This is a genomic window from Variovorax sp. SPNA7 (assembly GCF_033807855.1).
Lineage (GTDB): Bacteria > Pseudomonadota > Gammaproteobacteria > Burkholderiales > Burkholderiaceae_C > Variovorax > Variovorax beijingensis.
The window spans coordinates 558,773-673,481 of the sequence record NZ_CP138513.1 but is presented as its reverse complement, the minus strand read 5'-3'; the positions used below and the strand labels follow the sequence as shown (position 1 = coordinate 673,481).

95 protein-coding genes and 4 tRNA genes (2 of these 99 cut by a window edge) are annotated in these 114,709 nt (G+C 68.6%); 23 read left to right on the top strand and 76 right to left on the bottom strand.

The features are described 5' to 3' along the window. The 24 genes from RZE77_RS03020 to trpE all read right to left on the bottom strand — a co-directional run. Positions 1–202, bottom strand: partial view of a DUF4390 domain-containing protein gene (locus tag RZE77_RS03020; RefSeq protein WP_319440626.1) — the start only. Its footprint begins 446 nt before the window's first position; 202 of the gene's 648 nt are visible here — the first part of the coding sequence; its start codon is at positions 200–202; the stop codon falls past the left edge of the window. Beyond that, a complete protein-coding gene (rsmB, locus tag RZE77_RS03015; RefSeq protein ID WP_319440625.1) occupies positions 183–1,511 on the bottom strand; it encodes a 16S rRNA (cytosine(967)-C(5))-methyltransferase RsmB in 1,329 nt (442 codons plus the stop codon). Before rsmB ends, RZE77_RS03020 begins: the two co-directional genes overlap by 20 nt. Positions 1,512–1,652: 141 nt before the next feature. Beyond that, a complete protein-coding gene (locus tag RZE77_RS03010; protein ID WP_319440624.1) occupies positions 1,653–2,255 on the bottom strand; it encodes a LemA family protein in 603 nt (200 codons plus the stop codon). 102 nt (positions 2,256–2,357) lie between these two features. After that, the gene (gene rpoC / locus RZE77_RS03005) at positions 2,358–6,587 is read right to left on the bottom strand and encodes a DNA-directed RNA polymerase subunit beta' (RefSeq protein WP_012745752.1); all 4,230 of its coding nucleotides are present in this window, start codon (positions 6,585–6,587) and stop codon (positions 2,358–2,360) included. A gap of 21 nt (positions 6,588–6,608) precedes the next feature. Next, entirely contained in the window at positions 6,609–10,733 is a 4,125-nt protein-coding gene (rpoB, locus tag RZE77_RS03000; protein ID WP_319440623.1) for a DNA-directed RNA polymerase subunit beta, read from the bottom strand. Between the two features lie 248 nt (positions 10,734–10,981). Next, entirely contained in the window at positions 10,982–11,356 is a 375-nt protein-coding gene (rplL, locus tag RZE77_RS02995; protein ID WP_319429248.1) for a 50S ribosomal protein L7/L12, read from the bottom strand. 43 nt (positions 11,357–11,399) lie between these two features. Continuing rightward, positions 11,400–11,933, bottom strand: a complete 534-nt coding sequence (rplJ, locus tag RZE77_RS02990) for a 50S ribosomal protein L10 (protein WP_012745749.1) — start codon at positions 11,931–11,933, stop codon at positions 11,400–11,402. Between the two features lie 248 nt (positions 11,934–12,181). Continuing rightward, the gene (gene rplA / locus RZE77_RS02985) at positions 12,182–12,880 is read right to left on the bottom strand and encodes a 50S ribosomal protein L1 (RefSeq protein WP_319440622.1); all 699 of its coding nucleotides are present in this window, start codon (positions 12,878–12,880) and stop codon (positions 12,182–12,184) included. Continuing rightward, complete coding sequence (gene rplK / locus RZE77_RS02980; RefSeq protein WP_013539105.1) at positions 12,881–13,312, bottom strand: 50S ribosomal protein L11; 432 nt, start codon at positions 13,310–13,312, stop codon at positions 12,881–12,883. A 136-nt stretch (positions 13,313–13,448) separates the two neighbouring features. Next, on the bottom strand, positions 13,449–14,060 hold the full coding sequence (gene nusG, locus RZE77_RS02975; protein WP_012745746.1) for a transcription termination/antitermination protein NusG: 612 nt from the start codon (positions 14,058–14,060) through the stop codon (positions 13,449–13,451). Continuing rightward, positions 14,061–14,444 (bottom strand): preprotein translocase subunit SecE, encoded by a 384-nt coding sequence (secE, locus tag RZE77_RS02970; protein WP_012745745.1) that lies wholly within the window; start codon positions 14,442–14,444, stop codon positions 14,061–14,063. Positions 14,445–14,581: 137 nt separating this feature from the next. Continuing rightward, positions 14,582–14,657: transfer RNA gene (locus RZE77_RS02965), tRNA-Trp, on the bottom strand. Positions 14,658–14,676: 19 nt separating this feature from the next. After that, positions 14,677–15,870 carry an elongation factor Tu gene (gene tuf, locus RZE77_RS02960; protein WP_012745744.1) on the bottom strand — a complete coding sequence of 398 codons (1,194 nt, stop codon included), beginning with the start codon at positions 15,868–15,870 and terminating at the stop codon, positions 14,677–14,679. 74 nt (positions 15,871–15,944) lie between these two features. After that, a tRNA-Thr gene (locus RZE77_RS02955) sits at positions 15,945–16,019 on the bottom strand. 40 nt (positions 16,020–16,059) lie between these two features. Beyond that, a tRNA-Gly gene (locus tag RZE77_RS02950) sits at positions 16,060–16,133 on the bottom strand. A 65-nt stretch (positions 16,134–16,198) separates the two neighbouring features. Further along, positions 16,199–16,284, bottom strand: a tRNA-Tyr gene (locus tag RZE77_RS02945). 91 nt (positions 16,285–16,375) lie between these two features. Next, a complete protein-coding gene (locus tag RZE77_RS02940; RefSeq protein WP_319440621.1) occupies positions 16,376–17,095 on the bottom strand; it encodes a uracil-DNA glycosylase in 720 nt (239 codons plus the stop codon). Further along, positions 17,092–17,892, bottom strand: a complete 801-nt coding sequence (gene trpC / locus RZE77_RS02935) for an indole-3-glycerol phosphate synthase TrpC (protein WP_319440620.1) — start codon at positions 17,890–17,892, stop codon at positions 17,092–17,094. Before trpC ends, RZE77_RS02940 begins: the two co-directional genes overlap by 4 nt. A 29-nt stretch (positions 17,893–17,921) precedes the next feature. Further along, positions 17,922–18,947, bottom strand: coding sequence for an anthranilate phosphoribosyltransferase (gene trpD, locus RZE77_RS02930; protein WP_319429237.1), 1,026 nt, complete (start codon positions 18,945–18,947; stop codon positions 17,922–17,924). A 20-nt stretch (positions 18,948–18,967) separates the two neighbouring features. Beyond that, complete coding sequence (locus RZE77_RS02925) at positions 18,968–19,627, bottom strand: LysE family translocator (protein ID WP_319440619.1); 660 nt, start codon at positions 19,625–19,627, stop codon at positions 18,968–18,970. Positions 19,628–19,645: 18 nt separating this feature from the next. After that, complete coding sequence (ltaE, locus tag RZE77_RS02920) at positions 19,646–20,704, bottom strand: low-specificity L-threonine aldolase (RefSeq protein ID WP_319440618.1); 1,059 nt, start codon at positions 20,702–20,704, stop codon at positions 19,646–19,648. A gap of 6 nt (positions 20,705–20,710) precedes the next feature. Then, the gene (locus tag RZE77_RS02915) at positions 20,711–21,295 is read right to left on the bottom strand and encodes an aminodeoxychorismate/anthranilate synthase component II (protein ID WP_319440617.1); all 585 of its coding nucleotides are present in this window, start codon (positions 21,293–21,295) and stop codon (positions 20,711–20,713) included. Beyond that, on the bottom strand, positions 21,292–21,684 hold the full coding sequence (locus RZE77_RS02910) for a GxxExxY protein (protein WP_319440616.1): 393 nt from the start codon (positions 21,682–21,684) through the stop codon (positions 21,292–21,294). Before RZE77_RS02910 ends, RZE77_RS02915 begins: the two co-directional genes overlap by 4 nt. Continuing rightward, entirely contained in the window at positions 21,681–23,183 is a 1,503-nt protein-coding gene (gene trpE, locus RZE77_RS02905) for an anthranilate synthase component I (RefSeq protein ID WP_319440615.1), read from the bottom strand. The genes RZE77_RS02910 and trpE overlap by 4 nt, the downstream gene beginning before the upstream one ends. Before the next feature lie 329 nt (positions 23,184–23,512). Here trpE and RZE77_RS02900 point away from each other — a divergent pair, with 329 nt between their 5' ends. Then, complete coding sequence (locus RZE77_RS02900; protein WP_319440614.1) at positions 23,513–24,112, top strand: chalcone isomerase family protein; 600 nt, start codon at positions 23,513–23,515, stop codon at positions 24,110–24,112. Between the two features lie 11 nt (positions 24,113–24,123). On the opposite strand, the gene gph is transcribed toward RZE77_RS02900, so the two are convergent. The 3 genes from gph to RZE77_RS02885 form a co-directional block, all read right to left on the bottom strand. Continuing rightward, positions 24,124–24,852: a phosphoglycolate phosphatase gene (gene gph, locus RZE77_RS02895; RefSeq protein ID WP_319440613.1), complete on the bottom strand. Its 729-nt coding sequence runs from the start codon at positions 24,850–24,852 to the stop codon at positions 24,124–24,126. A 71-nt stretch (positions 24,853–24,923) separates the two neighbouring features. Continuing rightward, positions 24,924–25,409 carry a ferritin-like domain-containing protein gene (locus RZE77_RS02890; RefSeq protein ID WP_319440612.1) on the bottom strand — a complete coding sequence of 162 codons (486 nt, stop codon included), beginning with the start codon at positions 25,407–25,409 and terminating at the stop codon, positions 24,924–24,926. A 191-nt stretch (positions 25,410–25,600) separates the two neighbouring features. Continuing rightward, entirely contained in the window at positions 25,601–25,858 is a 258-nt protein-coding gene (locus tag RZE77_RS02885; RefSeq protein ID WP_319429219.1) for a hypothetical protein, read from the bottom strand. Between the two features lie 201 nt (positions 25,859–26,059). On the opposite strand from RZE77_RS02885, the gene RZE77_RS02880 reads away from it, so the two are divergent. Next, a complete protein-coding gene (locus RZE77_RS02880) occupies positions 26,060–26,404 on the top strand; it encodes a translation initiation factor IF-2 (RefSeq protein ID WP_319440611.1) in 345 nt (114 codons plus the stop codon). A 21-nt stretch (positions 26,405–26,425) separates the two neighbouring features. Continuing rightward, entirely contained in the window at positions 26,426–26,653 is a 228-nt protein-coding gene (locus RZE77_RS02875; protein WP_012745730.1) for a hypothetical protein, read from the top strand. 19 nt (positions 26,654–26,672) lie between these two features. On the opposite strand, the gene RZE77_RS02870 is transcribed toward RZE77_RS02875, so the two are convergent. Further along, on the bottom strand, positions 26,673–27,125 hold the full coding sequence (locus RZE77_RS02870; RefSeq protein ID WP_319440610.1) for a hypothetical protein: 453 nt from the start codon (positions 27,123–27,125) through the stop codon (positions 26,673–26,675). 20 nt (positions 27,126–27,145) lie between these two features. After that, positions 27,146–27,508 (bottom strand): hypothetical protein, encoded by a 363-nt coding sequence (locus RZE77_RS02865; RefSeq protein ID WP_319440609.1) that lies wholly within the window; start codon positions 27,506–27,508, stop codon positions 27,146–27,148. A gap of 266 nt (positions 27,509–27,774) precedes the next feature. Between RZE77_RS02865 and RZE77_RS02860 the strand changes: the two genes are divergently transcribed. Then, positions 27,775–28,224 carry a beta/gamma crystallin domain-containing protein gene (locus tag RZE77_RS02860; RefSeq protein WP_319440608.1) on the top strand — a complete coding sequence of 150 codons (450 nt, stop codon included), beginning with the start codon at positions 27,775–27,777 and terminating at the stop codon, positions 28,222–28,224. A gap of 21 nt (positions 28,225–28,245) precedes the next feature. Here the strand turns inward: RZE77_RS02860 and RZE77_RS02855 are convergent, their stop codons facing one another. Further along, a complete protein-coding gene (locus RZE77_RS02855; protein ID WP_319440607.1) occupies positions 28,246–29,643 on the bottom strand; it encodes an aminotransferase-like domain-containing protein in 1,398 nt (465 codons plus the stop codon). Positions 29,644–29,993: 350 nt separating this feature from the next. On the opposite strand from RZE77_RS02855, the gene RZE77_RS02850 reads away from it, so the two are divergent. Genes RZE77_RS02850 through RZE77_RS02820 form a run of 7 tightly spaced genes read left to right on the top strand, consistent with a single transcriptional unit; the run spans position 29,994 to position 35,793 of the window. Then, on the top strand, positions 29,994–30,476 hold the full coding sequence (locus RZE77_RS02850; protein WP_018904096.1) for an MSMEG_0572/Sll0783 family nitrogen starvation response protein: 483 nt from the start codon (positions 29,994–29,996) through the stop codon (positions 30,474–30,476). Between the two features lie 15 nt (positions 30,477–30,491). Continuing rightward, positions 30,492–31,544 carry a Nit6803 family nitrilase gene (locus RZE77_RS02845; protein WP_319440606.1) on the top strand — a complete coding sequence of 351 codons (1,053 nt, stop codon included), beginning with the start codon at positions 30,492–30,494 and terminating at the stop codon, positions 31,542–31,544. Then, entirely contained in the window at positions 31,507–32,589 is a 1,083-nt protein-coding gene (locus tag RZE77_RS02840) for an MSMEG_0568 family radical SAM protein (protein ID WP_319442293.1), read from the top strand. The genes RZE77_RS02845 and RZE77_RS02840 overlap by 38 nt, the downstream gene beginning before the upstream one ends. Positions 32,590–32,591: 2 nt before the next feature. Then, entirely contained in the window at positions 32,592–33,152 is a 561-nt protein-coding gene (locus RZE77_RS02835; RefSeq protein WP_319440605.1) for an MSMEG_0567/Sll0786 family nitrogen starvation N-acetyltransferase, read from the top strand. Beyond that, positions 33,149–34,147: a sll0787 family AIR synthase-like protein gene (locus RZE77_RS02830; RefSeq protein WP_319440604.1), complete on the top strand. Its 999-nt coding sequence runs from the start codon at positions 33,149–33,151 to the stop codon at positions 34,145–34,147. The genes RZE77_RS02835 and RZE77_RS02830 overlap by 4 nt, the downstream gene beginning before the upstream one ends. After that, complete coding sequence (locus RZE77_RS02825; RefSeq protein ID WP_319440603.1) at positions 34,138–34,422, top strand: MSMEG_0570 family nitrogen starvation response protein; 285 nt, start codon at positions 34,138–34,140, stop codon at positions 34,420–34,422. Before RZE77_RS02830 ends, RZE77_RS02825 begins: the two co-directional genes overlap by 10 nt. A 39-nt stretch (positions 34,423–34,461) precedes the next feature. After that, positions 34,462–35,793, top strand: a complete 1,332-nt coding sequence (locus tag RZE77_RS02820; RefSeq protein ID WP_319440602.1) for an MSMEG_0569 family flavin-dependent oxidoreductase — start codon at positions 34,462–34,464, stop codon at positions 35,791–35,793. An 8-nt stretch (positions 35,794–35,801) separates the two neighbouring features. Here RZE77_RS02820 and RZE77_RS02815 read toward each other — a convergent pair whose 3' ends face one another. Beyond that, positions 35,802–36,485 (bottom strand): response regulator transcription factor, encoded by a 684-nt coding sequence (locus tag RZE77_RS02815; RefSeq protein ID WP_319440601.1) that lies wholly within the window; start codon positions 36,483–36,485, stop codon positions 35,802–35,804. Positions 36,486–36,748: 263 nt separating this feature from the next. Here RZE77_RS02815 and RZE77_RS02810 point away from each other — a divergent pair, with 263 nt between their 5' ends. Beyond that, positions 36,749–38,074: a DotU family type IV/VI secretion system protein gene (locus RZE77_RS02810; RefSeq protein ID WP_319440600.1), complete on the top strand. Its 1,326-nt coding sequence runs from the start codon at positions 36,749–36,751 to the stop codon at positions 38,072–38,074. A 22-nt stretch (positions 38,075–38,096) separates the two neighbouring features. Continuing rightward, entirely contained in the window at positions 38,097–39,215 is a 1,119-nt protein-coding gene (locus RZE77_RS02805; protein ID WP_319440599.1) for a type VI secretion system protein, read from the top strand. A gap of 18 nt (positions 39,216–39,233) precedes the next feature. Here the strand turns inward: RZE77_RS02805 and tssJ are convergent, their stop codons facing one another. After that, entirely contained in the window at positions 39,234–39,746 is a 513-nt protein-coding gene (tssJ, locus tag RZE77_RS02800) for a type VI secretion system lipoprotein TssJ (protein WP_319429189.1), read from the bottom strand. A gap of 71 nt (positions 39,747–39,817) precedes the next feature. Between tssJ and tssA the strand changes: the two genes are divergently transcribed. The 5 genes from tssA (at position 39,818) to RZE77_RS02775 (ending at position 44,227) form a co-directional block, all read left to right on the top strand. Then, positions 39,818–40,849, top strand: coding sequence for a type VI secretion system protein TssA (gene tssA / locus RZE77_RS02795; RefSeq protein WP_319440598.1), 1,032 nt, complete (start codon positions 39,818–39,820; stop codon positions 40,847–40,849). 71 nt (positions 40,850–40,920) lie between these two features. Beyond that, entirely contained in the window at positions 40,921–41,439 is a 519-nt protein-coding gene (gene tssB / locus RZE77_RS02790) for a type VI secretion system contractile sheath small subunit (protein WP_012745713.1), read from the top strand. A 40-nt stretch (positions 41,440–41,479) separates the two neighbouring features. Continuing rightward, complete coding sequence (tssC, locus tag RZE77_RS02785; protein WP_018904086.1) at positions 41,480–42,973, top strand: type VI secretion system contractile sheath large subunit; 1,494 nt, start codon at positions 41,480–41,482, stop codon at positions 42,971–42,973. Positions 42,974–43,116: 143 nt separating this feature from the next. Beyond that, complete coding sequence (locus RZE77_RS02780) at positions 43,117–43,599, top strand: Hcp family type VI secretion system effector (RefSeq protein ID WP_319440597.1); 483 nt, start codon at positions 43,117–43,119, stop codon at positions 43,597–43,599. A 67-nt stretch (positions 43,600–43,666) separates the two neighbouring features. Then, positions 43,667–44,227 (top strand): hypothetical protein, encoded by a 561-nt coding sequence (locus RZE77_RS02775; protein ID WP_319429181.1) that lies wholly within the window; start codon positions 43,667–43,669, stop codon positions 44,225–44,227. A 53-nt stretch (positions 44,228–44,280) separates the two neighbouring features. Here RZE77_RS02775 and RZE77_RS02770 read toward each other — a convergent pair whose 3' ends face one another. The 34 genes from RZE77_RS02770 to phnD form a co-directional block, all read right to left on the bottom strand. Then, the gene (locus tag RZE77_RS02770; RefSeq protein ID WP_319440596.1) at positions 44,281–45,108 is read right to left on the bottom strand and encodes a PP2C family protein-serine/threonine phosphatase; all 828 of its coding nucleotides are present in this window, start codon (positions 45,106–45,108) and stop codon (positions 44,281–44,283) included. Between the two features lie 58 nt (positions 45,109–45,166). Next, the gene (tagH, locus tag RZE77_RS02765; protein WP_319440595.1) at positions 45,167–46,837 is read right to left on the bottom strand and encodes a type VI secretion system-associated FHA domain protein TagH; all 1,671 of its coding nucleotides are present in this window, start codon (positions 46,835–46,837) and stop codon (positions 45,167–45,169) included. Between the two features lie 113 nt (positions 46,838–46,950). Then, positions 46,951–47,118, bottom strand: coding sequence for a hypothetical protein (locus tag RZE77_RS02760; RefSeq protein WP_319440594.1), 168 nt, complete (start codon positions 47,116–47,118; stop codon positions 46,951–46,953). A 5-nt stretch (positions 47,119–47,123) separates the two neighbouring features. After that, complete coding sequence (locus RZE77_RS02755; RefSeq protein ID WP_319440593.1) at positions 47,124–48,401, bottom strand: TIGR02270 family protein; 1,278 nt, start codon at positions 48,399–48,401, stop codon at positions 47,124–47,126. A 19-nt stretch (positions 48,402–48,420) separates the two neighbouring features. Then, entirely contained in the window at positions 48,421–49,449 is a 1,029-nt protein-coding gene (locus tag RZE77_RS02750; protein ID WP_319440592.1) for a hypothetical protein, read from the bottom strand. Continuing rightward, the gene (locus RZE77_RS02745; protein ID WP_319440591.1) at positions 49,446–49,892 is read right to left on the bottom strand and encodes a hypothetical protein; all 447 of its coding nucleotides are present in this window, start codon (positions 49,890–49,892) and stop codon (positions 49,446–49,448) included. The genes RZE77_RS02750 and RZE77_RS02745 overlap by 4 nt, the downstream gene beginning before the upstream one ends. Before the next feature lie 24 nt (positions 49,893–49,916). Next, positions 49,917–50,783 carry a DUF4150 domain-containing protein gene (locus RZE77_RS02740; protein WP_319440590.1) on the bottom strand — a complete coding sequence of 289 codons (867 nt, stop codon included), beginning with the start codon at positions 50,781–50,783 and terminating at the stop codon, positions 49,917–49,919. A gap of 5 nt (positions 50,784–50,788) precedes the next feature. Beyond that, on the bottom strand, positions 50,789–51,901 hold the full coding sequence (locus RZE77_RS02735; RefSeq protein ID WP_319440589.1) for a beta-ketoacyl synthase N-terminal-like domain-containing protein: 1,113 nt from the start codon (positions 51,899–51,901) through the stop codon (positions 50,789–50,791). Further along, positions 51,867–52,922: a DUF2169 family type VI secretion system accessory protein gene (locus RZE77_RS02730; RefSeq protein ID WP_319440588.1), complete on the bottom strand. Its 1,056-nt coding sequence runs from the start codon at positions 52,920–52,922 to the stop codon at positions 51,867–51,869. The genes RZE77_RS02735 and RZE77_RS02730 overlap by 35 nt, the downstream gene beginning before the upstream one ends. 9 nt (positions 52,923–52,931) lie before the next feature. Further along, positions 52,932–53,477 (bottom strand): DUF6484 domain-containing protein, encoded by a 546-nt coding sequence (locus RZE77_RS02725; protein ID WP_319440587.1) that lies wholly within the window; start codon positions 53,475–53,477, stop codon positions 52,932–52,934. After that, positions 53,477–55,855, bottom strand: coding sequence for a type VI secretion system Vgr family protein (locus RZE77_RS02720; protein WP_319440586.1), 2,379 nt, complete (start codon positions 55,853–55,855; stop codon positions 53,477–53,479). Before RZE77_RS02720 ends, RZE77_RS02725 begins: the two co-directional genes overlap by 1 nt. An 87-nt stretch (positions 55,856–55,942) precedes the next feature. Beyond that, positions 55,943–56,338, bottom strand: coding sequence for a DUF4150 domain-containing protein (locus tag RZE77_RS02715; RefSeq protein WP_047787593.1), 396 nt, complete (start codon positions 56,336–56,338; stop codon positions 55,943–55,945). 10 nt (positions 56,339–56,348) lie between these two features. Beyond that, the gene (locus tag RZE77_RS02710) at positions 56,349–56,984 is read right to left on the bottom strand and encodes a DUF3540 domain-containing protein (protein WP_319440585.1); all 636 of its coding nucleotides are present in this window, start codon (positions 56,982–56,984) and stop codon (positions 56,349–56,351) included. A gap of 32 nt (positions 56,985–57,016) precedes the next feature. Further along, entirely contained in the window at positions 57,017–58,069 is a 1,053-nt protein-coding gene (locus RZE77_RS02705; RefSeq protein ID WP_319440584.1) for a pentapeptide repeat-containing protein, read from the bottom strand. A gap of 52 nt (positions 58,070–58,121) precedes the next feature. Beyond that, on the bottom strand, positions 58,122–60,716 hold the full coding sequence (locus RZE77_RS02700; RefSeq protein ID WP_319440583.1) for a DUF2169 family type VI secretion system accessory protein: 2,595 nt from the start codon (positions 60,714–60,716) through the stop codon (positions 58,122–58,124). A gap of 11 nt (positions 60,717–60,727) precedes the next feature. Beyond that, a complete protein-coding gene (locus tag RZE77_RS02695) occupies positions 60,728–63,820 on the bottom strand; it encodes a type VI secretion system Vgr family protein (protein WP_319440582.1) in 3,093 nt (1,030 codons plus the stop codon). Between the two features lie 373 nt (positions 63,821–64,193). Further along, positions 64,194–66,923: a type VI secretion system ATPase TssH gene (gene tssH / locus RZE77_RS02690; RefSeq protein WP_319440581.1), complete on the bottom strand. Its 2,730-nt coding sequence runs from the start codon at positions 66,921–66,923 to the stop codon at positions 64,194–64,196. Positions 66,924–66,992: 69 nt separating this feature from the next. Continuing rightward, positions 66,993–68,327 carry a methyltransferase domain-containing protein gene (locus RZE77_RS02685; protein WP_319440580.1) on the bottom strand — a complete coding sequence of 445 codons (1,335 nt, stop codon included), beginning with the start codon at positions 68,325–68,327 and terminating at the stop codon, positions 66,993–66,995. Beyond that, positions 68,324–69,460 (bottom strand): type VI secretion system baseplate subunit TssG, encoded by a 1,137-nt coding sequence (gene tssG / locus RZE77_RS02680; RefSeq protein ID WP_405546888.1) that lies wholly within the window; start codon positions 69,458–69,460, stop codon positions 68,324–68,326. The genes RZE77_RS02685 and tssG overlap by 4 nt, the downstream gene beginning before the upstream one ends. Further along, entirely contained in the window at positions 69,424–71,316 is a 1,893-nt protein-coding gene (gene tssF / locus RZE77_RS02675; protein WP_319440579.1) for a type VI secretion system baseplate subunit TssF, read from the bottom strand. The genes tssG and tssF overlap by 37 nt, the downstream gene beginning before the upstream one ends. 7 nt (positions 71,317–71,323) lie before the next feature. Continuing rightward, on the bottom strand, positions 71,324–71,839 hold the full coding sequence (gene tssE / locus RZE77_RS02670; protein WP_319440578.1) for a type VI secretion system baseplate subunit TssE: 516 nt from the start codon (positions 71,837–71,839) through the stop codon (positions 71,324–71,326). After that, positions 71,832–72,638, bottom strand: a complete 807-nt coding sequence (locus RZE77_RS02665) for a type VI secretion system accessory protein TagJ (protein WP_319440577.1) — start codon at positions 72,636–72,638, stop codon at positions 71,832–71,834. The genes tssE and RZE77_RS02665 overlap by 8 nt, the downstream gene beginning before the upstream one ends. A gap of 1 nt (position 72,639) precedes the next feature. Continuing rightward, the gene (locus RZE77_RS02660; protein ID WP_319440576.1) at positions 72,640–73,197 is read right to left on the bottom strand and encodes a hypothetical protein; all 558 of its coding nucleotides are present in this window, start codon (positions 73,195–73,197) and stop codon (positions 72,640–72,642) included. Positions 73,198–73,231: 34 nt separating this feature from the next. Further along, on the bottom strand, positions 73,232–75,178 hold the full coding sequence (locus RZE77_RS02655; protein WP_319440575.1) for a caspase family protein: 1,947 nt from the start codon (positions 75,176–75,178) through the stop codon (positions 73,232–73,234). A gap of 170 nt (positions 75,179–75,348) precedes the next feature. Further along, positions 75,349–76,500, bottom strand: a complete 1,152-nt coding sequence (locus tag RZE77_RS02650; protein ID WP_319440574.1) for a hypothetical protein — start codon at positions 76,498–76,500, stop codon at positions 75,349–75,351. Positions 76,501–76,528: 28 nt separating this feature from the next. Further along, positions 76,529–77,278, bottom strand: a complete 750-nt coding sequence (locus tag RZE77_RS02645) for a hypothetical protein (RefSeq protein ID WP_319440573.1) — start codon at positions 77,276–77,278, stop codon at positions 76,529–76,531. 105 nt (positions 77,279–77,383) lie between these two features. After that, on the bottom strand, positions 77,384–79,003 hold the full coding sequence (mltA, locus tag RZE77_RS02640) for a murein transglycosylase A (protein WP_319440572.1): 1,620 nt from the start codon (positions 79,001–79,003) through the stop codon (positions 77,384–77,386). A gap of 54 nt (positions 79,004–79,057) precedes the next feature. After that, positions 79,058–80,974, bottom strand: coding sequence for a serine/threonine-protein kinase (locus RZE77_RS02635; protein ID WP_319440571.1), 1,917 nt, complete (start codon positions 80,972–80,974; stop codon positions 79,058–79,060). A gap of 613 nt (positions 80,975–81,587) precedes the next feature. Next, on the bottom strand, positions 81,588–82,199 hold the full coding sequence (gene tagF, locus RZE77_RS02630; RefSeq protein ID WP_319440570.1) for a type VI secretion system-associated protein TagF: 612 nt from the start codon (positions 82,197–82,199) through the stop codon (positions 81,588–81,590). Next, positions 82,196–85,795 (bottom strand): type VI secretion system membrane subunit TssM, encoded by a 3,600-nt coding sequence (gene tssM / locus RZE77_RS02625; protein WP_319440569.1) that lies wholly within the window; start codon positions 85,793–85,795, stop codon positions 82,196–82,198. The genes tagF and tssM overlap by 4 nt, the downstream gene beginning before the upstream one ends. Further along, positions 85,792–87,120, bottom strand: coding sequence for a DotU family type VI secretion system protein (locus tag RZE77_RS02620; RefSeq protein ID WP_319440568.1), 1,329 nt, complete (start codon positions 87,118–87,120; stop codon positions 85,792–85,794). The genes tssM and RZE77_RS02620 overlap by 4 nt, the downstream gene beginning before the upstream one ends. Positions 87,121–87,152: 32 nt before the next feature. Next, positions 87,153–88,484 (bottom strand): type VI secretion system baseplate subunit TssK, encoded by a 1,332-nt coding sequence (gene tssK, locus RZE77_RS02615; RefSeq protein ID WP_145742466.1) that lies wholly within the window; start codon positions 88,482–88,484, stop codon positions 87,153–87,155. A 143-nt stretch (positions 88,485–88,627) separates the two neighbouring features. Further along, positions 88,628–89,674 carry a phosphate/phosphite/phosphonate ABC transporter substrate-binding protein gene (locus RZE77_RS02610; protein ID WP_405547576.1) on the bottom strand — a complete coding sequence of 349 codons (1,047 nt, stop codon included), beginning with the start codon at positions 89,672–89,674 and terminating at the stop codon, positions 88,628–88,630. Between the two features lie 20 nt (positions 89,675–89,694). Next, positions 89,695–90,705 carry a phosphate/phosphite/phosphonate ABC transporter substrate-binding protein gene (gene phnD, locus RZE77_RS02605; RefSeq protein WP_319442290.1) on the bottom strand — a complete coding sequence of 337 codons (1,011 nt, stop codon included), beginning with the start codon at positions 90,703–90,705 and terminating at the stop codon, positions 89,695–89,697. Positions 90,706–90,972: 267 nt separating this feature from the next. On the opposite strand from phnD, the gene RZE77_RS02600 reads away from it, so the two are divergent. From RZE77_RS02600 to RZE77_RS02585, 4 genes are all read left to right on the top strand, one after another. Further along, positions 90,973–92,862, top strand: coding sequence for an ATP-binding response regulator (locus tag RZE77_RS02600; protein WP_319440567.1), 1,890 nt, complete (start codon positions 90,973–90,975; stop codon positions 92,860–92,862). 224 nt (positions 92,863–93,086) lie between these two features. Beyond that, complete coding sequence (locus RZE77_RS02595) at positions 93,087–94,082, top strand: ABC transporter substrate-binding protein (protein ID WP_319440566.1); 996 nt, start codon at positions 93,087–93,089, stop codon at positions 94,080–94,082. Next, positions 94,079–96,070: an ATP-binding response regulator gene (locus RZE77_RS02590; protein WP_319440565.1), complete on the top strand. Its 1,992-nt coding sequence runs from the start codon at positions 94,079–94,081 to the stop codon at positions 96,068–96,070. Before RZE77_RS02595 ends, RZE77_RS02590 begins: the two co-directional genes overlap by 4 nt. A 48-nt stretch (positions 96,071–96,118) precedes the next feature. After that, the gene (locus RZE77_RS02585) at positions 96,119–96,922 is read left to right on the top strand and encodes a hypothetical protein (RefSeq protein ID WP_319440564.1); all 804 of its coding nucleotides are present in this window, start codon (positions 96,119–96,121) and stop codon (positions 96,920–96,922) included. An 18-nt stretch (positions 96,923–96,940) separates the two neighbouring features. Here RZE77_RS02585 and RZE77_RS02580 read toward each other — a convergent pair whose 3' ends face one another. The 7 genes from RZE77_RS02580 to RZE77_RS02550 all read right to left on the bottom strand — a co-directional run bounded on the left by RZE77_RS02580 (position 96,941) and on the right by RZE77_RS02550 (position 111,097). After that, positions 96,941–97,720 (bottom strand): glycosyltransferase family A protein, encoded by a 780-nt coding sequence (locus RZE77_RS02580; RefSeq protein WP_319440563.1) that lies wholly within the window; start codon positions 97,718–97,720, stop codon positions 96,941–96,943. Between the two features lies 1 nt (position 97,721). Beyond that, positions 97,722–98,822: a radical SAM protein gene (locus RZE77_RS02575; protein ID WP_319440562.1), complete on the bottom strand. Its 1,101-nt coding sequence runs from the start codon at positions 98,820–98,822 to the stop codon at positions 97,722–97,724. A gap of 14 nt (positions 98,823–98,836) precedes the next feature. Then, positions 98,837–104,377 carry a two-partner secretion domain-containing protein gene (locus tag RZE77_RS02570; RefSeq protein ID WP_319440561.1) on the bottom strand — a complete coding sequence of 1,847 codons (5,541 nt, stop codon included), beginning with the start codon at positions 104,375–104,377 and terminating at the stop codon, positions 98,837–98,839. Between the two features lie 7 nt (positions 104,378–104,384). Then, positions 104,385–106,097 carry a ShlB/FhaC/HecB family hemolysin secretion/activation protein gene (locus tag RZE77_RS02565; RefSeq protein ID WP_319440560.1) on the bottom strand — a complete coding sequence of 571 codons (1,713 nt, stop codon included), beginning with the start codon at positions 106,095–106,097 and terminating at the stop codon, positions 104,385–104,387. Positions 106,098–106,457: 360 nt separating this feature from the next. Continuing rightward, positions 106,458–108,602, bottom strand: coding sequence for a CHAT domain-containing protein (locus RZE77_RS02560; RefSeq protein WP_319440559.1), 2,145 nt, complete (start codon positions 108,600–108,602; stop codon positions 106,458–106,460). Between the two features lie 144 nt (positions 108,603–108,746). Continuing rightward, complete coding sequence (locus tag RZE77_RS02555; protein WP_319440558.1) at positions 108,747–110,933, bottom strand: catalase; 2,187 nt, start codon at positions 110,931–110,933, stop codon at positions 108,747–108,749. Continuing rightward, a complete protein-coding gene (locus tag RZE77_RS02550) occupies positions 110,930–111,097 on the bottom strand; it encodes a hypothetical protein (protein ID WP_021005272.1) in 168 nt (55 codons plus the stop codon). The genes RZE77_RS02555 and RZE77_RS02550 overlap by 4 nt, the downstream gene beginning before the upstream one ends. 336 nt (positions 111,098–111,433) lie before the next feature. Here RZE77_RS02550 and RZE77_RS02545 point away from each other — a divergent pair, with 336 nt between their 5' ends. Beyond that, positions 111,434–112,252, top strand: a complete 819-nt coding sequence (locus tag RZE77_RS02545) for a transglutaminase-like domain-containing protein (protein ID WP_319440557.1) — start codon at positions 111,434–111,436, stop codon at positions 112,250–112,252. 10 nt (positions 112,253–112,262) lie between these two features. On the opposite strand, the gene ligD is transcribed toward RZE77_RS02545, so the two are convergent. The 3 genes from ligD to RZE77_RS02530 all read right to left on the bottom strand — a co-directional run. Beyond that, entirely contained in the window at positions 112,263–113,171 is a 909-nt protein-coding gene (ligD, locus tag RZE77_RS02540) for a non-homologous end-joining DNA ligase (protein ID WP_405546881.1), read from the bottom strand. Further along, positions 113,168–114,193, bottom strand: coding sequence for a non-homologous end joining protein Ku (gene ku / locus RZE77_RS02535; RefSeq protein ID WP_319440556.1), 1,026 nt, complete (start codon positions 114,191–114,193; stop codon positions 113,168–113,170). The genes ligD and ku overlap by 4 nt, the downstream gene beginning before the upstream one ends. 79 nt (positions 114,194–114,272) lie before the next feature. Further along, positions 114,273–114,709, bottom strand: the 3' end of a protein-coding gene (locus RZE77_RS02530; RefSeq protein ID WP_319440555.1) for a M14 family metallopeptidase. The gene runs 571 nt beyond the window's last position; the window shows 437 of its 1,008 coding nt (coding positions 572–1,008); its start codon lies off the right edge, out of view; the stop codon is at positions 114,273–114,275.

The following is a 114,709-nucleotide window of genomic DNA, read 5'->3' as shown; positions in this document are numbered from 1 at the left end:
GCAGCTCGAACTGCACCGCCGCCGTGAGATAGACGCCGTCGTCGGCCTGCTCCAGCCGCATCTGGGTGACCGATGGCACGACGCGCCCCTGCGCCACCGCAATCGGGAGCAGGCAGGTCAGCAGCAATGCCCAGGCCAGCACGAGCCCGGCCAGCGGCGCCAGGGCGCGCCGCCTGCGGGCCTCAGCGCGGACGTTTTTCAAGCAGGGCGTAGAAGAAGCCGTCGTGGTCACCTGAGGGATTGTCCGGGACGGCGCGGGCATTCGCCCCGCTTTGGGGAAGCAAATGGCCCGGCGATGCCCCCAATCGGGCATCGGTGTTGTGCGCAAGGAACGCATCGATTTGCTGCGAGCCCTCTTCCCGGAATACGGAACAGGTGCAGTAGAGCAGCCGGCCGCCGGGCCGGACCAGGGGCCAGAGAGCCGCGAGCAGCGCCGCCTGCTGGACCGCCAGCTGGGCGGTGTCGCTCTCGCGGCGCAGCCAGCGCACGTCGGGATGGCGCCGGACGATGCCCGAAGCGGTGCACGGCGCATCGAGCAGGATGGCGTCGAAGGGCGTGCCGTCCCACCAGGCGGATGGCCGCGCGGCATCGGCCACCACCACCTGGGCGGACAGGCCGAGCCGGCCCAGGGTTTCGTCGATGCGGCGGCTGCGGGCGGCATCGACCTCGAGCGCCGTCACCTCAACGGCCGCCGGGCCGGCAAACTCCAGCAGGTGCGCGGTCTTGCCGCCGGGAGCGGCGCAGGCATCGAGCACGCGCAGGGGCACTGCCCCGGCCGCCGGCAGCAGGCCTTCGAGCAGCAGCGGCGCGGCCAGCTGCGCGGCGGCGTCCTGCACCGAGCATTCGCCGTCGGCAAAACCCGGCAGCTGCTGCACCGGGCGCGCGCGCGCCAGCTGCAGGCCCGCCTGCCCCACCCGGACGGCCTCGAGGCCCACCGCCTGCAGCGCCAGCTGATAGGAGGCCACGGTGGTCTTCTGGAGGTTGACGCGCAGCGTCATCGGCGGCTGCGCGTTGTCGGCGGCAAGCACGCGCTGCCAGTCCCGCGGATGGTCGCGCTTGAGCCGCTCGATCCACCAGCGCGGATGGTTCCACTGCGCCACCGGCTCATGGTCGGTCGCGGCCACGAGTTCGTCGCGCTCGCGCAGGAAGCGCCGCAGGCAGGCATTGATGAAGCTCGCCTGCGCGCGCGTGGCGGGATTGCGCTTTGCCGCCTCGACGGCCTGGTCGACCAGCGTGAAGGGTTCGTAGGGCGCGTGCTGCGCATCCCAGGCCAGTGCCAATGCGGTGCACAGGAGCGCGTCGGGCAGCGGCGGCGGCGTGCGCTTGGCCAGGTGGCGGCGCAGGGCCTCGGCGCGGCCGAGCCAGCGCAGCACCTGGAAGCCGAGCGCCTGCACGCCGGGGCGCATCGCGGGCTCGACGGCTTCGAACGCGACGGTGCCCGAGCTGCCGGCGCGAATCGACGCGAGCGCCGCCGCGGTCAGCTGCAGCTGGCGCCACAGCGGAGGTTGCATCGGCGGCGCAGTGCCGGCGGAATGATCGGAAGATAGTTCTGACAAGTTGGGGCGATGGTAAGGGGCGTCAACGGGCGCGCCGCAGGTGCGGCGCCCCGCGAGCGTACGAAGAAAAAATGCAACGCCGGCGTCTGGACAACTTCAAAGCAGCGGCGCGGCCGGGCGCAAACGCACCATCCATGCCACCAGCAGCGCCGGAAACTGGACGATGGCGGCGTTGTACTGCCCCACCGCCAGGTTGAACTGGCTGCGTGCGATTTCCGCCGCGGCCGAAGGCTCGGGCCAGGCCATGGGTTCGAGCGTGCCGGAGGCCGCACCGGCGCCGGCCGGCAGCAGCAGCGCCGGCCGCGAGAGCGTTCCGTCCGCCTCGAAGACCGTCACCGCGTCCGGATGCTGGCGCTGCCAGGCCGTGATCAGCACCTGCAGCGCCGTGGCCAGCGCGGCCATGGCGCCGGGGTCGAGCGGATGCAGCCGGGTGGCGCCCAGCAGGGTCGCAAGCTGGGTGGTGGCGGCCTGCAGCGGTGCCACGGCCGACGAATGGCCGGACGCGTCCTTTTCCGGCAGCGCGGCCGTGATGCTGGCCTGGACGAAATCCAGCTGCTTCCGAAGGGCCGCATCGAGCGTGGCATAGGCCTGGAGCACGGCAGCGCGCAGCCGCACGAGCCGGTTGTACGCGCCCACGAACCAGAACAGGAGCACGGCAATGACGATCCAGCCGACCATCGAATCGGGCAACACGCTCATCGGCAAAAACGCTTCGCAATAGACAACTCAAAGAAAAACGCCCCCCAACCGGGGGCGGTCGGGGGGCGTCGGATACCGGTCATGGCCGGTGATGCTAACCAGTTATTCGGACGCGGCGCCTTCGCTGGCGTCGGCCGTGGTGGAAACATCGCTGGTCGAACCGGCCAGTTCGGCGGCTTCGGATTCGGCGATGGCGCGGCGCTCGGCCTCGTCCATCTGATCCTTGGCCTTGCGCGCCTGGTGGTAGGCCATGCCGGTGCCCGCTGGGATCAGGCGGCCGACGATGACGTTTTCCTTCAGGCCGCGCAGCTCGTCGCGCTTGCCCATGATCGCGGCTTCGGTCAGCACGCGCGTCGTTTCCTGGAACGAAGCGGCAGAGATGAACGAGTCGGTCGACAGCGATGCCTTCGTGATACCCAGCAGCAGGTTGGTGAACGTCGCGGGGATCTTGCCTTCGGCGCGCAGTGCGTCGTTGGTGTTGAGCATTTCGCTGCGTTCGACCTGTTCGCCGGAGATGTAGCCGGTCTCGCCGATGTTGTCGACCACGACGCGGCGCAGCATCTGGCGAACGATCACCTCGATGTGCTTGTCGTTGATCTTCACGCCCTGCAGGCGGTACACGTCCTGCACTTCGTCCACGATGTAGCGCGCGAGTTCTTCCGAACCCAGCAGGCGCAGGATGTCCTGCGGGTCCGCCGGACCGTCGACCACGCTTTCGCCCTTGTTCACCACCTGGCCTTCGTGCACCAGGATGTTCTTTTCCTTCGGCACGAGGTCTTCCCAGACGGTGCCTTCGGGATCGGTGATCTGCAGGCGGATCTTGCCCTTCGTTTCCTTGCCGAACGACACGGTACCGGTCATTTCGGCCAGCATGCCCTTGTCCTTCGGCGAACGGGCTTCGAACAGCTCGGCAACGCGCGGCAGACCGCCGGTGATGTCGCGGGTCTTCTGGCCTTCGACCGGAATACGCGCCAGCACTTCGCCGGGGCCCACGTCCTGGCCGTCGCGGATCTGCACCAGGGCGCCGATCGGGAAGCCGATCGTCACCGAGTGGTCGGTGCCCGGGATCTTCACTTCGGCACCGGAGGCGTCGATGAGCTTCACCTGCGGGCGCACGACCTTGGCAGCGCCGCGGCGCTTCGGATCGATCACGACCAGGGTCGACAGGCCGGTCACTTCGTCCACCTGCTTGGCGACGGTGAGGCCTTCTTCCACGTTCTCGAACTGCGTCTTGCCGGCGAATTCCGTGATGATCGGGCGCGTCAGCGGATCCCAGTTGGCGAGCACGTGGCCGGCCTTGATCTGCTGGTCGGCCTTGACCGCCAGGATCGCGCCGTACGGCACCTTGTGGCGTTCGCGCTCGCGGCCGTGTTCGTCATGGATGACGATCTCGCCCGAACGTGCAATCACCACCAGCTCGTTCTTGCTGTTGGTCACGTAGCGCATCGTGGCGTTGAAGCCGATCACGCCGTTGGACTTGGCTTCGACGCTCGAGGCCACGGCCGCACGCGATGCCGCACCACCGATGTGGAAGGTACGCATCGTGAGCTGCGTGCCGGGTTCGCCGATGGACTGCGCAGCGATCACACCGACAGCTTCGCCGATGTTGATCAGGCCACCGCGGCCCAGATCGCGGCCGTAGCAGGTCGCGCAGATGCCGAAGCGGGTTTCGCAGGTCAGCGCGGTACGCACCTTGACCTCGTCGACGCCTTGCGCCTCGAGCTCTTCGATGTTGTCCTCGTCGAACATCTCGCCGGCCTTCAGCAGCACCGAGCGGTTTTCCGGGTGCAGCACGTCGTCGGCAGCCGAGCGGCCGAGGATACGGTCGCGCAGCGATTCGATCACTTCACCGCCTTCGACGATGGCGCGCATCAGGTAGCCGCCGTGCGTGCCGCAGTCCTGCTCGGTCACGACCAGGTCTTGCGTCACGTCGACCAGACGGCGGGTCAGGTAGCCCGAGTTCGCCGTCTTCAGCGCCGTGTCGGCCAGACCCTTTCGGGCACCGTGGGTGGAGATGAAGTACTCCAGCACGTTCAGGCCTTCGCGGAAGTTCGCGGTGATGGGCGTCTCGATGATCGAGCCGTCCGGCTTGGCCATCAGGCCACGCATGCCGGCCACCTGGCGGATCTGCGCTGCGGAACCGCGGGCGCCGGAGTCGGCCATCATGTAGATGGAGTTGAACGACTCCTGCTCCACTTCCTTGCCGTGGCGGTCGATGACCTTCTGCTTCGACAGCTTGGCCATCATGACCTTCGACACTTCGTCGCCGGCCTTGCCCCAGATGTCCACCACCTTGTTGTAGCGTTCGCCGGAAGTCACCAGACCGGAGACGTACTGCTGCTCGATCTCCTTCACTTCCTTGGCCGAGCGCTCGATGATGCCGTGCTTTTCAGCGGGCACCAGCATGTCGTCGATGGCGATCGAGATGCCGGCCTTGGTGGCCAGACGGAAGCCGTTCTGCAGCAGCTTGTCGGCGAACACCACGGTCTCTTTCAGGCCGCACTTGCGGAACGAGACGTTGATGAGCTTGGAAATTTCCTTCTTCTTCAGCGCCTTGTTGATGTTCGAGAACGGCAGGCCCTTGGGCAGGATCTCGGACAGCAGTGCACGGCCCACGGTGGTGTCCACCAGCGACGTGGAAGGCGTGAATTCGCCGGTTTCCTTGTCCTTGGTGTATTCCGTGATGCGCACTGCCACCTTGGCGGTCAGTTCGACTTCGTTGGCGTCGAGCGCGCGCTGCACTTCACCGATGTCGGAGAAGATCAGGCCCTCGCCCTTGCCGTTGATGCGGTCGCGGGTCGTGTAGTACAGACCCAGCACCACGTCCTGCGAAGGAACGATCGACGGTTCGCCCGAAGCCGGGAACAGCACGTTGTTGGAGGCCAGCATCAGCGTGCGGGCTTCCATCTGCGCTTCCACCGACAGCGGCACGTGGACGGCCATCTGGTCGCCGTCGAAGTCGGCGTTGAAGGCCGCGCAAACCAGCGGATGCAGCTGGATCGCCTTGCCTTCGATCAGGATCGGCTCGAACGCCTGGATGCCCAAACGGTGCAGCGTAGGCGCACGGTTCAGCATGACCGGGTGTTCCTTGATCACTTCTTCCAGGATGTCCCAGACCACCGGCGTGCCCGATTCGACTTCCTTCTTGGCAGCCTTGATCGTGGTCGCGATGCCCATGGCTTCGAGGCGCGAGAAGATGAAGGGCTTGAACAGCTCGAGCGCCATCAGCTTCGGCAGGCCGCACTGGTGCAGCTTGAGCGTTGGGCCCACCACGATGACCGACCGGCCCGAGTAGTCGACGCGCTTGCCCAGCAGATTCTGGCGGAAGCGGCCGCTCTTGCCCTTGATCATGTCGGCGAGCGACTTGAGCGCGCGCTTGTTGGCGCCCGTCATGGCCTTGCCGCGGCGGCCGTTGTCCAGCAGCGAGTCGACAGCTTCTTGCAGCATCCGCTTTTCATTGCGAGCAATGATTTCCGGAGCCTTGAGCTCCAGCAGGCGGCGCAGGCGCGAATTGCGGTTGATGACGCGGCGGTACAGGTCGTTCAGGTCGGAGGTCGCGAAGCGGCCGCCGTCCAGCGGCACCAGCGGACGCAGGTCCGGCGGCAGCACGGGCAGCACGTCGAGCACCATCCATTCGGGCTTGATGCCCGACTTGCGGAAGGCCTCGAGCACCTTCAGGCGCTTGGAGTTCTTCTTGACCTTGACTTCGGAGCCGGTCAGGTCGCCGCGCAGGCGTTCGATCTCGCTGTCGAGTTCGATGCCTTCGAGCAGGTCCTTGATGCCTTCGGCGCCCATCTTGGCGACGAACTCGTCGCCGTATTCCTTGCGCTTCGCGTCATAGTCGTCCTCGGACATGATGCCGAACTTCTTCAGCGGGGTCATGCCGGGGTCGGTGATCACGTAGGCTTCGAAGTACAGCACGCGTTCGATGTCGCGCAGCGTCATGTCGAGCACGAGGCCCAGGCGCGACGGCAGCGACTTCAGGAACCAGATGTGCGCGCAGGGCGCGGCCAGGTCGATGTGGCCCATGCGCTCGCGGCGCACCTTGGTCTGCGTGACTTCGACGCCGCACTTCTCGCAGATCACGCCGCGGTGCTTCAGGCGCTTGTACTTGCCGCACAGGCACTCGTAGTCCTTGATGGGGCCGAAGATCTTGGCGCAGAAGAGGCCGTCGCGCTCGGGCTTGAACGTGCGGTAGTTGATCGTCTCGGGCTTCTTCACCTCGCCGAAAGACCACGAACGGATCTTCTCGGGCGAAGCCATGCCGATCTTGATGGCATCGAAATGCTCATCGGGCGTGAATTGCTTGAACAGGTCGAGTAGCGATTTCATAAGACTCTTTCCCTTTTCAAATTAAGAACGCTCGAGCTCGATGTCGAGCCCCAGCGAACGAATTTCCTTGACCAGCACGTTGAACGATTCCGGCATGCCGGCTTCGATCGAGTGCTCGCCCTTGACGATGCTTTCGTACACCTTGGTACGGCCTTGCACGTCGTCGGACTTCACGGTCAGCATTTCCTGCAGCACGTAGGCGGCGCCGTAGGCTTCCAGCGCCCACACTTCCATTTCGCCGAAACGCTGGCCGCCGAACTGCGCCTTGCCGCCCAGCGGCTGCTGGGTGACGAGCGAGTACGGGCCGGTCGAACGGGCGTGCATCTTGTCGTCCACCAGGTGATGCAGCTTCAGGAAGTGCATGTAGCCGACGGTGACGGGACGCTCGAACTGGTCGCCGGTGCGGCCGTCGTACAGGTAGGCCTGCGTGCGCGTCTCGGTCAGGCCCTTGAGCTTGGCGATGTCGTCCGGATAGGCGAGCTTCAGCATGCCGCGGATTTCATCTTCCGAGGCGCCGTCGAACACCGGCGTGGCGAAGGTCGCACCGCTCTGCAGGTTGGCTGCCATTTCGAGCACGTCGGTATCGCTCAGCTGGCTGAGGTCTTCCTTGCGGCCCGAGCCGTTGTACAGCTGCTCCATGAACTTGCGCAGTTCGGCCACCTTGGCCTCCTGCTGCAGCAGGTCGCCGATGCGGTGGCCGATGCCCTTGCCGGCCCAGCCCAGGTGCACTTCGAGCACCTGGCCCACGTTCATCCGCGAAGGCACGCCCAGCGGATTCAGGCAGATGTCGCACGGCGTGCCGTCGGCCATGTGGGGCATGTCTTCGACCGGAACGATCTTCGACACCACACCCTTGTTGCCGTGGCGGCCCGCCATCTTGTCGCCGGGCTGCAGGCGGCGCTTGACGGCCAGGTAGACCTTGACCATCTTGAGCACGCCCGCGGGCAGCTCGTCGCCCTGCGTGAGCTTCTTGCGCTTTTCCTCGAACGCGAGGTCGAAGCTGTGGCGCGTCTGCTCCAGCGAGTTCTTGATCGACTCGAGCTGCGTGGCCACTTCGTCGTCCGCCGGGCGGATGTCGAACCAGTGGAACTTCTCGACCGACGACAGGTAGGCCTTGTCGAGCTTGGTGCCCTTGGCCAGCTTGTTCGGGCCGCCGTTGGCGACCTTGCCGGTCAGGAGCTTCTCGATACGGTCGAACGCGTCGGCTTCGACGATGCGAAGCTGGTCGTTCAGGTCGAGGCGGAAGCGCTTGAGCTCGTCGTCGATGATCTGCTGGGCGCGCTTGTCGCGCGTGATGCCTTCGCGGGTGAACACCTGCACGTCGATCACGGTGCCTTGCGAGCCCTGGTCCACGCGCAGCGAGGTGTCCTTCACGTCGGAAGCCTTCTCGCCGAAGATGGCGCGAAGCAGCTTCTCTTCTGGCGTCAGCGTGGTCTCGCCCTTCGGCGTGACCTTGCCCACCAGCGTGTCGCCCGGCTGCACTTCGGCACCCACGTAGATGATGCCGGACTCGTCCAGGCGGTTGAGCTGCTGCTCGGCCAGGTTCGGGATGTCGCGCGTGATTTCTTCGGCACCGAGCTTGGTGTCGCGGGCCATCACCACCAGTTCCTCGATGTGGATCGAGGTGTAGCGGTCTTCGGCGACGACGCGTTCCGAGATCAGGATCGAGTCTTCGAAGTTGTAGCCGTTCCAGGGCATGAACGCGATCAGCATGTTCTGGCCGAGGGCCAGTTCGCCGAGGTCGGTCGATGCGCCGTCGGCCACCACGTCGCCCTTGGCGATCTTGTCGCCGCGCTTGACGATCGGGCGCTGGTGGATGTTGGTGTTCTGGTTCGAACGCTGATACTTGATCAGGTTGTAGATGTCCACACCGACTTCACCGGCTGCCGCTTCGGCGTCGTTCACGCGCACCACGATGCGGGTCGCGTCGACGTAGTCGACGATACCGCCGCGGGTGGCCGTGACCACGGTGCCGGAGTCGACCGCGGAGACGCGCTCGATGCCGGTGCCGACCATCGGCTTCTCGGGGCGCAGCACCGGCACGGCCTGGCGCTGCATGTTGGCGCCCATCAGCGCGCGGTTCGCGTCGTCGTGCTCGAGGAACGGCACGAGCGAAGCAGCCACCGACACGATCTGTGCGGGCGACACGTCCATGTACTGGATGCGCTCGGCACCCACCAGGATCGATTCGCCGGCTTCACGCGCGGAGACCAGGTCGCCGGTCAGCTTGCCTTCCTTGTCCAGCACCGCATTGGCCTGGGCGATGACGTACTTGCCTTCCTCGATGGCCGACAGGTAGTCGATCTCGTTGGTGACCTTGCTGTCGACCACGCGGCGGTACGGCGTCTCGATGAAGCCGTATTCGTTCAGGCGGGCGTACAGGGCCAGCGAGTTGATCAGGCCGATGTTCGGGCCTTCAGGCGTTTCGATCGGGCACACGCGGCCGTAGTGGGTCACGTGCACGTCGCGCACTTCGAAGCCGGCACGCTCGCGCGTCAGACCGCCCGGGCCAAGGGCCGACACGCGGCGCTTGTGGGTGATTTCGGACAGCGGGTTCGTCTGGTCCATGAACTGCGACAGCTGCGAGGCGCCGAAGAACTCCTTCAGCGCGGCCGAGATCGGCTTGCTGTTGATCAGGTCGTGCGGCATCAGCGGCTCTTGCTCCGCTTGACCCAGACGTTCCTTCACGGCCTTCTCGATGCGGGCGAGGCCGGTGCGGTACTGGTTCTCGGCCAGTTCGCCGACGCAACGCACGCGGCGGTTGCCCAGGTGGTCGATGTCGTCGACTTCGCCGTTGCCGTTGCGCAGGTCCACGAGGATCTTGACCACGGCCAGGATGTCTTCGTTGGTCAGCACCATCGGGCCGGTCGATTCGTCGCGGCCGACCTTGGCGTTGAACTTCATGCGGCCGACGCGCGACAGGTCGTACGTGTCCGGGTTGTAGAACAGGCGCTGGAACAGGGCCTGCACCGCGTCTTCCGTCGGCGGCTCGCCGGGGCGCATCATGCGGTAGATGGCCACGCGCGCTGCGAACTCGTCCACCGTCTCGTCGATGCGCAGGGTCTGCGAGATGTACGCGCCCTGGTCGAGTTCGTTGGTGTAGATCACCTGGATGTCCTGCACGCCGGCCGTGCGCAGCTTCTTCAGCAGTGCTTCGGTCAGTTCGTCGTTGGCCTTGGCCAGGATCTCGCCGGAGTCGGCGTCGACGATGTTGCGGGCAATGACGCGGCCGACCAGGAAGTCTTCCGGCACGCTGATGTGCGTGGTGCCCGACTGCTCGAGCTCGCGCGTGTGGCGCGCGGTCACGCGCTTGTCCTTGGCGACCACGACCTTGCCCGACTTGTCGGTGATGTCGAAGCGCGCGACTTCGCCGCGCAGGCGCTCGGGAACGAATTCCATCTGCGCGCCGCTGTCCATCAGGCGGAAGTTGTCGTTCACGAAGAAGTTCGCGAGGATCGATTCCGGGTTCAGGCCGATGGCCTTCAGCAGGATCGTGACCGGCATCTTGCGGCGGCGGTCGACGCGGAAGTACAGCATGTCCTTCGGGTCGAACTCGAAGTCGAGCCACGAACCGCGGTAGGGAATCACGCGGGCCGAGAACAGCAGCTTGCCCGAGCTGTGCGTCTTGCCCTTGTCGTGCTCGAAGAACACGCCCGGCGAACGGTGCAGCTGCGAGACGATCACGCGCTCGGTGCCGTTGATGATGAACGAACCCTTTTCGGTCATGAGCGGCACTTCGCCCATGTAGACCTCTTGTTCCTTCACTTCCTTGACCACCTTCGACTGCGAGGTCGACGATTCGCGGTCATAGATGATGAGCTGGACCTTGGCGCGCACGGCCGAGGCGAAGGTCAGGCCGCGGGTCTGGCATTCGCGCACGTCGAAGGCCGGCTTCGCGAGGTTGTACTCGAGGAACTTCATCTCGACAAAACCATTGTGCGAGACGATCGGGAAGGCAGCGTCGAACGCGGCCTGCAGGCCTTCGACGGTGCGTTGCTTGGGAGGAATGCCGGCTTGCAGGAACGCGGTGTACGCGTCTTTCTGCATCTGCAGCAGGTAGGGGATTTCTACGACGCTGTCGCGATTGCCGAAACTTTTTCGGATGCGCTTGCGTTCGGTGTAACTGTACGCGGACGATTGGGCCATGAGAGCTCCGGAGCTTGAGATCTTCAGCGACTTGTCAGCAGTGCCGAGGCACCACTGCTTGGCGGCTGGCCACTACCAGCCGTTGGCGGACAGCGATGCGTTGCACATCGCCCGAACCAAGGGGTCTTCTGCAGTCGGGGTCAGAAGACACTCGAAAACCGTCTTTTTTCCGGTTTTCGGGTGCGCTCTGAAAGCGGCAAAGGCTGGAGGGCCTTTTCAGGCACCTCCAGCCCTCTAGCGGGTCTGAATTACTTCAGTTCCACCTTGGCGCCGGCGTCTTCCAGCTTCTTCTTGGCGGCTTCAGCGTCAGCCTTCGACAGGCCTTCCTTGACAGCCTTGGGAGCGGCTTCCACCAGGTCCTTGGCTTCCTTGAGGCCCAGGCCGGTGATTTCGCGCACGGCCTTGATCGCCGAAACCTTGTTCGCGCCTGCATCCATCAGCATGACGTTGAACTCGGTCTGCTCTTCAGCCACGACGGCAGCAGCGCCACCGCCAGCAGCCGGAGCCGACATTGCCGCGGCGCTCACGCCGAACTTCTCTTCGATGGCTTTCACCAGGTCGTTGAGTTCCAGGACCGTCATGCTGTCGAGCGCGGTCAGAAATGCGTCTTTATCGAATGCCATTTTTGTTTCCTAACAATTGGGTTGAATATTTCAAACGCAAGGCTCAAGCAGCCTGCGCTTCTGCCGGTGCATCGGCGGGTGCAGCTTCGCCACCACCGCGCTTCTCGGCCAGCGCCGCGAGCACGCGGGCGGTACGAGAGATCGGGGATTGCATCAAGCCCAGCAATTGCGCCAGCAGCACTTCCTTGGAAGGGATGTTGGCCAGTTGCTTCACGCCGTTCACGTCCAGGGCCTTGCCGCCGAATGCGCCGCCGCGAATCACCAACTTGTCGTTGGTCTTCGCGAAATCGGCCACCACCTTGGCGGCGGCCACTGCGTCTTCGGAAAAGCCATAGATCAGCGGGCCGGTCATCTGGTCGCCAACAATCTCAAATGCGCTACCAGCGACAGCACGGCGTGCCAGCGTGTTCTTCAACACGCTGAGGGTCACACCCTTGCTGCGAGCTTCGCTGCGCAGTTTGGTCATATCGGCCACCGTGATGCCACGGTATTCCGCCATCACGAGCGTTTGAGCTTTAGCGGCGAGGCTGGTCACATCACTGATGACCGCTTCTTTCTCACTGCGATTCAGACTCAAGGTCTACTCCTTTTAATGCGACCTTCGGCCGGGGCCTCGGATCGCGCTTCATGCAGCGACCAACTGTCAGGAACAAAAAAACAAATTCCTTGCAGTGGGGTCGCCATCTGCGCTGGATACCGGAAGGATCGATCCGGCGATTAAGTGCAGCGCCCTGCACACCAGCGGTCTTGGATGGCCCGCGGCAACTGGAGCTGCCGCGACCCACCACATCTGCCCTCTCCTTGCGGATCGGGCAAATCTCTTCTTTAGCTCGCCGCGATGGTCTGCGTGTCCACGCGGACACCCAGGCCCATGGTCGACGACACAGCCACCTTGCGCAGGTACACGCCCTTGCTGGTCGCCGGCTTGGCCTTGACCAGAGCGTCGATCAGCGCGGCGAGGTTGCCTTGCAGCTTGTCGTTGTCGAACGAGCGGCGGCCGATCGTGCCGTGCACGATGCCGGCCTTGTCGACGCGGAACTGGACCTGGCCTGCCTTGGCGTTCTTGACAGCCGTGGCGACGTCCGGGGTCACCGTGCCAACCTTGGGGTTGGGCATCAGGCCGCGCGGGCCGAGGATCTGGCCGAGCGTACCGACCACGCGCATGGCGTCGGGGGCCGCAATCACGACGTCGAAAGGCATGTCGCCAGCCTTGACCATGGCAGCCAGGTCGTCCATGCCGACGATGTCGGCGCCGGCGGCCTTGGCTTCTTCAGCCTTGGCGCCCTGGGCGAACACGGCCACGCGCTTGGTCTTGCCGGTGCCGTTGGGCAGCACGACGGCGCCGCGCACGACCTGGTCCGACTTCTTCGCGTCGATGCCGAGCTGCACGGCCACGTCGATCGATTCGTCGAACTTGGCGGTGGCGGCGTCCTTGACGATGACGATCGCGTCAACCAGCGGGTACAGCTTGTTGCTGTCGACCTTGCCTGCGAGCGCTTTTTGCTTCTTGGTGATCTTGGCCATTTACACGCCCTCCACATTCACGCCCATCGAGCGGGCAGTACCGGCGATGGTGCGAACCGCGGCGTCCATGTCGGCAGCCGTCAGGTCCTTCATCTTGGTCTTGGCGATTTCCTCGAGCTGAGCGCGCGTGATCTTGCCGACCTTGTCGAGGTGCGGACGAGCCGAACCCTTGTCCAGCTTGATCGCCTTCTTGATCAGCACGCCAGCGGGCGGCGACTTGATGATGAAGGTGAAGCTCTTGTCGGCGAACGCGGTGATGACCACCGGCAGCGCCAGACCCGGCTCGTAGCTCTGCGTCTGCGCATTGAACGCCTTGCAGAACTCCATGATGTTCAGACCACGTTGGCCCAGTGCGGGACCGATCGGTGGTGACGGGTTGGCCTTGCCAGCTGGCACTTGCAGCTTGACGAAGCCGACGATTTTTTTCGCCATTTTTTGCTCCTTGCGGGTGATAGCGCCTTGGCTTTCGCCGCAGCTCCCCGGGGGTTAGACGACTCTTCTGCTCAAGGCCGCGCACCGAGTCGGATAGCGCGCAACCGGAAATGGTTCAGGCCTTTCGGCCCGAAGCTCAGGTCTTCTCGACCTGGCTGAACTCGAGCTCCACGGGTGTCGCGCGGCCGAAGATCATGACCGACACGCTGACCTTGCTCTTCTCGTAGTTGACTTCCTCGACGGTGCCGTTGAAGTCGGTGAACGGGCCTTCCTTGACGCGCACGAATTCGCCGACGGTGAACTCGACCTTGTGGCGCGGCTTCTCGGTGCCCTGCTGCATCTGGCTGACGATGCCTTCGACCTCTTTCTGCGAGATCGGGGCCGGACGGTTCTTGGCGCCGCCAACGAAGCCCGTCACCTTGTTGGTGTGCTTCACCAGGTGCCAGCTCTCGTCGTCCATGATCATTTCGACCAGCACGTAGCCCGGGAAGAAGCGGCGCTCGGTGGTGCGCTTCTGGCCGTTCTTGATCTCGACCACTTCTTCGGTCGGCACCAGGATGCGGCCGAACTTGTCCTGCATGCCGGCGCGGTTGATGCGCTCGATGATGTTGCGCTCGACGGCCTTTTCCATGCCCGAATAGGCATGCACCACGTACCAACGCAGATCGGGGTTGGCGGCGGGAGCCAGCACGGAGGTGTTTTCTTCCTCGGGGCTGCTCGGCGTGGTTTCAACTACGTCGTCGGTCATTTATTTTCTCCAGCCCAGAATGAGGTCGAAAAACACCCATTCGAGCGTCTTGTCGGTGAGCCAGAGGAAAACGGACATGACGGCCACGAAGGCAAACACGTAAGCCGTCATCTGCATGGCTTCCTTGCGGGTCGGCCAGACGACTTTCTTGACCTCGCGCCACGAGTCGCGGCCGAAAGCCCACAGCTGGCGGCCATTCTCGGAGCTGCCGAAGGCGCCCACGGCCGCGGCCAGGCCAACCAGCAGCGCAGCCCATTGCACCAGCGAGCCCTGGCGCGCCAGCAGGTAGAACGCCACGATGGCGCCCACTGCCAGCACCACCGACGCGGCCAATTTGGCCTTGTCGGCACCCGTGCTCACGGTTTCGATTTGAGAAGTGGCCATGTTCGGCTGATTTCCTGTGGCCTTTCGGCCTTCAATTCAATGCGCCTTCTTGAGACGCCGAAGCCCATCGGGTCACGATGGGCTTTTTTAGCCTCCCATCGGGTGATGGATGGGCTTTTTCGGAGGCGCCACCTAAGTGGCAGGGGCAGTAGGAATCGAACCTACAACCTTCGGTTTTGGAGACCGACGCTCTGCCAATTGAGCTATACCCCTCCGGTACTCTTTGCTCGGCTTAGATGTCGAGGATCTTTGCCACGACGCCCGAACCCACGGTGCGGCCGCCTTCGCGGATGGCGAAGCGGAGACCCTCTTCCATCGCGATCGGGTTGATCAGCTTCACGGTGATGCTGACGTTGTCGCCAGGCATGACCATTTCCTTGTCCTTGGGCAGCTCGATCGCGCCGGTCACGTCCGTCGTGCGGAAGTAGAACTGCGGACGGTAGTTGTTGAAGAACGGCGTGTGACGGCCACCTTCGTCCTTGGACAGCACGTACACCTCGGCGGTGAAGTGCGTGTGCGGCTTGATCGAGCCGGGCTTGCACAGCACCTGGCCGCGCTCGACTTCTTCGCGCTTGGTGCCGCGCAGCAGCACGCCGACGTTGTCGCCAGCCTGACCCTGGTCGAGCAGCTTGCGGAACATTTCCACGCCGGTGCAGGTGGTCTTGACGGTCGGGCGGATGCCGACGATCTCGATTTCCTCGCCGACCTTGATCACGCCGCGCTCGACGGCGCCGGTCACCACGGTGCCGCGCCCGGAGATCGAGAACACGTCTTCCACGGGCATCAGGAAGGTGCCGTCCACGGCGCGCTCGGGCGTCGGGATGTAGGTGTCCAGCGCTTCGGCCAGCTTCATGATGGCTTCTTCACCGAGCTTGCCCTTGTCGCCTTCCAGGGCGAGCTTGGCCGAGCCGTGGATGATGGGGGTGTCGTCGCCGGGGAACTCGTACTTGTCGAGCAGCTCGCGCACTTCCATTTCGACGAGCTCGAGCAGTTCGGCGTCGTCCACCATGTCGCACTTGTTCAGGAACACGATGATGTAGCCCACACCCACCTGGCGCGCCAGCAGGATGTGCTCGCGGGTCTGGGGCATGGGGCCGTCGGCGGCCGAGCACACGAGAATGGCGCCGTCCATCTGGGCCGCGCCGGTGATCATGTTCTTGACGTAGTCGGCGTGGCCGGGGCAGTCGACGTGGGCGTAGTGGCGGTTGGCCGTCTCGTACTCGACGTGGGCGGTGTTGATGGTGATGCCGCGGGCCTTTTCTTCGGGCGCCGCGTCGATCTGGTCGTAGGCCTTGGCTTCGCCGCCGAACTTGGCCGACAGCACCGTGGCGATGGCCGCCGTCAGCGTGGTCTTGCCGTGGTCAACGTGACCGATCGTGCCCACGTTCACGTGCGGCTTGGTGCGGGTGAATTTACCTTTTGCCATTTTTCGACTCCGAAAAAAACGATTTCAACGTATGCAGATGGGTTGCAAACCTGCCGTTGCAACCCCCTAAAAACTGGTGCCCTTTGCGGGAATCGGACCCGCGACCTCTCCCTTACCAAGGGAGTGCTCTACCACTGAGCCAAAAGGGCTTTGTCTAACCAATCGCTTTCCGGCGCCGAACCGGGTCTCTGGAGCGGGAGACGGGAATCGAACCCGCGTCATCAGCTTGGAAGGCTGGGGTTCTACCATTGAACTACTCCCGCATCGGGGGCACTTCAAGGCACCCAAAGCGCTAGATCCAATCGCTCTTAGAAACCAAATTCATCGCTGGTGGAGAGGGCTGGATTCGAACCAGCGTACTCGTTAGAGGGCAGATTTACAGTCTGCTGCCATTAACCACTCGGCCACCTCTCCGGCGAACCTCGAAATATAGCACGGTTTTGTGACTACGCAGAACTCAGCACCAAGAAGATGCGGGGAACTGCCCGAGGCGAAACAGCCGGCATTATCCGTGAATTTCGCCGCCCGGCTGGCGCGCGAGCCGCCAGGCGCGCGCTTCGCCGAAGTGGCCGCAGCCGATGAACGGGACCGGCGGGCGCAAGGCCGAAAGCGGCGACGGATGATTCGACATCAGCACCTTATGGCGGCCAATGTCGATCAACGCGCGCTTACTTTGCGCATGCGAGCCCCAGAGCATAAAAACAACAGGTTTCTCGCCGGCTGAAACATGGCGGATGACTGCGTCGGTCAGCACCTCCCAGCCGCGGCCCGAATGGCTGGCCGGCTGCCCTTCCTCGACCGTGAGGCAGGTGTTGAGCAGCAGCACGCCGTGGGTCGCCCATTTCACCAGGCTGCCACCGGGGTTCGGAAACGGCGGTGGTGGCGTTCCCAGGTCGCGCTGGAGCTCCTTGAAGATGTTGCGCAGCGATGGCGGCAGCGCCACGCCGGGCGCCACGGAGAACGCGAGCCCCTCCGCCTGGCCGCGCCCGTGGTACGGGTCCTGCCCGAGGATGACGACGCGCACGTCTTCGGGCGGCGTCAGCTCCAGTGCGCGCAGCGGCTGCGGCGGGAAGATGACCGCGCCCGCATCGAGGCGCTCGCGCAGGAAACCGAGCAGCTTCTGCCCCACGATGCCGGCAAAGAAGCCGTCCACCAGCGGCTGCCAGCCCGGTGCGACGGGCCAGTCGGCCGGATCGCTGCTCGCCAGCTGATCGGGCCGGCTCATTTGAACAATGCGGCGAGCGCCTCGCCGGGTTCCTTGGCGCGCATGAAGGCCTCGCCGACCAGGAAGGCATGGACGCCGGCCGTGCGCAGGGTTGCGACGTCCTCGCGCGTGGCAATGCCCGATTCGGTGACGGCCAGCCGGTCGGCCGGCAGCCTGGGCAGCAGGTCGATGGTGGCCTGGATCGACACCTCGAAATTGCGCAGGTTGCGGTTGTTCACGCCGATGAGCGGCGTCTTGAGCTTGAGCGCGCGCTCGAGTTCGGCCGCGTCGTGCACTTCGACCAGCACCGCCATGCCGAGGCCGCGTGCAATGGCTTCATAGTCCTTCATCTGCGCGTCGTCGAGGCAGGCGGCGATCAACAGCACGGCATCGGCGCCCATCGCGCGCGATTCGTACACCTGGTAGGCGTCGACGATGAAGTCCTTGCGCAGCACCGGCAGGTCGCAAGAGGCGCGGGCCTGCTTGAGGTAGTCGACACCGCCCTGGAAGAACTGCTTGTCGGTCAGCACCGAGAGGCAGGCGGCGCTGATCTGGCCGTCGCCTTCGGCATAGCTCTGCGCGATGTCGGCCGGAATGAAGTCTTCGCGCAGCACGCCCTTGCTCGGGCTGGCCTTCTTGACCTCGGCGATCACGGCAGCCTGGCCGGCGGCGATCTTGGCGCGCAGCGCGCCCTCGAAATCGCGCGTCAGCACGCGGCTTTCGGCGTCGAAGCGCACGGCTTCGAGCGGGCTTTTCTTTTGCGCCGCAGCAATTTCCTGCCGCTTGACGGCGATGATCTTGTCGAGGATGTCGGACATTTTTTTGCGTTCCTGGCTGTTTTCCTGCTTCACGCGGCGGCCGTGGAGGCCTTGACCAACTCGGCCAGCTTGGCGCGCGCCGCGCCCGATGCCACGGCCTCGCGGGCGCGCTCGATGCCCGCGGCCATCGAATCGGCCACGTTGGCGGCGTACAAGGCCGCGCCGGCGTTGAGCAGCACGATATCGAGCGCCGGGCCGGCCTGATTGTCGAGCACGCCGAGCAGCATGGCCTTCGACTGCTCGGGCGTTTCCACGCGCAGCGCGCGGTTGCTCGACATCGCAAAGCCGAAATCCTCGGGATGCAGTTCGTATTCGCGGATCTCGCCGTCCTTGAGCTCACCCACCATGGTGGCGGCGCCGAGCGAGATCTCGTCCATGCCGTCGCGGCCATACACCACCATCGCGTGCTCGGTGCCCAGGCGCTGCAATGCGCGCACCTGGATGCCCACGAGGTCGGGGTGGAACACGCCCATCAGGATGTTCGGCGCGCCGGCCGGATTGGTCAGCGGCCCGAGGATGTTGAAGATGGTCTTGATGCCGAGCTCCTTGCGCACCGGCGCCACGTTCTTCATGGCCGGATGGTGGTTGGGCGCGAACATGAAGCCGATGCCCACCTCTTCGATGGAGCGCGCGATCTGCTCGGGCGGCAGGTTGATGTTGACGCCCAGCGACTCCAGCACGTCGGCGCTGCCCGACTTGCTCGACACGCTGCGCCCGCCGTGCTTGCTGACCTTGGCGCCCGCCGCGGCCGCGACGAACATCGAGCAGGTCGAGATGTTGAAGGTGTGCGAGCCGTCGCCGCCGGTGCCGACGATGTCGACCAGGTGCGTGGTGTCCTTCACGGGCACCTTGGTCGACACCTCGCGCATCACCTGCGCGGCCGCGGTGATCTCGCCGATGGTTTCCTTCTTGACGCGCAGGCCGGTGATCAGCGCCGCCATCATCACGGGCGAGCATTCGCCGCTCATGATGAGCCGCACGATGTGCAGCATCTCGTCGTGGAACACCTCGCGGTGCTCGATGGTGCGCTGGAGCGCTTCCTGGGGGGTGATCATGGGGAGTCTCCTCGGTGTTTTCAGGGGCCGACGCGGCCGGCCGGCGCGTCCGTGAATGCAAGCTTGAGGCCGAAGCCGATGAACAGCACGCCGGCCGCGCGGTCGAGCCAGTGCATGCCCTTCTGCACGGCGCTGCGGCGCGCCATCCAGCCGGCAAACGAGGCCCATCCCACGATGACGGGAATGGAATTGAGATTGAACAGCACGCCCAGCAGCACGAAGTACAGGCCCTTGTTGTCAGCGCCCGGCGCGATGAACTGCGGCACGAAGGCCAGGAAGAACAACGCGACCTTGGGGTTCAGCACGTTGGTCCAGAAGCCGCCCATGAAGATGGCCTTGAGCCCACGCTCGCCCGACGCGGCAGCCGCCTGCTGCAGATCGGCCGGCGCCTTGGCGCGCGAGAACACCATGCGCACGCCCAGGTACAGCAGGTAGGCCGCGCCAACGTACTTGAGCACCGCGAAGGCGGCGGCCGAGGTGGCCAGCAGCGTGCCGACGCCGACCGCCGCCGCGAAGATGTGGACGAAGCAGCCGGCAAGAATGCCGAAACCGCCGACGATGCCCGCGCGCACGCCGGAGCGCAGCGAGTTGGCGACGATGTAGAGCACGTCGGGCCCCGGCGTGAGGTTCAGCAGCCAGCCGGCGGCGATGAAAGCGAGCAGATGCGGGAGATCGGGCATCGCACAGCTCCTTGAAGTTCAGGCGTTGAAGAAACCGCGGATGGCTGCCACGGCGCGGTCGACGCCGGCCGCATCGACATCGAGGTGCGTCACGAAGCGCAGCCGATAGAGCCCGGTGGCAAGAATGCCCTGCCCGTTGAGGCTCGCGAGCAGTTCGGCCGAACGCGCCTGCGCCGCGCCCGTGAGGTCGACGAACACGATGTTCGTGTGCGGCGCCTCGACCTTCAGGCCCTCGATGCCTTCGAGCCCCTCGGCCAGGCGCCGGGCGAGTGCATGGTCGTCGGCGAGCCGGTCGATGTGATGGTCGAGCGCATGCGAAGCCGCTGCGGCAAGCACGCCGGCCTGCCGCATGCCGCCGCCCGCCATCTTGCGGATGCGGTGCGCCCGCGCGATGAACTCGCGCGAACCGACCAGTGCCGAGCCGATGGGCGCGCCCAGGCCCTTGCTGAAGCAGACCGACACGCTGTCGAAGCACTGGGCGATGCGGCGCGCTTCGGTGCGGACGTCGCCGTTCTTGTTCAGCGCGGCCTGCGCGGTGGCGGCGTTGAAGAGCCGCGCGCCATCGAGGTGCCGCTGCAGCCCCCTGCTTTTCGCCAAGTCCGTTGCCGCCTGCACGTATTCGAACGGCAGCAGCTTGCCGCCCAGCGTGTTCTCCAGCGCCAGCAGCCGCGTGCGCGCGAAGTGCGCGTCGTCGGGCTTGATGGCGGCTTCGATCTGCGCGAGCGGCAGCGTGCCGTCGGGTGCGTGGTCGAGCGGCTGCGGCTGCACGCTGCCGAACACCGCGGCACCGCCGCCTTCCCAGCGGTAGCTGTGCGCCTGCTGGCCGACGATGTACTCGTCGCCGCGCCCGCAGTGCGAAAGAATCGCGCACAGGTTGCTCTGCGTGCCGGTCGGCACCAGCAGCGCCGCCTCGAAGCCGAGCAGCGCGGCAACATTTTCCTGCAGCGCGTTGACGCTCGGATCGGTGCCGAAGACGTCGTCTCCGAGCGGCGCCGCCATCATGGCCTCACGCATCGCCGGGGTGGGCTGCGTGACGGTGTCGCTGCGCAGGTCGACGAGGGAGGAGCGGTCTGTCATGGCGGGTCAGTCCAGGAAGTTCTTGAGCATCGCGTGGCCGTGCTCGGTGAGGATCGATTCGGGGTGGAACTGCACACCCTCGATGCGCACGTCATGCGCAAAGCCGGTGTGCCGCACGCCCATGATCTCGCCGTCGTCGGTCCAGGCGGTGATGGCCAGGACCTTCGGGCAGCTCTCGCGCTCGATCGAGAGCGAGTGGTAGCGGTTGACGATGAATTTCTCGGGCAGCCCCGCGAACACGCCTTCCTGCGTGGTCGTGATCTCGCTGGTCTTGCCGTGCATGAGCTGCTGCGCGCGAATGATCTTGCCGCCGAAGGCCGCGCCGATGGCCTGGTGGCCCAGGCACACGCCGAGGATCGGCAGCTTGCCCGCGAACTCCTTGATGGCCGCCACCGAAACGCCCGCTTCCGCCGGCGAGCAGGGCCCAGGCGACACCACGAGCCGCGTGACGCCCGAGGCGATCAGCTCGCCGATCTGCGCCACGCTGATCTCGTCGTTGCGGTGCACCTGGACATCCGCACCCAGCTCGCCCAGGTACTGGACGATGTTGTAGGTGAAGGAATCGTAGTTGTCGATCATCAGCAGTTTCATGGCTTGCTCACAATCCGGTGCACGCCCTTGACGACGGGGAACACGTTGAAGTTGATCAGAAGGCCCAGCTTGAGGCCCGAGAGACGCAGCGCGGCGAGCACCTGCGCGCGGTGCAGGTCGGTCAGCACGTCGACCGCCTTGAGCTCGACGATGACCGACTGCTCGACCACGAAGCCCGCGCGGTACACCTCGCCGAGCGAGCGGCCCTTGTAGCTGGCCGACAGCGCCACGTCGCGCGTGAAGCCGATCTCGCGCTCGGCGAGTTCGATGGCCAGCGCGGCGGCGTAGGCGTCCTCGCCCAGGCCCGTGCCGAGCACGCGCTGCACCTCGACGGCGGCGCCGATGATCTCGTGCGAGAAATCGTTCTGGATGTCCGGTGGGTTGCTCATTCCAGGCCTTCCTCGACCAGTTCAGCGGCACGCAGGAGTGCGCGCGCCTTGGCCTCTGTTTCTTTCCACTCCAGCTCGGGCACCGAGTCGGCGACCACGCCGGCCGCGGCCTGCACGTGCAGCATCTGGTCCTTCACGATGCCGGTGCGGATGGCAATCGCCACGTCCATGTCGCCGGCATAGCTGATGTAGCCGCAGGCACCGCCGTAGAGGCCGCGCTTGGTGGGCTCGAGCTGGTCGATGAGTTCCATCGCATGCACCTTGGGCGCGCCGGTGAGCGTGCCGGCCGGGAACGTGGCCTTGAGCACGTCGATGGCGGTCATGCCGTCCTTCAGCGTGCCTTCGACGTTGCTCACGATGTGCATCACGTGGCTGTAGCGCTCCACCGCGAAGGCCTCGGTCACCTTGACGGTGCCGGTCTTGGCGATGCGCCCGATGTCGTTGCGCGCCAAGTCGATCAGCATCACGTGCTCGGCGCGCTCCTTCGGGTCGTTGATGAGTTCTTCCTCGGCCGCCTTGTCGAGTTCGAGCGAGGCGCCGCGCGGGCGGGTGCCGGCCAGCGGTCGGATGGTGATCTTCTGCTCGCCGTCGCCCGTGTTTTCCTGCCGCACCAGGATCTCGGGCGAAGCCCCCACCACGTGGAAATCGCCCAGGTGGTAGTAGTACATGTAGGGCGAGGGGTTGAGCGAACGCAGCGCGCGGTACAGCGACAGCGGCGACTCGGTGTAGCGCTTGCTGATGCGCTGGCCCACCTGCACCTGCATGAAGTCGCCGGCGGCGATCATGTCCTTGGCGCGTTCCACGGCCGCCAGGTAGTCGGTCTTGGCAAAGCTGCGCTCGGGCGGATGCGGCTGGGTGGGCTTCACGACGGGTGCGCTCACCGAGTACTTGAGCTTTTCCTTCAGCTCGCGCAGGCGGCGCTTGCCCGCCGCGTAGGCCTCGGGCTGCTTCGGGTCGGCGTAGACGATCAGGTAGAGCTTGCCCGAGAGGTTGTCGATGACCGCCAGCTCCTCGCACTGCAGCAGCAGGATGTCGGGGCAGCCGAGCACATCGGGCGGGCAGCTTTTTTCGAGCTTGCGTTCGATGTGGCGCACGGTGTCGTAGCCGAAGTAGCCCGCAAGGCCGCCGCAGAAACGCGGCAGGCCAGGCCGCAGCGCCACCTTGAAGCGCTTCTGGTACTCGGCGATGAAATCGAGCGGATTGCCCGCGGCGGTTTCGACCACCTGGCCGTCGGTCACCACTTCGGTCTTCGCATCGGCGCCGAAGCCGCTCGCGCGCAGCAACGTGCGCGCCGGCAGGCCGATGAAGCTGTAGCGCCCGAAGCGCTCGCCGCCCACCACCGATTCGAGCAAAAAGCTGTGCTTGCCGCCGCCTTGCGAATGGGCGAGCTTCAGATAGAGGGAAAGAGGCGTTTCGAGGTCCGCAAAGGCCTCGGCCATCAGCGGAATGCGGTTGTAGCCCTGGGCGCTGAGGCTCTTGAATTCAAGTTCGGTGATCACGGATTCGTTCTCCAGTTGCCTGCCGGCGCTTCTTGGCCGGTGGCAAGGTCATTCACTGGTGGCCCGGAGTCGAGAAAGAACCGATCCGGTACCGCGGGCGCACGGCGTGCGCCGTGCAATCAAACAGTCAGCGATGTATGGCGACGCCAGGGCCAGGCTCCCCGGCTGCCTTCACCTGTTTGAATGATGTGATGAACGAACATGGAGCGTGGAGTTTAGCCCACGAAAACGCCGCCGGGTGCAACCGCCGCCTTCAGGGTTCGCCCGAGGGGCCGGCAGTAAAACGAAAAGATACATTCGAACGATCGTTCGCAAATCAAGGAAGCCACGTGCCCGTTGCCCTTTCGCTCCCGACCCTGTTCTCCCGCCCGGCCGTGCTGGCCTGCGCCTGGTTTGCGCTCGGCGCCTCGGCCGCGCAGGTCGACGTGGCCGGCGTCAAGCTGAACGACACCCTCGACCTGCGCGGCAGCACCCTGCAGCTCAACGGCGCGGGGGTGCGCTACAAGGCCGTCTTCAAGGTGTACGCGGCGGGGCTGTACATGGGCAAGAAGGTCTCCACGCCCGAGGAGGCGCTGGCCGCGCCCGGGCCCAAGCGCGTGGCCATCACCATGCTGCGCGACATCGATGCCGACGAGCTGGGCAGGTTCTTCACCAAGGGCGTGGAAGAGAACTCGCCCAAGAGCGAAATGGTCAACCTCATTCCGGGGCTGCTGCGCATGGGCCGGATGTTCTCCGACCAGAAGCAGCTCAAGGCCGGCGACACCTTCACCATCGACTGGCTGCCCGGCACGGGCACGCTGGTGACGGTGCGCGGCGTGCCGCAGCCCGATCCGGTGAAGGAGCCGGCGTTCTTCAACGCGCTGCTGCGCATCTGGCTCGGGCCGGCGCCGGCCGACTGGAAGCTCAAGGACGCGCTGCTCGGCAAGTAGCCGCAGCGACGTCAGGAAGCGCTTCGGTCGATCTCGGCGAGCGAGTCCAGAAAGCCATCGGCATCGACGCCGCGTATCGGCTCGCCGTGGTTGTAGCCGTAGGTGACCAGCACCACCGGACAGCCGGCAGCGCGCGCGGCCTTGGCGTCGTTGCTGGAGTCGCCGATCATCAGCGTGCGCGCGGGGGCAGTGCCCAGCGCCTCGCAGGTCTTCACGAGCGGCAGCGGATCGGGCTTTTTGCGCGCGAAGGCATCGCCGCCGAACGCGAAGTCGAAGAAGCCGTCGAGCCCCTTCGCAGCCAGCAGCGGCTTGGCAAACGAGGTCGGCTTGTTGGTGAGGCAGGCGAGGCGCAGGCCACGCGAGCGCAGCGCCTTCAACCCCTCGGTCACGCCCGGGTACACCGCCGAGTGCTGTCCGTTGATGACCAGGTAATGGTGCTGATAGCGCTCCCAGGCCCGGTCGAAAAGCGCCTGCGCGCGCGCGTGCAGCGCCTCTGCGTCCGCCCCCTCGGGCGCCGCACCGCCCGACGACATCACGTGCGCGAGCGCCGAAAGAATCAGGTGCTCCGATCCCTTGCCCACCATCTTCTCGATGGCAGCCGGCGCCACCGGCGGCAGCGAAAGGTCGCCCAGCATGTGGTTGAGCGACACCGCGAAATCGCCGAGGGTGTCGACCATGGTGCCGTCGAGATCGACGATGGCGGCATCGAAGCGGGTGAGGTCGTAGTGAATGGGGTTCAAGGACAAGGCCGCCGGAGTTGCAGGACGATGTCCATTTTGCCCCGTGCGGCCCTGCCGGGCGGCGCAGCCTCTTACTTGCTCTTGCTGCGCATCTCGTCGCGCAGCCGCTTGATCTGGTCGTGGTTGCGCTTGGCGCCTTCGGACTGCTGCTGGATCACGGCGCGCACGTCGGCCGGCAGGTCCTCCTTCAGCGCCTTGCGGTAGCGCGCCACCGCGGCGTCTTCACCGCGCTCGCATTCCTCGAGCATGGAAAGCGCGCTGTTCGCGCCGACGGTGCCCTTCACGTGCACCCAGCCGCGGTGCATGGCACCGGTCGCCGTGCCGCCCTTGTCGGGCGAGCCGCCGAAACGCTGGATGAGCTGGACCAGTTCTCCCGCGGCCTTGGCGCATTCGGCCGAGCGGCTCTGGAAGACCTGCTTGAGCTGCGGCGAATCGACTTCCTCTGCACAGGCGCGGAAGCCGTATTCGCCGTCGCGCGAGTTCTCCAGAAGATCGTTCAGCACCTCGACCACGTCCTCGGTGGTGGCGGTGTCGGCGGTGTTCGTGTAGTTGGCCATGTCATGACTCCTTCGTAGGCCTCGTCGGAATGAGGCGGGTTGAGAAATGCCAGCGCCAGGCTGCTGCACTGCGTGCGCTGGTTCCATGAAGAAATGGTGTTCGGGCAGATGAGGACCGGTGTCGGTTTCGCCTGACGTCCGCTGTAAGCGTTTTTCGGGGTGCGGCGCCCGCCCCCGATGCATTCACCGGCTCATTCCTCGCGGAATGCCTTTTCGGCGCGGCCGGGCTGGCTGCCTGGCGAACTGCCGTGGTTGCCGCTTTCGCCGACCGCGGCATCGCCGGGGGTCGGCGGCTTTCTTTGCTCCGTGATGGCCGGGCCGTTGTTGGGCCCCACGGGCTCGCCGTTTTCCGCCGGCGTCCTGGCCTCGCGCTTCATGCTGCGTTCGGCGGGCACGGGCTGGCCGTAGGCCGGCGCATTCGCTGGTTCGGTGGATCGTCTTCGGGTCACGCTGGATTCCTTTGCTAGAAAGAAAATTCCACCGTGCGCCGCAGTGCTGGACGCGTGCGTAGGAAAGCGGCGCGTCTTCGGCGCAAGCAAGTCGCGCGCAGGCCCGCCACCGGCGCGGGAATGCTGTCCCTGCCTACAAGCACGCGGCGAGGCTGCGCGAGAAAGGAGGCTTGCAGCTTCCTTTTTTTCGAGGATTCCTCCATGCACAGCAAACCATTGCGCTTCTTCCAGTGCGGCCTCGCGGCAGCCGCCCTGGCCGCCATGGCCGCGGCAGCCCAGCCCACCGGCACGCCCAAGGGCACGCGCGCTCCGCCGATGAGCGATTCGGAAAAACCGCCTGCCTCGCGCCCCGCGGACCAGCCCGGCGGCGCGATCGACCAGCGCCAGCTCGGCGCCGACAAGGGACCGGCCAGCGCGCGCACGCAGACCTCGCGCCCGCCCTCGGCCGGCTCGCCCGGCGGCCTCGCCCCCACGCGCGATGCCGATCCTTCCAAGGAGCAGCGCAGCGACGGCAGCCACCGCCATGCGCGCCCCGCGCCGCAATAGCAAGCAAGGCAGATCAAGACCATGACTTCCACCACGCAGATCGACGCCCGCATCGCAGGCGATGTGGCCTTTCGCGCCGGCGACGGCCCGCAGCTGAAGATTCCGAAGGGGAACTGCCAGATCATGATGGCCGACGACAGCGTCGTGCTCACCTGGACCGACCAGGGCCAGTCGCTGACCGCGGCCATTCCCAAGCTCGAATTCGACCGCTACATCCAGGACGGCGCGATCGTGCTGGGCCGGGGCTGAGGGCCCGCCCGCCGCGCGCTCACTCCTCGCGCAGGCTGCTGGCGCGCGCGTCGAGCGCCTGCGCGTACGAAGCGGCTTCCTCGGGCGTCATGGAGCCCTCGAGCTCGGCCAGTTCGAGCCGTTCGAAGTCGTAGGCGATCCACTCGAACAGGTGGGACTTGGGCATGTCGTCGAAGCTTTCGCTGTCGCTCCACGACTGCAGGCGCACGGGCGCGCTTTCCAGCAGCAGGCGCAGGTACAGCGCGCGCGCAATCTTGATTTCCGTGATCTGCTGTGGATCGTCGATCAGCAGGCGCAGCTGCGCGAGCACCTGCTCGCACTGCTGCACCCGGCGGTGCGACTCGCCGATGGCTGCTTCGCACGACGCGGGGCTGTCCGTCCTCGCCTGCCAGGCCTGGTGGAATTCGCGCGTGATCCGTGCGTAGGCAAGCTGCTGGAGCCCGTGGAGCGCGCAGTCAAGTTGGCCGTGCATGGCGTTGCACCGAACTCGCCTCAAGCGGGCTTGTTGCCGGCGTCCTCCGTTTCGTCGTCGTTCTCGTCGATTTCTTCTTCCGTACCGGCAAGCTCGTCGGCCGAGCCCGTGTCCTCGGTGCGGTCCGGCAGGATGTCCGCATCGGGCGTAGACGGCGGGGCGTCCGCCGATGCGCGTTCGCCGGTGCCCTCGGCATCGGTGCTGCTTTCATGCGCAATGGGAATGGCGCCTTCCGCGGCGTCTTCGGGAATGGCGCTGCGTTCGCGCGAGGTGCGCACGTCGCTTCCGCTGTCACTCGTGTCGCTGGGGCCCAGGCTGTCGACGTCCGTTCCCTTCGGTTCCTCCGGCGGGCGTTCGCCTCCCAGGATGCTGCTCGTGGCCATGGCGTCCTTCGATGTTGAACAAGAAAAGAATTGGATGGGTGCGAATCGCCAGACTGGACATCCGCAGCATCGGCCGGCGTAGGAAAGGGGCGCATCCGGGCCGCAGCCATTCGCGGAGATTTCGCGCCCGGCGTTGCGCGCGGCAAACGCCGCCGTCGCGGTGCGGGGACGGGAGCTTGGGCTTTGCTCCTACGCGGTGGGAAACCGTGGCCGCTAGCCTGATCGGCTCGTTTCCCAACCACAACACAAGCAACCATTCCCATCCAATGAAGAATTTCCGCTATCTCATGATTGCCGGCGCCATGGCGCTCGGCGCCTGCTCCCACATGCCCGGCCCCACGCGCTCGGCCAGCCCGACCGCCTCGGCGGACAACCGGCCCGATCCCACGATCCTGCTCGTGCCCGTGCGCATCGAGGACCCCGCGCTGGCCTCGGGCTGCTGGGCCCAGTTCTATACCGGCCGCAACTTCCAGGGCGACATGCTGACGCTGGTGGGGCCGGCCGAGGTCCAGAGCATGGACCGCGGCACCGCACGCCAGCTCAAGCGCGACATCGACAGCGTCAGCGTGGGCCCGCGCGCCACGCTGAAGGTGTACGAGCATGCGATGTTCAGGGACCGCACGGTCGACTTCCCGGCGAACAGCCGCGAGGGCGGGCTGATGCGCAAGCTCGGCTTCGGTGGCCGCATCGAGGCGATGAAGCTCGACTGCGCCTGAACACCGCCACGGCCGCTGCGCTCAGCCGCCGCGCAGCGTGGCGTGCGGATGCAGCGGATGCGCGAGCGTGTCGGCAATGAGCCGCAGCGCTTGATCGCATTGCTCGCGCGACATCGGGCCGCCCAGGCAGATGCGCACCGCCTCGGGCGGATCGCCATCGGTGGAAAAGGCCGCGCTCGCCACCACGCCGACGTTCTGCGTGCGCAGGTAGGAGGCAAACTCCACCGGGCTCCAGCCCGGCGAGAGCGGCAGCCAGGCATGGAAGCCCTCGGGATGCGCCTGCAGCCCGCTGCCGCCGAGATGCCGCGCGGCCAGCGCCTGCCGCGCCATCGATTCGCCGCGCACGGCCTGCAGCATGGCCTCGGCGGTGCCGTCCTCGACCCACAGCGTGGTCAACGCGTTGGTGATGGGCGAGGCCATCACGGTGGTCGCGCGCATCGCGCCGGCCAGGCGCTGCGACTGGACCACGGTGGGCGAACAGACATAGGCGCTGCGCAGGCCCGCGCCAAAGCATTTGGAAAACCCGCTCACGTAGTAGGTGAGCCCCGGCGCCAGCGTGGCGAGCGCGGCCGGCGTCTGGCGCGGCAGCATGCCGTAGGCGTCGTCCTCGATGATCGGCACCGCATAGCGCAGCGCCACGTCGGCCAGCGCCTCGCGCCGTGCGCGCGACACGGTGCCCGCGGTCGGATTCAGCAGCGTGGGGTTGCAATAGAGCGCCTTGGGCTTGAGCGTCCTGCAGGCGTGCTCGAAGGCATCGGCAATGGGGCCGTCGTCGTCGAGCTGCAGCGCATGCAGCTGCACGCCCAGCTGCGCCGCGATGGCCTTCACGCCCGGGTAGGTGAGCGACTCCACGCAGATCAGCTCGCCCGGCCGCGCGAGCTGCGAGAACAGCGCCGTGAGCACGCCGTGGATACCCGGGCACACGAGGATGCGGTCGATGCCTGCATCGGGCACGAAGGGCCGCAGCCAGTGCATCGCGGCCTCGCGGTCATGCGTGGTGCCGCCGAAGTCCTGGTAGCGCAGCAGGTCGTGCAGGTTGGCCTCTGCGAACGTGCGGCTCGCGCTGTCGTGCAGCCGCGCCATCAGGTGCGGGTCGTCGGGTTCGGGCGGCATGTTCATGGTCATCTCGGCGCCGCTGCCGCCGCGCAGCCGCAGGCTCGGGCTGCCCGAGCGGATGAAGGTGCCGGTGCCGGCACGCGAATCGATCAGGCCGCGCTTGCGCGCCTCGGCATAGCCGCGCGCCACGGTCGTGTAGTTGAGCTCCAGCTCGGCCGCGAGCTCGCGCAAGGTGGGCAGCCGGTCGCGCACGGCGAGGCGGCCGGTCTTGATGTCGTCGGCAATCAATTCGGCCAGCAGCAGGTAGGCCGGCTTGGTGGTGTTGCGCAGCTGCTTGCGCCAGTGGGCGGTGATCGTGGTCATCGGCGGAGTTGATTGCATCCATTGATTGCATCGGGCCACCGATCAGGCACGCAGGAATCGCGCCCGCGCCAGAGGGGCTGGGCGCCTCGATCAGGTGCGATCAACTCCATTGATCGGGTGCATTGATCGCATGGCAGATGCGTCGTTCCGGTGCAGGCACGGCCGCGCCGGCCGCCTCTGCAGGGGTCTTTTCGTGCGGCCGAAAAAAGTTTTCGAGCGTGCAGCCCGCACCCGGGCGAATTGATCGCGCATTGATCGCATGCGCCGCGCCAGGCGCTGGCACATCGCCTGCGAAGAGAAAGGCGCGCAAGACCTGCGTTCATCCCCTTTTTCTTCAACCGGAGTACCCCATGCCCAAAGTCACCCGCCCCCGCAACGAGAAAGGCGAGTTCCTCGTCGACTACGAAGAGAAGGTGTTCGAAGACGTCAAGGCCGAGCCCGGCGAGAAGGCGCTCGTCACCTTCCACACCGTGGCCTTCGAGGGCTCGATCGGCTTCGTGAACCTGCTGCAGGCCACGCGGCTCAGGCGCAAGGGCTACGAGACATCGGTCCTGCTGTACGGGCCCGGCGTGACGCTGGGCGTGCAGCGCGGCTTTCCGACGCTGGGCGACGAGGCCTTTCCGGGCCACCAGAACTTCAACAAGCAGATCAGCAAGTTCATGGAGGAAGGCGGCAAGGTGTATGCGTGCCGCTTCGCGCTGCAGGCGCTGTACGGCCACGGCGAAGGTGCGCTGATCGAGGGCATCACGCCGATCAACCCGCTCGACGTGCTGGACCTCGTGCTGCTGCACAAGAAGGCCGGCGCCGTGATCCTCGACACCTGGACCCTGTAAGGCAGGACCCGAGCGATGGCTTCCCCACCCCGCATCGTGCGTGCCGCGGCGATCCAGATCGCGCCCGACTTCGACCGGCCCGACGGCACGCTCGAGCGGGTGTGCGGCGCCATCGACGAGGCCGCGGCCAAGGGCGTGCAGTTGGCAGTATTCCCCGAGACCTTCGTGCCCTACTACCCCTACTTCAGCTTCGTGCTGCCGCCAGTGCTGCAGGGCGCGCCGCACCTGCGGCTGGCGGAGCGCGCGGTGGTGGTGCCGGGTCCGGTCACGCAGGCCGTGGCCGAGCGTGCGCGGCAGCACGGCATGGTCGTGGTGCTCGGCGTGAACGAGCGCGACCACGGCAGCCTCTACAACACGCAGCTGGTGTTCGATGCCGACGGCACGCTGGTGCTCAAGCGCCGCAAGATCACGCCGACGTACCACGAGCGCATGGTGTGGGGCCAGGGCGACGGCGCCGGCCTCAAGGTGGTCGACACGGCCGCCGGCCGCGTCGGCGCACTGGCCTGCTGGGAGCACTACAACCCGCTCGCGCGCTACGCCCTGATGGCGCAGCACGAGGAGATCCACTGCGCGCAGTTCCCCGGCTCGCTGGTGGGCCCGATCTTCGCGGAGCAGATGGAAGTGACCATCCGCCACCACGCGCTCGAGTCGGGCTGCTTCGTGGTCAACGCCACCGGCTGGCTCAGCGACGAGCAGATCCGCAGCGTGACGCCCGACGCCAACCTGCAGAAGGCGCTGCGCGGCGGCTGCCACACCGCCATCGTCTCGCCCGAGGGCAAGCACCTTGCGCCGCCGCTCACCGAGGGCGAAGGCATGGTGGTGGCCGACCTCGACATGGCGCTGATCGCCAAGCGCAAGCGAATGATGGATTCGGTCGGCCACTACGCGCGGCCCGAGCTGCTGTCGCTCGCCATCAACGACCGGCCGGCGCAGACCACCGTGCCCATGCATCCCACGCAACCCCTCGCTCAACGGAGCCCCGACCATGACCAGCACCACCACGACGACCCCGCCGGACAGCCGGCAGCTGATGACCGAGCTCCAGTCCTTCGGGTTGCGGCTGGTTGATCCTTCGGCCGGCGTGGCAAGCCGCCGCGGCGGCGCGGGCCCGTCGGACCACAAGGCCGTGACGGTGGACGGCCACACGATCATGGTGCCGGTCCACACCTCGAGCGCCTGGCATTCGCCGTTCACGGCCGAGGCGCCCGATGCGCGGGGCATGAGCCGCGTGATGCGCGGCAGCATTCCCATTGCGAGCATCAGCTTTCCGAAGCAGCCGCGCTTCTATGCGATGCAGACCTTCGACGGCGTGCCGTACTCGCACATTGCCACGCTGCACGGCAGCGACGTGCTCGCCACCACGGTGCTGCAGAGCTGCATCCGCTACGAGAGCCGCAGGAAGAGCTGCAAGTTCTGCGCGATCGGCCAGTCGCTCGCGGCCGGCCGCACCATCGCGCGCAAGACGCCCGAACAGCTCGCCGAAGTGGCGCGCGCGGCCGTGCTGCTCGACGGCGTGAAGCACATGGTGATGACCACCGGCACGCCCAACGCCACCGACCGCGGCGCGGCCATCCTGTGCGAGAGCGCGTTCGCGATCAAGGCCGCGGTCGACATCCCGATCCAGGGCCAGTGCGAGCCACCCGACGACGACCAGTGGTTCCACCGCATGAAGGCCGCGGGCATCGACACGCTGGGCATGCACCTGGAGGTGGTCACGCCCGAGGTGCGCGAGCGCATCATGCCGGGCAAGGCCAGCGTGCCCGTCTCGCGCTACATGAGCGCCTTCGAGGCGGCGGTGGGCGTGTTCGGGCGCGGCCAGGTCAGCACCTACATCCTGGCCGGGCTGGGCGACACGCGCGACGCCATCCTCGACACCTGCGACCAGCTGCTCGCGCGCGGCGTGTACCCCTTCGTCGTGCCCTTCGTGCCGATCAGCGGCACGCCGCTCGAAGACCATCCCGCACCGTCGCCGGAATTCATGAAGTCGCTGCTCGCGCCCCTCGGCGAGCGCGTGGTGGCCGCGGGCCTGCGCTCGGCCGACATCAAGGCGGGCTGCGGCAAGTGCGGCGCCTGCTCCTCGCTGTCGGTCTACGAAAAAGAAAGCGGAAGCTGAGCATGCTGTGCATCGACGACCTCAGCGAACTCGACCCGCACTATGCGCCGGTCGAATACCTGGTGCGCGAAGCCGCGCAGCAGTGGGAGCGCGACGAAGCCATGGCGCTGCGCCGTGCGGTGTTCTGCATCGAGCAGGGCATCTTCGCGCGCGACGACCGCGACGCCATCGACGACCATGCGCGGCTCCTGGTCGCCATGTCGTGCAACGGCGGCATGCCCGAGCAGGTGGTGGGCACGGTGCGCATCCACCGCGGCGAGGCACCGGGCGAATGGTGGGGCTCGCGCCTCGCGGTGCATCCCGCTTTCCGCAGCCAGGGCCACCTGGGCGCGACGCTGATACGTCTCGCGGTGTCGCGCGCCAACGCGCTGGGCTGCGATGCGTTCTTCGCGCAGGTGCAGATGCAGAACGTGCCGCTGTTCCAGAAGCTGGGCTGGCAACTGCTCGAGGAGAGCGCCATCCACGGCCGCCCGCACGCGCGCATGCAGGCGGGGCTCGCTTTCTACCCGCCCTGCCACGACCCGGTGAGCGGCTTCGTCACGCGCGCGAAGGGGCTGTCATGACGGATGTCCACGCCATCGCCGAAGCGCTGCGCGCCACGCGCGGCTTCGCCCACAAGCGCGACATCAGCGACGTGGTATCGGCGCTCGGGCGGTCGCTGCCCGGCGGCCATGCCGCGCTCGCGCAGGCCGTGCCCATCGGCGACGACTGCGCGGCCATCCCCGACGGCCATGGCGGCTACCTGCTGTTCGCGATCGAAGGCATGGTGGAAGACTTCATCGTGCGCATGCCGTGGTTCGCGGGCTACTGCGGCGTGATGGTCAACGTGAGCGACATCTATGCGATGGGCGGCCGCCCGACGGCGGTGGTCGATGCGCTGTGGAGCACCGGCATGGACCCCGCCGACGAGGTGCTGCGCGGCATGGCCGAGGCATCGGTGCGCTACGGCGTGCCGGTGGTGGGCGGCCACAGCAACAACCGCAGCGAACGGCCGCAGCTCGCGGTCGCGATCCTCGGCCATGCACGCAAGCTGCTCACGAGCTTCGACGCCAAGCCCGGCGACCTGCTGGTGATGGCGGCCGACCTGCGCGGCGCCTACGAGGAGCCCTTTCCCTACTGGAACGCATCGACCACGGCGCCGGCCGCGCGGCTGCGCGCCGACCTCGAACTGCTGCCCTCCATCGCGGAAGACGGCCTGTGCCGCGCCGCGAAGGACATCAGCATGGCCGGCGCGGTGGGCACCGCGATGATGCTGCTCGAATGCTCGGGCGTCGGTGCGCGCATCGACCTCGATGCACTGCCCAGGCCCGGCGGCGTGCCGCTGCTGCGCTGGCTTTCTTCATTTCCGAGCTACGGCTTCGTGCTCAGCGTGCCGCCTTCGCAGGTCGCGCCGGTGCTCGGCCGCTTCGCCGCGCGCGACATCGCCTGCGCGGTGGTCGGCGAGGTCGATGCAACGCGGCAGGTGCGGCTGCAAGCAGGCGGCAACGAGGCCCTGTTGTGGGACTTCGGTAGCGATGCCTTCATCCAGCCACCACGGGAGGCGCTCGCATGCCCGTGATGCACTTCCAGGTGCGCTGGCCCGACGCCAGCGAAACGCGCTGCTACTCGCCCTCTTCCGTGGTGCAGGATTTCTTCGCGCCCGGCGAACGCTATGCGCTCGAAGACTTCCTGCGGCGCTCGCGCGAGGCCTTGGGCATCGCCTCCGAACGCGTGCGCGCCAAGTATGGCTTCGCATGCTCGCAGGCCATGGACCAGCTCGCCGAGATCGAGCGCATCGCCACCCGCTTCACCGGCACCGCCGATGCCGAAGTCACCGTCGTCGCCTTCGATTGACGCCCCTGCATCCAGAGAGAAAGAAAGAAAGAAGACCCCATGTCCTATCCATTTGGCGGACGCAGCCACTACAGCGTCATCGTCGTCGGCGGCGGCCAGGCCGGCTTGTCGCTGAGCCACTGCCTGCAGCAGCGCGGCATCGACCACCTGGTGATCGAGAAGCGCAGCCTGGTGCACAGCTGGCGCACGCAGCGCTGGGATTCGTTCTGCCTGGTCACGCCCAACTGGCAGTGCCAGCTGCCGGGCTGGGCCTACGCCGGCGACGATCCGCACGGCTTCATGGTGAAGGACCAGATCAACGAATGGCTCGCGGGCTTCGTCGCGCATGTGAAGGCGCCGGCCATCGAGGGCGTGACCGTCGAGCGCGTGGCGCGCGTGCCCGGCACGGGCGAGCGCGACCGCTTCATGGTGCAGACCGACGGCGGCCTCTACACCGCCGACCAGGTGGTGGTGGCCTCCGGCGGCTACCACCGCCCGATCGTGCCGCGCCTGGCCGAGAAGCTGCCGCCCCACGTGGTGCAGTACCACTCGGCGCAGTACCGCAACCCGGCGCAGTTGCCCGAGGGCGCGGTGCTGGTGGTGGGCTGCGGCCAGTCGGGTTCGCAGATCGCCGAGGACCTGCACCTGGCCGGTGGCAAGGTGTACCTTGCCACCGGCGATGCGCCGCGCTGCGCGCGCTTCTACCGCGGCCGCGAAGTGGTCGACTGGCTGGCCGACATGAAGTACTACGACATGCCCGTGACCGAGCATCCGCTGCGCGAGGGCGTGCGCGACAACACCAACCACTACGTGACCGGCCGCGACGGCGGGCGCGACATCGACCTGCGGCGCTTCGCGCTCGAAGGCATGGAGCTGTATGGCCTGCTGACCGGCCTGGGCGGCGACGGCACGCTGGAGTTCCAGCCCAACCTGCGCGAGCACCTGGACAGCGCCGACGCCACCTACAACCGCATCAACGCCTCGATCGACAAGTTCATTGCCTCCCGGGGCATCGAGGCGCCGCCGCCCTCGGTCTACACGCCGGTGTGGGAGCCGCCCGAGGAGCGCACGCGCCTGAACCTCGCCGAGGCGGGCATTGCAAGCGTGCTCTGGTGCATCGGCTTCTCGCCCGACTTCGATTGGGTGGATGCGCCGGTGTTCAACGGCCGCGGCGCGCCGGTGCACCAGCGCGGCGTGACGGGCGTGCCGGGGCTCTACTTCCTGGGGCTGCCCTGGCTGCACACCTGGGGGTCGGGCCGCTTCTCGGGCGTGGCGCGCGACGCGGAGTTTCTTGCCGAGGCGATCGAGGAGAGAAAGAACGCGGCAGCGGCAGGCCGGGCCGATGCGCAGGAGGAGGAACCGGCCGGCGCCCAGCTGCGCGCCGCAGCCTGAGCTCAGGCTCAGGCCTGCTGCGCCTCGGTCAGCGCCTGCGCGGCCACCACCGCCTCGGTGCGGTTGCGCACGTTGAGCGCGCGGAAGATGGCCGCCAGGTGGATCTTGACCGTGCCTTCGCTGATGCCGAGGCTGCGGCCGATGAGCTTGTTGGGCTTGCCCTGCGAGAGCAGCTGCAGCACCTCGACCTGGCGCTCGGTGAGCACGCTGCGCAAGTGCTCGAGGGTCTGGGACGAAGCGCCTGCGGAGCGCGCATCGCCGTTCTGCGTAGGCGCCACGCCGGCCACGATGCCGGGCGGCAGCGCCGTGAGCATCATGGGCGGCACGTACACGCCGCCGGCCAACACCAGCCGCACGGCCGACAGCATGACCTCGGGCGAGTAGGCCTTGGGAATGAATCCGAGCACGCCACGCTCCAGCGCGCTGCGCATGATGGCCGGATCTTCGTAGCCCGAGAGCACGATGACCGGCACGGCCGGATGGCGGCGGCGGATTTCGTCGATGTGCGCCTGGCCATCGGCGCCGGGCATGTTGAGGTCGATCAGGGCCAGGTCGAGCTCGTCGGTGGCGCCGGCAAGCAATTCGTCGACGCTCATCGCCAGGACGAACTCGATGCCGGGCTCGAGCTCCGACAACTTGGCCTTGACCGCCTCGATGACGAGCCGGTGGTCGTCGGCGATCAGAATTTTCATGGCATGTCCTAGTGTCCCCGGGTGTCCCAGCGTGCGTGCATTGAACTCAGCGGATGCCGAAGATACCGGCGATTGCCCCGCGCAGCAAGCCGGTTTGCCCGACGAACGGCATAGTCCCCAAGCGATATGGCGCCCGCCGCCCGGCGTTCGGAAGATGGAATCCTTACTCGAAGGAACCGGGGACATGGGGATGTGCCATCGCAGCAGACGCCGGTGCAAGGCATCCTCCGCAATGCAGGCGCGGTGAGCGGGCGCGGTCATCCATGGTCCGGCTGCTCGACTGTTTTTCCGCATTCGTCTCCTTCGGCCTCGCCCTCGACGCATCGATTGCCGCCGGCCGCGCCGCGCCGCCCTCGCACGATGCCGCGCAGCAACAGGCGCGCCGGCTGCTCGATGCGGCGCGCGCCAGCGCATCGGGCCAGCCCGCCGCGCAGGTCGAATCGGCGGTCTTTGCCATGGTGGCCTGGATCGACGAGATCCTGGCGCGCCACCCTGCAGCGGCCGCGGGCGCGGCGCCGCTGCAGGTGCAGCTGTTCAATTCGAACAATGCGCACAGCGAGTTCTTCCACCACCTGTCGGCGCTGGGCGCCGAGGACGACGAGCTGCGCGAGGTCTACTGGCATGCGCTGGTGCACGGCTTCAAGGGCCAGTACTACTTCGAGAGCGACGACCGCGGCGAGCTCGGCAAGCTGAAGGAACTGCACGGCCGCCAGCTGCGGCTCAGGCCCCTGGCGCTCGGCAGCCTGGTGCAGGACCGCATCACGCCGCAGCCCTATGGCGTTGCGGATCCGCCGGGTCCGCACGACCTGCAGCGCCGCGACCGCACCCTGCTGCGCGCGGTCGGCGCGCTCGCGCTGCTGCTGCCGCTGCTCTATCTGCTGTGGTGGCAGTGGCTGGCGGGGCCGTACGCGGGCGAGCCGGGACCGGCGCAGCGCATCGAGCAGCATCTCCAAAGCTATGCATGCGCCGATCTCTCGGCTTCCGCCGGCACGGGCGGCAGGCTGCATGTGAGCGGCTTCGTCTCGCTGCCGGCCGACGTCGAGCGGGTGGAGCGCGAGGTGGCCGGCCTGCTGCCCGACGGCGGCTCGCCCACCTTCGATGTCAGGCTGCGCGTGTGGCCCCACTGCGAGGTGTTCGCCATCCTGAAGCCCTACCAGCTGCGCAACCGCGAGAAGGCCCACGGACTGGGCGTGACGGCCGCGACGGCCCGCAACGGCCGGCTGCGCGAAGGAGACGATGTGCGCATGCAGGTGGCCGCGCCCCGGCACGACAGCTACCTGTGGGTGGACTACTACACAGCCGATGGCTCGGTCATGCACCTGAACACCGGCCAGCCGATGCGGCTGCGCGCCGGCGAGAAGCTGGAGCTGGGCCGCGACATCCCCGCGAGCTGGCTGGTGGCCCCGCCCTTCGGTACCGTGCTGGTCACGGTGCTCTCGTCCCCCACGCCGTTCGGCGGCGCCGCCGACCGGCCGCCCTACGAACTCGCTTCGGCCTACCTGCTGCGGCTGCGCGAGGCGCTCGCGGCCCACAAGGGCAACGAGCGGCTGCTGGCCGATTTCGAGTTCTTCGAAACCACCGCGCGTTGAAAACCGCAGCACGCTCCCCGCCATGCCCGCCGCGCTGTCGTCCGCCCATTTCTTCTGGCTCCTGCTCGCGCTGTGCCTGGCCGGTTTTGCACTGCTGTACGCCGCGGTCCGCGACGCCGGCCGCGGTGCGCGCCGCCGCGCGCTGCGCCGGCGCATTGCCGCGCTCGGCCCGCCGGCGGCCGAAACCGACGAAGCCGCGATCGAAGCCATGAGGGACGCCATGTCGCACGCACGCCAGCTCCTGCGCCAGCCACCGCGGCAGCAAGCCGCGCCGGTGCCCTGGTTTCTCTTTCTCGGCGATGCGGCGGCCAACCTGCCGGGGCTGCTGGCGGCGGCCCATGCCGAGCACCTGGCACCTTCAGGCAGCGAGCCCTTCGGCGAACCCTACTGGCGCTGGTGGCTCACCGGCTCGATGACGGCCATCGAGCTTCACCCGAGCGCCGTCAGCGACGTGGCCGCGGCGCCGCACACGCGCGCGCTGTGGCTGCAGGCGCTCCTTGCACTGGCCGAGCGGCGCGACCGCGTGCCGATCAACGGCGTGGTGGTCTGCGTGGCAGCGAGCGAACTGCTGCACCCGGCCGATGCAGGCATGAAGCCGCTGGCCAGCAGGATGCGCCGGCTGCTCGACGAGGCCGCGGAGACCCTGCGCCTGCGGCTGCCGGTCTACCTGGTCGTGACCGGCCTGGAGCAGCTGGCCGGCTACGCCACGCTGCGCGGCGCGCTGCCGCCCGAGGTGCTGGCGCAGGCCATCGGCCATCGCCTGGCCGGAGCTGCCGCCCATGGCGAGACGGCGGCCGAACGGCTCGATGCCCTGTTCGACCCCATGGCGCGGCAGCTGCATGCGTTGCGGATGGCGCTGCTGCGCGAACAGCCGGGCGCATCGGGCCGGCTCGCGATCCATGAGTTCATCGAGGCGCTGCGTGCGCTGCAGCCCGCATTGCACCAGCTGGCCGAGACCCTGTTCGAAGGCCAAGGCCGCGGCGCGCGCGGCCCGCGATGGCGCGGCCTCTATCTCACGGCCGCCGCATCGGGCGCGGCCGGCGGCGCATTCGTGACCGACCTGTTCGAGCACTTCCTGCCCGCCGACCAGCCGCTCGCGCGGCCCGGCCGTCCGCCGAACGCCAGCGCGGCAAAGGCATGAATGGACCGCAGGCGGGGCTTATTTGCTGTCGATGCGGATCTGCCGGGCGCCGAAGGTCACGGTGAGCGTCTGCGGCTTGCCGGGTTCCACGGCGCGCACTTCGCGCCAGCGCGCACGGTCGAGGTCGCGGAACGCGGCCATCACGCCGATGGCCTTGGCATCGGCCGGCAGGGTGAGGTCGAGCTTCCTGCTTTCGCCCGGGCGCAGCAGCATCTCTTCGCGCTGCACCAGCTCGGCGCCGAGCGTGGCTTGGTCCTTTTCGAACAGCGAGAAGAAGTCGGCCCCTTCGAAGGGGCCGGGCGACTTCAGCGCATAGATGCGCACCGTGAGCGGCGATGCGCGGCCGCGCGCATCGGGGTTGGCATCGGCACCGGCCGTGAGCGTGATCGACACCGGCGTGACCACGGGCTTGCTTGCGCAGCCTGCGATCAGGGCACCGGTCAATGCAAGGCCGCAGGCCAGTGCAAGGCGCCGCGAGACCGCAGCAAAAGAGCGTCCATAGGACGAATGGTGTGTACCCAGCGTGCGCATGCTATTCCCTTCGTTGCATTGACCGGTTCGGACGCATCTTTGATTATCACCAGCCAACTCGAACAGGCAACATGCTGACCAACGAACTTGTCGAAGCCCTGCTCACGCCCATCGGCGAGGCATCGCCGTGCGGCGACGATCTGGAGTACGACGCGGCCTTCACCGCGCTCACCACCGCAGCGCAGGGCAAGCCCGAGCAGCAGTTCGGCGACACCGTCATTGCCGCGGTGGAGCCGGAGTGGCGCGAGGTGGCCGAGCAGTCCGACGCGATCCTGCGCCGCAGCAAGGACGTGCGCGCCGCGGTTCTGCTCCTGCGCGCTTCCACGCGGCTGCAGGGCGTGGCCGGCTTCGTGGCCGGGCTCCAGCTGTTGATCGGCCTGCTCGACAAGTTCTGGGACGGCATACATCCAAAGCTCGATGCCGAGGACGACAACGATCCGACGATGCGCCTGAACGCGCTCGCACCGCTGACCGACGAGGCCATGGGCCTGCGCGACCTGTACGACGCGCAGGTGGGCGTGGCGCCCGGCGTGGGCGCCATCCGCGTGCGCGACATCGCGGTGGCCAACAACGCATTGAATGCGGTGGGCGGCGAAGCGACCTACTCGCCGGCACAGATCCAGGGCGGCCTCGAAGCGCTGCATGCCGAGCGGCCCGAGCTGATCCAGGCCGCCATCGGCGTGCCCGGCCTGGTCGAGAAGCTGCAGGCCCTGCTGGTGGAGCGCACCGGCCGCTCCGACGCGATCGACCTCTCCCCGCTGCGCACCATCGGCCGCATGCTGCAGAAGGCCTGCAACGCCGCCATCGGTGCACCCGAAGAAGCCGGCGCGGCCGAAGACACGCAAGGCGATTCCCCGCAGGCCGGCGGCGCACCGCGGCCCGCTGCCGCGCGCGGCGAGATCCAGAGCCGGCAGGACGCGCTGCAGATGCTGGACCGCGTGATCCGCTTTCTCGAACAGACCGAGCCCGGCAACCCCGCGCCGCTCCTGATCGAGCGCGCCAAGAAGCTCATCGGCGTGAGCTTTCTCGAAATCATGGCCAACCTCGCACCCGGCGCGCTGGACACGATCGAGACCGTGACCGGCAAGCGCCCGTCCGAGTAGCCGCCTTTTTCCATCCCCTTTTTTTTCCTGTTGATCGAACCGCCCCATCTACCCCCGCAAGGAGCATCGCCATGGCCAAGAGCAGTCAGAAATTCATCGCCCGCAACCGGGCGCCACGCGTGCAGATCGAATACGACGTGGAACTCTACGGCGCCGAGAAGAAGATCCAGCTGCCCTTCGTGATGGGCGTGCTGGCCGATCTGTCGGGCAAGCCGGCCGATCCGCTCGCGCCCGTGGCCGACCGCAAGTTCCTCGAGTTCGACGTGGACAACTTCGACTCGCGCATGAAGGCCATGAAGCCGCGCGCCGCCTTCGCGGTGGAGAACTCGCTGACGGGCGAAGGCGAACTCAAGGTCGAGCTCACCTTCGAGAACATGGAAGATTTCTCGCCCGCCGCCGTGGCCAGGAAGGTCGGCGCGCTCGACAAGCTGCTCGAGGCGCGCACCCAGCTGTCGAACCTCGTGACCTACATGGACGGCAAGAACGGCGCCGAGGAACTGCTGGCCAAGGTGCTCGAAGACCCGGCCCTGCTGCAGTCGCTGGCGGCCACCGCCAAGCCCGACGACGAAGCGGCCAAGCCGGCCGCCTGATCCCCAACACCTGAAACACCGGACCCCGAGGAGAACCACCATGGCCGAAGCACTCGAGCAGAGCGCACTCAAGGATGTCGCCTATGCGGGCAGCGATTTTTCGTCGCTCCTGCAAAAGGAATTCAAGCCGCGCAGCGACGAAGCCAAGAGCGCCGTCGAAGCCGCGGTGCTCACGCTCGCGCAGCAGGCGCTGAGCAACAGCACCGTCATCGGCAAGGACGTGACCAAGTCGATCCAGTCGATGATCGCCGCGATCGACGCCAAGCTGACCGACCAGGTCAACAAGATCATCCACCACCCCGACTACCAGAAGCTCGAGAGTGCGTGGCGCGGCCTGCACTACATGGTGAACAACACCGAGACCGACGAGCACCTGAAGATCCGGGTGATGGACATCTCGAAGACGGACCTCGCCAAGAGCCTGAAGAAGTTCAAGGGCGCGGCCTGGGACCAGAGCCCGATGTTCAAGAAGATCTACGAACAGGAATACGGCCAGTTCGGCGGCGAGCCCTTCGGCGCGCTGGTGGGCGACTACCACTTCGACCAGAGCCCGCCCGACATCGAGCTGCTCGGCGAGATGTCCAAGATCGCGGCCTCGGCGCATGCGCCCTTCATCACCGGCGCGAGCCCCAACCTGATGCAGATGGAATCGTGGCAGGAGCTCGCCAACCCGCGCGACCTGACCAAGATCTTTCTCACGCCCGAGTACGCCGGCTGGCGGTCGCTGCGCGATTCCGACGACGCCAAGTACCTGGGCCTGTGCATGCCGCGCTTCCTTGCGCGCACACCCTACGGCGCCAATACCAATCCGGTGGAGGAATTCGACTTCGAGGAAGACACCGCCGGCGCCGACCACAGCAAGTACGCCTGGGCCAACGCAGCCTATGCGATGGCCACCAACATCAACCGCTCCTACAAGCTCTACGGCTGGGGTTCGCGCATCCGCGGCATCGAATCGGGCGGCGCGGTGGAGAACCTGCCGCTGCACACCTTCCCGAGCGACGACGGCGGCGTGGACCAGAAGTGCCCGACCGAGATCGCCATCAGCGACCGGCGCGAGGCGGAACTGTCGAAGGCCGGCCTGCTCTCGCTGATCCACCGCAAGAACTCCGACTTCGCGGCCTTCATCGGTGCGCAGTCGCTGCACAAGCCGGCCGAGTACGACGACCCGGACGCCACGGCCAACGCCAACCTGGCAGCCCGCCTGCCGTACCTCTTTGCCTGCAACCGCTTCGCGCACTACCTGAAGTGCATCGTGCGCGACAAGGTCGGCAGCTTCAAGGAGCGCGACGACATGCAGCGCTGGCTCAACAAATGGATCATGAACTACGTGGACGGCGACCCCGTCAACTCCTCCGAAGAGACCAAGGCCAGGAAGCCCCTGGCCGCGGCCGAGGTGGTGGTGGAAGAGGTCGAGGGCAACCCCGGCTACTACACCTCCAAGTTCTTCCTGCGCCCGCACTACCAGCTCGAAGGCCTCACGGTGTCGCTGCGGCTGGTGTCGAAGCTGCCCTCGGCCAAGGGCGGCAAGTAACGGGCGGCATATGCCGTCGGTGGGCCTTTGAAAACAAGGCCCATTGCTCGTTCTCTCCATAGCTCCCGGGCACCACCGCCGATCAGGCACCGCACGGAAGCCCTTTTTATCTCTGACTCGCACACAACTGAAAGGTAAGCATCATGGCTGCAGACATGTTTTTGAAGCTCGAGGGCGTCGACGGTGAATCCAAGGACGATTCGCACAAGAAGGAAATCGACGTTCTCTCCTGGAGCTGGGGCGCGAGCCAGTCCGGCACCGGCCACGTCGGCGGCGGCTCTGGCGCAGGCAAGGTGAGCGTGCAGGACCTCTCGGTCACCAAGTACGTGGACGCCTCCTCGCACCTGCTGCTGCTCGATTGCTGCAACGGCCAGCACATCAAGAAGGGCACGCTCGTGGTCCGCAAGGCGGGGGCCACGCCGCTCGAGTACATCAAGCTCACGATGGAAGACATCATCGTCAGCAACGTCCACACCGGCGGCAGCGGCGGCGAAGACCGCCTGACCGAGACCATCACGCTCAACTTCTCGAAGTTCAAGTACGAGTACACGCCGCAGAAGGCCGATGGTTCCGGCGACGGCACCAAGGAAACCGGCTGGGACATCGCGGCCAACAAGAAGGTCTGAGGCGCCTTGCGCCGCGGCCGCCCGATGCAAGGCGGCCGCCCCTTGACCTTCCAGCCGGAGACACGCGATGGCCACACTCAACGCCAAGGTCCTTCAGTGGGCCAGCGCACAGCTGGGCAAGCAGATCGGCGCGGGCGAATGCTGGGACCTGGCCAACTCGGCCCTGAGCCAGGCCGGCGCCGGCACCTCGTCGGATTTCGGCCCGATGGGCGACGACGACGACTACATCTGGGGCGACGAAGTCGCGCTCAAGGATGCGCTTCCCGGCGACATCCTGCAGTACCGCGACTACGAGATGACGACGACCACCACCACCGACGTCACCTTTGCCGACGGCTCGGGCTGGACCGACAGCCCCTACGTGACGGTCGGCCATCCGCACCACACCTCGGTCCTCTCCAAGAACCCGGGCACCGGCGCCATCACGGTGCTGGAGCAGAACCACGAGGGCAACAAGGAGCCCGTGCGCGCCAGCACGATCCGCTGGAAGAGCAGCTCCACCTCGACCACCACCAGCAAGCAGATGAAGCGCCAGGACAACGGCAAGCTGGCATCGGCCGTCGTGGTGGTCACGGTGGATGTGACGGTGAGCGGCAAGCTCAAGGCCTACCGGCCGAAGAAGCCCTGAGGGAGCCTGCCGGCGGACCGCCGGCAGCGCTGCGCAGGGCTCGTTGACAGGCCCTAGTCCGCCGGCTTCTCGTTCGCCTCGATGGCCGCCGGCATCGTCTCTTCCTCGGCCGCCGGCAGCAGGCGCGTGGCATCGTCCCCTTCCTCGGGAATCACCCACAGCGTGAGCGCCGTGTAGTTGTCGTGGCCGGGCTTGGCGCGCGCCTTGATCTGGGTGTCGAGCTGCTCGGTCCACTGGCTGGGCGTGCGCGAGGCGTGCAGCGTGTCGACCAGGCACTCGTCGCCCAGCGGCTCCCACACGCCGTCGCTGCACAGGAGCAGCACGTCGCCGGGCATCAGGCGCATGCGGTCGGACACCGTGATGTCGGGTGCCTCCTCGATCGAGCCCAGCGCCGAGAGCAGCATGTTGCGCTGCGGATGCAGGCGCGCACCCTCCTCGTCGAGCATTCCGCCGGCCACCATCTGCTGCACCAGGCTGTGGTCGGTGGTGCGCGCCACGATGGCGCCGCCGCGAAAGAGGTAGGCGCGGCTGTCTCCGCTGTGCACCCAGGCGAGCGCCTGGTTCTCCAGGTCGATGGCCGCGAAGACCACCGTGGAGCGCATGCCGGCAAGCTTGCCGCCTTCGGCCTGCCGCGCCACCACGTCGCGGTTGGCCTGTTCGACCAGCGTGCGCAAGGTGAATTCGTCCAGCCCCGGCGCCGCCGAGAAGCCGCCCAGCACGCTGCTGCGCGTGGTTGCCGCCGCCACATCGCCGCCGCCATGGCCGCCCGCACCGTCGGCCACCAGGCAGGCGACGTAGCGCTCGTCGTGCCAGTGGCCGTGGACGTCTTCGTTGTAGTTGCGGCCGCCCTGCCGGGACAGCGTGACGATTTCGATTTCCAAGCGGGGTGCCTCGCGTTTGCTGGTGCTGTTGTACTTGTGCCTGAGGGGCGGGCGTTCTTCAGGTGTCCGACTTGAGGCGCGCCATCTGCTCTTCGTAGGCTTCGAGGAAGGCCTTGCCGAAGAGGTTGTGGAAGTCGTCTTCCGCCTCGCTCGCGATGCCGCCGTAGAGCGCGACGAACTGGTCCCAGAGCTTGGCCTTGCGGTTGGCGCTGAAGAGCGCGTCGAGCGCCGATTTCGCGCTGATCTTCTTCTCGAGCTCTTCGGGCTCGAAGCGCGCAATGACATGGGCCAGCGCCGCGCGCATGCCCACCATCACGCCGAACTGGTGCGCGCGCAGGTCGTTGAAGGCATCGCGCATCGCGGCCTCCGGCGGCATGAAGCCGCGCACGCCCGGCCCCAGCAGGTGGGCCAGCGCGACCTCGACGGTCGGCGAGAACTTGAGCGGGTTGTTGGCCTGCGAAGCAATCATCGTGACCTCGGCGCGCACCTCGCGCTTGAACTCCTGGCGCGTGAGCAGGAGCTGCAGCGTGCCTTCGGTGGCGCTGCGCAGGATCGAGCCGATGCGCTCCATGAGGCCGGGCGTGAGCATCTCGGGCGCCTGGTGCGTGCTGGCGAGGCCGCGCAGGAAGGCGGCGAGCAGCTCGTCGTCGGAAGCGGTGCGCGGGGCCGCCGCGGCGGGCGCCCGCTGGACGGGTGGCGGCGGCGGTGGCGGCGGTGGTGGCGGTGGTGGCGGCTCGAACGGCCGGCTCGCGACCTCCGGGCCGCTGATGCGTATCGGCTGCCCGGTGATGTCGTCGAAGCGCGGCAGCGCTTCCGCCGGCGCGGCGGCCGGTTCTGGCGTGATCGCCTTCGGCGGCGTGAAGCCGAACTGGTCGATCGGCAGGTGGTCGGAGCGCGGTGTCGGCGTGGGCGGCGCCGCGCTCTGCAATGCGGCCAGCGGATCGGCGGAAGAAGCCGTGTTCGGCTGCAGCAGCGGGTCTGCCAGCGGCGACAGCGCGAGCGGATCGCCGCCGATGCCGCCGCCACCGCCCATGCCGCCGAAGAGCTCGTCGATGCCGGCGGCCTTGCCGTGCGCGGGCGGTGCGCCGAGATCGGAGAAATCGTCGAGCGCACCGAGGCCTGCGGCCGGCGCGGAGGACGGCGTGGGCCCGAGCAGGTTGGCGAAGGGATCGACCTGCGCAGCCTGCGCGTTGCGCGAGCCACTTTCCATCGGGTCGGGGAAGAGCAGCGGATCCGCGCTTGCCGGCGCGGCAGCCCTGGCACCGGACGCACGGGCCGCGGCAGGTGCGGCAGGCGCAGGCGATCCGAGCCCCGCAAGCAGGTCGGCAAAGGGATCGTCGCTGGTGCTGGCCGCGGGGGCTGCTGCAAGCGGCGCCGACGTCACGGTGTTGGGAATGGTCAATGCCCGCGGCGCGGCCGCGCTCATGCGCACGCTGAGTTCGAAGCTGCCGACGATCAGCCGCGCGCCGTCGGTGAGCGGGGCCTCCTTGCCCGAGCCCAGCGACACGCCGTTGCACTGCATCGGATTGCTGCCGCGGTCGATGACGAAGTACTGGCCGTCGCGGCACAGCACCTGCGCGTGCACGCGCGAGACCGTGCGGTCCGGATCGTCGAGCACCAGCGTGTTGGTGTCGGCGCGTCCGATGGTGCCCCCGTTGGGCCCGAAATCGGCAGCGATGGGCTGCCCCGCCGGAGCGCCTTGCCGGGTGATGACAGCGATATGGATCATGAATCTGCCCCCGAGGCTCTATGCCCTTCTACGCCCGAACACAGCCCGCGCATGCACGGGCGAAAAAACTCAGAAGGAGTATTCATTCCGTGGAGCGGGTTGGCAATCTCGCCTTAAGAGGTATGCCATTGCAGCCAGGCGGCGACGGCGGTGAAGATGAGGGCGATGAGGAGCCAAGTGCGGGTGGCGGGGTCGCGCACGGCACCACCGCGCCACAAGCGCCGGACGGCGGCCAGCAGGAAGGCCAACGCAAACAGGGCGAGGATGCAGGGGGTGGCCATGCTGCTCAGGCGTTCGTCGCAGCGAGCCACCGTTGCTGCCGCCATGCCGGCGCACTGGTGGGAAACAACGGCGTGCCAGGCTGCAGCAGCGCCAGGTGCTCGGCCGCGGCGATGCGTTGGCGCTGCAGCCCGTTCCGCAGCACGCGCTCGCAGTTGCCGACGTTGGGAGACTCGCCCATGAAGAAGCGCTGGCCGACGGGAAACCGGTGGCTGTTGGATTGCCACCATGCCGCCACCTTGTCCGGGTCGAGCCATGGCAGGTCGTCGTCTTCAGTCATTGCGAGATCGAAATCGTCCGACGCATCGTCATCACCCAGCAACTCCTGCGGCGCCTCGACCCGCTGGACGCCGCCTAGTCCCGCATCGACCAAGTCGACCCCAGCAAGAAGGCTGAAGGCCTCCCCCGCCAACCGGCCGCAGGCAGGCTCGTCCAGCAAGCGAATCAGCTGGGGCACATCGTACGGATCGCCCAGGACGCCCATCGCCTGAATGACGATCCGCACCATGGAAGGGTCGTCCATCAACGACTGCAGCACCCTCCGGCCTTGCTGCGTGTCCAGCGCCTTGAACAGCAGCGCGGTCGCCTGCCGCTGGCAAGGACCAGCGGCAAGCGCGATCTCCGTCAGCGCCTTCAGCGACAGATGACGCTCCCCCAGCAGCAGCGCTGATCGCGCCGCATGCAACCGATCCCAGCCCTGCGCACTCTGCAGTGCCTGCAGGCATGGCTCCCGCAAGTCCGTGCGCCCCAGCAGCCCGGCGACGCGGACCGCCCGCACGTGAGCAGGGCCGGCCGCTTCCGCCAGGATGGTGTCGAGCCATGAACCGGGATCGGCCCGATGCATGCTGCATGCCGCAAGCGCAACTTCGCGCCGAAAGGGATCGCTTGAACCGAAGAACTCGATGGCCATGCCGCGCAGCTTTCTCGGCGACACCCAACCGAATGCGGAGATCACGCCCGACATCGCCGGCCGATGGTCCGGGCAACGCGCCAGGAGTTCGTCCAGCCTGGCCGCATCGCCACGCTCCAGCGCATCAGTTGCCGCAACGAACCACGGCCCGGCGTCGGGCGCCTCCAGCGCGGCTTCGATGAAGTGATCGCCGAAGCCCGCGGCCACCGCGATGCCGTCCAGGTGCGCCGCGATCCGGTCATCGAACCGGCGCAGCAAGTGCAGTCCGATGTGCGCAGCCGCGACCATGCGGCTGCGCGTGCCGCGCAGGATTGCCGCCTCCTCCACATGGAGCTGGACCACCTCTATCACGGGTTCGGCGCAGGTCAGCCACATGACGGGGCCTCGCATCGCGTCACTCGCCATCGTCCGCGTGGACGACATGCCAATAACCCGGCGCCATGACGCTCACGCGCAGGATGCGATTCTCGACGTTGCTGTAGACAACTACGAGCGAATACGCCGCCAGATGCCACGCCACGATGCCGCTGCGGTCGCTGTCGATGCGCTCGTCCGGCGCCTCGCCCACCTTCGCCACGAGATCCGATTGCGCATCGGAAAAGGAAAGGTTGCACGGCAGTTCGCCGGCCCATGCGCGTGCGTCCATGTCCCGGCTCGCGTGGAAGGTGGCAACAGCCAGAGCCGGCGAGCGGGGATAGCGCGGATCGCCCATCGTCAACTCGCGACTCGGCGCAAAGGCCAGTTCGAGCCCGTGCGTGGACAAGAGATCCGCCATGTGCTCGCTGCGCACGCCTGCCATCGCTTCGACATAGCCCAGCGGCGCCAGGATGGTCCTCAGGCGCTCGTCCGACCACCGCAGTCCGAAGAGCCCGATGAACAGGCTCGGCGGAAACGCCTGTGCCAGCGACACTTCGTCGCGCAGCGGCAGCCACGGGTCGTGGGGGATGTGGCAGTAGATCGATTCGAGCAGGTTCGTGTCCGCCCGATACGCCGCGGTGACGTCGAAGTCCGGCAGCTTCCATGCATCCCGGATGTAGGTCTTGCAGGGCCCCGCGATCTGCGCCAGCTTGCGCTGCACTGCAAGCCGGTCGTCCCTGAAGTCCAGGCCGAACGGCAGCGGCCAAGGAAAGGGCCGCGTCCTGGGCGTATCGCCGTAGAAGTAAAGCTGCGTCAGGATCAGCCGGGTGTGCCCGCGACGCTCCGGGTCCCACGCGCGAACGAAGGCTTCGTCCTGGAATCCGTACTCCAGGCCGATCTCGTTGACTGTCACCCAATCGACGAAGGCGCCGTCGTCGTTCGCGTCCACTTCCGGCTGCATGCCGCGCGCGAGTTGGTCGAGCGAGGCCTGCACGGCTGCGTCGTCCACATCCCGGCCCAGCAACCGCAGCAGGTCGTCTCCGGTGACTGCGCTCGCAGGTGTCACTTGCGGTCCTTCCTCGGAAATCCGCGAAGCACATGGGCTATGCCGTCGAGCGGCTTCGTATAGCGCACGGTCAGCTGGCGGCCATCCGCGATCCAGTGGTCGAGACGAAAATCCTTCATGATCTCCGTGGGTTTGCCCAGCTTGGCCCGCGCCTGCGCGGGCGAATCCGAGAACGTCAACCCGCCCGGCAAGGCGCCCGCGAAAGTGGTGAAGCCCTCCTCCACATCCGAGTAGAACTGCACGCCGGAGAACACCAGCCTGCTGCTCTTGGGGTCCTCGGGAACGAAGGACAGCAGCAGCCCCTGGCTGGCGAGTTTCAGCCGCACGTAGCCCTCGCTCCCGAGCTTGAGTTTTTTGGTGACCCCCAGCGCAGCCAGCATCGTGGTCACCTCGGGCGTGTCCTCGGCCTTGCCGAGACAGAGTTCGAATTGGGAAGCGTCCATGGAATGTCCTCGTCGAAAAATAGGTCAGCAGCCCGCGATGATCTTCTTTATCCAGTTCGTGTACTGCCGGTTGGTGATCTTGCGCACCTTGCGCGCCGCCTTTTTGTAGGCCTCCTTGCAGGCCGGGTCGTAGTTCTCGATCTCCTTCTCCAGTGTCTTGGTGTCGCGTTCGGCGGCGCCCTTCAGGTCATCGGCATCGGCCTCGGCCTCGGCCATCGTCTGGCCATAGGTTTCGCTGCATTCCTGGTGCGCCCGCTTGGGAATGACGATCGCCAGCGCGCCCGCATCGATCTTCTTGGCCACGCAGTCCGGAAGATCGGGCGTGTTCACTTTCATCAGCTTGGCGGCCTTGGCCTTGAGCGCCGCCTTCGAGGGCACGTGGTCGCGGTCGGACTTGCCCTTGCCCGAGACCTTCTTCTGCTCGCCGTACTGGTTGAGCTCGCCGCACTTCATCTTCACGTCGTCGAGATCGACGACCACCACCAGCGGAACGGTGCCTGCGGCATCGACAGTGTTCTCGTCGTTCTGGAACTTCTTGTCGGTGAAACGGCAGGCGTTCTTGCCGTCGATCTTCACGTCGAACGAATACGTGATCCAGGTGGACGCCTTCTTGAAAGTGCTGGACTTCACGCCGCCGACGGTGCCGGGCTCGTCACCGATGCTCGTCGCGAACTTCGACCCCTTGATGGCGGCCATGTTGCCGCCGTCGACCTTCACCGTCGTCGAGCCACCGGTGAGCGAGCTCGAATCCGACACGTTGGGGTAGGGCATCGGCACGGGGCCGCCGGGCGTAGGCGTCTTGCAGACGTCGGGCATGGTCGCGGGGGACGCCCAGGAGCCGCCCTTGTGAACCAGGCCGTTCATGGTGCCGTTGACCTTGACGGTGGCCATGGCGACTAGTACCCCTCGGCCGCCGGCAGCGCCGACGTACGGATCACCACCGCGCCCCGCTCGCCGGTGACGGAACTGGCCCACACCAGCGCATTCGGACCGTTGGCATAGCCCTTCAGTCCCGCGATGCAGGCGAGCATGACCAGCAGGACAGCCGAGGCCGCGCCGACATCGCCCCAGCAGTCGGCCGGCGCGACGAAATCCGAGGCGGCGACGAAGCGTTCCCGCGTGCGCAGTGCGGCAAAGGCGAACTCGTCGGCACGGTACGGTTCGCCGTTCAGGTCGCAGTACACGTCGGTCAGCCGCTCATCTTGCGGCAGGCCTCCCATCGCACCCCGCATGGCAGCCGTCAGTCCTTCGCCGATGCAGACCGAGTCCGTGCGGATCAGGTTGGCCTCGCGCCCGAGTCCCTGGCCCTCGATGCGGCCGAGCGGCTGCAGGCCCATCCGCTGCGCCGTCTCGGCCGACACCAGCAGCATGGCGCCCGCGCCTTCGCCGGGCACGAATCCCTGCGGGTTGTTTTGCTCCCCCGCGCTGTGGAGCTGGTCCGTGTCTTCGATCCACTCCAGCGCATCCGGGTCGAGGTAGGAGTCAGCGCCGGCGACGATGCATACCGCTGCGGGCGTCGCCCGCAGGTACTCCGATGCGGAGCGCAATGCCATCATGCCGCCCGCATGGCCCAGCGGCGCGACGCCGATCCGATCGACGCCGTTCGGGAACTCGCGCACCAAGTGTTCGCGCACGGTGTCGCAGAGATCGTCGGGCAGTCCCGGCCGGGCCGACGGCAGGTTGACCAGCAGCGAGAACGCCGGGATCTCCTCCGCTCCGGCCGCGGCCCGCAGCGGCAGCAACGAATCGCGGATCGCCGCGACCAGGCTTTCGCCGATACGGCTGGCAACGCCCTGCGCTGTCGGGAGCCACGGAAACGCAGCCACGCACATCGGCTTGCCGGCTGCATCGACCATGAAGCCATGCGGCCCGAACCCGGAGACGCCCGCTCGCACGGCTGCCGCCGCGGCCCAGGCACTACGGCCCACGGCCGTCACGGCGCCGAGCCCGGCAATCACAGGCCCCTCGCCGTGCTCAGACCAGGTCGAGGAGGTTGTCCACGGGTTCATCGTCTTCCTCGTCCTGGGTGGTCTTTCGCAAGGTCACGCGGGTGTCCTGCAGTTGGTAGACCTTGGCGTGGCATTCGAGCGCGCTGTGCCAGACCATCGACACGCGCGGAAAGTCGGGCTCCAGCAGCACGGTGTGCAGGCGAGGCGGCTCGTGTTCGCGCCGCTCTCCGTCGGAAAAGCGGGTCTGCATGTCGAATTGCAGCGCAGGCAGCCGAAACTGCATCTGGCTGGCCGGCGTCAGATTCAGCAGCATGACCTGTTCGCCGCCAACCAGGAATTCGCGCGCCTGCTGGTCGACCGGTGCGCACTGAAAGAAGCGCGCGTCGAAGTCTTCGGGAAGCAGAGGTTGCCGCGTTGCCATCCAGTGGTCGTCGTAGGTGCCGGCGTACGACGCGCGGGGTTGCCAGTGGCTGCAGATCGGGCCGAAACCCGCCGGGTCGGGCCGGTCGTCCCACGACCGGATCAGGCGGTCGGGCCACTCGATGTTCGGCAGCGGCAGGCCATGAAGATTCGACGCCCTGACCGCAAAGCCGCAGCCCACTGGATTGCGCCAGTCCCAGGCCGCGCCGGGATCGGGTGCGTGGATGTCGACGCCGCCCCACGCGCGCTCGTAGACCAGCGGCATGCTGACGAAGGGCTCCGGCTTCGTGGGCCCCAGGGCGCCCCACTCGCGCGGCCCCAGGACGCGCAGCACCTTCTGCATCGACCCCACGCGAAAACCGACGTCCAGCGTCGTCACCGGCTGCCCCCCGGGCGCAAACGCATGGCCGACCACCAGCACGTCCGTCGTGGTCTTGGTCAACACCATGTCCGATTCGTGGCGGAGGCTGCTCTTGCCGGGCTCGCCGACGTATTGCGCGGCACGCAACAGCGGCGACTGTTCCCGGGCGATCTCCAACGCCCCGTCGGGCATCACGTCGAAGCTGGCCTTGACGGCCACCAGCCAGACTTCGGCACCGTCCCGATCGCGGACCCAGCCCTGCCCGACGGCGAACGGCGTGCGGTTGTCGATCTGCCACATGGTGTTCGACTAGTTGATATCGACCGCGGAGCCCTTGATCCTGTTGTAGCCCCTGGCGTGGCTCAGGATGTGCGCACCCTTGATCACGACCCTGCCTGCGCGGGTCAGCGTGATGCTCGCCTGACCGCACTGCAGGACGATCTCGCGCTCCGCGCTGATGAGGACGCGTTCGTCGTCGACCAGCGCCGACACCGGCTTGCGCACGGTCGCTGTGGGCGAACCGCCTGCACGCTGGACCACGCCCAGAACGATCGGGCGCTGCCTGTCGCCGCCTTCGAATACAACGACGACTGTGTCGCCGATCATCTCGGCGTGCAGCGGCACCGTCGTGCGGGCGGGCACCGCAGGCGCCTGAAGGTCGGCCGCGTCACGCACCAGGGCCTGGCCTTGCGCATCGAAGCCCTGCAGCAGGCCAAGGCATGCACTGGGCATGCCCGCAGTGCCGAACAGCCCCGCATTGCCTTCGCTGCCATGCGCCGCATGCGTGGCGGCGGCGGAGGGTTGGACCGCACCGGCCTCGAACGGATCCATCTCCAGGAAGAGTTCGCGCCGCATCAGTTGATCCCCACCTTCGAGCCCTTCACCGTCACATCGCTGCTGGCCTTGACGGTGATCTTTCCCGATCCTTCGATCCGGATGTCCTTGCCCTTGATCATGATCGTTCCATCCTTCTTCATGGTGATGCTTGCGCTACCGGTGGTCAGCTGGATCGAGTCGCCGGCCTCGATGACCAGGTTCTTGCCGACCTTCAGGCCCTCGTCCTTCGCCACCTGCGTCGAGCGGCCGCCACCGACCTTGCGCGATTCATCCGCGCCGACCTGGGTCGAGAGCTTGGAGCCCACGGTGACCGACCGGTTGCTCCCCACGCTCGTGGACTGACTCACGCCCACACTGATGCTCTGGCTCGCCCCCACCGTCACCGCCTGCATCGCCCCCACCGTGATCTCCTGCGCCGCGCCCACGGTGATGGTCTCGTTGATTCCCACCGAATGTGTGCGCTGCAGCGCCACGGTCGCCGTCTCGCTCGCGCCCACCGTGATCGAGCGGTTCTGCCCGATGGAGATGGTCTCGTTCAGATCCACCGTCTCCGTGCGGTTCTGGTGGATCGTGATGGTCTCGTCCTTGTCCACCGTTTCGGTGCGCTGGCCGTGCACGGTGATGGTCTCGTTGTTGTCGACCGTCTCGGTGCGGTCGTGCTTGACGTGCGTGGTCTCGTCGTGGTCGATGGTCTTGGTGCGGTCGTGGCCCACCCAATGGGTCTCGTCGTTCTCGACCTCGATGTCCTGGTTTTTCTCGGCATGCAGGTACACCTGCTCCGAGCCCTTCTTGTCTTCGAAGCGGAACTCGTTGCAGTTGGAGGCGCTCCCCTTGGGCGTGGAGCGCGTGCGAAAGCCGCTCTGCGTGTGCGAGCCGAACGGTATCGGCTGGTCGTCGTTGTAGACGCGGCCCACGATGATCGGCCTGTCGGGGTCGCCGTTCAGGAAGTCGACGATCACCTCCTGCCCGATGCGCGGAATGAAGTACCCGCCCCAGCCCTTGCCGGCCCAGGGCTGCGACACGCGCACCCAGCAGGTGGACTTTTCGTCGCTCTTGTCGTAGCGGTCCCAATGGAAGTGCACCTTCACACGGCCGAAGTCGTCGGCGTGGATCTCTTCGCCGGCCGGCCCCACCACGATGGCCGACTGCGGCCCGGGCATGACGACACGCGGCGTGAGGCGTGGCGGGCGGAACGGCACGTCGACCGGAATCGCGGTGATCAAAAAGGCGCTGGTGCCCTGCAGGTCAGTGCGCAGCGCGGGCGCGTCGGCGATCAGCGCCTCGAGTGCGGACCGCGCCTGGGCGTTCACGGCGTCGTCGTCGAGCGCCTCGCGCAGCGCCTGCTCGATGGGCATCCTCGGCGTGGCATGGGGAATGCTCTCGTAGCCGGGGTGGCTCGCCGCGAAGATGCAGGCCGCGATCACGTAGTCGCCATCGCGCGTGCCGTCGGGGTCGCCCTCGAAGGTAAAGCTGCGTCCCGCCGCCACGTCGGGCCAGGTGGTGAGCGCCCAGTGGCGCTGGCGGCGCGCGACGATCTCCTCGCCGCGCAGCTTGCCCTTGTCGTCCGCATCGCCGCCCGTGAAGTAGCCGCCGGCAAACTCGAAGGCCTCGAACTCGGCCAGCTCGTGCTTGTCGGGCTGGCCGCCCGCGGCCTCGAGCTTCTTCTTGATGGCCTTGAAGTCGCTGTCGCACGAGGCGTAGGTGCCGGTGTCGAACTGGCGCGCGCTCACCCAGCGCGAGATCTCGTTGTGGCGCGCCTCGGTGGTGTCGGTGGCCATGTGGCGCAGCGTGCCCTCCACGGGCAGCTTGTCGTGCGCGATGTCGCTCGCGTCCGACAGGTGCATGGTGCCGGGCGCGTCGTGCGCGTCGAACCAGTAGTAGATGCCTTCGTCTTCCAGCAATCGCGACAGGAACTGGTAGTCGCTTTCCTGGTGCTGCACGCAGTAGCGCCGGGGATTGTGGGCGCCGATCACGTTGCTCGCCCTGGTCTTCTTGAAGCGTTTGATCGGGCTGTCCTCGAACACCGCGTCGAGCACCTCGAGCACCTTCTTATCCTGCAGGATGCGCGAGTTGGTGCGTTTGGTGAGCAGCCAGAACCACGAGCGCAGGCCGATGCGGTATTCGAAGTGGCGCCCCACGTGGCCGGTGCGCTCGAAGCGCACGGCGTGGCCCTGGCAGTGGCGCTCGTGCATGCCGCCGTCCTTGTCCTGGAACTCGATGACCACGTCGAAGGCCCGGCCGAGAATGTCCTTGGCATCGAGCGCATGGTTCTTGGACAGCACGGTGAGTTCGTAGCTCGACGCGCGCGCGAGCGCCTCATGGCCCACGATGCGCCAGAACATCAGCTCGCCGTTGGCGGGCGAATCGCTTTCGATGCGGAACTCGTGATCGGCCATGTGTTTCGGCTCGAGGCCCCCGTCCGTCTTTTCCGTTCCCTGACTCTTTCTGCCCCAGGTCTTGCGGCCTGTCGTGGTGGTTGCGCCTCAAGGCGCCAGCAGCAGCACGTTGGTCTGGCTCGGCACCGTGCGCACGCCGGGACAGTTGGTGCTGTTCTGCAGGCTCGAGCTGCTCAGGCGCGTTGCCGGCATGCCGTTGAAAAGCACGGTGAAGGCGCCCGTCAGGTGCCGGCTCGGCCCCATCACGGTGCCGGACGCCACGCCCAGCAGGACGCCGGCGTTGTCGCCATTGGTCATGGGAATGGTCGTTCCCAGGTTGTGGGCCGGCCCAGCCATGATCAGGATGGTCGGGCAATTGGGAATCGCCGTGGCACCCATGGCGATGTTGGGGTAGGGCACCGGGATGGGCGAAGGCGCGGCGGGCGTCATGCACACGTCCGGAAAACCCATGTCGGTGCCCATCATCTGGCAGTTGGCGAACACGATGCGCTCCTCAGCCGAAATGGATCTGCGCGCCGCGCGCCTTCACCAGCTTGCTGCCGTTGGCCAGCACGTGCTCGGCCTGCATGCGCAGCAACTGCTCGGCCTCGCATTCGATGTGGATCGCACTCACGCGGTCCGTGCCCTGCGTCGTGCGCTGGTAGTGACGGCTGAAGTGCGTCACCCGGTCCATCACGCTGGTCAGGACCGAGCCCACGACTTTCACCGTGGTGGCCACGGCGCGAAGCTGTCGCCCGATGAGCTCGGCCACGCCGACGCTCAGCACCGCGTGCTCCGCGGTCACATCGAGCCGCTCGCTGCGCAGGCTCAAGGTGGTGGCGACGATCTCCAGCGGGCCGTCACAGCGCAGCACGGCCGGCGTGTCGGCCGCGCGCTGGAGCACCGCGAGCACCCAGACCTCCTGCGGACCGGTTCGCACGCAGGCCACCTGGTCGCCGGGCGCCGGCATCAGCAGGCAACTGGCGGCACGGCGCACCTCGAACGACTGCTCGCCGTCGCAGACCCGCAGGGCCGCGCCGTCGCACGCCTCGACCTGCGCGCTCCAGCAAGCGGGGGACGACGGCGCCTGCGCACGCGCGGCAACCGAGCGGCGATTTCGATGGGCAGGGACCGATGCAACGGTGTTCATGAAAGCTCCTTGGGAATCTTGCCGATGGGATGTCACAGGACCGGCGCGCGCCATTGCTCGGCCTGCGCACGCTCGGGGTCGGTCTCCAGCGCGCGCGCCCGGTCGCTCATCTGCGCGTTGTCGGTGTGGGCGCCGTGCAGGCAGGTACGAAACAGCGTGGCGTCCCGCAGGTCGGCCTCCGGCAGGCGGGCGTGGCTGAGGTCGGCATAGCTCAGTTCGGCGCGCGGCATGCGCGCGCGCGTCAGGTCGGCGCCGGCGAAGTGTGTCTGCCAGAGGTCCGCGCCGGTGAAGTCGCTCCCCGGAAGGACTGCGCCGGTGAACAGCGACTGGCGCAGCCGCGCGCCGGAGAAATCCACGTTCTCGCCCTGCGCCTCGCAGAACAGCGCCATCGGGGCAGTCACGCCGGTGAACCGTGCGCCGTCGAGACGGGCGCCCTGGAAATTGCAGCGCGGCAGCGTGTTGCCGGAGAAGTCCGCACCGCGAAGATCGGCCGCGCCGAACTGGCAGGACTCGAGCGTGAGCCCGGCGAAGGACAGGCCGGCCAGCGCCGTCTTGACGAAGATCGTGCGCCGCAGCGATGCGCCGCTCCAGCTCAGATGCGTCAGGTTGCACTCCATGACCGTCGCTTGGTGCCAGTCGGCCGCGTCGGCGCAGACGTCGAGCAGGCTGCAGCCGCTGAACAGCGCCGCATCCAGGTTGGAGTGCGCCAGGTTGGCGTGGTCCAGCCGGGTCTTCGCGAACACCGCCATCGACATCCACGCCTCGCCGCATTGCAGATGCGCGGCGCCGCATTCGTTGAAGGTCGCGGCGTGCAGGTTGGCGCGGCGCAGGTCGGCGTGGTCCAGCTCGCAGCGGTTGAATACCGCGCGCCGCAACTGCGCGCCGGACAGCAGCGCGCCGCGCAGATCGCATTCGTCGAACACCGCTTCGCGCAGGTCGGCATCGCGCAGGTCGGTGCCGGCCAACCGCACCTTGGAGAAGGTGCCGCCGGCCAGCGTGCTGCCCGCATAGTGGCGGCCCGACAGGTCCAGCCCGCTCAGGGGCTCGCCCAGGGCGACGGCGATGGTCAGCAGCTCGGGGCTCATCGGCGGGACTCCCGGCGCTTGCCCGCGGGCACGGTGCGTGGATGCGGGTGCTTCATGGCGCCGCCTGTTGTTCGGGCTTCAGGCGCGGCCAGGTGCGCGCGCGCGTGAGCAGCGCGCGGTCGAAGCGCGTGTCGCCACTGAGCCGTACGCGCGCGAGGTCCGCGCCGAAGAGATTGCTCTGCCGCAGGTCGGCGCCGCGCAAGTCGGCGCGCTGCAGCACGGCCTGGCTGAAATCGCCTCCCGCCATCCGGGCGTGCGCCAGGTCAGCCTTGCACAGGAGCGCACCCTTGGCGCGCGCCAGGCGCCAATCGCTGCCGGCCAGGCGCGTGCCGATCAGGTTGGCGCCGTCCAGCACGCTGCCCACGAGCGACGCCTGGCTCAGGTCCATGCCGCCGAAATTGGCGCCGCCGAACGAGGCATGGCCGAGGTCTGCACCGACCAGCGTGCAACCTTCCACGAACACCGCGCCATCGGCGCGCACGCCAGACGCATGGGCGCCGTCGAGCCTGCACGTGACGAAGCTCGCGCGCGCCAGGCTCGCCGCGCGCAGGTCGCAGCCGCGCAGATCGCACTCGATGAAGTTGGCATCGTCCAGCACGGCTTCGGTGAACACCGCGCCGCGCAGGTCCTGCTTGTAGAAGAGCTGCCCTGCCGCGTGGGCACGCTGCAGGTCGACATCGCGCCACGCCACGTTCATCCAGGAAGCGCCGTCCACGCGGGCGCCGCGCAGGCGCGCGCCGCGCCAGTCGCAGCCGTCGAAGCGGGCGTTGCCGCAGTCGGCCTCCTCGAGCACCGCTCCTGCCAGGCGCGCCCCCCCCAGATTGGCCCCGACCAGCGAGGCGCCCACCGCGATCGCGCCGCGCAGGTTGGCATGGGCGAGCACGGCGTAGGACAGGTTGGCGCCCGACAGGTTGGCATTCTCGAAGTTGACGCTTTCCAGCCAGGCGCCCGAGAAATTCAGGCCGCGCAGATCGAGGCCGCTGAAGTCTGCGCCCGTCAGGTCCATGCCGCTGAAATGCTTCAGGCCGGCCGGCACGGCCACCGCCATCTCCGCCCTCAGTTGGGCGGCTTCCGCCGCGGCCATGGGCGGTGCCGGCGGCTGCAAGTGTGCGCTGGCCAGGTAGCCGGTCACCTCGACCAGCTCCTTCTGCAGCAACGGGCCATAGACAGCGCGAGCGTCGAAGCTGCGATTGGCGGCCTGCGCCACGCCGCGCAGCCGCTCCACCTCGCGCTCGGCCTTGAACACCGGTGGGCCCCGATGCTGCAGCGCCGCGAGATCGATGCCGCGCTCGGTGGCGATCGTCAGCGCCTTTTCCATCTGGAGCAGCGTCTCGTTGAGTGCCTCCCACTGCTGGCGTTCGGCCTGCTCGATCTTTCGCTCCACGTACTGCGCCAGTTCCTTCGGCGCCGGCTGGGGCTCGCGCTCGGGCATGACGATGCCCATCGCATCGGGGTCGCGTCCGGCGGCGCGCGCTTCCTCGCGCGCCAGTGCCACATCGACCTGGGCACGCCGCACCTGCGCTTCCACCTGCAGGCCCTGCATGGCGAACGCCTCGCCGGCGCGCTCGGCGGCAGGGTCGGTGGCGTCGAGGCCCTCGGGCAGCAGGTCGCTGTCGCGCAGGCTGTGGATGACGCCCATGCGCGGGTCGGCGCGCTGGGCGAGCACATGCAGGTAGTGGGCGTCTTCCTTCGCTTCGCCGAGCCGCTCGACGGCGCCCGTGAGGCCCACCACGTCCGCGCCGTCGTCGCTCGCGACCTCCGCCAGGCCATGGAAGAGCAGCACCAGCCGCTCCGCATGCGGGAAGAACCAGACGGTCGTCGCGCGCATCGGCACCTCGCGCAGCCTGGGTTCGCTGCCGGCCACCGCATAGCTGGCAAAGACGCGCGCGCGCAGGCCGGGCAGGCGGCCTTCGATGCGCGGCTGCAGCGGATGCAGGTTTTCCAGCACGAAGGGCTCGTCGCCGCGCAGCGGTCCGTCCAGCCACTGGTCCGCGGGCGCGAGGTTGAAGTAGCGCCAGTCCAGATCGGGTGCGAACCCGGGCGCATGCAGCTTCAGGTAGTCGGCGTCGTAGGTGCCGCGGTATTGCAGGCGTTGAGGGTGGCCGGGATCCAGCCGATGCCAGCCCGCCGGCTGCGCGGCGTGGTCGGGATGGCGCAACGGATCGTCCGCGCGCTCGATGTTGGGCAGCGGCCGGTGGCCGTCGCGCAACTGCCGGCCCATGCCCGCCGGATTCGTCGGCATGTCCGGCCCGCCGTAGGCATGCGCCCAGTCGATGGGCATGCCCTCGAAAGGCAGCGGCGCGCTGGCGCGGTTGCCGTCCCAGAAACGATGGCCGAAGACCAGCAGGGTCTTGCTGGTACCGCCGAGGCTCGCGCGCACCGCGCACGCCGCAGGCTGGTGCGGCGGCGCGAAGGCCTTGCCGTGCACGAGGAACTCCGGCGTGAGCTTGGCCACGCCTTCGTCGATCAGCGGTTCGCCCATCTCCGCGGCGAGGAAGTCCCACATCGATTGCTCGCCCCAGAGCGAGCCTTTCTCGCCCTGCGCGAACGGAACGTGCAGGGCCGCGGTGATGCAAAGACCGAAGCGCTGGCGGTATTCGATCGGTCTGGTGCTCAGGCCCATGGCCTGCGGCTTGACGACTTGCATGCGGCTGTACCTCAGGGCTCGTCGGAACCGGAAGAGGACGGGCCCGGCTCGGACGAGGTCGGCCCCGCCGGTTGGGATGATGTCGGACCGGCCGGCTGGGAGGACGCCGGCCCGGCGGGCTGCGGCGTGCCGGGGTTGCTGTCGGACGGCGCGGCCTGGGGTGTCGGTGTTTGCGGCGCCGGATTGTCCGGCGGCAGAGGCGGCACCGAGCCGTCCTTGAGCGGCTTGAGCGCGTCCGCCTGGTCGCCGGCGTCGCTGGTGGCCGCGCGCGTGATCGCACCGACCGGTCCGCCCACCACCGCTCCCGCGACCGTCCCCACGGGAATCGTCACGATGCCGAAGATGCCCAGGCCGGCCACCGCGCCGACACCGGCGCCGGTGGCTGCGCCGATGCCAGTGTCGGTGCCGTAGTGCGAACCGGACAGGGCGCGCCCTTGTTCCTGGCGCGTGTCGGTCGCGTCGGCCATGCGGTTGAGCCGGGCCTGGAGCCCGGGCACGGACGCGCACGCCGGATCGTTGGCCGCGGCGCGCAGCTGCGCGGCCGCTTCCGTGTACTGGTCGAAGGTGGCGTTGACGCCGGCACGCCCCGTGTAGAAGCCCCAGATGGCGCTCACCGCCGAGAAGGCGCCCGCCAACTTGTCGACGCGGGGCGTGGCGGCATTTCCGCCGCCCGCGCCGCCCGCCTTGAGGATGTGGAAGGGCGCCTCCTTCAGGTCGCCGTTCTTGCGTTCGACCCCGATGGCCGCCACCGAGATGAGCTGGATGGCCAGCGTGTTCTCCATCTGCATGCCGATGAAGTTGCTCATGGCCAGGCCGACCGCGTTGTCGGTGCTCATTCCCAGGAATGTGGTCTGCGCCATGCCCAGGTTGGCCTCGGTGTTGTTGCCGATGTAGCCGCTGGTGTTGGCCCCGAGCACGGTGGTGTTGGAGCCGAGCGATGTCTGGTTGATGTCCCCGACCGCGATCATGTTGATGTGCGTGTTGCTCGTCAGGCTGTATTTCTGGAACGCCGCGGTGTAGGGCGCCGCGCCGCCGTCCCAGTTGATCGAATTGGCGCCGGTCACCTTGAACTCGATGTGGCCGGCCTCGAAGGTCATGCGTGCGGCCTTCTGGCTGATGTTGCCGGTCACCGCGACCGTCTGGTTTCCGGTCACGAAACGGCTCTCGTTGCCCTTCGTGAAGTCGGTGCGCGCGCCCTGGACATCGATCTTGTGGTTGCCCTTGACCAGCAGCGCATGGTCGATGTCCACGTGGGTCGTCTGGTGGCCGACGATGTGGTTGTCCTGGTTCTTGCCGACCGTGAGCTTCTGGAATTGCTGGATGCTCGTGGTGTCGTTCTTCTCCACCGTCAGCTTGCGGTCCCGCACCACCGTGGTGGTCTGGTCGCGCTTAACCGTCACCGTCTGGTCGCGGTCCACCTTGGTCGAGTCATCCCTCTCCACGCTGCGGCTCATGTCCAGCTCCGCATGGATGTTGATGTTCTCCTCGCCCTTCTTGTCCTCGAACATGATCTCGTTGTAGTTCGCGGGACCGCCGCCGGGCGTGGAGCGGGTCTTGAAGCCGCTCTGCGTGGGCGACTTATACGGTATGGGCTGGTCGTCGTTGTAGACGCGGCCCACGATGATCGGGCGGTCGGGGTCGCCGTTGATGAAGTCGACGATCACCTCCTGGCCGATGCGCGGAATGAAATACCCGCCCCAGCCCTTGCCGCTCCAGGGCTGCGACACGCGCACCCAGCAGGTCGACTTCTCGTTGCTCTCGTCGTAGCGGTCCCAGTGGAAGTGCACCTTCACGCGGCCGTGGTCGTCCACGTGCAGCTCGTCGCCGGCGGGGCCGACCACGATGGCCGTCTGCGGGCCGGGCATGGTCACGCGCGGCGTGAGGCGCGGCGGGCGGTAGGCCCGCTCCATCGGTATCGCGGTGATCAGGAATGCGCTGGCGCCTGGCTGCGAGGTGCTGAGCATCGGCGTGCTGGCGATCAGGTCTTCCAGCACCTGCAGCGTGTCGGCGTTCACCGCGTCGTCGCGCAGCACGCCGGCCAGTGCCGTGCGCAGGTCCTGCGGAACGGCCGTGCCGGCGCCCACGCTTTCATAGCCGGGGTGGCTTGCCATGAAGGTGCAGGCCGCGATCACGTAGTCGCCGTTGCGCGTGCCGTCGGGGTCGCCCTCGAACTTGAAGCTGCGGCCCGCAGCCACGTCGGGCCAGGTGGTCAGCGCCCAGTGGCGGTCGCGGCGCGCGTTGAGCTCGTCGCCGCGCAGCTTGGTGCGGTTCTCGCCATCGTCGCCGGTGAAGTAGCCGCCCGGGAATTCGAACTCCTCGAAGTCGGCGAGTTCGTGGTCGTCCTTCACGTCGATGGTGGCAGCCAGCTTCTTCTTGATTGCCTTGAAGTCGCTGTCGCGCGAAGCCTGCTTGCCGGTGTCGAACTGGCGCGCGCTCACCCAACGCGAAATCTCGTTGTGGCGGGCCTCGCTCGCGTCGCTGTGCATGTAGCGCAGGGTGGCTTCCACCGGCAGCTTCTCGTGCGCCAGGTCGCTGGCGTCTGAAAGGTGCATGGTGCCGGGCGCGTCGTGCGAATCGAACCAGTAGTAGATGCCTTCGTCCTCGAGCAGGCGCGAGAGGAATTGGTAGTCGTTCTCCTGGTGCTGCACGCAGTAGCGCCTGGGCGTGTGGGTGCCGATGACGTTGCCGGCTTTGGTCTTCTTGAAGCGCTTGATCGGGCTGTCTTCAAAGACCGCGTCGAGCACTTCGAGCACTTTCTTGTCCTGCAGGATGCGCGAGTTGGTGCGCTTGGTGAGCAGCCAGAACCACGAGCGCAGCGTGATGCGGTATTCGAAATGCCTGCCCACGTGCCCGGCCCGGACGAAGCGCACCGCGTGGCCCTGGCAGTGGCGCTCGTGCATGCCGCCGTCCTTGTCCTGGAACTGGATGACCACGTCGAAGGCGCGGCCGAGAATGTCCTTGGCATCGAGCGCCTTGTTCTTCGACAGCACCGTGAGCTCGTAGGCCGACGGGCGCGCCAGCGCCTCGTGGCCCACGATGCGCCAGAACATCAGGTCGTCCTTGGCGGGTGAATCTGTCTCGATGCGGAACTCGTGGTCGGCCATTTTTTACTCTTGAAGAATGGAAGCGGCTCAGTCGACTCGCCGGGTGCAGGCGATGCGACGTGCGTCAGAGGGGCATTCGGGGCGCGTGCACAGGCCACCGGGTACTCCCCTCCGCGAATGTCCCCCGGGGCTGCGCCCCTCCTCCTTGATTTCGCTGCGGGGAGCACCCGATGCCCTGCGCACTGGACGCGCTGGTGGTGTGCGGCCCATCAGCGAACGCTGCTCATAACGAGCACGCCGATGGGGTTCCTTGCGCAGCGAAATCAAGGAGGAGGCCGAAGGCCGGGGGACATTCGCGGAGCCAGGTACCCCGTCGGCGTGATCGCGCTCCGAATACCCCACACACCGACGAATGGAAAGACGGGTCGTCATTTCAGTCGAAGGCGTAGGTGAAGTCGGCGTCCTTCACATCCAGCGCGACGCGGCGGATCTCGCCGCCCGACGCCAGCCGCTGCAGGTATTCGACCGAGATGGTGGGCAGCACGGTGTTGGTCAGGATCGCGTCGATCACGCGCCCGCCCGACTCCGGGTCCTGACAGCGCGCAACCACCTGGTCGACCACCGCGTCGCTGTACTCGAAGGGCACGCCGTGGTTGGTCTCCACGCGCTTCTTGATACGGCCCAGCTGCAGCCGCACGATCTTCTTCATCATGTCGGGCGACAGCGGGTAGTAGGGAATGGTGACGATGCGGCCCAGCAGCGCGGGCGGGAACACCTTCATGAGCGGCGCCTTCAGCGCATCGGCCAGCGCGTTGGAATCGGGCAGCAGCTCGGGGTCTCGGCACATGCTCATCACGAGCTCGCTGCCGGCGTTGGTGGTCAGCAGGATGATCGTGTTCTTGAAATCGATCATGCGGCCCTCGCCGTCTTCCATCCAGCCCTTGTCGAAGACCTGGAAGAAGATCTCGTGCACGTCGGGGTGGGCCTTCTCGACCTCGTCGAGCAGCACCACGCTGTAGGGCCGGCGGCGCACCGCCTCGGTCAGGATGCCGCCTTCGCCGTAGCCCACGTAGCCGGGCGGCGCGCCCTTGAGCGTGGAGACGGTGTGCGCCTCCTGGAATTCGCTCATGTTGATGGTGATGATGTTCTGCTCGCCGCCGTACAGCGCTTCGGCCAGTGCCAGCGCGGTCTCGGTCTTGCCCACGCCCGAGGTGCCGCAGAGCATGAACACGCCGATCGGCTTTTGCGGGTTGTCCAGCCGCGCGCGGGACGTCTGGATGCGCCGCGCGATCATCTCGAGGCCGTGCTTCTGGCCGATGACGCGCTGGTTGAGCGTGTCGGCGAGCTTGAGCACCGCCTCCACTTCGTTCTTGACCATGCGGCCGACGGGAATGCCGGTCCAGTCGGCCACCACCGAGGCCACGGCCTGTTCGTCGACCGAGGGCAGGATCAGCGGCGACTCGCCCTGCACCGCATGGATCTTGGCCTGCAGCGCATGCAGTTCTTCAAGCAGCGCGGCGCGGTCCTCGCTCCCTCCCCCACCGGGGGAGGGCTGGGGTGGGGGCACGTCGGCTTTCGCATCGCCCTCGGCGGACGCCGCATCCACCGGCTTGTTCCCCGCCCGCAGCTTCGCGCGCAGTTCGAGCAACCGATCGACCAGCCCTTTCTCTTCCTTCCAGCGGGCGTTGAGCGTTTCCAGCTGTCCGTTCGATTCCAGCAGCAGCGCGGTGACCTGCGCCGCGCGCTTGGTCACGTCGATGCCGATGGCTTCCTCGCGGCCGATGATCTCCTGCTCGACCGTGAGCCCCTCGATGCGGCGCATGCAGTCTTCAACTTCAGGCGGCGTCGCGTGCTGACTCACAGCCACGCGCGCGCACGCCGTGTCGAGCAGGCTCACGGCCTTGTCGGGCAGCTGGCGCGCGGGAATGTAGCGGTGGCTCAGCTTCACGGCCGCCTCGATGGCCTCATCGAGCAGCTGCACGCGGTGGTGCTTCTCGAGCACGCTGGCCACGCCGCGCAGCATCAAGATGGCCTTCACCTCGTCGGGCTCGGGCACCTGCACCACCTGGAAGCGCCGCGTCAGCGCCGGGTCTTTCTCGATGTATTTCTTGTACTCGGCCCAGGTGGTCGCGCCGATGGTGCGCAGGTTGCCGCGTGCCAGCGCCGGCTTCAGCAGGTTGGCCGCATCGCCGGTGCCGGCCGCGCCACCCGCGCCCACCAGCGTGTGGATCTCGTCGATGAAAAGAATGATGGGCGTGGGCGATGCCTGCACCTCGTCGATCACCTGGCGCAGCCGCTGTTCGAACTCGCCCTTCATGCTCGCGCCGGCCTGCAGGAGGCCGATGTCGAGCGTGAGCAGCTTCACATCCTTCAGCTGCGGCGGCACGTCGCCGCGCGCCAGGCGCTGCGCAAAGCCTTCGACCACGGCCGTCTTGCCGACGCCGGCCTCGCCCGTGAGCAGCGGATTGTTCTGGCGGCGGCGCATCAGGATGTCGACGATCTGGCGAATCTCCTCGTCGCGCCCGGTGATCGGATCCATCTCGCCCTTCTTGGCCTTCTCGGTGAGGTCGACCGCGAACTTCTTGAGCGCATCGCCCTTGCCCATGGCCGCGGGCGCCATCGCGCCCGAGTCTTCGCCGGGGGCGCCGCTGCCCATGCCGGTGCCGTCCTGCGCGTGCATCTGCGATTCGGGCGAGGCGTCGCAGATCTTCACGAAGTTGTCGGCCAGATCCTCGACCTTGACCTTCTCGAACTGCTTCGACAGGCCGAACAGCGGGTTGCGCAGGCTCTGCGTCTTCAGCATGCCCACCAGGATGTAGCCGGTGCGCACCTGCGCCTCGCCGAACTGCAGCGTGGCATAGGTCCAGGCGCGTTCGATGGCGTTCTCGATGTGCGGGGAAAAGTCGCTGATGGCGGTGGCGCCGCGCGGCAGGCGGTCGAGCGCGGCCGTCATGTCCTTGGCGATGACCGACACGTCGAGGCCGTAGTGCTGGATCACGCGGTGCAGGTCGGAGTCCTGCGCCTGCAGCAGCTGGGCGAACCAGTGCTCCAGCTCCACATACGGATTGCCCCGCATCTTGCAGAACACCGTGGCGCCTTCGATGGCCTTGTAGGCCAGCGAGTTGAGCTTGCCGAAAAGGGCGGTGCGACTGATTTCACTCATGGAAGACTCCGTATCTGTTGAAGACGATTCATGCCGGTAAATTTGAAGTTCGGCGATCCGTGTCCGGCGTCAATGCGCAGAAAGCCTTGCGCTGGCCAGCCACCCCTGCACGTCCTGCCCCGCCTCGCGACGCGGAACGATCGGCTCGATGCGCACGGCACCGAAGCCGGCGGCCGCAAGACAGGCCTCCACATGCGCAGCCGCATGGCGGTAGCGGCCGCTGCCTTCGAGCCTGAAGTCGTCCCGCCCCCCGGGCATGGCTTCGACCGTGAACACCACGCCGCCTGCCGGACGCAGCGCGCGCGCGGCTGCCGCCAGCACCTCGTGCAGGTCGCCGAAGTAGCACAGCGTGTCGGCCGATATCACCAGGTCGAAGCGGCCGGGCTGGGTCTGCAAGTAGTGGGTGAGCTCGGCCTTGTGCAGCACGTCGTAGCCGCCGCGCTGCTCCGCGCGCTGCAGCATGCCGACCGACAGGTCGCAGCCGGCCAGGTGCGCGGCCCAGGGCCGCAGCAGCGGGGCGCAGAGTCCGGTGCCGCAGCCGGCATCGACCACGGCCAGGCTCGCGGCCGGCGCGCCATGCATTTGCTCCACTGCCTGCGCCACCAGCTCGGGCGCGCGGTAGTGCAGCTTCTCCAGGCTGGCGTCGAAGCTTCCGGCGTAGCTGTCGAACACGGTCTCCACATAGCCGTCGCTGGCGCGCGCGGGCGCCTGCCCCTCGCAAGCGGCCAGCAGGTGCGTGACCACGGGATTGCCTGGATCTTCGGCCAGCCACTCGCGGTACATGCCAAGGGCCTGTTCATGCTCGCCGAGCAGTTCCAGCGCACGAATCACCTGCGAGCGGGCGCTCAGGTTGCGCGGCTGCAGCAGCACCGCACGGCTGTTGGCGATGACGCTCTCGTGGATGCGCCCCTGCTCCATCAGCGCGATCGACAGGTTGTACCAGGCCTCGCTGAATTCCGGCCGCAGCTCGATCGCCTGGCGGCTCACGCGCTCGGCGGCTTGCCAGTGGCCCTTGCGGCGTTCGAGCGATGCGATGTTGCTCAGCGCATCGGCGCCTTCGTCGCCTTCTTTCGCGAAGGAGACGCTGTTGCCGTAGGCGAGCATCGCGTCGTCGATGCGGCCGACCTCGACCAGCAGGTTGCCCAGGTTGTTCCAGGCGCCGCTTTGCGCGGGCTGCAGCGTGAGCGACCGTCCGATCAACGCGATGCTCTCGTTGCTGCGGCCTTGCGCATGGCGCAGCAGGCCCTGGTAGTGCAGGGCGTCGGGGTCGGCCGGCGCGGCCTCCAGGATGCGGTCCAGCAATTCGCCCGCCGCGTCCAGCTTCTGCGCCTTGACCAGGGCCGCGGCTTGCGCCAGCGCGGCCGCGTGCGCCGTCATGTCCGGATGCACGGGCGTCGTCGTCATGCGGCGGCTCCCACGGTGGCCTGGGCGCTGCGGGCGCTTATCGGGCGGTTGCCGATGCGCACGTCCGCCGCATCCTTGGCACGCGTGCGCTGGCCGAGCCACGAGACCCAGCCCAGGCGCGGCGCGTTGCCTTTGGCCTGGCCGAGGCGCGTGGCGGGCACCTGCGTCGTCTCGAGCACCAGCTCGGCGTCCCATTCGAGTTCGTCGCCGAGCAGCTGCTGCATCCAGCGCTGCAGCACCGGCTGCGCGTTGCCGATCGGCAGGAACATGCGGTACTGCGCGAGCGTGAGCGGACCGATGTGCAGGCGCACGCGGTGCTGCCGGTCCCACGCGCGCGTGCCGAGCATCGCGCCCATGCCCATCGAGCGCGAACTCTCGCCCTGCCCCAGCCGCGTGAGCTCGCCCGCGGGCAGGCTCATCCAGTGGCCGACCCAGCGCTCCAGCTTCACGGGCACGCCGAAGTAGCTGCACAGCACCGACTCCACGCTCTCGGCGTTGTGCACGCGGCGCGCGAGCCAGCCCGAAAAATGCAGGCGGGCATCGTCGTGCACCTCGTCGCGCTCGATGCGCCCCGGCGTGCCGATGCCCACGAACGCGCCGACCTGCAGGCGGAAGCGGTCCTCGCCCGGACGGTCGAGCGCCACCGCGGGCCGCGCCTGCGCCCATGCGCGGTAGAAGTGCAGCGAGAAGCGGTGCAGAAAGCTGTCGAGAAAGGCCAGCCAGGTGGGGTCGCCATGGTTCAGGCTGCGCTCGCGGATGAAGTCGCTCAGGTGAACCGGCAGCGGACCGTTGGGCCCGACATAGCTGAAGAAGTGCTGGCGCAGGCGCGGCGGCGAGTGGGCACTGGCCGGTTCGAAGCGGCTGAAGCTGGCCGGCGCGAACGACAGCGACGGCTCCTGCCCCACGCGCACCGGCTCCGCGCTCGGCAGCAAGGCGCGGCCCCATCGCGGCGTGGTCGCGGCCACCGACTCCAGCCGGCGCAGCACCGCAAAATAATCGAAGGACCACGGCTCGGCCGACCATGCGCGCAGCGCGGTGTCGACCCGCGTGTTGACCGACTCCCCCCGGCTCGCGCCTTCGGGCGGCCGGGCGGCGCTCACAGGATCTGCCGGGTCCCGCACAGCGGCCTCCATCGCATGGTCTCGCCCTTGCCCGCCACGCGCAGCACGGTCTCGACGAAATGATTGACCTCCACATGGCGCGCCAGAAAGCGCGCCATCACCGCGCCGAACAGGAACACGCTGTGGCCATGGAATGCGTCCTTGTCGACTTCGAGCGTCACTTCGAGCCCGCGCCCGAAGGCGATCGGCCCCTTGAGCGGCAGGCGGCGCGCCACGGGCTTGGCCTTGACCGAGAGCAGCCCGCGCACCTGGCCCTGGCGCATCTCGTCGGCATGCGTGGCATAGAGCATCAGTGTTTCGCGCAATGCGGCAGCGCCTTGCTCCGGCGTGCTGTCGGAGATCGACAGGTAGTTGAGCGCCAGGTGATCGACCACCCGCCAGCCCAGCCCCTGGCTCACCACCGGCGACACCGGCCGCGAAGGACCGCGCACCATGCGCACCCGCTGCACGGGGAAGGAGTCGACGCAATCGAAGTCGTTGTCGCGTCCCAGCGGCATCAGGAGCGGCAGGTCGCGGTTGGTGCACAGCGCGGCCACCGCGAGCTGCCGCAGCGTGGCGGCGTACGGCGCCTGCTGCGGATCGACGATCTGCATGTAGACCTCGGAGCCGATGTGGCTGCTGCGATGGCCCTCGGTGCGCTGGCGCACCGACAGCATCCGCGGCTCGCGCGTGGTCGTGAAGTAGGCCGGGTGGCTGTGCCGCGTGCCATGGAAGGCCGAATAGAAAGGGCGGAACACCTGCTCGGCCGCCGCTGCATCGGCGCCCGGAGCGCCGTGGCCGATGACCTCGGTGACGGTGTGCACCTCGAAATCCTGCGGGCGCGTGCGGTCGGGCACCAGATGGAACTGGCTCACGCCTTCGGTCAGCGGCACGCGGTCGAGCCGCTTGTTGAACAGGTTGACCACCGGCACGCAGTGCAACTGCACGTTGTCGGCGCTCACCAGTTTTTCGAGCGCCGCATCGCCGCGCGAGAACAGCAGCACCAGTTCGACCTCGGCGACCGGCATGGCCGCGAGCACCGATTGCAGCCCGGCGATGCGCAGGAACTGGAAGCGCTGTGGGAACGCGAAGTACTCCTGCAGCAGGCGAAAGCCCGAGAAGCCGGTGGCCGTGACCGGCAGCAGTGCTTCATCGTCCTCGAAGCCGACCGGCTGGATCGCCGTGGCCGGCAGGCTCTGCGCCGCGCCCTGCAGCGCGCCGGTGGGCGACAGCGGCCGCACCATCACGCCGATGGGCTGGCCCAGCGCGCACTCCTGCAGCTGCCACGCCACGTCTTCGGCGCCGCCCAGATGCAGCACCAGGTCGTCGAGCGCGATCTGGCTGAAGTTGAGCCCCGCCGTCGCATGCAGCGTGATGCGCAGGCCGCCGCGGATGGCACGGGACTGGGGGTGCGTGGCGAGCGGCAGGTCGGGCGCATAGGTGAAGTACTGGGCGCGCTGGATCTCGATCGGCCAGATGCGCAGCGCGCTCGAGGTGCGGAACTCGCAGTGCGTGTTCTGCCCCACGGCCTGCCGCGCGCGCAGCCCGGCGCCGCGCGGCAGCTTGGGACCGGTCGCAAGGTTGGCGTCGTCCAGGTCGGGCGAGAACGAGACCACCGCCATGGCCGGCGTGGGCGCGAGGAAATTCGGGTAGACGATGTCGAGCAGGTGGCCCGTGAAGCGCGGGTATTCGGCATCGAGCTTGAGATTGACGCGCGCCGACAGGAAGGCCGTGGCCTCGATCAGCCGCTCGACGTACGGATCGGCGACCTCCTGGCCTTCGATGCCCAGGCGGTGCGCGATCTTCGGAAAGGCGCGCGCAAACTCCGAGGAGCTCTCGCGGAAATAGCGCAGTTCCTGTTCATACAGGTTCAGCAGCCGAGGGTCCATGTCGGACTCACCTTGGGTTTTGCGCCATGTCCACGATCTCGATGCGTCCTTCTTCCAGGTCTACACGGCTTCGCATCAGGAACTCGAGCGGCACGGGCTGCGCCCACAGCATGCCGCGGATCTGCAGGCCGATGCTGTTGTGCGAGTCGAGTGCCGAGCCTTCCATGACGAGTTCAACTTCGAGAGTGCGGGACAAAATGCGCGGCTCGAACTGCAGGATTGCGTTCTTCAAAGCCTGTTCCATGCTGACACGCTGCACCGACGAGGTGAACTGGCCAGACAGCATAGGCAATCCGTAGTTGATGACCGAGCGCGCGGCGTTCGGGTATTGCTTGTCGTCCATCGCAAGCCCGAAGCCGGTGGCGTTGAAGAGCCAGCTCAGGTCGCGCAGCACGGCCGAGCGCAGCGCCTGCTTGGTGAGCGTTCGCTTCTCGTCGCTCTCGCGCTTTTCGGTGGGCGCGTTGTCGACCAGGCGGTCGAGCAGCGACGGCTGCAGGCGTTCCTGGGCGGTGAGTTCAACCACGATCAGCGGCCGGCGTGAAGAGGATCTCGCGCACGTCCATGAGCGCGTACTCGCCCGCGTCGCTGCCGAGCACGCGCTGGCCGCAGCCGGCCCAGACCTCGGGGCGCAGTTCGCGCCACTCGGTCTTGCGCGCGAGCCGCAGCTCGCCGTCTTCGCTCTGCTCGGTGCCTTCGTAGCGGGTGGGAATGAGCGCCAGGGTCTCGCCGCCGTTCTCGAACTGCAGGTGCGCGGGCATCCAGACGCAGTCGCGCAGGTCCTCGGGCGGCTCGATCTTGATGTGCGCGAGCCGGGCGTAGGGAATCCAGTAGTACTTGCCGTTGACGAAGGCTTCGAGCACGGGGCCCAGGCGCATGTCGGCATCGGCCAGCCATTCGAAGGGCTCGCCGTCGATGGTGCCGGCGATGGCGGGCGCGCCGTCGAAGGCCCGCTGGCGAAGGTCCTCGGCCAGCTCGCTCTCGCCGCGGCCCTGGCGCAGCAGCGATTCGATCAGCAGCGCCAGCCATTCGTCGGGCTGGCCGAAGATCATCGGCGTGCGCGTGCCGGCAAACACCTCGGCGCGCAGGCCTTCGCAGCGCACGGCGTCGCCATACACCTGCTTCATGGGAACGGCGAGCGCATCGAGCTCGGCCGCGACGGTGAGCTGGTTGAGCGCGCGTTCCCACTGGCCCAGCACGCACAGCAGCTGCGCCATGAAGACGCGGTGCCTGCTGTCGGCGGGCTTGGCGCGGACCTCGTCGCTCAGGGCCTTGAGCGCGCCGACGGGGTCGGCGGACTTGAGGAGTTCGGCGGAGCTGGCCATGTCAGTTCCCCGCGAAGGTGCAGGTGCGGACGGCACCCCGTGCGCCCGTCTGCTGCTGCGGCGCCGAACGGATCTCCAGCTTCGTGTAGTCGAAGAAGATCAGGTCGCAGGGCCGCTTGGGCGTGCCGCCGGTGACGATGGCGTGGCAGTTCACGCGCGCGCCTTCGAGCACGAATTCGAGGTGCGACTGCAGGTCCTTGGAACTGTCGCCACCGGCCTTGAAGACCGAGATGGTCACCTTCAGGTCGCTGTCCTGGCTCTTCAGCAGGCTTGCGATGGAAGCCGTGGCCGCATCGCAGTCGCGGATCACGATGAAGGCGTGGTTGCGCAGCTTGCCCTTGGTGGAGCCGGGCGGAACGACGACGTCCGACTTGTACGAGTAGCCGCCGATGTCCATGCGCTGCTTGCCGTCTTCGTACGTGCGCTTGGACTCCCCCTCGATCGGCGAGCCCTTGCTCTCGATCATCATCGCGAAGTCGTTGCCCGATTCGCCCGACAGGTAGTCGAGCAGGCGCAGGGCCTCGTCGGGGTCCAGTTTTCCATCGTAGGTCCAGCTCATGTCGATCTCCTGAAAAAAATCCGGTGGTCTGTCGTTACCTGGCGGACAAGGCTTCGCCCGCCCAATGCACCATCGCGGCAAAGCTCTGCCGCTCGCTGTCTTGCTGCAGGGCGCCGCGCACCCGCACCTGGGCCACCCCGTCGGCCGTGCCGGCGCCGAACAGGCGCGGCGCGCTGTAGGGCGTTGCAGGCGCGGCCAGCACCAGCAGCCGGCCGCCTTCGGCGTTGAACCAGGGCAATTCGAAGCGCTTGACGGCGGGCGCATCGCGCGTGCCGCGCTTGAAGCGGTTGGTCTCGCCCGGGTCCCCGGGATAGACCTGGCGCGCGCCGCCCTGCGGGTCGATGCCGACGACGACAAGGTCCACCGAGCGTCCGGTGGCGTTGCGCACGTTGAGCACGGCGCGCTCGCCGCTGCGCAGCGGCAGCAGCCCGGTGCCGGCCTGCCGGGCCGGGCCGCTGCGCACCAGGCGATCGCCGTTCCACACTTCGAACAGCGCGTCGAAGCCCTCGAACTGCGCATCCCTGGCAATGCTGTAGAGCTGGTTGAGCCACTTGAGCCGGGCCAGCATTTCGAGATGCCGGCGGGCCGCTGCGGCATCGGCCGGCACAGGCCTGGCGCCTGCGCCGAGCGCGGGCGAGATCACGTCGAGCCGGGCGGCATTCCAGTGCACGTCGGCACCGTCCGCCTCGGCCACGGCGACAACGGAGGCGGGGTAGTCGAGGCTCAGCCCGGGTGGCAGGCCCTGCTCCGCGCGCACGCGCAGCGCGACCGAAGCCGGTTCGCCGATTGGCGTGATGTTCCAGAGCGCGGCGCCGGACAGCTCGCGCAGCGCGGACGGCACGGCCATGCGCGCCTTGTCGGTGTAGGCCTGCAGAAGCAGGCCCTCGGCGCTGCGCACCGTGCCGTCTTCCATCGTGGCCAGCACGCGCAGCGGCTGCTGCGCCACCAGGCCGTCGAGCTGGCCGGCCTGCAGGACCAGCGCATCGCCGGAGCGCTGCGCGCGCCAGACCGGCCGCGTCGAAACCGGCTGCGCGCGGTTGGCGAAGATCGGCGCATCGAGGTTGCCCTCGGCCACCGGTGATGGCAGCTCGCGCGTGGGAAAGCGCTGCGCGAGTTCGTCGATCACCGGCGGATAGGCCGCGAGCACGCCGTCGAACAGGTCGCGCCAGGTGGCGGGCCTGCGCGAGAGCGCCTCCACCACGGCCCAGGTCAGGAGGCCCTGCGGGCGCGCATTGCGGCTCTTGCGCGGCAGGCGCAGCTCGGGCGTGATCTGGTGGCTCTCGGAAGCGAAGAGCGCCACATAGCGCGCGCGCGGCACCGGCTCGGCCGCGACAGGCCGCGCCACGGCAGGGCGCGCCGCCGGAGCGGACGCGCCGAGCAACTGGCCGATGCGCAGGCCGCGCCAGCGCACCTCGTCGTCGGCCGGTCCTTCGGCGATAAGCGGGCTGTCGGCCGTGCTGCTGCGGGTCATCGAATTCGCCGAGCAGGTGTCGAAGACGGAGGCAACGAACACGTTGCGTGCCAGGAAGGCCTGGATCCAGGCATCGAAATCGGCATCGCGCAGGTCGCCCGTGAGCGCGCTGTCGCTGCCGAGCGTGCCGCGCACATCGCGTGCGAGAAAGTTTTCCGAAAGGCCGTCGGGCTCCTGGTAGCGCTTGCTGCTGTCGCGCAGGCGGGTGCCGTGGCCCGAGAAGTAGAGCAGCACGAAGTCGCCGCTTCTCGATTGCGCGAGCAGCCGGCCGAGCGCATCGTGGATGGCCTGCGATTCGGGCAGCACCGCGCCGCCCACGCCGTCGGCGAGCACGGTGATGTCGGAGGCCGCAAAGCCCTGCTTCAGCAAGGCATCGCGCATCAGCATCACGTCGTTGCGCGGCGCCTGCAGCCAGAGCGACTGCGGCTGGTTGACGAGTTCGGAAACGCCGACGAGCAGGGCGCGCTGGGTGGCGAAGGAAAAGCTGCTGCAGGCAAGCAGCCACGCCATTAGCAACGTTTGCAGGAAGCGCCGCTGTGTTGCTCCCTCTCCCCTTGGGGAGAGGGCTGGGGTGAGGGCCGGCGGCGATGGCGAGGGCGATGCTTTTGCGAAGGCACCTGCCCTCACCCTGCCCCTCTCCCGCAAGCGGGAGAGGGAACAAGACAGCACGCAGGCCGATGTCATGGCCGCCCCGAGACCGGTCCGGCCGACTCGACCAGTGGCGATGCGGCAAGCACCGCGCGGCCGCCGACCGGATCGGCCGCGCGCAGCCGCCAGACGCCGTTCGCATCCGGCCCGCCGACCACCTCGGCCGGCATCGAGCGCAGCAGGCGGGCAGCCTCGTCGATGCGCACCTCGTCCTTCCAGCGCACGACCAGGTTCGCCTGTGTTGCAGCGGGCGCTGCGGGCACGGCGCGGAAGCGCACCTCGTCCTCTTCCGCGCCGCGGCCGCCGAGCAGGCCGGCGTTCTGCACCACCGCGAACAGCGCCAGCACCGCAAACGCGGGACGCAGCCAGCCGCCGGAACCGAACCAGTGCCGGATGCTGCCCCACCAGCCGCCCTCGGGCCGCTCCTGCGGCCGGGCGCGCGGGGAAGCGGGTGCGGCGGCCGGCGTCGCGCCGGGGGATTGCACCCGCGCCGGGCCCAGCTGCAGGCCGGCGGCGCGGTACAGCGCCTGGTAGTCGGCGCGCGGGTCCTGCACACCGAGCGGCGTGCCGGACAGCACCGAGAACACGCCGCCCACGGTGCGCAGAGCGATGCGCCCGGGCTCGGGCGCGATGGCCAGCGGCGCCTGCGCGGCCCATTCGTCGTGCACCGCGCGGATCGCGGCGAGCCGGGTGGCCGAGACTTCGCCGAGCACGCGCGCGCACAGCTGCGGACTGGGTTCGAGCGTGAGCATGTTCCAGGCCTGCACCAGGCCGAATGCCGGCTCGAAGGGCTCGTCGTCGGGCTCGAGCAGCACGTCGAACGGCCCGGCCCAGTCGGCCTCGCCCGCGGCCATCCAGCCCTGCCACAGGTTGCCGTGGATGCAGCGGTCGAGCAGCACGCCGAGCAGCCGCCCTTCGTGCACCACGCTCACGAGGCGGCCCGGCGCCCAGCGCGCACTGAAGGCGCGCTGGGCGACAGCCTCGCGGCGCCGGGCCAATTCGGTGAGCGGAAGCACGAGATCGAGCACGGCGCGCGGCGGCGCGGCCGCGGTGCCCTGCTGCGCGGCGCCGGGCATCGCGACGGCGGTCTCCTGGCCGGTCGCGCCCGGCCCCGCAGGCGCGGCGCCCGCGGCCTGGAATGCGCTTCGGATCACGCTGAGCGGGGGCCAGAGGTCGGTGTTCATGGCGGTCTGTTCCTGAATGGCTATGTCTTCAGGCATAAGACGCTTCAGCACCGAGGATTTTGAAAACCTGCAGGATCGCCGCCATGTTGTCGGGCGCTATCGCAATGCCCAGGGTCTGCTGGATCCAGCCGCCCAGGCGGGTTTTGGCGTAGTCGGCGGTGAGGCCCTCGCGCTTGTGCACCAGGCCCAGCCGGCCTGCGCGGTAGTGGTAGGAGGCGATGGCATGGCGCGAGGCAATGCCCGAGAGGCCGCCCTCGGCCTCCTTGCCGAAGCCCTCGCACAGCAGGATGCGCTCGGGCTCGGGCAGTTCGGCGATGAAGGCGCGCGCGGCCAGCTGCACCGCGCCGGCGCTCAGGCCGTGCTCCGCGAGGCAGCCCTCGAGGTCTTCACCGGCGCCCAGCGCATCTTCGAGCTGCGCTTCGCTGACCTGCTCGCCGATCGAGAGCTTGCGGCGGAACGCGCTCGCGCGCGTGCAGTCGATCAGGTAGCGGCGGAAGTACGCGCACAGCGCAAAGGCGGTGGAGGGCGCGCTGTGGCCCGCGCGCTCGTCGGCCTCGTCGGGATCGGCATCGAGCCGCAGCACCTTCACGTAGATGAACTGCGCCACCAGCTCCTGCCGGCCTTCGCCCAGCACCTGGAGCTCGGGCGGGTTGCAGGCCACGAGCGCATCGCCCACGATGCGGTACATGGTGCCCATGTCGCCCGGGGACAGCGTCTGCCGGCGCCGCCAGAGGCGGACGAGCACACTGCTTTCCGCGGACGAAAGCGTTTCTTGCATGGGTCAGCGGCCGCCGCCGGGCCGCCCCAAGGCGGGCCGCGCCTCCCCCTCGGGGGGTGGAGTTACAGGAGCGCAGCGAGTGAAAAGCCGGGGGGCAGACATGACTCAGTCGTCCACGCACACGCCTTCGGTCGGCACCAGGCATTGCGGCAGGCCGGCGCCCACCGGGCCGCCGCGCGTGCGGATGGCCGAGGACACCGCTGCCGTGGCCACGGCCAGGCCGCGCGGCAGCAATATCCAGAGCTGGCCGCGCTCCTTCATGCGGCGCGCGTTGGTCGCGGCCTGCTGGCCGTTGCCGAAGAAATAGTCGGCCCGCACCGCGCCGCGGATGGCACCGCCGGTGTCCTGCGCAATGGTCAGCCGCTGCATCGGCGCACCGGTGCCGGGCGCGCGGGTCGACACGAACACCGGGTAGCCCAGCGGCGTGCTGCGCGGGTCCACCGCGATCGAGCGGCCCGCCGACAACGGCACGCCGAACGCGCCCACCGGGCCGCCCGAAGGCGACGGCGACTCCTTGAAGAACACGTAGCTCGGGTCCTTGATGCCCGAGCCGATCACCGGCCCGGCCGTGCGCCGCCCCGGCACCAGCACCGCGCCGCTGGCCGTGGGCCGCGCAAGCGTGAAGCCGCGCGTGCGGATGGTGCCTGTCGCGGTGTTGCCGGCGTCGTCGTCTTCATCGTCGCCGTCGTCGAGCTCCAGTTCGATGGACGAGCCGCGCACCTTGACCGGACTGCGGGGCTTGCCGTTGGCGGCGCGCGCCAGCGTGGGGCGGAAGGGCTGGCCGTTCTGCTCGGCATAGGCCACGCGGACGATGTCGCCGTTGGCCAGCTTGATGCGGCCCGAACCCTGGATCTGCATTTCGTAGAGCGCGGTGGCGCTGCTCACGAAAGCCAGCACGCGGGCATTGGGCGCGCCCTTGGTCTCGATCTCTTCGCGCGTGTAGTACGGCAAGAGCTGCTTGCCCTCGATGCGCAGGCGCACCTTGCGGTCGAGCGTGTCGCGCGTGACGCCCGAGAGGTCGAGCGCATAGAGCCCCGGCGCGCCCATGTCGCGCGTGCTGAGGCCGGTCTGCACCACCACGTTGCGGCCCTCGACCCGCGCCGCCACCGTGCCGCTGCCGGCCGGCAGCTTGCGCGCGTCGGCAAACAGCATGTCCTCGGGCTGGCCGTAGACCGGGTAGATGAACGGCGCCGCGTACTGCCGGCTGCCCGGGATCTCGGGCTCGAAGTAGCCGGTGACCACGCCGTCGGGCTTGCGGTCGTCGTCGCGGATCTGGTAGGCCGAGAACTCCTGTTCGAAGAAGGCGCGGATCGCGGTGTTGTTCTTGCTGTCGATGCGGAGGGCGCGCGCGCACACGTCCTTCCACTCGGCGCCGCGGCCGGTGAGCACCTTGCAGCTGCCGAGGAAGGCCGGCCAGCTTTCGGAGAAGTCGTCGCGCGCCCATCCGGGCACGGCATCGAAGCTGACCGAGGTGTAGGTGGCCAGCTGGGTCGAGAAGGTGCGCGCCTGGCCGGCCGTGCTCGAGCCGGTGGCGGCCGCTCGCGGCGGTGGTGGTGGCGTGGTTGTCGCTGCACCGGCCGCCGTGCCGGCAGTGGCGCTGCTTCCCGCGTCGGCGCCGGTGGTGGCGGCCGGCGGTGTGTTGACGCAACCCGCTGCAAGCACGGCGGCTGCGGTGGCGGCCCAGCGCAGGGCGGAAATGAAAATCGGCGACGGTGTGGTGAACATGAAAGCCTCCTTGTCCGGAAAGAGCGGCCCATCGGGCCAACGCTCTGCAGACGATTACTTCTCGACGATTTTGAAATTCGCGACGCCGTAGACGTCGTTGCATGGGGTGTTGGGCGCGCAGACCGGCTTGCCCAGCAAAGGCGACGGACCTGCGCCGCGGCTGGCTTCGAGCGCCGCCAGCACAGGCAGCGGAAATTGCGGAAACACACCGTCGTTCTGCACGCCCGAGTCGCCGAAGTCGCGCTCGTGCTCGCTCACGAGCACCGCGAACTGGTTGGTGCCGGCCGGTCCGCCCGCATCCATCGGCCAGGAGGCGCGCGGCAGCGAGAGCGGGCTGCCGGCGGTGATCTTGTTGTACTTGTCGAGCAGGTTCGGGAACAGCAGGAACATCTCGCCGCCGCTGGACAGCAGGAACACGTAGACGAAACCCTCGCGCTTGCTGCGGACCTCGAAGGCGAGCTTGTCCTTGCCGATCGACACCTCGGCCTTTTTGGGCGCGGCCGTCACGTCGAAGCCCGGCGCCGCGCCCGCCGCGAGCGACTGCAGCGATTCGAACGGCGTGCGGGGCGCGGGCGGGGGAGGAGGTGGCGGCGGCGCCTGGACCACGCGCGGCTCGGGCGGCGGCGGCGGTGCTGCGACTACGGCGACCTGCTTGCCGCCGTTGTTGTTGTTGTCCCCTTCCGCGCCCGCGGTGGTTTGGCCCTGGTACCACCACCAGCCGCCGCCGGCGGCCGCGGCCAGCACGGCCACCGAGGCGATCGCGGCCACGGCCTTGCCGCTGTTCTTGCCGCCGGTGCCCGCGCCTGGAGCGGGTGCCGGCGCGGACGACGTCTTGCCGCGTCCGATCGTCGTCGGCAGGTCGGCGTTGCCGGTGCCGCGCGCGCCCGAGCCCCCGGGCGTGGTGCGCGGCGGCGGCGCGATGCTGTGGCCCACCTCCAGGTCGAGCGCGGCGCGGAACTCGGCCATCGACTGCGGCCGCGACTCGGGCCGCACGCCCAGGCCCGCGTCGATCGCCTGCAAGAGGCGCAGGCTGTAGCGCTGGCGCAGGATGTCGTTGCCCGCAAGCGGCACGTAGCTGTCGGACAGGAGCCGTGCCACCGAGGGCGGCGGCGCACGCCCGCACACCGCCACGTGCATCACTGCCGCGAGCGCGTAGACGTCGGTCCACGCGCCCTGCGACATGTCGGGCATCTCGGCGTACTGCTCGATGGGCGCGTAGCCGGGCTTCAGGATGACGGTGATCGCCTGCGTCTTGTCGGTGATCACGCGGCGCGCGGCGCCGAAGTCGAGCACCACCGGCCGGCCGGAGCCTTCGAGCAGGATGATGTTGTCGGGCGCGATGTCGCGGTGGTAGCAGTTGGCGCCGTGCATCACCGCGAGCGCCTGCGTCACGCCGTCCATGATGCGGATCAGCCAGGCCTCGTCCACGCCCGCGGGAATGGTCACCAGCGCCTGCCGCAGCGTGTCGCCGCGGTAGAACGGCATCACCATGTAGGTGGTGCCGCGCTCCTGCCAGAAGCGGTAGACCTTCAGCAGCGAGGGATGGTCGAACTGCGCGAGCAGGCGGGCTTCGTTGATGAAGCTGCGCATGCCGAGGTCGAAGGTTTCGCGGTGGCGCTCCGACAGCGGGACCACCGTGCCGTCGTTCTGCCTTGTCGACAGCGATGTCGGCAGGTATTCCTTGATGGCGACGACGCGTTCGAGCGTGTGGTCCCAGGCTTCGTAGACCACGCCGAAGCCGCCCTGGCCGACGACGCGCGTGATCTCGAATTCTGCGAGGCGGCTGCCTACGGGGAGGAGGCCGGCCTCGCTGGTTTCTGCAGCGGCGGCGGCTGCCGGAGCGTTGGAGAGGCTTGTGGAGCCGGATGTGATGACGGTGGCGGAGGTGTCGTCGAGCTGCTGCGCAGGCCGCGACATGACGCGCGTGCGGTCGTCTTCTGGGGGCATGCTGCTGCTTGGAGCTTCGGTCATTGACTTGCTCCTTTGTTTGTTGTTCCGGGGCCGGGTCTCGCCCCGGCGGGCGACCTACTTTTCTTTGCTTCGCCAAAGAAAAGTAGGCAAAAGAAAGGCGACCCTACTGTCTGCGTCCCTCCGCTTCGCTGCGGGCAACCTGCGGTGCTCGACTCCGGCGGGGGTCCGCAGAACTCGCTTCGCTCAAACAGCTGCGGCCCTGATCCCGCCTCCATCTGCGCTCCTCGGCGCATACAGAAGGGGTGGGGAGAAGACGGGCCTTCGCTTCGCTCGGCACCAAGACCAAACCCAACAGCCAATGCCAACCACCGCGGCGCGCAGCGCCGCGGTGGCCTGTTGGCCGAGCGAAGCAAAGGCCCGTGTGGTTTGCCCTCCCCTCTGTATGCGCCGAGGAGCGCAGCGTTTCGCGGATCAGGGCTCGCAGCTGTTTGAGCGAAGCGAGTTCTGCGAGACCCCGCGAAACGCGAGCACCGCAGGTTGCCCGTAGCGAAGCGAAGGGTCGCAGACAGTGGGGTCGCCTTTTCTTTGGCTACTTTCTTTTGGCGAAGCAAAAGAAAGTAGCTCGCCCGCCGGGGCGAGACCCGGCCCCGAAACACAAAAGAAAGCAGGAATTTCACTCCCCACCCCCCAAAAACAAGGCTTCAAACCGAGCATCCAAAGGCAACCCGGCAACAAGCATCCGAGCCCCGTCACCAGTGCCCGGATCGCCAAGCCACAAAGACTCCCCCACCCCAGGCAAGGCAAGCGACTCCACACCCCCCTCGCGCGGTGCGATGTCATTGGCAGCAAAGAGCCTCTCCAGCACCGCATCGAACCGCAGCGCATCCAGATCCCCCTCCAGCCCTTCGAGCGCAGCCCGCGTCCCCCGCGCCCACCACCCCAGCGCCTGTTGCAGCGCCTCGCCCTGCAGCGTCCCGCCCGCGCAAGCATCGAGCTCCACCGCCAGCGTGAACGGAAAGTACCGCCCCACCCCGTCGACCGACGGCATCAGCACGCCGATCCATGCGCCTTCGCCAACCACCTGCGGCCCCAGCGCAAAGCACCACACCGGCGCTTCGAGGTAGTGCGAGGTCCAGTCCGCATGCCGGTCGCGCAGCCGCGCCAGTCCGCGCTGCAGCCACGGGTCCCACACCGAGCGGAACGACTCGGGCAGGCGCCGGTGCGCGAAGTCGCCCATGCCCGGCAGCTTGCCGAACCATCCGGGCAACGCAGCGGCTTCGCTCACAGCCCCTCCGGACAGGAGAACTCGCGCAGTTCCTTCAAACGGATCGGATGCTGCACGCTGTTCGTCGTCACCTCGAAGCGCGTCTTGCGGGCGCCGATCTGGAAGGTGATGAAAAATTTCTCGGGCGCATCGCCGGCTTCGAGCTGGCCGTCGTCGAGCGCACGGAACAGCGCCCATGGCCCATCGACCGCCGCGCCCGAACTGCCGGTGGTCGACGGCGGACTGACCTGGATGCGCACCTGGTTGCTGCCCTTCGGGCCGGGCCACTGCACGGCCATGGGCACCACCGGGCCGTGCGCGTACTTCACGAGCTGGCCGTCGACGTCGAGAATGAATTGCGTGATGCCCGCATCCATTTCCACCGGCTTGAAGTCGAGCCGCATCGACGGCCCGCGGCCGCCGCCGCGGAAGAAGATGTCCTTGATGCGCGCGGCCCGCTCGAACTGCGCCAGCGCCTGCGTGGTGACGGCGCCGCGTTCGGCCACGGGTTTGTAGCGCCAGGGCTTGGTGCTGGTGTCGACCAGCGCGGCCAGCCGCTTCTGGAAGAACTCGTCCATCAGGCCGCCGGCACCGAACATCTGGCCGAAGTCCTCGGGCAGCACGTCGCGCTTGCTGCTGCCCACAAACGGGTAGCGGCCCGCGATGGCGCGGTTGCAGAAATCGGTCACGGGGCGCAGGTCCTGGCTCAGGTTGCCGCGCTCGGCCACCTGGGCCTGCGCCGCGCCCGACTGGCTCAGGTTCTCGACCATGGTGCGCACCGGCTCGGGCAGGCGGCCCGCGTCGGACTTGAGCTTGCCGGCCACGTCGCCGGGCGGCGGCGAGGTGCGGCCCTTCACGGCCGTGTCGACGGCGTTGAGGTACACGTACACCTCGTTGAAGAGCTTGAGCGCATCGTCGATGGGCGCGGGCTGGTTCGGGCCGGCCGCGGTGACGAGGCGGCGCAGCGGCTCGAAGCGGTCGTCCACGATGCTCTCGATGCGCTTGCCGCTGGCCACGGGCTTGCTCGGGTCGCCGCCGAACAGGTCTTCCAGGCCCTTGCGCGTGCTGGCGACGGTGGCGGTGGCCTTGCTCACCACGTCCTTGGGCTGGTCGGCCGGAATGAGCGTGGTTTCCTTCACCACCGCGCGCAGGAAGTTCGCAAGCGGCGAACCCACGCCCGAGAGAATGCGCGCGGCCTCGATGTTCTTCTCGAGCCCGCTGGCGCGGATCAGCCGCACGTCGGCCAGCAGCGCCTCCCAGACCTTGACGTACTCCGCCAGGTAGAGCCGGCGCACGCGGTCGGTCAGCGCGCCGAGCGCCGCCACGTCGCGCATGCGGTCGGTGGCGCTGCGGTCCTGGCCGAGCACCCACGGGTCTTCCTGCGCGAGCAGGCCGGTGAGCACCGTCACCTCGTTCTGGAAGCGCTTGTGATAGCCGTCGTAGGTGAACATGCCCGGCACGCCTTCGGTCAGCGGCTTGCCGCTGATGCGCTCGAACACCAGCGGCGCCGAGGGGCCCGCGGCCGTGGCGATGCTGAAGCCCGGAATGTCCTTGGTGGCGCGCTGGCGCTTCAGGCGGCTGAACACGCGCTGCTCCAGCGGATAGCTTGCGAGCACGGCGCGCACGCTGCGCACCAGGTTCTCGTCCATCTTGAGCGGCGAGCGCGGCGGGCCCTGGGCAATGAGCACGTCGAGCTGGTCCTCGAGCGCCTGGCGCTGGTCCTCGGGAATGCCGCGGTCCAGGCTGCGCGCCCAGTCGAGCGTGATCCATGCCTTGAGCGCCTCGGCATCGAAATGCTCGGGCTGGTAGAGCATGAGGTAGCTCTTGAGCGCCTCGTAGGTGTACTCGAGGTTGTCCTTCTGCGCGGTGCGAAGCTGGTCCTCGATGCGCTTGGCGATCTGCGGCAGGAAGGCGTCGTTGAGCGCGCGCTGGTGCGTGAGCATGGCGGCGGCGTCGAGCTTGTCGCCCTGGTAGAGGCCGAGCGTCATCGACAGCGGCTCGTCGCCCTGGCGGTTGTCGGGCGTCTTCCAGATGTCGCGCAGGCCCTGCAGCACGGGCGCCACCTCCACCAGGTTCTGCACCCGCGAAGGCAGGGCCGCAAGGGTCTGGCGCGCAGGGTCGACGCGCGCCTCGACCGACTTCAGGTAATTGACGTTCTGCAGCGTGCTGTAGCCCCAGCCCGCGAGCAGCGCGAGCGTGACCAGCGTCATGGCCGACACGCCCGCCATGCGCAGCGCATGGCGCCGGCGCTCCAGCTTCACGTTGGCGCCGGCCAGGCGCTGCTCGGGAAACACCACCTCGCGCAGCAGCGCGGTGAGAAAGTAGCTGCGGCCGCTGGACTTCTGCGGCGCGAGCATCGCGCGCTCGATGCCGAAGCTGCGCGAAAGGCTGCCCATCACGCGGTCGATCGGGCTGCCTTCCTGCGTGCCGCTGGTGAAGTACACGCCGCGCACCCACGGCGGCTGCGCGAAGCGCGAGCCGGTGAAGACCTGGTCGAGCAGGTCCGACAGCATCGAGCCGATGGAGCCGAACTGCGCCGGAAAACCGAAGATCGCCGCGCGCCGCGTGCCGTCGGTCTCGCGCTGCATGCGCGCGATGAGCCCGTCGTTGACGCGGTTGTGCAGCAGCGCGAACTCGCGGTGGAAGGCGGTGGACAGCCCCTTCTCGTCGGCCTGCACGTTCTCGTCGGCCGCCAGCGTGAAGCCGAAGACCTGCGCACGCTGCTCCTTGCCCAAGTCGTCGAAGTAATCGGTGAAGCCATAGAGCAGGTCGCTCTTGGTGACCAGCACGTACACCGGCAGCCGCGTGGTGAGCTTCGCATCGAGCTCGAGCAGCCGCGCGCGGATGGAGGCGGCCAGCTGCGTGCGCTGCTCGGGGCCCTGGCTCAGCAGGTCGGCCACGCTCACGGTCAGGAACACGCCGTTGAGCGGCCGGCGCGGGCGCGCCTTCTTGAGCAGGCCGAGGAAGCCTTCCCATGCGCTCTTGTCTTCCGACTGGTGGCTGTCCTGCGTCGTGTAGCGGCCGGCGGTGTCGATGAGCACGGCCTCGTCGGTAAACCACCAGTCGCAGTTGCGCGTGCCGCCCACGCCGCGGATCGCGCCGGGGCCGAACTTCTCGGCCAGCGGGAACGAGAGCCCGGAGTTGACCAGCGCCGTGGTCTTGCCCGCGCCCGGCGCGCCGATGAACACGTACCACGGCAGGTCGTACAGGTAGCTGCCGCCGGAGATGGAGAGCCAGTCGCGCCAGCCGGGCTTCTTGCCCGCGGCATGCAGGCGCATCTGCTTGAGCGTGGCCACGGCTTCGCTGAAGCGCGTGTCGAGGATCTTCTGCTCGCCGTTGACCGGCGCATCGGTCTTGGCGGCGGGCGCCTTCATGAGGCCGTCGGTCAGGTGCTGGCTCGCACGGCGCGCGCGCCAGCGGCGGTAGATCGCGCGCAGCACCACGATGAGCACGATGGCGCCGATCAGCAGCGCGCGTGCGAGTTCGCTTTCGAGCGGCACCCACGCGCCGATCTTCACCAGCGGGCCGATCCACCAGATCAGGAGCGCGACGATGACCAGCGCCAGCAGGGTCAGCAGCAGCGGGCTGAACAGGAAGCCGAAGAATTTCTTGATCATTTCGTCACTCCCGCCGCGGCAGCCACGCGGTCCGGCTCGGACAAGAGCACGATGTCGACGCGCCGGTTGCGCGCGCGGTTGGCCGGCGTGTCGTTGGCGGCCACGGGCTCGGCGTCGGCCTTGCCATCGGAACGCATGCGCGCCGGATCGACCAGCGTGGTGAGCGCGCCCTTCACCGCATCGGCACGCGCAGCCGACAGGTGCCAGTTGGAGGGATAGCGCAGCGAGCGGATCGGCTGGTTGTCGGAGTGGCCGGTGATCAGCACCTCGCCCTTCACCTCGGCCAGCGCCTGGCCGATGCGGCGCAGCACCGGCAGCGAGGCCGCCATGGGCTCGGCGCTGCCGGAGCCGAAGAAAGAGTCGCCGCGCAGCCGCACCACGCTGCGGTCGGCCTCGTCGGTCACGGTGACCAGGCCCTGCTTGATCTCGGGCTCCAGAAAGCGCGCGAGCCGCGGCGACTTGGCCGGCGCGGCGGGCGGCGCGATCTGGATGTTGGGCACGCGCAGGCCCGACACCGCGGCATAGGTGGTGTCGGAGCGGTAGTTGAGCGTGAGCCGCAGGCCGAACCAGGCCAGCGCGAGCAGCAGCGCGAAGCCGGCCGCGAACACCCACAGCGGCAGCGATTCGCGCAGCCGCACCGTGCCCGCACCCTGCCCGCGCCAGTGCGGCGAAAGCTCGGCCTCGAGCGGCGGGCGGTCCTTGGCGATCAGGTCGGCCAGGCGCTGGCGCACCGAATCGAGCTGCGCGCGGCCGTTGTCGACCACGCGGTAGCGGCCTTCGAAGCCGAGCGCGAGCACGCTGTAGATCAGCTCCAGCAACTGGCGATGGGTGGGCACGTCCTGCGCGAGCTTGGCGAGCAGCTGGAACACCTTCTCGCCGCCCCAGGTCTCGTTGTGGAACTGCACCAAGAGGCTCTGCTTGTTCCAGCCGGCCTGCACGCCCCAGGGGGTGTTGGCCACGGCTTCATCGAGCGCGGTGCACAGCACGTAGCGCGCGGCCAGCACCGATTCGTTGCTGGCGCCGGCGCGGCGCGCGGCGGCGTCGAACTGGTTCACCGCGTCGGCGGTGGAGGCGCGCAGCGCCGGCACATTGGGCGGCTGCACCAGGTTGCGCAGCTTCCCGATCAGCACCAGCAGCTTGCCCGCGGCCGAGACCAGCGGATTGAGCAGCCCGATCTCGCCGACCTCCACGGCCGGCGTCGGATCGGCCCCGCCGAAGAACGGTGCGGGAGCCGGCGCGGGCGGCGTGCCGGCCGGCGTGCGCGGCTTGGGCTTGATGACCGTGCGCTCCGACTCGAAGGCGGCGAAGGGATCGGGTGTTGTCATGATGGTGTTCCGTTTCCGTCAGCCCGATGCGGCTAGGAACGAATGGCCCAGAAAGCCAGATCCAACCCTGGGAAGTCGCCCGCGATGTGCATCGCGATGCCGCCCGATTGCTCCAGCTGGCGCCACAGGTCGCTGTTGCGCGTTTCGAGCTCGAAGTAGTTGGCGCCGGTGTGGAAGGGAATCTGCCTTGGCGCCACCGGCATCGGCGTGAGCGTGACGCCCGGCAGCGCCAGGTTCACGAGGTCGCGGATGCGCTCGACCGGGCCGATCTTGACCTGCGTGGGAAAGCGCGCGCGCAGCGCCTCGCTCGGCATGTTGGCATTCACCGCGAGCACGAAGGTCGCCTTGCGCTGCAGCTCCACGTCGGTCACCACCGCCACGCGCACGCCGTGCTTGCGGTCGTGCAGGTCGATGCGGATGGCCGACTGCTCCAGCACCATCGAGAGGCTGCGCCGCAGGTCGTCCATCAGCGGGCGGAAGCTCAGCGCCAGGTCGTCGTGGATGTAGGGGCCGAAGCGCGTGACGCGGCGCGAATCGCGAAAGCTCGCCAGGTCGCCGGCCAGCCCGAGCGCATGCTCGAAGAAATGCTGCGGATGCAGCATGGCGCTCCTGGCCAGGTGCGCGAAGACCGCCTCGTTGCGGTTGACGGTCTGCAGCAGCATGAAGTCGGCGATCTCGGCCACGCCGCCGGTGCCGCCCTGCGTCATGCGGCCGGCCAGCGCCTCGCCGCGCTGGCGCAGCAGGCCCAGCAGCTCGTCGAGCCAGGAACGGATCACCGCATGGCCCGCCACGTCCAAGAGCGGCGGCAGCATGGCGCGGTCGAGCTGCACCTGGTTGTCGACGCGGCGCTCCAGCACGCGCGCCACGCCCAGCGTGGTCCAGGCGTCGGTGGCTTCGCTGGCGCGCATCAGGCGCGTGTGGAGCTGGCCCAGCTGCAGCACGGCGGTGCGCTCGCCCGCGGTGTTGGAGTCGGGCACCTCGGACTCGAGCACGCGGTGGCGCACCAGCTCTTCATAGTCTTCGGCATCGGCCTCGCGGGCGCCGGCGCGGCGCAGCGGCAGCGCCAGCACCACGGCCTCGTCGCGCATGGCGGGCGGAATGTCGATGGGCTCGGGCAGTGGATCGACCGCCGGCATGTCGAACACCGTGCCGTCGCCGAACAGGCCCACCGCCCGCACCAATGCGAGCTTGCCCAGCGTGAGCGCGGCCTGGTCGATCTCGATCTCCGCGAACCCCCAGGCATAAGGCGTGGTGGAACGCAGCAGCACATGCCTCGCATGGTCGGCATGACGCTCGCTTTGCTGCAGGTGCTGGGGCTGCAGCAGCATCCCCTCGCTCCAGACCACTTTTGTTCGCCAACTCATCCGCACTCCGTCAACGGCAAGGGCTGCCTGAAAGAAACACGAAGTTTCCGGCGCGCGCCGCGGCGGGCAAATCCGCCTAACGGCCTAGATGCGGGGTTTTGGAGCTACGGCGAAGGGAGTAGATGCGCCTTGCGAGCGCCGGCTCAGCGCGTGCCAGCGCTCGCGCCGGCGCGCAAGGCCTCGACCTGTTCCCGGTAGTTCTTCTCGATGCGCTGCAGGCGCTTCTCGCGCGCGGCGTCGTTGACCCAGGCGGCGGCCATGGCGCTTTGCTTGCCGAGCTGGTATTCGAGCATGGCCTCGGCCAGCAGCGCGCTGTCGTCGGCGGCGGCATAGCCATGGGCCGCGCGCAGGGTCTTCAGCACCTCGCGCTCGGCATCGGCGCCGGGGCCCTTGCCCTGGCCGTAGCCCACCAGGAAGGCCTGCAGCCGGGCCTGGAACTCGGGCGGATAGCTGCGCCGCACCACCATCTGCGCGCCGGGCGGCGGCTCGGACTCCCACACGATGTGCAGCCGCGCGGCCTCCACCGGGAACTGCTCCCTGAAGCGCTCGAAGTCGGTGGTGTTGTTGGTGGCCACGTCGGCATCGCCGTTGGCCACGGCGAGCGCGGTGGCCTGGTGGGTGCCGACGATCTCGCCGCGAAAGCGCGTTTCCATCGCGATCTTGCGCGGCAGGAAAAGCTGGCTCTGCGGAATGAGGAAGCCGGTCACCGAGCGGCTGTCGCCGCGCGCCAGCCGCCAGCGCTCGGGCTCGGCGAGCACGGCCTCCAGCGTGCTGGGCATGCCGGTCTTGCGCGTCAGCAGCACGGCGCGGTGCGTCGGCATGCCGGGCCGGCGCGCGATCTGCGCCACCACCTTCATGCGCCGCTGCATCACGGCATCGAGCGCCATCTTGGCCGAGAGAAAGGCCATGTCGATCTCGTCGCGCTTGATGGCGCGGTCGAGCTCCTCGTACGACGCCACCGAGTAGGCGCTCACGGGCACGCCCATGGCCTGGCTCAGGTCGGCCAGCAGCGGCGTCCACAAGGCGCGCGATTCGACCGCGCCGCCCAGCGGCAGCACGCCGAAGCGGATCGACTTGACCGGCGCAGAACCTGCCTTGTCCGCCGTGCCGGCACTGCCCTGTGCCAGGCAGGCAGCGGCAACGGCCAACAGCGCGAGCGCCGCGGCAACCGAACGCAGGAGACGCAGCATGGACATGGGCAGGGCCCGCGTCAGGGAGACAGGTCGCGCAGCACGGCGGTCTGTTCCGCGTACCCGCTTTCGATGCGCGAGAGCCGCGCCTGCCGCGCCGCATCGTTGACCCACTGCGCGCTCATGGCGTTCTGCCTGGCCAGCTGGTAGGCCAGCTTGGCGGCAGGCTGCAGCGAGCTGTTGTCCGCCGCCACGAAGCCGGCCAGGTCGTGCAGCGACTTGAGCACCACGCGCTCGGCATCGCCCTTGGGCCCCTTCGCGCGGCCATAGCCGACCAGGAAGGCCTGCACGCGGCTGCGCAGTTCGGGCGGATATTCGCGCCGCACCACGATCTGCGCATGCGGGATGAGCTCCGACTCCCACAGCACCTGCAGCCGCTCGGCCTCGGCCGGAAAGCGCTGCTTGAAGCGCTCGAAGTCGGCGGTGTTGTTGGTGGCCACGTCGGCTTCGCTGTTGGCCACGGCCAGCGCGGTGGTCTGGTGGGTGCCGACAATCTCGCTCAGGAAGCGCGTTTCCATGGCGATGTGGTTGGGCAGGAACAGCTGCAGCTGCGGCACGATGAAGCCCGACACCGACTGCCGCTCGCCGCGCGCGAGGCGCCAGCGCTCCGGCTCCGCGAGCAGGCTCTTCATGCTGTTGAAAGGGGGCGCCTTTCGCGCCAGCAGCAGGGCCCGGTAGCCGGGCAGCCCGTCGTGCCGCACCACCTGGGCCACCACCTTCATGCGCCGCTGCGTGACGGCGTCCAGCGCCATCTTGCCGGACAGGAAGGCCATGTCGACTTCGCCGCGCTGGATCGCCTGCTCGAGCGCTTCGTACGAGTTGACCGACAGCACGCTCACGGGCCTGGCGATGGCGCGGCTCAGCTCGGCCAGCAAGGGATCCCAGTCGCTGCGCGACTCGAAGGCGCCGCCCAGCGGCAGGATGCCGAAGCGCACCGGCGCATCGGGCTGCGGTGCGGGCTGGGCAAGGGCCACCAGCGGCAGGCCGGCCAGCAGCGTCAGGATGGCGGTGGCGGCGCCGCGGCAAACCATGCGCGCCATGGTGGCGGCAGCGCGCCCGAAGCGCGGGCGGCGGGAGGCGCCAAAGGCGCCGGAAGCGCCGGAAACCTTCCGGGCGCGGCATGGGGAGGCCTGCATTTTTGGAACACGAAGACATGGGGCCGCTGCGGACCAGCGGGTCTAACATGGGCAACGCGACGCAATTAGATACCAAATACAAGTTAATTTCGTGATGTTTTTCCCATCTTTCGCCCGCATCGCCACCCCTCTAAGCTCGACCTTCATGCGCCAAATTCCCCCATGAACTGGAACTTCCGCGTCCTCCGGGGGCTTGCGCGCCTCACCTTCGCCCAGCAGCTGATCCTGCTGGCCCTGGTGCCCGCCACCGCGGCCACGCTGGCCGCCATTGCCGTGCTGACGCGCCAGCACCTGGACAACCTGACCGAGCTGATGCGCGCCAACGCGCAGACGGTGGCACTGCAGGTGGCCACCGCGGCGCAGACGCCGCTGGTGCGCATGGACCGCCGCATGCTGCAGCGCACCGCCCAGTCGGGCACCTACCAGCCGCATGTGCAGCAGGTGCAGATCTGGTCGGAAGACGGCGAGATCGTGGCCAACTCCGAAACGGTCGACCGCGCGCGCGGCGAAGGCCTGCAGGTGGTGGTGCCGATCGTCAGCGACGAGGGCCGGCACAACGGCAAGGTGATGGTGGAGATGAGCCTGGACGCGGTGCAGGACGCGCGGCGCTCGGTGTGGCTCAACGTGGTGCTGGTGCTGGCGATCAGCCTGGTGGGCGTGGGCCTGGCGGGCTGGTGGGCGGCGCGGCGCATCAGCGAGCCGATCCGCGCGCTCGGCAAGGCGGTGGACCGGCTGGGCGCGGGCGAGGACGCGAGCGTGTCGATCGAGGGCACCTCCGAGATCCGGCACCTGCAGCACGGCTTCAACCAGGCGGCGCGCGCGCTGGCCGAGAGCCATCGCCTGCTGCAAAGCCGCATCAGCGAGGCCACCGCCGAGCTCGCGCGCAAGAACCAGCAGCTCGAAGTGGCAAGCCAGGCCAAGACGCGCCTTTTGGCCGCGGCCAGCCACGACCTGCGCCAGCCGCTGCATGCGCTCACGCTCTTTTCCGACGGGCTGGCCAACGGCGAAACCGACCCGACGCGCCTGCAGCGCATCGGCCACATCCGCGAGTGCGTCGACTCGCTCGACCGGCTGTTCTCCGAACTGCTCAACCTTTCGCAGCTCGACGCCGGCGTGCTGCAGCCGCAGTGGGCCGACTTTCCGCTGGACCGGCTGTTCGACGAGATCAGCCGCAACTTCCGCCCGGTGGCCGAGCAGCAGGGCCTGCGGCTGGTGGCGCGCAAGACCGAGCTCTGGGTGCGCTGCGACTACGTGATGCTCTCGCGCATCCTCAACAACCTGGTGTCGAACTCGCTGCGCCACACGCTCGAGGGCGGCGTGCTGATCGGCGCGCGGCGGCGCGGCAAGGGGGTGCGCATCGACGTGGTCGACACCGGCGTGGGCATCGCGCCGCAGCACCAGGCGCGCGTGTTCGAGGAGTTCTACCAGGTGGAGGCCACGGGCCGCCAGGCACCGCGCGGCGCACGCGGCATGGGCCTCGGGCTGGCCACGGTGCAGCGCCTGGCGGAGCTGCTCAACACGCGTGTCGACCTCACGTCCAGGCCGCACAAGGGCACCTGCGTGCGCGTGCTGGTGCGCTCGGCGCCGGCCGCCCTGCCGCAGCCGGCCGCCGCACCCGTCGCCGGTGGCGCCGAGGAAGAAGCGAGCCTGGAAAACCTGCGCATCCTGGTGATCGACGACGAGCGCACCATCCTCGAAGGCCTGACGGTGGTGCTCGCCCACTGGGGCGCCGAAGTGCTGGCCGCGCAGACGCGCGCCGAAGCGCTGGCGCTGGCCGACGCCTGGGAGCAGCCGCCCGACGTGGTGGTGAGCGACCTGCTGCTGCAGGGCGGCGACAACGGCCTGGACGTGATCGCCGCGCTGGAGCGCCACCCGCGCGGCATCGGCCCGGGCACGGCGCGGCTGCTGGTCACGGGCGAGACCAAGCCGGACCGCTTGCGCGAAGTGGCGAGCGCCGGCATCGCGGTGCTCTACAAGCCGGTGTCGCCGCGCGTGCTGCGCCAGGCGATCCAGGCGCAGCGCGCCGCGGTGCTGTCGAACGCCGACGCCTGACCAGGGTAGTGCGTCGGACATAGGCCAAGCGGCTGCCGGCGCTGTGATCTTCATCACAGCCGCGCGGGCCTGCGGGCGCCGACATAAGCCCTCTGCCTTATCGCGCGAAGCAGGCGGCTTCCGTACATTGGGTGCTGCACTTGCTGCAGCCGCAGCCCATGTTTGTCGCCGTGAACCCTCTCATCTCGCTCCTCCGGAAACGGCGACGCCAAGGCGCCTGCGCCGTGCTGGCCCTCGTGTGCATGGCGCAGCCCGCCGCCAGTGCCTCGGCGGCCGAGCTCACGGTGCTGGTGGGCGACGAGCTCCCGGCGCATGCCGAGTTCGTGCAGCATCTGCGCGCGAGCCAGGGGCCCGGCAGCCGCTTCGAGCTGGTGCGGCTGGCGCCGGGCGGCGCCGAAGCCGCGCAGCCGGTGGAAACGGCCCGCGCCGAACCCGAGCCCGAGCGCGGCGCCAATGCCGGCGTGCGCACGCGCAGCCTGCGCACCGCGCCCGCGAACGCCGCGCTCACCCTGGCGGTGGGCGCGCCCGCCGCGCGCGTCGCACTGGAGCGCCCGGGCCAGCAGCCGCTGGTGCTTGCGATGCTGAGCCGGCTCGACTACGAGAGCCTTCGCGCCAGCAGCGCGGCGCTCAAGCGCGGCGACCGGCGCGTGGGCGTGCTGCTGCGCGATCCGGCCATGGCGGACCAGCTCGCGCTGATCGGCGCGGTGCTGCCGCAGAAGCACCGCATCGGCGTGGTCGCCACTCTCGAATCCGAACCGCTGGTGCGCGAGCTGCAGCGCGCCGCGCAGAACGGCAATCCGCCCTGGGACATCCAGGTGGAGTACGCGCCCGACGACAGGTCGCTGGCCGGCGCGCTGCGCTCGGTGGTGCCGCGCAGCGATGCCCTGCTGGTGCTGCCCGACCTGATCGGCGACAACCAGGCTGCGACGCTCTCGGTGCTGCGCGCCGGCGCGGGGGCGGGCCTGCCGGTGTTCGGCGCCAGCGAGGGGCTGGTGCGTTCGGGCGGCCTGGCCGCGGCCGTCTCCACGCCGGCGCAGCTGGCCCAGCAGGCACGCCTGCTGGGGCAGAAGCTCGCGAGCGGCGCCGGCGGCAGCGGCCATCCGCTGGTGGAATCGGCCGCGCCCGCGACCGTGCGGGTCAACGTCACCGTGGCGCGCGGACTCGGCCTGCGCCTGCCCGAAGAGCGGGAACTGACCGAGCGGCTCACGGTCGTCCGATGAGCGAGACGCTGCCCTCCGCGGGCGGGCACGCCGATGCATCGGCGCCGCCCGCCTCCCCTGCACCCACGCTGCTGGTGCGCGGCAACCTGCAGCGCGACCTGTTCCGCCTTGGCGTGGTGCCGTGCGCCGCGGTGGCGCTCGCGCTCACCGGCTGGTTCACCCACAGCCGGCTGCAGACGCTGGAGGCCGCCTTCGACGCCGAGGGCCAGGCGGTGGCGCGCCAGGTGGCGGCCATGTCCGACCTGAGCCTCTATGCCGGCGACCTGCCGGCGCTGCAGAACGTGGCCAATGCCGCGCTGCGCGGCGGCCAGGTGATGCGCGTGGAAATCAGCAACAGCGCCGGCGTCTACGTGACGGCCGGCCCCAAGGCCTCGTCGCTCGCGCAGCTGCGCATGTTCACCTCGCCGGTCACGCTGCGCGAGGCCTCGCGTGCCAGCGCCTTCGCGCCGGCCGGCTCCACCGCCGCCGGCGACACGCCCATCGGCCTGGTGCAGACCTTTCGCGACACCACGGCCTATGCGCGCGAGCGCAGCCGCTCGCTGATCGCGAGCATCGGCATCGCGCTGGTGGCGCTGCTCGCGGCCTGGGCCTCGGTGCGCCACATGGCGCGCACGGTGGCGCGGCCGCTGCGGCGCGTCTCGCGCACCGTGGCCGCGCTCCAGGCCGGCCACTTCGAGGCGCGCTGCGACGTGGCCGAGGGCGACAGCCGCGCGTCCACCGGCGGTTCCGGCAAGGGCCGCGCGCACGAGCTCACGGTGCTCGCGCACGACATCGACCGCCTGGCCGAGCGCCTGCAGCGCAACCGGCAGATCAGCGAGGAGCGCGTGCGCGAGGCCACCGCGGTGGCGCTGCAGCGCATGGCCGAGGCCGAGCAGGCGGCGCTCTCGCGCGCCCGCTTCCTGGCCGCGGCCAGCCACGACCTGCGCCAGCCGCTGCATGCCATGGGCCTGTTCATCGACGGCCTGCTGCCGGGCGCCAGCGCCGCGCAGCGCCCCGCCATGCTGCGGCTGCAGGAGAGCACCGAGTTCATGGGCGTGCTGCTCGACGACCTGCTGGAGATCTCGCGGCTCGACGCCCAGGTGCTGACGCCGGCAATCACCAAGGTGCCGCTCGCGGCGCTGTTCGACCAGCTCGATGCGCAGCATGCCGCCACCGCGGTGGAAACCCACGTGCGCCTGCGCTGGAGCGACCGCGGCCTGGCGGTGCGCAGCGATGCGGCGCTGCTGCAGCGCATCGTCGGCAACCTGGTGGCCAACGCGCTGCGCCATGCGCCGGCCGGCGGCACCGTGCTGGTGGCCGCGCGCCGCGCCCGCGGAAAGAACGGCGACAGCGTGCGCATCGAGGTGCGCGACAACGGCATCGGCATCGCGCCCATCCACCAGGGCCGCATCTTCGAGGAGTTCTACCAGGTGGCCAACACCGAGCGCGACCGCCGCCGCGGCTTCGGCCTGGGCCTGGCGATCTGCGCGCGCATCGCGGCGCTGCTGGGCACCCGCATCACGCTGCGCTCGGCGCTGCAGGCGGGCAGCACCTTCGCGCTCACCCTGCCCGCGGCCCATGCGGCCGACGCCACCGCGCCCGAGCCCGCGCCGCTCGCGCTGACGCCGCTGGCCGGCCTGCACTGCATGGTGGTCGACGACGACCCCGCCATCCTCGACGGCAGCCGCGCGCTGCTGGAGCAATGGGGCTGCCAGGTCGAATGCGTGGCCACCGGCGCCGAGGCCATCGCGCGGCTGGGCACGGGCGATATGCATTTCGACGCGGTGCTGTGCGACCTGCAGCTGGCCGGCGACGCCGACGGCATGGACGTGATCGACGCCGCCAGGCGCCTGCAGCCCGATGCGCTCGCGGTGCTGGTCTCGGGCGCCACCGGGCCCGAGGTGCTGCAGCGGCTGCGCCACGGCGGCGTGATGCTGCTGACCAAGCCGGTCGCGCCCGCCAAGCTGCGCGCACTGCTCACCACGCGGCGCCATGCGCACGCGGCCTGAACTGCACGCTCCTCTTCCATCAGGCATTCACCACGCATCGACCCCGCCATGCTCGACACCGCCGCCCTCAAGGGCATCCGTCCCTTCGTCGCCACGCCCAGCTACAGCGGCGCCATGACCAGCCTCTACGTGCGCAGCCTGCTGGGCCTGGTCAATGCGGCATGGACGCACGGCTTCGCCATGCAGACGCGCTTCCTCGACGGCGACAGCCTGCTCACGCGCGCACGCAACCGGCTGGTGGCCGAGTTCATGGCCGATGCGCAATGGACGCACCTGTTCTGGATCGACGCCGACGTCGGCTTCACGCCCGATGCAGCGCTGCGCCTGCTGCTGTCCGGCCGCGACGTGGTGGCCGGCGTCTACCCGCACAAGCACGACGGCTGGCCGGCCCAGGGCCTGGCGCGGCCGCTGCCGGCGGGTGCCACGCAGGCCGACTTCGACGCGCTGCATGCGCGCTATCCGCTGAACCTGCGCCACACGCCGACGCAGGCCGACGCCGACGGCTTCGTCGAGGTGCTGGACGCGCCCACCGGCTTCATGCTGATCGACCGCAGCGTGTTCGAACGCATGGCCGCGGCCATGCCCGAGCTGCGCTACACCCCCGAGGCCGGCGACCACGCCAATGCGCACCTGCCGCACTGGCGCTTCTTCGACACCCAGTTCGAGCCCGCCACCGGCCGCTACCTGAGCGAAGACTTCGCCTTCTGCCGGCGCTGGCAGCAACTGGGCGGCCAGGTGTTCGTCGACCTGCAGTCGCGCCTGTCGCACCAGGGCCTGAAGACCTGGCACGGCGATCTGCCGCGCGCGCTGGGCGCGCTGGACGCACCGGGCGGCCACGGCCTTCCGCGGTGAGCCGGCGCGCCGGGCCCGTCATGTCCGCCGGGCCGGCGGATCGAAGGTCCACCGCACCCGCAGCAGGCCCCAGAGCTCCTCCGGCGTCAGGCCGGTGCCGGCCGAGCGCAGCAGCTCGTCGTGCAGCCCCTCGGGCGGTGGCAGGCCGGCCTGCAGATAGGTGGCCCGCCAGCGCGATTCGTACAGCACGGTGCACTGCCGGGTCCAGCGCACCCGCAGCCCATGGTGCTGCATGAGCCAGCACATCGCCCGGTCGCACACCGGGGTCAGCGAACGCGGCAGCTGCGACCAGGCGCCCCACAGAAACCCGGCCGAGCGGGCCAGGCTGATGCAGTTGGTGTCCACGAAATCCGAGCCCGGCGCCTCGTCCGGCGGAACGATGCGCAGGTGCTCGTGGCCCGGCAGGAACATGTACCGGGAAGAGAACACCGCATCGACCGGCCGGCCCCGCTCCCGGGCCTCGGCGTAGGCCTGCACCACCGAGGCGACGTGGCCGGGCAGGAACAGGTTGTCCGCGTCCAGGAAGCACACCACGTCGGCGCCGTCAGCCAGTGCGCACAGCGCGCCGATGCCGCGTGGCGTGCAGCCGAAGTTGGCATTGCCGCAGGGCAGCACGATGTGCCGCACCTGCGGCCATTCGGCCAGCAGCGCGGGCTGCGGCAGGCCGTCCGCCACCATGTAGTGCACCACCTGCGAATGGTCCTGCGCACGCACGCTCTGCATGCAGCGGCGCAGCACGGCGGCCGGCTCGCGGTGGTAGGGGGTGACCACGGCCACCCTGAGCGCCGCGTCGTTCACCTCAGCCTCCGCGCTCCGCGTGCAGGGGAATGATGCGCGCCACGCCGGCCGCGGGCCGTGCCGCGGGGAAAGGCGCGGCCGGTCGGCGCGAGGCGCAGGTGCTGGTCTCCCGCCGCACGCTGTGGCTGATGCCGCAGAACTGGTTGCACCCGCGCATCGCCGTGCGGACGAACTCCGCCTCGCGCCAGAACAGGCGCAAGTCGCCGGGCTTGTCCAGCCGCATGCCCGGAAAGCTGCCCGAGAAGCACAGGCGCGCCACGCCATAGTGGTCCACCATGATGTTGCGCTCGTAGGTGTTGCAGATGTGTTCCGTCGTGCGCGTGTGCGAGCCCCAGCCGCGCGCCGCGTCCGGGCAGGCGCGCAGCGTGGAGAAGTACATGTGCACCTGGTGCAGCCAGAGCGGGTTCAGCCCTAGGCCGAAGCGCTGGTCGCAGCGGCGGATCACCTCGACCAGCCGGTCCGGGTCCACGTTGCGGTGGGCGGCGAAGAACGGATCGACCAGTCCCATCTGGCCGAAGCTGGGCTGCAGGAAGTTCAGCTTCAGCTTGTCGGCGCCCAGCTCGTCCAGCACGAAGGCGTAGAAGTCCTCCAGCTCGAGGTAGTTCTCGTCGAAGATCAGGCCCATCACGTTGATCCGGGTGTCGCCGCCCGGCGCGCGCGCCGCCAGCAGCAGGCGCAGCGCGGCGACCGCCTTGCCGAAGGCGCCCTTCACGCCGCGCGTGCGGTCGTGCAGGGCCGGCCGATGGCTGTTGAGCGACACCGAGATGCCGTGCGGTCCCTCGCGGATCATGCGCTCGGCCGTGGCCTCGTCGCGCACGCGGGTGCCGTTGATGACCGACAGGCAGGCGAGGCCCAGTTCGCGGCAGGTGCGCGAGATGTGGAAGTAGTCCTCCAGGTCGAGCATGCTCTCGCCGCCGCAGATCACCACGCTGCCCTGGGGATTCATCGCGGCGAACTCCGCCAGCACCTCGCGCCGGCGCGCCGGGCCGAGGTAGCGCGGACGGTCGGCGTCATCGAGCTTCCAGAAGTCGCAGTGCTCGCAGCGCAGGTTGCAGCGCTTGTTCGTCTGGATGAACAGGAACAGGGGCGGCGGCAGTTCCACGGCCGGCTCCGCTCTCAGAAGTCCGCGCAGCCGTTCTTGCGGTCCGTGGCCACGCAGCTGGTGAGGTTGGGCCGCGAGCGCACGCGCGACCATTCGCGCGCCAGCAGGTCGCCGTCCTGCTGCGCACGGTCGCCCTCCAGCGGCCCGGTGGCAAAGCAGATCGGCGGCGCGCCGAGGTTGCGGTCGAAGGTGTAGGTGTTGGTGTTGGGCAGCTCGCGCACCAGGTCCGAGCTCGGGAAGTCCGGCCGGCGCAGGCTGGCCGTCACGGTCAGCGTGCCGGGCACCACGTCCACTGCATAGCCGGCCGCCGAGGTGAAGCTGCCGTTGATGCCATAGCGCCCCGCGGGGCTGAAGATGCCGGCCGGGCTCGTGGGCGTGCCCAGGAAGCCGGCCGTGCCGTCGCCCAGGATCAGCCCGCCGATGGTGAAGCCGAAGGGCGGGTTGGCCATGCCGAAGGGCCGGCTGGCGTCGCCGATGACCACCGTGGCCCGCGGCTGCTGGGCGTAGATGAAGTGGTTGTCGCCCGGCGTGATGCTCACGGTGCACAGCCCCAGGTAGGCGCAGTGGAACAGGTTGGGCGTGGCACCCGAGCCGGCGAGGCCGCCGCGCGATTCGCCCACCCAGGTGTCGGCCCAGATGCGCCAGGGCGCACCGGCAATGCTGCCGCCGCCCGCATTCTGGAAGCGCGAGGCGGCCACCAGGTCGGTGCCCGAGGTGCTGGTGACGGCGGTGTCCAGCGTGAGGTCGCCCGAGAGCGTGCGCACGAACACCGTGTCGGCCGCCATCGAGGTGGCCGACACCACTTGCGGCTGGTTGCTGCCCGCGTCGAAGCCGGTGACCGACAGCGCACCGATGCGCACGCCGTCCACGTCCTGGTAGCGGAAGGCGCCGGCGGCGCCGCCGCCCAGCGTGTTCTCGCTCACGTTGTTGGCCGCCCGGTCCAGCAGCACGCTGCCGCGGCTGGAGCGCGCCAGCAGGTGCTGGGCGGTGATCGGCGCGTTCGCCGTCTGCACGATGTCGCCGGCCGAGAGCAGGCCCAGGCGGTCCGCCGTGACGGCGCCGTTCAGCACGATGCCGCCGGCGCCGCCGCCCACGCCTTCGTTCTGCAGCGTGAGCGCGCCGCCGCTCGCCAGCGCGCCGGCCACGGTGATGATGCCTGCGTGCGTGTTGCTGCCCACCACCACGCTGGGCGCATTCAAGCGCGACATCAGCGCATCGGACAGCGTGAACCCGGGCCCCGCCGCACCGCCCACGGTGATGCCCATGGCCGTGGCGTCGAAGGCATTGAGCGCCGCGTCCATGCCGCCCGGCCGCAGGTTGATGGTGCCGGCGGCGCTCACCGGCACATCGATGGCCAGGGCCGGCGCGCTGCCGTCGTTGCTGGCGCGCAGCACCAGGTTGCCGCTGCTTTGCACCTGCGGCGCCGCGCCGGGAGCGCCGGTGGGCAAGAGGCCGGTCTGGATCGACACGCCGGGCGTGCCCTGCAGCGAGCTGCCGGTCAGCTCGATATTGCCGCCGCCGGTGGTGGCAAGGCGCGCGCCGTTTTCCAGCCGCACGCCGCTGTCGGTGCCGTCGACCACCGCGCTGGCAAACAGGCCCTGCAGCGCGATGTTGCCGCTGCCCGTGGTGATGCTGCTGCCGCCGGTGACCAGCACGCCGTGCGTTGCGTTGAATGCGCTCGAGCCGCGGTCGAAGTCCTGCACGCCCCGGATCAGCACGTTGCCGCTGGTGGTCGAGATGGCGGTGGGAACCTGGACGCCCGTGGTACCCAGGGAGAGGTAGTCCAGCTGTACGGCGCTGCCGCTCTGGCCCGTGCCGCCGGTCCCGGTGATGGCCACGTCGCCGGTGGCGCTGTCGATGCGCGTTCCGTTGAGGCTCACGCCGCCACCGGCAATGCTCACGTCGCCGCCGGCGCCCGCATCGGACTGGCCGACGCGCGTGTCGATCCGGGTGCCCTGGAGCAGCACGAAGCCCGAGGGCGCGCCGGCCTGCCCGTTCAGGATCGACACCGCCCCGCCGTTGGTGATGATCTGGTTGTTGAACCGGCTGGTCACCGAATCGTAGATTCCGCCGACGCCATGCGCATGGATGGACACCGCGCCGCCGCCCGTGTCGATGGTGCCGTCCACGTCGATGTTGATGTCGCTGAATGCGGGGCTGCCGCCGACGAAGCCGGCGTCCAGCGTCACGCTGCCGCCCTGCGTTTGCACATTGCCGCTGAGCGCGACGAACTGGGTGGTGCTCGGCCCGTCCGTCTGCAGGCGCAGCTCGCCGCCGCCAGTGTCGATGCTGGCGGAGTTGAAGACCACTTCTGCATAGCCCGTGCCCGTGGCGTGCGCCAGCACGCGGCCGCCGTTGGTGGAGATGACGGCCTGGTCGGCCCCCGTGTTGCCGAAGTAATGCACATAGCCGTCGAGCACCCCGGCCGAGCCGGCATTGAAGATCACGTCCATCGGCCCCGTGGTCGAACGGATGATCGGCGCCAGGTACGAGCTGGAGAACACGCGGTCGCCGATCGAATGCGCCGCGTTCAATTCGAACACCAGCGGCGCACTGCCCGCCGTGCGCTCGATCAGCATGCCGCTGCCGAAGAGGATGTCGCCCGCATCGGTGCCGCCGCTTCCCGTGGTGATGCTCACGCTGGTGCCGGTGTTCAGCGCGCTGTTGATGTCGCCGTCCTGGATGGTCGAGGTGGCCACCGGCTCGAAGGGGTTGGTGGGCAGGCCGCCGCCGCCGCCGCCCGTGCCGTGGACGATGGTGACGTCATAGGGATCGACGATCCAGCGTCCCGCCAGGCCGGCCGGCGCCGAGGCGTCGACGCGGATGCCGCTCACGTCGAACGAGCCACCCGAGGTTTCGATCGTGCCGCCGTTGCCGCCGGCGCTGCCGCCCCGGGCCTGCAGGTCGCCGAAGGCGCGCACCGAACGCTCGCCGACGACGGTGATGCTGCCGCCGTTGCCGCTGCCCAGGGCGTTGGCCAGCAGCGTGAGGTTCGGCCCGACCGAGACCACGCCCGTGTTCTCGTTGCCGGCGCCGGCCGCGGTGCTGCCGCGGATCTCGATGCTGCCGCCGCCGCCCGCGCCGCTGGCGTCCGCCAGGCCGCTGGCGTCCGCCGTGGACTCCGCAAGGATGTTGCGCCCCGTCACGCTGATGCTGCCGCCCATGCCGGTGGCGTTGGCTGCATCGAGCAGCGTGCCCTCGAAGGCGCCGGCTCTCAAGGCCACATCGCCCGTGCCGGCTGCGACCCGGATGCTGCCGCCCGCGGCATGCAGCCCGTCGGTCTGCTGGGACGACGAAAGCCGCACACCAAGCGGCGTGACCGTCGCGTCCATGGGCGCGAAAGTCAGCGCCACGCCCTCGCCGTCATAGCCGAAGCCCGCGCTGCCGGCCGTGCCGTTGATCTCGATGCTGCGGCCCGCGCCGGCCTCGACCCGCGTGCCCTCGATCACCACGCCATTCGAGGCGCCCACGGTGAAGCTGGTGCCGCGTTCGACGGCTTGCGTGCGCAGGCCGTCGGCCATGCCCGACAGGTTGCCGCCCTGGCCCGTGATGCGCACATCGCCGCCGGTGGTCAACTTCGCGCCGGTGACCAGTACGCCGGCGCCGTCCGCAGGCTCGCCGACCGGGCCACCACTGGCCCAGTCGCGCACCGTCCCGGTCAGGGCGATGTCGCCGCTCGCGGAAGACAGTGCGACCGAATAGTCGTCGCCGTTCAGCCGCACGCCCGAGCCTCCCGCGGCGCCGCGGCCGTCCAGCGTGATGCCGCCGGCTTGCGTGCGGAGCGTGCTGTCGCCGTCGATGCGCACGCCGTCGGTGGCGCTCAGGAAGCCGCTGCCCACCTCGGCGGTGCCGCCTTCGCCGCGCAGCGAAATGCTTCCGGCGCCGAGCGTGCTCAAGGTGCTGCCACCCAGCCAGACGCCGCTGCGGATATCGCCGGCACCATCGGCGTCCGGGCCCTTGACCTGCCCGCCGATCGCCCGCCCGCTGTCGACCTCGCCCTGCCCGAAGAAGCGGATGTTCCCGCCGTTGGCATCGATGCGCGCGCGGTCCAGCCGGATGGCTGCCGCAATGCCGTTGTCCTGGCCGACCTCGGCGGCGGCCAGGCCCTGCGCGTCGGCATTGAACTCGACGTTCAGCGCGCCGCTGGTGGAAGCGATGGTTGCACCTTCGCCCTCGGCGTCCCAGCGCATGTCGATGTTGCCCACCGAATTCACGCGCAGCGTGGCCGTGCCGCCGCCGTCCTTGATCACCTGGGCACCGGGCTGGAACACGACGGCGTCGTTGATCTGCGCCACCTTGCTGGACGAACGCGTGGTCAGCGTCACGTCGGTGCCCTGGCTCAGCGCCTTGCCGATGACGCTGGCCGCGATGTTGCCGGCGTCGGTGTCGGCCACGACCGAGAGATTGCGGCCCGTCTCGGCCGTCCAGCTGCCGTTGGTGCCGCCTGCATTGCCGCCGGCGGTTATCTGCGCGCCCGCCAATATGTTCAGGTTGCCGGCCGTGGTGCGGATGCTGCCGCCAGCCACGCCGGGCGCATTGCCGCGCGCATCCAGCGTGCCGCTGACCTCGAGGCCCGCACCGCTGTCGACCTGCGCGCCGATGGCCTCCAGCACGATCTCGCCGCCGCGCTCGACCAACGAACGCGCGCGCACCGTGCCGCTCTGGTTGACCACCTGCTGCACCAGCCCGGAGGCGCCCACCAGCACCACGCGCCCGCCGTCGGCCATGATGGTGCCGGTGTTCATGACCAGCGCCTTGGTGGTGGGATCGGTCGCCTGCACGCTGGCCACCGACGTGTTCATGAGCCCGCCTTCGAGCGGCACCGTGAACTTCGTCAGCCCGTCGCCTTCGAAGTCCAGCGTCACCCGGGCGCCCGACATCAGGCCCGCCGAGCCGCGCGCCACGTTGATCTGGCCTTCATTGCGCACCAATGCACCAAGCAACCCGGCCGTGCCGCCTTCGCCCACGTTGATGACCGCGTTAGGTTCGACCGTCACGCGCGCAGTGCTGTTGGCGTCGTTGATGCCGCCGCCGAACACCAGCTGGCCGCCCTTGCCCACCACGCTGACGTCCTTGGCGATCTGGCTGTCGCTGATGTCCAGCGTGGAGGCCACCAGCCCGCCGACGTTCACCTGGGCGCCGTTGCCGAACAGAACGCCCGAGGGATTGACCACGAACACATGCCCGTTGGCCGTCAGCGTGCCGTTGATGACCGACTGCTCGATCACGCCGCCGCTGCCCACCACGCGGTTGAGCATCACGCTCGCTGCGCCCATCTGCTGGTTGATCTCCAGCGTCTTGCCGCCGGCCAGCGAAAACGCGTTCCAGTTGACGATGGCGTTCATCGTGCTCTGGTTGAGCCTCTGCAAGGCGGCCGTGCCGCCGGAAGCGACGCCCACGTTGCCGAACACCACGTTGCCGTTCTGCGGAAAGCCGGTCGGCAGGTTGAGCTGCGCCCAGGCCGGCACCATGCCCATGCAGGCCAGCGACAGCACGAGCGGCCGCACGCGCCAGTGCCGCGGCAGGGCTTTCGCGGAAAGATCATGGTTTCTCATGCTGCCCTCAGAAGGTCTTTTGCGCCTGCACGTACAGCCGCGGGTTGCGCCCGCCGCCGTCGGTGCGCGCCGGGTCGGTGCCGGCGCGCCAGGCCAGCGTGGCGTTGATGGTGAAGTTGCCGGGCCGCGTCCAGCTCAGGCCGATGCCCGCGCCGCGCAGGCTGCGCGAACCGGGGCTGGCGTCGAAGATCGTCGGGTTCTTCGTCTGGCGCCCGCGCGCCGCGTCGTAGAACACGAAGGGCGTGAACTCGGCGTCGAGCGACCAGCGCCATTCCACGGTGCCGATCACGCCCTGGTCCACCAGCAGTTCGCCCGAGGGGTAGGCGCGCACGGCACGCGCGCCGCCCAGCGAGAGTTTTTCCGAGGCGTCGAGGTTCTTGCTGGCCCACTGGCCGCCCAGCGCCAGGTACAGCGAGTGCCGGGGCATCACCGCCTGCAGGCGCGAGAGCTGGACGGTGGCCTTGGTGAAGCCGCCCTCGGTGCGGTGGCCGCCCAGGCCCTGGTCGGTCAGCAGGCTGTCGGCATCGCGGATCGAGAGCCGGCCGTGATAGAGATTGCCGGTGCTGGCCCAGTAGCCGCCGCCCAGCCAGTCGTCGCGGCGCTCCCAGGTCCAGCCCAGGCCGAAGCCGCGCACCCGCTTGCGCGCCGAGAAGTCGACCGCCGTGTACTCGTCGGTGAGCTTCTTGCTGTCGGCCGACAGGCGCAGGAACAGGTTGTGCTGGCGCTGGCGGATGAGCGGGTAGCTCAGCGAGACGTCGAACACATCGGCCTTGCCCTGGGCGCCCAGTTCCGCGAACTCGCCGCCCAGTTCGTAGTTGACGCGCGCCAGCCCGAGGCCCGCGCGCAGGCCGCTGCTGCCGATGGGTGCCTCGTAGGCGATGCGGCCGAACTGCAGCGCATTGCCGTTGGAGACCATGGCGCGCACGTCGAGGTTGTCGCCGCTGCCCAGCGGGCTCGCCCAGCGCATCGTGCCGCCGAGGCGGTAGCGGCCGGATTCCTTGGTGCCGTGGTTGTCGGCCTCGGCCGCGAAGGCCCAGCGCGGCGCCGGTGCCACTTCGACCGACAGGTCGGTGGTGCCCGGTTGCGTGCCTTCCTGCAGCGAGGACGTGACCTTGATGCCGGGCTGGTCCGACAGCAGCAGCATCGAGCGTTCGTAGGCCGGTGCGTTGACGGCCTCGCCGGGCTGCAACGGCGCAAGAAAGCCGCGCACGCGCGCCTCGCTGGTGGCCGCATCGGGTGCAACGATCACCTCGACCTTGCCGAGCCGGCCTTCGATGACGCTGATCTCGACGATGCCGTCGCGCACGGTCTGCACGGGCACCACGGCCTGCGCGAGGAAGTAGCCGCGCTCCTTGTAGCGCGCGGTGATGGCCTGCGCCAGGCTTTCGAGATCGCCGAGCGTGACGTCGCGCCCGATGTACGGTGCGGTGATGCCCTGCAGTTCCTCATTGCTCAGGGCCTTGACGCCGTTGAGCCGCAGGTCGTTGAGCCTGAAGGTGGCGGCGGGCGGCCGCGGCGGTGCCGGCAGGCTCTGCGGCGCAACGCCGCCGGTGGCCTGCGCGAGGGGGCGGTCGCAGCTGCCGCAGGGATCTTTTGTTGGCAGCAGCGTATTGGCATCAGGTTCTGCCGCGTGAGTGCGCTGGGCGGCAACCAGCAGCGTTGCGCTCACCAGGGCGGCGACTGCGAGGGCGATCGGGGTGGAGCGTTGGATTGCGCGCATCTCAGTGCTCCGTTGCGCTTTGTTGTTCATGACGCTGTTGTTCAGGGCGCGTGCACAGGCCACCGGGTACTCCCCTCCGCGAATGTCCCCCGGCCTTCGGCCTCCTCCTTGATTTCGCTGCGGGGAGCACCCGATGCCCTGTGCACCAGGACACGCTGCTGGTGTATCGCTGATCAACGACTGCTCTGTCCAACGCTCCCGTCGATGGGGTGCCTTGCGCAGCGAAATAAAGGAGGAGCCGAAGGCGGGGGACATTCGCGGAGCAAGGTACCCCGTCGGCGGGAGCGGGCCCCGAACAGCGGCGCCCTGAACAACGCACTTCAAATACAACAGACATGGCATTTCTTCTTTTCATGTCATTCAGCTCCCCACCGTGAGACGCCAGTTGCCGATCAGGTTGAACGGCGCCCAGAAGAAGGGGTGGGACATCTTGGGATCCTTCAGTACCGCCAGCTGCCCGGCCTGCATCGCCTTCTGGATGTCGCGGCCCTTGGCCAGCTCGCCGTAGAGCGTGCCCATGAGCACCGCGGTTGCGTCGTCCGACACCGGCCACAGCGACGCGATCAGGCTCGAGCTGCCGGCCGAGAGAAAGGAGCGCGTGAAGCCCAGCACCTCGTCGCCCTGCGCAATGCGCCCGAGCCCCGACTCGCAGGCCGACAGCGTGACCAGCGCCGTGCCGTCCATCGGCAGGCCGAGGATCTCGTGCGCCTCCAGGAAATTCTGCTTGCCGCCCTCGTTGGCCAGCAGGATGCGCGAGTACAGCGGATCCACCGCGTCGGCCTCGGCATGCGCCGCCACGTGCATCAGCGGCGAGCGCGCGGCCACCTCGCGGAACTGCGTCTTGGTGGCCGCGACGCCCATGTACACGGTATTGCGCGGGAAGAGTTGCGCGAGCTGCTTCACTTCCACCTCGGCGCCGGGCAGGTCGTACTTGTCCTCGATGCGCGGGTTGCCGAAGGCAGTGAGCGATGCGCCCACGCGCGGCGAGCGCTGCGCGAGCTGCACCGCGATGCTGATCGAAGGCGCCACCGCCACCGGATGCGTCTCGATCACGTAGCGCCCGTCGAGCCGCAGCGCCTGGAACGGCAGGTAGTGCAGCGGCCCGTGCGGCACCACGATCAGCCGCTGCCCCGGCGCAAGGGCCAGCGGGCCGAGCAGCGCGGCGCCGAGCTTGTCGGCATTGGTGATGGCCGCGCGGCGGCCGCGCACGATGGAGTTGCGGAACACCTCGACCAGCTCGGTGAGCTCCTCGCGGCGCACCGCCACCGTCTTGGCCTCGATGCCGGCCGGGCCGACCACCCACACCAGCAGCCGGTCGGGCAGCGAATGGAACTGCACCACGCGCTCATCGGGCGCGAGCATGCCCTGCAGCGCGGCAAGGTCCACGGTGGTCGCGGCGCGCTCGTTGATCTTCGCGCGGCCGCGCACTGCGTCGAGCAGCGCGCGCGAGCGGCTGCGCTCGCTCACCTCGAAGGCCTGGCGCGCATCGCCCGCGTCGCTGTAGATCGCGACGCCGCGCTCGAACACCGACTGCAGGTCCGAGAACAGGCCCATCTTGAATTCTTCGCTGCGGAACCTGGCGCGCACCTGGTCGATGCCCCCCAGCGCGCGCGCCACGGCCTCGGCCGCGGCCTGCTTCTGGCCGAGCGCGAGTTCGCTGCGCGCCACGCCGTCCCAGGCCCAGAGGCGGTAGTACTCGGTGTCGGTGCCCACCTGCCGCGCGGTGAGCGCGCGGTAGAGGTCGCGCGCCTCGGCCGGCTTGTTCTCGGCCAGCAGCAGCCGCGCGCGGGTGCGGTCGAGCTGCGCCGTGAGCGGCGCGTCCCGGGGCGGCGCCATGCCCCCGAGCACTTCGCGCGCCCTGGCGGCGTCGCCCGATTCGATCAGCGCATTGACGAGCGAGGCCTGCACCAGCGGCGCATAGCGCGACGAGCTGTTGGCCAGCGCCTCGTCATAGCTGATCACGGCGCCCGCGTAGTCGCCACGGCGCGTGCGCACGTCGCCGATCACCTTCTGCACCGGGCCGACCACCAGCTTGGGGTCGCGCGCCGGATGCTTGAGCGCCTCGCGTGCGAATTCCTCGGCCTTCTCGAGCTGGCCCGAATAGCTGTAGACGATGGCCAGGTCGCGGTTGGCCATGGCCAGCAGGTTGGGATCGCGCGTGGCATTGGCCAGGTGCAGCGCCTTGCTGGCGGCGCGCACGCTCTGGCGGAATTCGCCGGCCTCGGCCAGCGCCACCGCCTGGCTGCAGTACTGGTAGCCGGACAGCTTGACCGCGTCCTGCCCGTAGAGCACCGCGCCCTCGCTGGTCAATGCGAGCAAGGTGTCGGTGTCGGCGAGCCGGGCCTGCTCCGCCCGGCCGGCTGCGGCTTCGGCATTCGGCGCCTGCTGCGCCGACGCCGGGGACCCATGGCCCAGCAGAAGAATGGCTGCCAGCCCCAGCGCACCCGCGGCCCCTGCACGACGTGCCGAGCGCTCCCGTTCCGTTCTTCTCGAAAACCACGTCATTGGACCCCCGCGCGCGGCCCGTGTGCCCGCGGTTGCGGGGGTCGACGCCGCGGAAGTGCGCGCCGTTCAGGCCTCGTGGGGAAAGTCTAGGAGCGGCCCCCTGCGGCGCCTATTCGCAAGAAGGCCTAGCGCGAATGGACTACATCAGGCCGGGATGGCATCGATGTTGGCGCGGTCCCAGTGGCGGTGCCTGGCAATCGCGGCGATGAAGGCCTGCGCGATCTGCGTCGCCTCGCTGGTGTCACCGAGGTTGGTGACCGGCGTGGCCGCGACGATGACGCCGGCGGGTGCATCGCCCTGCTGCGCGTTCGCGCTGATGCCGAGCGTGGAGAGCAGTTGCACGCCGTCGCCCACGGTGCAGATGGCCTTGCAGTGCTTGTAGGCCTCGAGCACGAAGTGCACCGCGTCGCCCATGCCCGCCAGCGCCGCCACGCCCTGGGCGCCGCCGGGGATCAGCACGGCATCGAACACGACCGACGGCCCGTTGGCAAAGGTCATGTCGACGTCGATCTGCCGCTTCGATGCGCTGGCGATGGTGCCCAGGCGGGCGCCGACCACCTTGCACTTGCCGCCGGCCTGCTCGAGCGCATCGCGGATCGGCTTGAGCGAGGCGGAGTCGATGCCGTCGGCCGCGAGGATCGCGATCTTTCGCGTGCGGATCGAGCCGTCGCCGCTGTCGGCCATGCTGAGCGCGGGCGATTCCTCGATGGGCAGGGTCATGCGGTGCTCGCGGTAGCCCGCGCGGCCCGCGGCCGCCTTGGCGTCCGGCGCGCCGATGCCCAGCGGCTCGGCCACGCGGCGCGCGAGCTTCTCGTCGACGTGCGCCAGGTTGTCGACCATGCGCTGGCGGATGGCCGGCACGTCGACCTTGGAAAGCTCGAAGCGGAAGGCCGCGACGATGTGCTCCTTCTCGGCCGCGCTCTGGCTGTTGAAGAACAGCCGCGCCTGCGTGAAGTGGTCGTCGAAGGTCGGGCTGCGCCGGCGCACCTTGGGCGACTCGAGCTCGTCGGGATGCGGCTGGAAGCCGACGCTGCCGCCGTCGACCCTGAACTCCTTGCCGTCGCCCAGCGAGTTGGGCTCGTAGGCCACCTGGCCGCGCGCGATGGTCTGGCGGTGCATGCCGTCGCGCTGGAAGTTGTGGAACGGGCACACGCTCTTGTTGATGGGCAGCTCGTGGAAGTTGGCGCCGCCCAGGCGCGAGATCTGCGTGTCGGTGTAGGAGAACAGGCGCCCCTGCAGCAGCGGGTCGTTGCTGAAGTCGATGCCGGGCACCACGTGCCCCGGGTGGAAAGCCACCTGCTCGGTCTCGGCAAAGAAGTTCTCGGGGTTGCGGTTGAGCACCAGCCGGCCGATGCGCTGCACGGGCACCATCTCCTCGGGGATCAGCTTGGTGGGGTCGAGCAGGTCGAAGCCGAGCGAATCGGCCTTGTCGGGCGGCACCAGCTGCACGCCGAGCTCCCACTCGGGAAAGTCGCCCTGCTCGATCGCTTCCCACAGGTCGCGGCGGTGGAAATCGGGGTCCTTGCCCGCGACTTTCTGCGCCTCGTCCCATGCGAGGCCGTGGATGCCGAGCCTGGGCTTCCAGTGGAACTTCACGAAGTGGCTCTCGCCGCGCAGGTTGACGAAGCGGAAGGTGTGGACGCCGAAGCCTTCCATCATGCGCAGGCTGCGCGGAATGGCGCGGTCGCTCATCGCCCACATCAGCATGTGGGTGCTCTCGGGCATGAGCGAGACGAAATCCCAGAAGGTGTCGTGCGCGCTGGCGGCCTGCGGCATCTCGTGGTGCGGCTCGGGCTTGACGGCGTGGATCAGGTCGGGGAACTTCATCGCGTCCTGGATGAAGAACACCGGGATGTTGTTGCCCACGAGGTCGTAGTTGCCCTCGCGGGTGTAGAACTTGACGGCGAAGCCGCGCACGTCGCGCACCGTGTCGGCCGAGCCGCGCGAGCCGGCCACGGTCGAAAAGCGCACGAAAACGGGCGTCCTGGCGTCCGGGTCCTGCAGGAAGTCGGCGCAGGTGAACTGCGACATCGACTTGTAGACCTGGAAATAGCCATGCGCCGCGGAGCCGCGCGCATGCACCGCGCGCTCGGGAATGCGCTCGTGGTCGAAGTGCGTGATCTTCTCGCGCAGGATGAAATCTTCGAGCAGCGTGGGCCCGCGCACCCCGGCCTTGAGCGAATTGTGGTTGTCCGGAATCTGAAGACCCTGGTTGGTCGTCAGATTGGGCGCATGATCGGTTGCGAATCCATCGAGTTGCTGCTGCTTGGCGTTGCTGCCGTCCGTGGCCTTCGAGCGGCGTCCGGCGGCGGCCTTGTTCTGAGGCGTCATCGAGGGTCTTTCATGGGAGGGTCGGCTTCGTTGTCGATAAAGAGGTCCAGCACGTTCACCAGCGCAATCAGGCAGATGAAGCCCGCCACGGCGGCCACCACCCAGAACAGGATTTCATCCCCCCAAGCACCGGTAAGTGAATCGAACAGCGACGACAGATCCATGATTCGCTCCAGCAGATCAGATTGAACAACTCGATGCTTGCGCTGCGGCCTCCATGAAGCCACGAAAGCGGGTTCGCGGGGGCCGTTGCGAGCGAATCCAAAGGTTATGTTTTTCTCACACTGTTACCCGTAGTGGCGCCTCGCCCGCGCTTGTGGGAGAGGCGGCGTCTACGCGGTAGGAGCGCACCGACATCGCCTGGCTGCCGCCTACGCGGGCTGGCGTGTCGGCCCGCATCCGCGCCGCGTGCGCAGCCGTAGCATCGAACACGGGCGGCACGAAGCCTGCTTGGGCATTCGTGGACCGAAGCCATTCACTCAGGGAAGAAAGAAAGAAACATGCAGATCAAGATCGGTTTCGACATCGAACTCGCCGTCACGGCCCCCACCGCACTGGTCTACATGCTGCATGTCCACCCTTCGCGCGCAGCGGACCTGCAGGACGGCGAGCACGTCACCCTCACGCCGCAGCTGCCTACCGACTACTACATGGACGGCTTCGACAACCATTGCGCGCGCGTGCGCATTCCCGCGGGCGTGCCGAGCGTGCGGCTGCGCAACCATGCGGTGGTGTTCGACCCGGGCTGGGCCGATCCGGTGGACTTCGGCGCCGTCGAGCACGCGGCGGCGGACCTGCCGGTGTCCACGCTGCCCTTCCTGCTGCCGAGCCGCTACTGCGAGGTCGACAGCGAACTGCTCGCGTTCGCCTGGAGCAACTTCTCCGGCGTGGCACCGGGCTGGCACCGCGTGCAGTCCATCTGCGATTTCGTGCACGAGCACCTGCGCTTCGACTACCAGAGCGCGCGCGCCACGCGCACGGCGCTGGAGGGGTTCCGCGAGCGCACGGGCGTCTGCCGCGACTTCGCCCACCTGGCGATCACGCTGTGCCGCTGCATGAACATTCCCGCGCGCTATGCCACCGGCTACCTGGGCGACATCGGCATTCCGCCCGTGCCCTCCCCGATGGACTTCAGCGCCTGGTTCGAGGTGTACCTGGGCGAGCGCTGGTACACCTTCGATGCGCGCCACAACGTGCCGCGCATCGGCCGCATCGTGATTGCGCGCGGACGCGACGCGGCCGACGTGCCGATCACCATGGTGTTCGGCGCCAACTCGCTCAAGCGCTTCGAAGTGACGACCGAGGAAGTGCCGCAATAGGCCCGCGGCTTCACTCCGGCAGGAAGCCGAGCATCTGCATCGCGGCGCGCAGGCCGGTGCGGCTGCGCTCCATCGCGTCCCAGGGCATGTTGCCGGTGGCCAGGCGCGGGCCGATGTTCGCCACCGTCCAGTGGGCCGCGCTGTCCAGGTCGGGCAGCTCTTCCCAGGCGAGCGGCACCGACACGCCCATGCCGGGCCGCGCGCGCGCCGACCACGCGCTGACGGTGGTGGCGCCGAAGCCGTTGCGAAGGTAGTCCGCGAAGATCCGGCCCACGCGGTTGCGCGGCCCGCTCTTGGCCACGAAGCGCTCGGGCACCGTGCGCGCCAGGTGCTCGACGATGGCCCGCGAGAAGCCGCGCACCTCGTCCCAGCCGAACTGGCGCCGCAGCGGCACCACCACGTGCAGCCCCTTGCCACCGCTGGTCTTCAGGAACGACGGCAGGCCGAGCTCGTCGAGCAGCACGCGCACCAGCAGCGCCGCTTCCTGCATCTGCTGCCAGTCGATGCCTTCGCCGGGGTCGAGGTCGAAGCTCATGCGGTCGGGCTTGCCGAGGGCGCGCGAGGTGGCGTTCCAGGTGTGCAGCTCGACGGTGTTGAACTGCGCCGCGCCGACCAGCGCCTCGGCGGTGTCGATCTGCAGCAGCGGGTCATGGCCCGGGTCGAGCGCGGGATCGAGCAGCTTGATGCCCGCGATGTCGCTGTGCTGCGCATGCTTCTGGAAGAACAGCTCGCCACCCACGCCGTCGGGCGCGCGCACCAGCGCCACCGGCCGCCCTTCGAGGTGCGGCAGCATCAGCGGCGCAACGCGCGCGTAGTAGGCCGCGAGATCGCCCTTGGTGAGGCCGCTGGCGGCGTCGATCAGGCGCTCCGCGTGGGTGATGCGCGGCGCCTTCTGCGCCGTGGCCATGCGCGCGCTCATGCCGCGCGGCGCCGGGCGGTGGCGCTCTTGGCCGCGGTGCGCTTGCGTGCGGCGCCGCTGCTGGTTTTTGCGGCGGTCTTGCCGTGGGCCCTGGGCTTGGCCTTGGACCTGGACTTGGCCCTGGTTGCCGCGGGCGCCTCTTCTTCTTCATCGTCGCTGTCTTCGCTGGCCGCGGCCGCCTTGCCGCCGCCCCCACCCTTGCGCAGGCTGCGCTGCAGCAGCTCGGTGAGGTCGATGATCTTCGCGCCTCGGCTCTCGACGGCCTGGCCTTCCTCGGGCTCGATCTGCGTCACGGTCTCGGTCTGGCCCGCGGCCACCTTGCGGTCGACCAGCCGCAGGATCTCGTCCTTGAACTCGTCCTTGTAGTCGTCCGGGTCCCATTCGGCGCTCATGTCCTCGACCAGCTGCTCGGCCATCTTGATCTCGTGCTCGCGCAGCCCCGCCTTCTTCGCATCTTCCGACGGCAGCGGCAGCTCGGTCCAGGGCCGGATGTCGGCGCCCCAGCGCAGCAGGTTCAGCACCAGCCCCGGGCCCACGGGCACGAGCGCGGCCAGGTGCTGCTTGGTCTGGATCACCACGCGCGCCACGCCGATGCGCTGGCTGCGCTGCAGCGTCTCGCGCAGCAGCGCATACACCTTGGTGCCGCGGTTGATGGGCGCCACGTAGTAGGGGCGCTCGAGATAGACGAACGGAATGCCGTTGGCGGGCACGAAGCTCTCGATCTCGATGGTCTGCGTGGTCTTGGGATAGGCGTCGGCAATTTCCTTGTCGCTCAGCACCACGTACTCGCCGTCTTCGTACTCGATGCCCTTGACGATGTTCTCGCGCGCGATCTCCTTGCCGGTCTTCTTGTTGATGCGCTTGTAGCCGACCGGGTCCATCGTGCGCTTGTCGAGCCAGTCGAAGTCGATGCCGTGGTCGGTGGTGGCCGAGTACAGCGCCACCGGGATGTGGACGAGGCCGAAGCTGATCGCGCCCTTCCACAGGACGCGCGGCGCGGGGGCTTTTTTCGAGACTGCCATGGACACACTCCTTCAGCCTCGAGACTCTGCGTCGCGCACTGGTGCGCGATGTAGGAGCGCGGCGGCGCCTGCCGTAGGTTCAGGCGGCGCGGGCCGCGGACCCGAGCACGCGCTCGCTCGGATGCGCGAAGTAGAACCATTCGGCGCCGGGCAGCGCCAGCGCGTTGGGAAAGACGATGAATCCGTCGTCCGGCGCGCTCACCAGCGTGCCGTCGTGGCGCATGCCGATGGGTTCGCCGCGCTGCACCGCATCGAAGGTGGCCCAGTCGCGCACGAAGCTGTCGTCCTCGTGCAGCCGGTCGGTCACGCTCGCCAGGCGCAGCAGCCGGGGCGGCGCGGGCGGCGCGCCCGCGAGGCCCTGGGGCAGCGCCGCCATGCCGAGCAGCGCGAGCGCGCGGCGGATGGCGCGCCACGCCACCTCGGGCGCCTTCGGGTCGCGGTGCTGGCCGCATTCGAGCGTGACGCCGTAGCCGCCGCAATTGCGGATGTACTCGTTGGTGCCGCGGCCAAAGTCGA

Excerpts from the sequence above, each read along its gene's own strand:
- RZE77_RS02910 (WP_319440616.1), bottom strand. The coding sequence starts at position 21,684 with ATGAGCAACCCACCGGACATCCAGAACGATTTCTCGCACGAGATCATC.
- RZE77_RS02710 (WP_319440585.1), bottom strand. The coding sequence starts at position 56,984 with ATGAACACCGTTGCATCGGTCCCTGCCCATCGAAATCGCCGCTCGGTT.
- RZE77_RS02775 (WP_319429181.1), top strand. The coding sequence starts at position 43,667 with ATGGCCACACTCAACGCCAAGGTCCTTCAGTGGGCCAGCGCACAGCTG.
- RZE77_RS02890 (WP_319440612.1), bottom strand. The coding sequence starts at position 25,409 with ATGGCCAACTACACGAACACCGCCGACACCGCCACCACCGAGGACGTG.
- tssK (WP_145742466.1), bottom strand. The coding sequence starts at position 88,484 with ATGAGTTGGCGAACAAAAGTGGTCTGGAGCGAGGGGATGCTGCTGCAG.
- RZE77_RS02695 (WP_319440582.1), bottom strand. The coding sequence starts at position 63,820 with ATGGCCGACCACGAGTTCCGCATCGAGACAGATTCACCCGCCAAGGAC.
- phnD (WP_319442290.1), bottom strand. The coding sequence starts at position 90,705 with ATGGTTTGCCGCGGCGCCGCCACCGCCATCCTGACGCTGCTGGCCGGC.
- RZE77_RS02865 (WP_319440609.1), bottom strand. The coding sequence starts at position 27,508 with ATGGCCACGAGCAGCATCCTGGGAGGCGAACGCCCGCCGGAGGAACCG.
- tssM (WP_319440569.1), bottom strand. The coding sequence starts at position 85,795 with ATGATCAAGAAATTCTTCGGCTTCCTGTTCAGCCCGCTGCTGCTGACC.
- RZE77_RS02840 (WP_319442293.1), top strand. The coding sequence starts at position 31,507 with ATGACCGAGCTCCAGTCCTTCGGGTTGCGGCTGGTTGATCCTTCGGCC.
- RZE77_RS02635 (WP_319440571.1), bottom strand. The coding sequence starts at position 80,974 with ATGACCGAAGCTCCAAGCAGCAGCATGCCCCCAGAAGACGACCGCACG.
- RZE77_RS02760 (WP_319440594.1), bottom strand. The coding sequence starts at position 47,118 with ATGGCCACCCCCTGCATCCTCGCCCTGTTTGCGTTGGCCTTCCTGCTG.
- RZE77_RS02810 (WP_319440600.1), top strand. The coding sequence starts at position 36,749 with ATGGTCCGGCTGCTCGACTGTTTTTCCGCATTCGTCTCCTTCGGCCTC.
- secE (WP_012745745.1), bottom strand. The coding sequence starts at position 14,444 with ATGGCCACTTCTCAAATCGAAACCGTGAGCACGGGTGCCGACAAGGCC.
- RZE77_RS02820 (WP_319440602.1), top strand. The coding sequence starts at position 34,462 with ATGTCCTATCCATTTGGCGGACGCAGCCACTACAGCGTCATCGTCGTC.
- RZE77_RS02830 (WP_319440604.1), top strand. The coding sequence starts at position 33,149 with ATGACGGATGTCCACGCCATCGCCGAAGCGCTGCGCGCCACGCGCGGC.
- rplA (WP_319440622.1), bottom strand. The coding sequence starts at position 12,880 with ATGGCCAAGATCACCAAGAAGCAAAAAGCGCTCGCAGGCAAGGTCGAC.
- rpoB (WP_319440623.1), bottom strand. The coding sequence starts at position 10,733 with ATGGCCCAATCGTCCGCGTACAGTTACACCGAACGCAAGCGCATCCGA.
- RZE77_RS02700 (WP_319440583.1), bottom strand. The coding sequence starts at position 60,716 with ATGCAAGTCGTCAAGCCGCAGGCCATGGGCCTGAGCACCAGACCGATC.
- RZE77_RS02860 (WP_319440608.1), top strand. The coding sequence starts at position 27,775 with ATGAAGAATTTCCGCTATCTCATGATTGCCGGCGCCATGGCGCTCGGC.
- RZE77_RS02620 (WP_319440568.1), bottom strand. The coding sequence starts at position 87,120 with ATGACAACACCCGATCCCTTCGCCGCCTTCGAGTCGGAGCGCACGGTC.
- RZE77_RS02835 (WP_319440605.1), top strand. The coding sequence starts at position 32,592 with ATGCTGTGCATCGACGACCTCAGCGAACTCGACCCGCACTATGCGCCG.
- RZE77_RS02780 (WP_319440597.1), top strand. The coding sequence starts at position 43,117 with ATGGCTGCAGACATGTTTTTGAAGCTCGAGGGCGTCGACGGTGAATCC.
- rpoC (WP_012745752.1), bottom strand. The coding sequence starts at position 6,587 with ATGAAATCGCTACTCGACCTGTTCAAGCAATTCACGCCCGATGAGCAT.
- RZE77_RS02610 (WP_405547576.1), bottom strand. The coding sequence starts at position 89,674 with ATGCTGCGTCTCCTGCGTTCGGTTGCCGCGGCGCTCGCGCTGTTGGCC.
- RZE77_RS02755 (WP_319440593.1), bottom strand. The coding sequence starts at position 48,401 with ATGTGGCTGACCTGCGCCGAACCCGTGATAGAGGTGGTCCAGCTCCAT.
- RZE77_RS02855 (WP_319440607.1), bottom strand. The coding sequence starts at position 29,643 with ATGACCACGATCACCGCCCACTGGCGCAAGCAGCTGCGCAACACCACC.
- tssG (WP_405546888.1), bottom strand. The coding sequence starts at position 69,460 with ATGGAGGCCGCTGTGCGGGACCCGGCAGATCCTGTGAGCGCCGCCCGG.
- RZE77_RS02815 (WP_319440601.1), bottom strand. The coding sequence starts at position 36,485 with ATGAAAATTCTGATCGCCGACGACCACCGGCTCGTCATCGAGGCGGTC.
- tssC (WP_018904086.1), top strand. The coding sequence starts at position 41,480 with ATGGCCGAAGCACTCGAGCAGAGCGCACTCAAGGATGTCGCCTATGCG.
- ku (WP_319440556.1), bottom strand. The coding sequence starts at position 114,193 with ATGGCAGTCTCGAAAAAAGCCCCCGCGCCGCGCGTCCTGTGGAAGGGC.
- nusG (WP_012745746.1), bottom strand. The coding sequence starts at position 14,060 with ATGACCGACGACGTAGTTGAAACCACGCCGAGCAGCCCCGAGGAAGAA.
- RZE77_RS02665 (WP_319440577.1), bottom strand. The coding sequence starts at position 72,638 with ATGGCCAGCTCCGCCGAACTCCTCAAGTCCGCCGACCCCGTCGGCGCG.
- RZE77_RS02560 (WP_319440559.1), bottom strand. The coding sequence starts at position 108,602 with ATGACGTGGTTTTCGAGAAGAACGGAACGGGAGCGCTCGGCACGTCGT.
- rplK (WP_013539105.1), bottom strand. The coding sequence starts at position 13,312 with ATGGCGAAAAAAATCGTCGGCTTCGTCAAGCTGCAAGTGCCAGCTGGC.
- RZE77_RS02545 (WP_319440557.1), top strand. The coding sequence starts at position 111,434 with ATGCAGATCAAGATCGGTTTCGACATCGAACTCGCCGTCACGGCCCCC.
- RZE77_RS02585 (WP_319440564.1), top strand. The coding sequence starts at position 96,119 with ATGCTCGACACCGCCGCCCTCAAGGGCATCCGTCCCTTCGTCGCCACG.
- RZE77_RS02745 (WP_319440591.1), bottom strand. The coding sequence starts at position 49,892 with ATGGACGCTTCCCAATTCGAACTCTGTCTCGGCAAGGCCGAGGACACG.
- RZE77_RS02725 (WP_319440587.1), bottom strand. The coding sequence starts at position 53,477 with ATGCGGCGCGAACTCTTCCTGGAGATGGATCCGTTCGAGGCCGGTGCG.
- RZE77_RS02685 (WP_319440580.1), bottom strand. The coding sequence starts at position 68,327 with ATGACGACGACGCCCGTGCATCCGGACATGACGGCGCACGCGGCCGCG.
- RZE77_RS02660 (WP_319440576.1), bottom strand. The coding sequence starts at position 73,197 with ATGAGCTGGACCTACGATGGAAAACTGGACCCCGACGAGGCCCTGCGC.
- tssH (WP_319440581.1), bottom strand. The coding sequence starts at position 66,923 with ATGAGTGAAATCAGTCGCACCGCCCTTTTCGGCAAGCTCAACTCGCTG.
- ltaE (WP_319440618.1), bottom strand. The coding sequence starts at position 20,704 with ATGACAGACCGCTCCTCCCTCGTCGACCTGCGCAGCGACACCGTCACG.
- tagH (WP_319440595.1), bottom strand. The coding sequence starts at position 46,837 with ATGATCCATATCGCTGTCATCACCCGGCAAGGCGCTCCGGCGGGGCAG.
- ligD (WP_405546881.1), bottom strand. The coding sequence starts at position 113,171 with ATGAGCGCGCGCATGGCCACGGCGCAGAAGGCGCCGCGCATCACCCAC.
- RZE77_RS02565 (WP_319440560.1), bottom strand. The coding sequence starts at position 106,097 with ATGCGCGCAATCCAACGCTCCACCCCGATCGCCCTCGCAGTCGCCGCC.
- tuf (WP_012745744.1), bottom strand. The coding sequence starts at position 15,870 with ATGGCAAAAGGTAAATTCACCCGCACCAAGCCGCACGTGAACGTGGGC.
- RZE77_RS02825 (WP_319440603.1), top strand. The coding sequence starts at position 34,138 with ATGCCCGTGATGCACTTCCAGGTGCGCTGGCCCGACGCCAGCGAAACG.
- RZE77_RS02915 (WP_319440617.1), bottom strand. The coding sequence starts at position 21,295 with ATGAAACTGCTGATGATCGACAACTACGATTCCTTCACCTACAACATC.
- RZE77_RS02720 (WP_319440586.1), bottom strand. The coding sequence starts at position 55,855 with ATGGCCGATCACGAGTTCCGCATCGAAAGCGATTCGCCCGCCAACGGC.
- rplL (WP_319429248.1), bottom strand. The coding sequence starts at position 11,356 with ATGGCATTCGATAAAGACGCATTTCTGACCGCGCTCGACAGCATGACG.
- tssB (WP_012745713.1), top strand. The coding sequence starts at position 40,921 with ATGGCCAAGAGCAGTCAGAAATTCATCGCCCGCAACCGGGCGCCACGC.
- RZE77_RS02880 (WP_319440611.1), top strand. The coding sequence starts at position 26,060 with ATGCACAGCAAACCATTGCGCTTCTTCCAGTGCGGCCTCGCGGCAGCC.
- RZE77_RS02805 (WP_319440599.1), top strand. The coding sequence starts at position 38,097 with ATGCCCGCCGCGCTGTCGTCCGCCCATTTCTTCTGGCTCCTGCTCGCG.
- RZE77_RS02925 (WP_319440619.1), bottom strand. The coding sequence starts at position 19,627 with ATGCCCGATCTCCCGCATCTGCTCGCTTTCATCGCCGCCGGCTGGCTG.
- RZE77_RS02730 (WP_319440588.1), bottom strand. The coding sequence starts at position 52,922 with ATGTGGCAGATCGACAACCGCACGCCGTTCGCCGTCGGGCAGGGCTGG.
- RZE77_RS02870 (WP_319440610.1), bottom strand. The coding sequence starts at position 27,125 with ATGCACGGCCAACTTGACTGCGCGCTCCACGGGCTCCAGCAGCTTGCC.
- RZE77_RS02875 (WP_012745730.1), top strand. The coding sequence starts at position 26,426 with ATGACTTCCACCACGCAGATCGACGCCCGCATCGCAGGCGATGTGGCC.
- mltA (WP_319440572.1), bottom strand. The coding sequence starts at position 79,003 with ATGTTCACCACACCGTCGCCGATTTTCATTTCCGCCCTGCGCTGGGCC.
- trpC (WP_319440620.1), bottom strand. The coding sequence starts at position 17,892 with ATGTCCGACATCCTCGACAAGATCATCGCCGTCAAGCGGCAGGAAATT.
- RZE77_RS02590 (WP_319440565.1), top strand. The coding sequence starts at position 94,079 with ATGAGCGAGACGCTGCCCTCCGCGGGCGGGCACGCCGATGCATCGGCG.
- RZE77_RS02845 (WP_319440606.1), top strand. The coding sequence starts at position 30,492 with ATGGCTTCCCCACCCCGCATCGTGCGTGCCGCGGCGATCCAGATCGCG.
- RZE77_RS02570 (WP_319440561.1), bottom strand. The coding sequence starts at position 104,377 with ATGAGAAACCATGATCTTTCCGCGAAAGCCCTGCCGCGGCACTGGCGC.
- RZE77_RS02850 (WP_018904096.1), top strand. The coding sequence starts at position 29,994 with ATGCCCAAAGTCACCCGCCCCCGCAACGAGAAAGGCGAGTTCCTCGTC.
- RZE77_RS02550 (WP_021005272.1), bottom strand. The coding sequence starts at position 111,097 with ATGGATCTGTCGTCGCTGTTCGATTCACTTACCGGTGCTTGGGGGGAT.
- RZE77_RS02645 (WP_319440573.1), bottom strand. The coding sequence starts at position 77,278 with ATGCAAGAAACGCTTTCGTCCGCGGAAAGCAGTGTGCTCGTCCGCCTC.
- RZE77_RS02705 (WP_319440584.1), bottom strand. The coding sequence starts at position 58,069 with ATGAGCCCCGAGCTGCTGACCATCGCCGTCGCCCTGGGCGAGCCCCTG.
- trpD (WP_319429237.1), bottom strand. The coding sequence starts at position 18,947 with ATGATCACCCCCCAGGAAGCGCTCCAGCGCACCATCGAGCACCGCGAG.
- RZE77_RS02650 (WP_319440574.1), bottom strand. The coding sequence starts at position 76,500 with ATGAACACCGACCTCTGGCCCCCGCTCAGCGTGATCCGAAGCGCATTC.
- RZE77_RS02655 (WP_319440575.1), bottom strand. The coding sequence starts at position 75,178 with ATGGCGTGGCTGCTTGCCTGCAGCAGCTTTTCCTTCGCCACCCAGCGC.
- RZE77_RS02600 (WP_319440567.1), top strand. The coding sequence starts at position 90,973 with ATGAACTGGAACTTCCGCGTCCTCCGGGGGCTTGCGCGCCTCACCTTC.
- RZE77_RS02940 (WP_319440621.1), bottom strand. The coding sequence starts at position 17,095 with ATGAGCCGGCCCGATCAGCTGGCGAGCAGCGATCCGGCCGACTGGCCC.
- tssA (WP_319440598.1), top strand. The coding sequence starts at position 39,818 with ATGCTGACCAACGAACTTGTCGAAGCCCTGCTCACGCCCATCGGCGAG.
- RZE77_RS02740 (WP_319440590.1), bottom strand. The coding sequence starts at position 50,783 with ATGGCCACCGTCAAGGTCAACGGCACCATGAACGGCCTGGTTCACAAG.
- tssF (WP_319440579.1), bottom strand. The coding sequence starts at position 71,316 with ATGGACCCTCGGCTGCTGAACCTGTATGAACAGGAACTGCGCTATTTC.
- RZE77_RS03010 (WP_319440624.1), bottom strand. The coding sequence starts at position 2,255 with ATGAGCGTGTTGCCCGATTCGATGGTCGGCTGGATCGTCATTGCCGTG.
- RZE77_RS02735 (WP_319440589.1), bottom strand. The coding sequence starts at position 51,901 with ATGAACCCGTGGACAACCTCCTCGACCTGGTCTGAGCACGGCGAGGGG.
- tssJ (WP_319429189.1), bottom strand. The coding sequence starts at position 39,746 with ATGCGCACGCTGGGTACACACCATTCGTCCTATGGACGCTCTTTTGCT.
- rsmB (WP_319440625.1), bottom strand. The coding sequence starts at position 1,511 with ATGCAACCTCCGCTGTGGCGCCAGCTGCAGCTGACCGCGGCGGCGCTC.
- RZE77_RS02555 (WP_319440558.1), bottom strand. The coding sequence starts at position 110,933 with ATGACGCCTCAGAACAAGGCCGCCGCCGGACGCCGCTCGAAGGCCACG.